This is a genomic window from Cellulosilyticum sp., from assembly GCF_982396655.1.
Genome location: NZ_CEVXFV010000001.1, coordinates 173,015 through 281,177 on the forward strand (window position 1 = coordinate 173,015; position 108,163 = coordinate 281,177).

Consider the following 108,163-nt stretch of genomic DNA (forward strand, 5'->3'; position numbering starts at 1 on the left):
CCTTCCTGTCATTCTCAAAGCGTCCTGCACGCATTGTATCTGCTACATAACTTTCAAAATCATCTTGATCCTTTAAAACGCAGATTCCTCCTTGTGCTAAAAAAGAATTGCTTTGATCTAAATCATCTTTAGTAACCATTAAAACATTACATGTTTCAGGTAAATGTAGGGCACAAAAAAGACCTGCAACACCTGTTCCTACAATTACAACATCATATTGTGTTTTCATATCATTTCGCCAATGCATGCATATTTTCTAATGCACCTTTTGCCCTTTCTATTATATTTTGTTCAAGTTCGATAGGATTATGTTCTGTCTCTAATGCCTTATAAACATCGTTGAGGCAAATACGCTTCATATTAGGACAGAATTGTCTATGTCCTACAGAATAAAACTTTTTATTTGGATTTTGTTTTTTAAGCTCATATAAAATGCCCATTTCAGTACAAATGATAAATTCTGTTTTTTCACTTTGAGATGCATATTTTAGAATTCCTGATGTACTGCCCACATAATTACCCATTTCCACAATTTCTGTTTTACATTCTGGATGAACTAAAATCTCAGCTTCTGGCCTTATCGCTTTTGCCTTTTCTAGTGCTTCTTTTGTAATACTTGTATGTACATGACAAAAACCATCATTAAAGATAAAGTTTTTCTCTGGTAGTTTTCCTGCTATATAACGTCCTAAATGTTCGTCAGGTACAAAGAATATGTTTTTCTGAGGCATTTTCCTTACAATATCATATGCATTAGCTGAGGTTACAACTACATCTGATTCTGCTTTAATCTCGGTAGTAGAGTTAATATAACATACAACAGCTAAGTCCTCATACTGATTTCTAACCTCTTTAATTCTTTCTACTTCTATCATATGCGCCATTGGACAATCCGCTAACTCTTCTGCCATAATAACCGTTTTTTCTGGATTTAAGATTTTGGCACTCTCACCCATAAAACGTACACCGCAAAATATAATTAGTTTTTCAGGACGACTCATGCATACTTTACTTAAGTAATAAGAATCACCTACATAATCAGCTATTTCTTGTATATCATCATCCACATAATAATGTGCTACAATTAGCGCTTGTTTTTGCTCTTTGAGTCCTTTAATCTGTTTAATCAGTTGTTCCTTTTCCATATTCCTGCCTCACTTTTTCTAGTTTCCTTTTTCTTATAAATTAATATAGCACTTTCAACTTAATTAATCAATACATGTGTAAAGACACATGTTAACAAAAATTATTCACTAAATGAGTCATTACATAGCACAACTTCTAAAAATATCTGTCTTTTTCCTATAAAAATAAGGAGCTATTATCAACACGAAAATGTTGATAATAGCTCCTTATTTTTATAGCTTTATTTATCTAAAATATTAAACAGCTTTTTGTCTTTGAACTTTTAATTTTTCTTCTACAAGTGCAATAAGTTTTGCTGCATCTTCTGGGCGATTTACTACATCGAACTGGTCCATATCAATTACAAGTACATCACTGGCTTTATAATGTTCCATTACCCATTCATCATAACCTGACCATAGTTTATGGTAGTAAGCTTCTAAATGTTCATCTAATTCATAGCTTCTACCTCTTTTCATAATACGACTTAGTACTGTATCAAATGAACCTCTTAAATAAATCATTAAATCTGGTGCCTTTTTAGGAAGTTCTTCAAGCTCTTCCATCATATTATTTAAAAGTCCGTCATATACCTGAAACTCAAGGTCTGAAATACGCCCTAAATCATTATTTACTTTTGCAAAGTACCAGTCCTCGTAAATACTACGATCAAGTACATTATTGTCATCTCTAAAAGCACGTTTAATACATTTAAAACGTGAATCTAAAAAGTGTAGTTGTAATAAAAATGGATAGCGATACTTTTCAATTTCTTCATCTGTTGCTGTATAAAATAATGGGAGTATAGGATTGTCATCGACACTCTCATAAAACACTTCTGAATTAAAGTGTCTCCCTAATATTTCTGCCACACTAGTTTTTCCTAATCCAATCATGCCTCCAACAACTAGCAACATCCTTCACCTGTCCTTCCAATTAAAGTTAATTCTTGTCTTTCTACAAAGTCAGCTTATTCAATAATACGTGTTTACTTAACGCTTGTCAACATAACTTCTCCCTTTTTTACTTTTAGTTATTTTCTATTCATTTTTCTTTTATTCTAAACACTTTAAGCATTTATAGAGAAAACAACTATACCTTAAAATGTACATGTACGTAAATTGGTTTCTCTCAATGATTTCACATAACTCAAAACTATAATAACTAAATTTTATAAATGTGAAATCTATAGTGGCCTATTTAAAATAAAAAGCATTAACAACTGCCCATAGCAAGTTTGTTAATGCTTTTTATTTTAAAGTTTTCTTATTAATATGTATAAAGTAGATTAATATTGTTAGCTTCTAGTACTGTTTCACGACTAAATACTTTTTCATCATATGTAAAGTCATAGTAGTTCATTCCTGCACTCGATGTCATTTGTGCTACAATGTGTGGCATTTCATTGTGATCATAATCTGTATATACACTGTAGTGTACTTGTCCATTTTGAATATATGTGCGTTCGACTAAAGGATAAATCGCATCTTCTACACGTGCGACAAGTGACCATTCTTGGCCATCATCTAACATAATCTCACCATTTGCATCAATCTCTGCAGAGACATATAGCTCAATAGCAATATTTTCATCTTGTAAGGCTAATGTATAACTGCTACATAAGTTTAAACCTTGGAGATAATTTGCATCTTCTACCTTATTAATAATTTCTTTTGTCTCATCTATTTGAATTGGTGGTTCTTCTTTTGAAACCTCTTGTGGTTCTTCTGATGCCTCTGGCGTTACCTGAGGCGTTTCACTGCCTTCTGTAATATTTGTATCTACTTTAGCAGATGTTTTTAAATCTTCATTGCCACATCCTGATGCAAATACTAGCATAGATGCTCCTAACATCAGCATCGCCATCCATTTTTTCATTTGCTTACTCCTCCTAAAAGATAGATTCTTGTATTAAAGATAACCATACTTATGGTCTGCCCTTTGATATTACCACTATTTAGGAAAAGTTGCAAATAACATCATAGAAGAGTACTTACACCTCATGTAAATACTCTTCTAACTCAGTTAAGGTCATACATCTTATTGTATACTTTATTTTGTTCTTCCTCATTATAATTAATGGAATATCTATTGCTTTACATGCTTCTACATAAGAAGGTAAACTTTCACTCTCTTGCACTATAGCCGTAGAAATATGATGTCTTTCAAAAGTCTCTTGCAGATTTAATACATCTTGTATACTTATTTCTTCATAAATGCACTTCTTTAGATTCAAACAGGCTAACTCCTTTTTAGCTTTACGGTTTAGGTCTATGAAAATAGGAATACCATCCGCTTTTAATAAATCCACTGCCTCTTCTATCTCTGTAATAACTTTTACTTTTTCATCAGTGATTTGATCTATATATGCTGCTTCCTCATAACGTATATAAACAATATGGTTTGCCTCACATTGCTGCATAAGTTGCCTTGTTATGGTATTGCCATAACTATGATCAATCACCAATTGGATTTTTTCCTTTTTGATGAATGCACTTATTTCTTCTTCATCAAGTGGGCGACTTAATGCCTTTGATGTATAACTTAAAGGCATATCTCGTTTATAATCTGTAATTGTTGTCAGCTTATAATCCTTCTGTAATTGTTTAAGATGCTGGCATATTTGATAGCTTTTAGGCCCACCACCTACTACCCAAATCATACTTTACCTTCTTTCATTTAAAAGATATTCATGATACATCCCATAATAGCACCAAGAAGTGCACCTAGCCATATGATTGCCTTTAACTCTTTATTCATAATCTCTAAAATAAGACGTTCAAGTTCTAATGGGTCAAATTCAGTAATACGTTCTTCTACAACTTTAGCAATATTAATTGTCTCAAGTACATCTCCTAATTTCTTACGTACAATATATTCATAAGACTTAAGCACAATGCTCTTAATGAGCTCACCATAAATAGCAGCTTTGCTCACTACGTCACCTACTGTGCTTTGTAAAAGGGCTTCTGTCTTATTTTCTACACCGCGGCGAATCATTGCCTCACTTTCCTCCGCAACCATCTCGTCAATAACAGGTGCAAGCTTTGCGCCAAGGCTTTCTAACATGCTACTATTTAAAAATAATGCTAAGGGTCCTAATGAACCAAATTTACCTTCTTTAAAAGCTTCAAGTGCCTTATCCACTACAACTTGTCCAAGTCCCATTTGTGTAACTTCATCATAAATGGCTTCTGTAATCATCTCTTCAGCTTCTGTTTTAAAGTAAATCGTACGTTCTTTCGTTACTAAACGGTTTGCTAAAGACTCGAAAGTCTCTGTATTATGTGCATTATACTTCATAAACTCATCTATTTTACTTTCAATGCCCTTGTAAATTTCTTCTTTTAAAAGTACCTTTGCAAACACTTCTTTATTTAAAAGTTCTTTACTAATTACATTTCCTACACTTCTTGCAATACGTGTTTTTTCTTTAGGAATAAGACCTGGTGTAAAAGGTAACTGCTTTCCAAATACATATACTGGCTTTAGCGGTCTAAATAACATTTTAATGGCTATACCATTTGTAATATACCCTATAACACCGCCTAATAAAGGTGCTATCAATAAATTCCAACTCATAATATTTCTCCATTTCTATCTTTTACATAATCTTTTTACATAATCTATAGATGGCAATTTTACACCTTGCGCTTCTATATATTTTAATAAATATATATTTTACATTATTTTATTTATTTTGACCAGTGCAGTGATTTTATCCAAAATCCTCTTTTATTTATTCTTCCCTTTTTACTCTATATCTATCATCTCTTCCTTAAATATAAATAGCTCTGCAAAAAAGAGGTGCTATGAAATCTGTTGTTTCATAACTACCTCTTTCCTATGGCATTTAAAAAATTATATTTTACATTGATGACATGCTACATAATGTCCATGATCATTAATGCATTTTAAGCTTGGACATACTTCTTCACACACCTTATCTTTTTCAATATAACATCTTGTTTTAAAGCGGCATCCTGGAGCAGGATTAATTGGACTTGGCACATCGCCTGTTAAAATAATACGTTCTTTAGTTGCCTTAAGTCTTGGATGCGCTACTGGTGTAGACGAAAGTAATGCCTTGGTATAAGGGTGTACTGGATTTTCATACAGTTCATGCTTTGATGCCATTTCTTGCATTTGCCCTAGATACATTACACCAATTCGATCACTGATATGTTTAACTACATTTAAACCATGGGCAATAAAAAGATAGGTTAAACCAAATTCATCTTTTAAATCACATAAAAGATTTAAGACTTGAGCTTGAATAGATACATCTAAAGCAGATACAGGCTCATCACAAACAATAAGCTTAGGATTCATAGCTAAGGCTCTTGCTATACCGACTCTTTGGCGTTGTCCACCTGAAAATTCATGTGGAAAACGGTTTCTCTGATGACTTGCAAGTCCAACACAATTTAATAAGTATATTACACGCTTTTCAATTTCAGACTCAGGGTACAGCTTATTAATGCGAATTGGTTCTGCAATAATATCTCCTATGGTCATTCTTGGATTCAACGACGCATATGGATCTTGAAAAACAAGCTGAATATCTTTATAATACGCTTTTCTCTGCCTAGCTGAAAGCTTTACAAGATCTACGCCATCATAAATAATTTCACCACGCGTTGCTGTATATACGTTGGCTAACATCTTCCCAATAGTTGTTTTCCCACAGCCACTCTCTCCTACTAGCCCAAGAACCTCTCCTTTATAAATCTTAAACGATACATCATCTACTGCTTTTAAGACCTTTGTCGGCTTACCAAAGAAATTCTTTTCTACTGTAAAGCTCTTACATAGATTATTTACTTCTAATAATACTTCTTTTGAATTTATGCTATTATTTTGCATCTATTTCACCTCCCCTTGCCCTTCATATAAATGGCATCTCACCTTACGTCCATTAATTTCCTTTAAACTTGGCATCTCTTCTTTACATTTTGCCATACATTTTTCACAACGCTGTGCAAAACTACATCCTTGTGGTAAGTCCATAGGATTAGGTACCATCCCTTTAATTGCATAAAGACGTTCTTTTTCTTCTTCTACTTTTGGAATAGATGCCAAAAGTCCTTCTGTATACGGATGAAGTGGATGATCAAATAGCTCTTCTACAGAAGCTTCTTCTACAATACGTCCGCAGTACATAACAACTACACGACTCGCTACTTCTGCTACAACGCCTAAGTCATGCGTAATTAATAATACGCCCATGCCTAATTCATCTTTTAAACGTTCAATAATATCTAAAATCTGTGCTTGAATAGTTACGTCTAAAGCTGTTGTAGGTTCATCTGCAATAAGTAATTTGGGATCACAGCATAATGCCATAGCTATCATTACACGCTGTCTCATTCCACCTGACATTTGATGTGGATAATCTTTAATGCGCTGCGTAGGTGATGGAATCCCTACCATTTCTAGCATCTTAGCAGCACGCTTCAGCGCTTCTTTTTTATTTAAATGCATATGTAACATAATACTTTCTGCTAATTGATCACCGATACGTTTAACGGGATTTAAAGAAGTCATTGGTTCTTGAAAAATCATAGAAATTTCATTTCCTCTTAAATGTCTTAATGCTTCAGGTGATTTCTTTAATAAGTCTTCATCTTTATAAAGAATTTCCCCCTTACTTATTGTGGCATTCTCAGCTAATAACCCCATAATTGATAAAGAGGTAACACTTTTTCCTGACCCACTTTCACCTACTATAGCAAGAACTTCTCCTTCATTTACGCCAAAGCTCACATCACTTACAGCTGTTACTATACCACGTCTTGTTTTAAACTGGGTTTGTAAATTTTTAACTTCTAGTAACATAAGTTTGTACCTCCTTCCTTAATTTCTTGCTTTAGGGTCAAAGGCATCACGTAATCCATCCCCTAATAAATTAAATGCAAGAACTGTAATTGTAATGGCAATACCAGGGAAAATCAGCATATAGGGTGCCTCGAAAATAAAGCTTCTTGCGCGCCCTAACATATCGCCCCACTCGGCTGCTGGTGGTTGGACCCCAAGTCCTAAGAATCCTAATGCTGCAGTATTAAGTACCGCTGTCGAAATTCCCAATGTGGCACGTACAATAATTGGTGACAATACATTAGGTAAAATATGTTTAAAAATGATTTGTCCATCACTATTCCCCATAATCTTTGCAGCCTGTACATACTCACTATCTTTAATTGACATCATGCTCCCACGAACAATACGTGCATATTCCGGAATAGTTACAAGACCTATGGCAATAACAGCTTTACCGATACCACGCCCTAAGGCCGCCATTAATGCAATCGCAAGTAAGATATCAGGTATTGACATCATAATATCCATACAACGCATGATAATCGTATCTACTATACCACCTCTATAAGCAGCTATTGCACCTAAAACTGTTCCTATCGTTAATGCAAAGGCTACTGCAATAAACCCTACAGATAAAGAAACTCTTGTCCCTGCAATCACCCTTGAAAAAATATCTCGTCCCTGTTCATCAGTTCCAAATATGTGGGCTGCTGAAGGTGGTTGTTTATTCACTGCTAAATCTGCATAATTGGGATCATAAGGGGTAAGAAACTTCCCAAATAGTGCAATAAATATTAAAAGCCCTATAATAATCATCCCAGCCACTGCAGCTTTATTTTGAATGAGGGCCTGCCACATTTGCTTGAATTGTGATTCTGGTTTTTCTATTTTATGAGTTGCTTCTGCCATGACATTTCCTCCTTCTAAGAATATTTAATACGTGGGTCTAAAAAGACATAAATAATATCCACGATTAAATTCATTACAACAAATATAAAGGCGATTAATAATACAACACCTTGTACGACTGGAAAATCTGATTTAAGTATAGCTTCTACTGTATATTTTCCAATACCAGGCCAGGCGAAAACACTTTCTGTAAGTACTGCTCCACCCATTAAATAACCAAGCTGAATCCCTATAACAGTTACAATAGGAATAAGCGCATTAGCTAAAGCATGTTTTTTAATGACCTGACCTTCTTTGATTCCTTTTGCACGTGCTGTACGAATGTAATCTTGTGATAATGTATCTAACATAGTACTGCGTGTCATACGTGCAATAATTGCCATAGAATACATAGCTAAGGCTACTGAAGGCAATACAAGATGCTTAAGTGAAGATACGAAACTCTCCATATTTCCCTCTATTAAGCTATCTATCAGATAAAATCCAGTATGATTTGCGGGTCTAAGGAGCGTCTCTATGCGTCCTTGTGCGGGTAACCACCCTAGGTTTCCTGCAAATATAATAATCAGTAAAATACCTAACCAAAAAATTGGAATAGATACACCTATAAGTGCGGTCACCATACTGATATGATCAACCCAAGAATTTTTCTTCACTGCAGAAATGACACCTAATAAAATCCCAAAAATCGTAGCAATAATAATTGCACAGATTGCGAGCTCTACTGTGGCTGGAAAACGTGAGAAAATCTCCTTTGCTACAGGTGTTTTTGTATAATATGAATTTCCAAAATCTCCTGTAAGAACCCCTTTCATATAATTTACATATTGTACCACTATCGGCTTATCTAACCCATTTGCTTCTCGCCACTCACTCATAGCTTCTTGCGTCGCATGCTGCCCAAGTACAATAGGGGCTGGATCCGGTGAAAATACTCGCATAATACCGAAAATAATGATGGATACACCCAGTAAAACTGGAATTAACATCAATATTCGTTTTAATATATACTTCGCCATTTCTTCTATTCTCCTTTCTATATGAACCGCCACGATAAACCTTCACGCCTTATTAATTTCAGAAAATAAAAAGGCTCGCTCACATCAGCTATAAGCTATTGAGGGCGAGCCGCTACTTAAATCAATGAGGACGTAATTTATTTTATGTGCCTAGTCTATTTTGTTTTATACATATTCTTGAAGAATACTGTTCCTGTTTGATGATAATAGTAGTTTTGAACATTTGGTGCATAAGCTGAAAGGTTATTCGCATGACTAATAGGTAACCATACAGCCTTATCTGCTACATATTGTTCAGCTTCTGTGTAAATCTTATTACGTGCCTCACCTTTTTCTGTAGATGTACCTTCTTTAATTATTAAGTTATAGGCTTCGTCATTAAAATGTGCAACATTCATATCTGGTGTTGGGTCACTTAATAAATTTAAGAAGTTATCTGGGTCACCATTATCCCCTACCCAACCATAGAAACAAACATCATAATCTTGTGTAGCAATACGGTCTTTATATGTTGTCCAGTCATAATCTTCAATGACTACTTCTACACCAACTTTACTCCAATAAGATTGAATTGCTTCTGCTAATGCCTTGCTTCTTGGATTGTAAACACGTGGATTATTATAAACAATCATTTTAATAGGTTGATTAAATCCTAATGCTTCAAGTTCTGATTTTGCAGCTTCTGGATCATATTCAACTTGTTTAATTTCTTCACTATACCCTGGTATAAATGATGGTAGAATGCTTGTTGCTACTTCTGCATAATCACCATAAAGTGCTTTTACAAGTTCTTCAACATTGACAGCTTTTGATAATGCCTTACGAAGTTCTGGATTATCAAATGGTGCACGCGTTGTGTTATATGCCATATAGTTAATATTCATGCCTGGTACGTTATAAACCATATTGCCATCTGCTTCAATTTGGCTTACACCTGTTGAATCAATCCCATCAATCATATCGACTTCACCATTTTTAAGTGCTACAATACGTGCTGAATTATCTGGGATAAATTTGAAAATAATATTTTTTGTCTTAGCTGGTTCGCCCCAGTATTCATCATTTCTTGTAAGTACAATGTCTTCTGATGGATTCCAGCTCACAAATTTATATGGACCTGTTCCAACTGGTGCTTGATTACAGTTTCCGCCATTTGCTTCAAGTGCTGTAGGACTTACCATAGGGGCAGCAAGACTCATTGCAAGGTTGGCTAAAAAGGCTGTATTTACTTTTGATAAATTAATCTTTACATTATATGTATCAATGACTTCAACGCTTTCTACATCACCAAAAGTAAAGCTTGCATATGGCATATCTTCTGTTCTTTGTGGTGGCAGTTGTCTATCAATATTATATTTTACTGCCTCTGCATTAAAGTCAGTTCCATCATGGAATTTCACGCCTTCTTTTAATTTAAATGTATAAGATAAGCCATCTTCTGATACCTCCCAGCTTTCTGCAAGGCAAGGCTTTAATTCTGTCGAATCTTCTTCATATGCTAAGAGTCCTTCATAAACATTAACAATAACCTTTGCAGATTCGCCATCATCTACAAACGCTGGATCAAGGCCTCTAGGTTCTGCACCTTGCGCAAACACTAAGGTTTCAGCAATATTTTCACCTGTTGCTTCTGCAGTAACACTTTCTCCTGGGCTTACTTCTGCATTCGTATTTGCAGCATTATTGCCACCACAGCCCACTAGCATAGTTAATGCAAGCATTGGCGCTAATATGAATCTTAACTTCTTTTTCATTTCATCATCCCCTTATTTAATTACGACATAATATATTCCTTATCCCTTATAACTTATTTAGGATTTAAAACATTTTTATTCATAAAATTCATTTTAAATCCTAAATAAGTTATTTTTAGCTTAGTTTTTGAATAATTATGCTTTTTAGCAATTATATACTTGCATAACTTATCTGTCAACTATATTACATAATTTTTAGTTATTTTATATAAAATGAATTTGTTTAATAAAATAATTTCATTTTATATAACAATACAAATTTAATTTCGTCACAAAAAAAGAGCATATGAATTATATGCGTTTATAATTCATATGCTCTCTCTTGTCTATACCTTTTATATCAAAGCCTTATCTTACCCTTAAATAATTAATATAATATATCAAAGCTTGCTACAATGGCTTCATATACAGCTTGACCAAATTTATTAATAAAGTCTGCTGAATTAATAAGATTTGCCTCAGCTGTATTTGTAATGAATCCTGTTTCAATTAAAATAGCTGGCATATTACTTGTACGTAATACATAAAGGTCTGCTCTTGGTTTAATCCCTCTATCATTTGTGCCACAGTATTTGATAATATTATCTTGTACAATTTGTGCCATTTGCATGCTCATTGTATTATTTGTATTTGGATAATATAATGTCTCAGTCCCAGCTGCAGATGAAGATGCTGAGTTATTATGGAAACTCACAAATAAATCTGCATCAATTTCATTGGCAAGCTGTGTTCTAAATTGTAATGTCGGATATACATCTGACTCTCTTGTTGTATATACCTTAATGCTTGGATCTTGCTCGAGTAAACGATACACTGCCATAGCATGTTTATAATTTAATTCTTTTTCGGTTAACCCATTTCCTACTGCACCGCTATCTGAGCCCCCATGTCCTGGGTCAATCACTACTATTTTATCATATTTCTCACTCGGTTTTACAAGCTGTATTCTTACCATGCCATTTGATTCAGATACATTGAAAGCTTGTACGGTAGGTGTTGTAATGATAAGCTTTGTCGTACCATTATTGGTTACCTCAATTTGCGTTACCTTTTGGTCGTTGATGCTTAATGTACCTGTTTCAAAATAACCACTATAATCTCCACCTAAATCTACGACAATCTGACGTTCTCTATAGTTATCAGTGAAACTTAGCTTACCTTGTGAAATACCACTTTCTTTTTTAAGATAAATATTCCCGCCTGACTCATATGCAATATTTGTATCTTTTACTTTTGAAAGTATAAGTGTGCTTCCCTTTGTACTTGTTGTAACATCATAATTTACATCATCGTTTAAATAAATTGTTCCTATTACACCATTGCCACTTGGTGACATCGTCACACGTTCAATATAGTTTGTAACCATATTTTTAAGTGTCATTGTCTCACTTAAGTAACTATTTTTAATCTGGAATGTAATTGTATTATTTGCCTCATTAAATGTCACTTGGCTATTAAAGAGTCCCTTGAAATAAACTGTATCCTTTTCGCCAGATGTGGCTACTGTAATTTCTTCTATATTTTGTTTCTGCATTTCTAAAACAAGTGTCTGACGTTTATTTTCTGTATAAGCGCCTACAACTGCTCCTGATTTTAAGTCAAATACAACACGTGTTGTATCGCTTGTAAATTGACTTGTACGGACACGTTCTACATATGTATTGCTGCTTGGCGTAATACTGCTTGCTAAATGATTTGTACTATTTGAGATATCTACAATAACTTTTCCATTTTCTACACTGATATCTGCTCCTGAAAGTGCACTTCCTAGGTTAATCTTAGCGACTACCTTGTTATTTGTTTCTGTAATACTTACATTATTAACATTTGCACGACTATAATTTTTAGAAGAAATCTTTAACTGATGTGTATTACTCCCCCCTATATAGCTTTGTCCTATAATTTGTCCAGCTGCATAAGTCGGTGCTACAAGTGTTACCTTATCATCTTCCACTTGGTCTTGCATACTTTCTTCATCTTTTATATTATCTCCAGATGTACTGCCATCACTAATATATACGCTATATGTACTATTAATCCAATTTACATCAAACCCCATAGTCTCACTTACAAAACGAATTGGAATCATTACTTTATCATTAATAATTTTAGCAGGTACATCTAATTGAACTGTTTTACCATCTAACCATACATCTGTTTCATTAGCTGTTAAAATCATTGTAGAATCTTTGTAGTCAATAATTACCTTTTTAGCTGCTGCATCCCATTGTACACTTGCCCCTAACGGCTCAAATACTTCTCTGGCTGGTACTAAAACGCGTCCCTCAATGGAAACAGGCTCCATAACTGTCGTCTCTATCTTTTGATTATTAATGTAAAGTGAAATCGTTGGATAATCATAATTATGTACTTTTCCATCATAAAATAATTGCATGCTTTTCCCATAAGCTGGCATGCTTACTAATAAGCTAGCGCCTAACAAGAGGCCTCCTAACTTTCGTCTCATGTTGTCATCCTCCTAGTTGTCATTAATACACTTATTATACCAAATCACCCAAAATGTTACAAATTATTTTTTTTAAAATCTTATAATTACAGTGATTTAGATTCATTCATTGAAATCATATTGCTTTTCTTTTAATACTTACTTAATATTTTTAACACCTTTGTGATTTATCTAAATTTTAAAACACACTTCACCTCCTCAAAAAAGAGGAGTAGCCCTTCAGCTTCACTCCTCTTTATCTTAACCTTTAAATTATACTAAATCTAAATCATCTAATTTTAGACGATATGTTACGTCTTTTCGTTCCACAATTACCTTAACTTTATCATTTAAATTTTCTTCTTTTAATTTACTGATTAGCTCTCTTGTCGGATTAATTGCATAAGGATTTCCTACCATTTTGATCATTGTAAGATCTCCTGCTGTATCTCCATAAGCATAACACTGAGATAAATCTAATTCATATTTATCTGCAAGCTCTAAAATTGCGCGGCGCTTACTTACTGCATCCCACATCGGAATAACTTTGCCATTATAATTTCCTTCTTCATCTCTTTGATAAATTGTTCCACGGAAATCATCCATGCCATATTTCTTTGACATTTCCTTTACAAGCTCATAAGGTGAACCAGAAATAGCGATTACTTTATGTCCTTGCTGCTTGTGCCACTTAATGCGTTCTCTTGAAAATGTATATACGCGGTCTCCTTTTTGCTCAATAACTCTTTTCGCTACATAAGCTAACTGCTCATGTGTAATACCTTGTACAGCTTCTGTATAAATATCTACCATTTTTAATAAATAAGTATCATAATCTCCAATACGCTTGTCCCAATTTAAGAAAGCAGGCCTTACTTCATTGTACCATTTACTTCCTTCAATCATTTCATATGTGACAAGCTTTTTAAAAACTTCTGTAATAAGTCCCTCACGATAAATGGTTCCATCAATATCAAAAAATGCTGCTTGTTTTGTCATAGGCCACCTCCATAATTTTAAGAGATATTATACCCTATTTACACTATCCTATCAACCAAACTATTTTCTTCTTATTTCCCAAAATATTCATGGTCACCTCGCCCCATATCCACCTTATAGCCTGCTTTTTCAATGCGCTTTTCTATACAATTTCTACACTGTGCAGCTTCATCACCTGTACAGATTTTACCATCATAAAGGGCATACTTTTCTCTTACATCCACAGGAGATAAATTAGGCATTACCACATTTGCACCTGCCTTTAATCCCTTCTCTCTTCCAAGCGGATCCACGCTCCCTAAAGAAGTGGTAGCTGGCAAAAGCAAATCACCTTGCAATAATCTTAAAATAGAAATCAAATAGGTCGTAAGCTCGGCTGTCCCAGCTTTCATTTTTCCCAGAGGGGTATCCTTCTGAGGCATAAATGGACCTATCCCTACCATATGTGGTTTAAATGCTTTAATAAACATGAGGTCCTTCACTAAATCTTTTATTTCCTGTCCTGGAAGCCCTACAATAAACCCTGTGCCTACTTGATACCCAATCGCCTTAAGATCTCTTAAACATCGCATACGGTTTTCATAACTCATATGTGGATGTAGCTTCTTATAAAGTTCAGGAGAAGCTGTCTCATGGCGCAGTAAATAGCGCGCTGCCCCCGCCTTAAAAAATCTCTCATAAGCCGCATAAGATTTTTCTCCTATGGATAAGGTAATGGCTATTTCTGGCCATCTTGTTTTGATATTTTCTAAAAGTGCAACGAGTTTATCATCTGTATAATATGTATCTTCTCCGCCTTGCAAAACGATTGTGCGATATCCTAAAGTATATCCCATTTCAATACAGCTCAAAATGTCTTCTTCTGATAATCGGTAACGACTTACCTTCTCATTCTCACTACGAATCCCACAATACATACAGTGCCTATGACAGTAATTTGTAAATTCCACTAGGCCTCTTAAATACACCTTATCTCCATAATGACGACGACGTACTTCATCTGCTTTTCTTGCTAATAGCTGGGCTACTTCAGGCGAATACTGCTCTAATAAATACATTAATTCTCCTTCTTCTAAGGTACTTGTGTGATATAACTTTTCAATTAAATCTTGTATTTGTGTCCCCATTCTATTCTCCTTCTCTTTTATAAATCTATTTTTTCCAGCACTATTTCATCTTTTTTAATTTCTGCAATAATAAAACTTAGTGGTAAACTAAAACGTTTTCTACCACAGCTGCCTGGATTAATATATTGCACATTCTCTTGCGTATAGACATCATATTGATGTGAGTGGCCATAAATCATAAGGTCTATATCACCTTTATTTTGAGGTAAATCCTTTTTTTCATGTGCCATACCAATCTTACAATCATTTATTTCTATTACTAAATTAATCGGCAACCGCTCAGCCCAGCTTTCTTTATCATTATTGCCTCTAACGCCATATACAGGTGCAATTTCTTCTAGCTGCTCTAATATTTCATACTTACAAAAGTCACCTGCATGCAATATATATTCACATTCATTTAATCTTTGTAGCACTTCTTCTCTAAGTATATTATGTGTATCTGATATAATGCCAACTTTCATATTATTCTTCTACCTACTTTTCTTCTTCATATAGTTTACTTATATCTACGTAATGTTGTGCTGACATATAAAGATTTTCAATTTCTTCTTCTGTAAGCTTCTTGAATGCCCTTGCGGGACTTCCTAAAATCATCATCCCATCACCTATTTCCGTTTTACCTGTTACTAAGCTATTTGCACCAATTACGCAGTTTTTGCCGATTTTAGCACCATCTAAAATAGTGCTTCCCATTCCAACTAACGTATAATCACCAATTGTAGCGCCATGTACAATAGCCCCATGTCCGATTGTAACCCCTTCACCAATAATTGTTGGGTATGCCTTGCTGCCATGAAGTACACAGTTATCCTGTACATTGCTTCTTGCGCCTATCTGAATCAGTGATTCATCACCTCTTAGTACAGCACCGTACCAGATACTGCAGTCCTCTCCTATTGTTACTTCTCCTATTATCGTACTATTTTCTGCGATAAAAGCAGATGTTGCTATTTGTGGTTTAAATGCCTTAAATCCTTTAATCATCTATATTCCTCACCTTATCTTTAATTTGTTAGTAATCTTATTCAAAATATAAATAACTTCTACTTGTTAGTATACGCAACGTTCACTTTAAATAAAAGCCAAATTTTTTACACATTTAAAAAGCCGCCGTACTTTTAACTTAAAAGTACTGGCGGCTTTTAACCGTTAATTATTTATTTAAAAAACATAGCCATATGGATTAACTGGTGTGCCATCAATACGCACTTCAAAGTGTAAGTGGTTTCCTGTTGAATTTCCTGTTGTACCTACACCTGCAATGTTTTGCCCTTGTGAAACATAGTCGCCTACATTCACATATAAACTACTGCAGTGTGCATAGTAAGTTTGATAGCCATTACCATGGTCAATAATAATAAGCTTACCATATCCACCATTATTATATCCTGAGTAAATAACCTTTCCACTAGCCGCTGCATAAATAGGTGTTCCAGCAGAAGCTGCAAAGTCTAAACCATAGTGGAAAGAGCCCCATCTTGAGCCATAAGTTGAAGAAATTGTTCCCCCACCATTTAATGGATGCATAAATCTTGATGATGAAGATACGGATGAAGATGCACCACTACTACTATTGCTACTATTAGTGCTTTGTGTTACCTTTGGTTTTTCTTTTGTACCGTATGCAATAACTTTAATTTTAGCCTCTTTTAGAATTTCTTCATTTGTTACCGTACGAGAAACTTCTTTTCCATTTACTTTTGTTACATCTACAGTAATTTCTTTCAATCCGTCATTTCCTTCACGATAAACCTTTGTCTCATCTTTATAAAGATCTGAGAACTCTACATATTGAATCTCTGCTGGAATTAACTCTTTGAAAGTTGTTTCTGTAACTGTTGTAATTGATAAGATTGGGTCTGGTACTTCTAGTTTAATAACATCCCCAATTTGCATTTTTGTTTCATCTTCAATTTGTGGGTTGATTTCTAATATATGTTCCATTGTTGTACCGTATTTCATAGCAATGTCCCATATATTATCACCTTCTTGAAGCTCATATTCCATAGTTTCTTGTGTATTACCTAATAAGACATTTTCTGCTTCCTCTGGCGTTAAAATATCCTCTTTGCTCACATAAACATTACGAATACTGACATCTTCATGGAAATCTAAACCTTTAATTTGACGTGCGATTTTTTGTCCCTCTGCATCAGCTTCATTGTTTTCAATAATTTTTTCAGCTGCAACCTCGTCTACATGGACTACTTCACTTACTTCATCTTCTGGAAGCGCCTCTGGAATCTGTACAATTTCCTTTGTACCATCTACTGTTGTATTATTTGTTGCTGTTTGACTTGTTGCTTGATTTGCTGTCGTTACTTGGGCATCTGTCGTTACTTGTTCCTCATTAGCTGCTGTTGACTTCTCAGATGCTGTTTGTGTTTCTTTTGCTTCACTGCTTCCTGTTTCAGGTGCTTTATTAGCTTGAGCATCTGTTGTCTCAGCTTGTGCTACGTTAGAGTCTTCTTGTGCTGTTGCTGGAGATTTTTCTGCATTTTCACTTGCTGCATTCTCATCTTCTGTAGTCGATTTAATCACAAGACTACCATCTTCTGGCAAATAACTTTTAGCAATTTTTTCAAGAATTGCTATCGCAGCTTCTTTACTTTCTACAACAGCAAATCCTTCACCATCTACCATAATCTCATAAGCTGCTACATTATAGCTTACAGCATCATTTAATGCTTTTTTCACATCTTCTTCTGTATTAATGTTTTTGCTTGAGCTATGTACAGGTTCAACTGCCAGTGTTTCATTCACTGCTATATCTGTTCCTACCTCAGCTTTAATGCCTTCTACTACACTTGTATATATTGAAGCTATTGTTTCCTTTTCCTTTACAACAGCAATTACTTCTCCATTTACACTTAATGCATAAGCATTGTGTCTTAAACTAAACCAAGAAATAGTTATACCAGCTACTACAGATGCTGCTACAAGACTATATCTCTTTTTATTACTTTTCATATGTTCTAAAAGAGCCATAACAGTATTCCTCCTTAAATTTGGTTCATCCATGTATAGCGTATCATTGTTTGCTTTATAAAACCTTTATAGGTTTACTTAAATCTTTTAAATTCCTTTAACTAATATTACGAGAGTATTACAATTCGATGAATTATACCAAATTTTTGCCTGTTTGTAAAGTTTTCAGCCCTCTAGACGCAAATTAAGCACAAGATACAGACATATCTTGTGCTTTTTGGCATTTAATGTATTTTTATTTCCCTTATTGTATTTACCCTATCTTCTACACACGACTTACCACTTGTTCTTCAAAAAATTTCCTAGCTGTGAGTCCAGAAACACTATATACCTCTCCATCATCAATCTGTACAGATACCGCTGTTGTACAATGACCTAAGCAGAAAACAGCTTTTAAATCAACTTTCTCAAAGAGATTATACTCTTCTATTAATTGCTGAAAAGCATTAATAACGTTATAAGAGCCTTTTATATGGCAAGCACTTCCTATACATACCTTAAGTTCCATCTGCTTACGCCTCCCCCTTATACGTTACATGTAAGAGTTCATGTACGCGTCCTTTTAAAAGTCCAGAATACAATGACATAATCACTGGGTTTTCTTCAGAACGTTTAATACTGCTCATGCGGTCTGCCTCATATAATCCTTGCCCACGTTTGCACTTCTCTTCATATCTTGCAAATGGCTGACCCGCACCGCTAATACAACCGCCTGGACAGGCCATTACCTCTACTAGGTCATAACTACACTGTCCCTCTTTCATCTTTTGTATGAGGTTTTCAGCGTTTCTAAGACCACTAACAACTGCAATATGTACATTGCGATCTCCAAATGGAATACTGGTTTCCTTTACACCTTCCATCCCTCTTATACCATTAAAGGCAATAGCTCTTAAATTATTAATGGACTTATCATCTGCCACACGGCGGATTACGGCTTCCGTTACACCGCCGGTCACCCCGAAGATAACACCAGCGCCACTATTTACCCCAAAAGGCATATCAATAGCTTCTGGTTCAAGTTCATCAAAAACAATTCCTGACTCCTTAATCATCTGAATAATTTCCTGCGTTGTTAAAACATAGTCGACATAAGGTATCCCATCTACTTTAAACTCATCTCGTGCGGCCTCAGCTTTTTTAGCTGTGCAAGGCATAATTGCTACTGAAACAACCTTCTTATGCGAATGGCTATAGTGCTCTTTTAAAACGGCTGCAAACATTTCCATAGGGGAACGGCATGTTGACACATTAGGCAGTAAATCCTTATGATATGTCTCTACATATTTCACCCAAGCAGGACAACATGATGTAAATAATGGTAATTTTTCATTCATCTCCAAGCGCTTTATAAACTCATTGGATTCTTCGAGTACCGTTAAGTCTGCTCCTGTAGAAGTATCAAAAATTGCATCAAATCCCATACGTCTAAGCGCTGCCACTAACTTGCCCATGACATTCTTTCCGTTTTCTTGCCCAAGTTCTTTATCGATACCAACACGTACAGCTGGCGCTATTTGTACAACCACCTTGCTTCCTAAATCACTTAACGCCTCCCACACATACTGCGTATCATTCTTCACCACAATGGCCCCCGTTGGACAGACTGCTGCACATTGGCCACAGCCCACACATTTAGAGGCATTCATATTTTCATGAAATGCTGTACTAATGCGCATAGCACTACCACGATGTGCAAAATCAATCGCACCTACATTCTGTACTTCATCACACATACGCACGCAGTCACCACATAAAATACATTTACTCTCATCCCTTACAATACAAGGAGATGTAGCATCTATTGGGATTACCTTCTTTGTATTTTCAAAACGCACATTCTTAATATTAAAACGATTTGCAAGCTCCTGTAGTTTACAAGCACCGCTTTTTTCACATGTTGTACAGTCTCTACAATGATTTGCTAAAATAAGTTCTAGAATCATCTTACGATATTTGCGTAATTTAGGTGTATTTGTGTAAACCACCATACCTTCTTTGGGCGGCGTTGAACAAGAAGCTTCTATCCCTCCCAATTTATTTTCTACAACGCAAAGCCTGCATGCCCCATATACAGATAACTCTGAATAATAGCAGAACGTGGGAAGATCAATGCCTGCTTTACGAATAAGTTCAAGTATATTTTTTTCACCTTCAATTTTAACAGGTATATCATCTATTAACATAAACTTATCAGCCATTAGCTAATCCTCCTTTACTGCTTTAAATGGACATGCTGCCATACAGGCACCACATTTAATACATTTTTCTTTATCAATATGGAATGTCTCTTTGATTTTTCCCGAAATAGCGCCAACAGGACATGTTCTAGCACACTTTGAACATCCTTTGCAAATACTCTCATCGATATAAATATGGCGTAATTTCTCACAGGTTCTAGATGGACATCGTTTTTCATTGATATGGGCTTCATATTCTTCTCTAAAGTTTTTAATTGTACTGATAACAGGAGAAGCAGCTGTTTTTCCAAGTCCACATAGTGCTGTAGCAGAAATCGTATCTGCAAGTTCAAGTAACGTATCAATATCATTTTCCTTACCGCTACCTGCTACAATACGCTCAAGTATCTCAAGCATACGCTTCGTCCCTTCACGACAAGGAATACATTTTCCACAAGACTCATTTTGTGTGAAGTTCATAAAGAATCTTGCAACTTCTACCATACATGTGTTTTCATCCATTACAACAAGTCCGCCAGAACCAATCATGGCACCAACCTTTTTAAGAGAATCAAAGTCAAGTGGCAACTCCAAATCCTTCGTTGTAAGACAGCCTCCAGAAGGTCCTCCTATTTGAACTGCCTTAAATCCTGTTCCACCACGCATACCGCCACCAATATCAAAAATCACTTCTCTAAGCGTCGTTCCCATGGGCACTTCAATGAGCCCTGTATTTTCAATATTTCCTGTTAATGCAAAGGCCTTTGTCCCTGGACTATTTTCTGGGCCAATTCCCTTATACCAAGTTGCACCGTTTAATATAATAAGTGGCACATTGGCATAGGTTTCTACATTGTTCAAAACCGTTGGTTTCTCAAACAAACCATGTTCTACGGTACGAGGTGGTTTAACTCTAGGCATGCCACGTTTTCCTTCAATGGACGCAGTAAGGGCACTTCCTTCGCCACATACAAAAGCACCTGCGCCACGATTAATTTTTATATCAAAGCTAAAATCTGTCCCTAAAATATTTTCTCCTAAAAGTCCTTTTTCTTCTGCTTGTGCAATGGCACGGCTCAAACGGCTAATGGCTAATGGATATTCCGCACGCACATAAATATATCCTTCTCTAGCACCACATGCCCTAGCGGCTATCATCATTCCTTCGAGCATACGATGTGGATCGCCTTCCATTATGCTTCGGTCCATAAATGCACCTGGGTCTCCTTCATCACCATTACATACGACATATTTTATAGGTTCTGTTTGCCTTTTAACTTGCGACCATTTACGTCCTGTAGGAAATCCGCCGCCCCCACGTCCTCTTAAATTAGAGTCTGAGATTTCACTTACAATATCCTCATCACGCATTTCAAAAAGTGCCTTTTCTAATGCCTTATATCCTCCAAGTGCAATATATTCCTCAATAGAGGTGGCATCAATATGTCCGCAATGTTCTAACACAAGACGTGTTTGTTTTGCATAAAATGGAATCTGAGCTTGTGTTTCATAAGTTTCACCGTTTTTATGATAAACAAGTCGGTCAATACATTCACCTTTTATCAGTGTCTTTTCTACGATTTCGGCGCAATCTTCTACTTTTACTTTTATATATAAATAGCCCCAAGGTTCTATACGTACCAAAGGTCCCATTTCACAGAACCCATGACATCCACTTTTTTTAATGCCGATTGACTTCTCATGAGGCTCTTCTTCTAAACTTACTGAAAAAGGTAAATTTCTTTCTTTCATTATACGTTCAAATTCTTCGTAAATGTGAAGTGAGCCACCTGCTATACATCCTGTACCACAGCAAACTAATATTTTAATGTTTTGAAGCCCTAATGCCTCACTATAACGTTTTCTTGCCTCGTGTAATGCTTCTCTATTTTGTAACATACTACTTCTCCTCCTTTAATTCATTTAAAAGAGTTATAGCTTTCTCTGGCGTCATTGCCCCGTGTACTTCATCATTAATCATCATTACGGGCGCAAGTCCACAAGCGCCTAAACAAGATACAGTTTCAATGGTAAAAAGTAAGTCATCTGTCGTTGTTTTTTCTTCACTAAGTTCCAGCGTTTCCCTAAGCTTATTCAGTATGGGAACTGATTTTCTTACATGACACGCTGTACCATCACATATCTTAATCACATACTTTCCTTTAGGTTCTAATGAAAAGTTTTCATAAAAAGTTGCTACACCATAAATTTTAGCACTACTCATATGTAACTTTTCGGCAAGATAGGGAAATACCTCCTCAGGTATATATCTGTATAACTCTTGTATATCCTGCAAAATACTAATAATATTACTTTTTTCTGAACCATTTTTCTTTAGAATTTCATCCAACTTATCTTGTTCCAAAATAGTTTTCATAGCATCCTCCATTCATAAAAAAGAATCTTACTTTAAAAATACCTTGCCCACCTCACAAAGTCAATGTTTATTTAGAATTTTATTTATTTTTAGTTTAATATGTGTTTATTTTTAGTTAAATTGCCTAAAAGCAAAAATAGGTCAAAAAGTATTTATATACTTTTTGACCTATTTTTATTTACACATCTAGCCATGACTACATGTGTTGTTGTTTCAAGGCATATCTTAACTCTGGTCTCCCAATACAACCACGATTAATAGATACTTCTACTTGCCCCATTTCTTCTAAATAATCCATATACTTCTTAATAGTTACATTACTTACACCAATATAACTTGCCAGCTCTTTTAAAGTCCAACTGCTTTCAGTTACATTTTCTAATGTATGCATTACTTTAGCTAATGTACGATGCTCTAGCCCCTTAGGTAAATTACTTCTTGAACCTTCTCGCTTTTTATAGGTTACATCAATATCTGCTTGCTCTAAAATCACTTTTTGTCTTAGCACTTCATTTTTAATTTCATGTTTTTTAATAGCTTCTTTAAAACGTTCAAAAGAAAATGGTTTTACAAGATAATCTACTGCCCCATATGCAAAGGCTTCTTGAATCTCATCACTATTTTTAGCAGCTGTAATCATAATAACATCTACTAAACATTTCTTTTCTCTTAAATACCTTAAAATCTCTATCCCCGTTGTCATTGGTAGATAAACATCTAATAAGATAAGTGCTATATTTTCCTTACAAATGACCTCAATCGTTTCTTCAAGGGTAGTTACAGGACCTATCGCCTCTATATTGCCTAGTCGTTCTAGATACATCTTATTAATTGCTGCTGACATAGGATTATCTTCTACTATTAGTACTTTTTTCATCATATTGCTCCTCTTGAGTCATTCTACTTATGTCTATGCAATGTTTTTATAGTTTATTTCTATTATATTATTATAACATTATATCTCCATTTTGAAAATACTTCCATTTTTAACATTTCTCTTATTATCTATTTAATAAAACATCCCATAATGCCCACTTCAAAGGGTATATGTTTAAAACTTCTTATTTCCTCCATTTTAAAGTCTAACTTTTCATACCATTTTCTAAGAATATTATTATTAGCAATGGTACCAATCACAATTCTTTTGCCTCCTTTTTCTATAACTGTTTGCTTTATAAAGTCTACCAAAGCTTCACCATATCCTAGATGTCTAAAAGCAGGCAATACACTTAATTTTTGCATTTCATAGGCGCCATCCCTTAGCTTTTCTAGCGCTACAAATCCGACCTGCTTATTTTCTACAAACATTCCATATAGTTCTATGCCTTGTTGTCTTTCATTTTCCAAACGTTCCTTTTTCAAAAAAGCCCCATGCATAGGATTATTTTCATATGTAAAATTAAAATCATCTGCTACTGTACGAAAACTTTCTCTAATTACCTTTGCACTTTCTTCTATTTCTTCCCCTATAATTTCTCTTATAACATATGCTTTCATCTTATTCCCCCTATCCTAAAAATTATTTGTATATTCATTATAGCCTTTCTCACAAAATATACAATATCTTAATATTTTGTAATGAAACTGTCATTGTCAAAAGCCATTTTACAATATACACTAATAGTTAAAGGATGTGAAATAATAAATGTGTAAAAAATTAATATTTTCTGTGATACTAGGGCTCTCTATGGCCTTTTCAATACCAACTTTTGCACAAACAACACTTACAAGTACACGTCATGTTGTTTTGTCTGCAGAAGGAACACCAATTTATTCTCCTGACTATAAAATAGAAGACATCTTGCTCCCTAGGCAGCTTTATATACTACAAGGCACCCCTGAACAGGTAGGACGTTATAACTTATATTTTAAAAATGTTCTTTTATCCAACTCAAAGGTTAACTATATCAATCTTTATGCTTCATCTGGCGCTGCCCTTACAGGCCGCTGGCTTTATAAAGATGTTTTTGAAAATGGTCAGCTTCAAAATAATAACTTTAATCTCTCACTCGAAGCCACTTCCTCAGATGGTTCTACTACTCTAAGTAAAACCATGCAGGTTGAAGTGATTGATAAAACCAACGAAACACCTGTACGTCTTCTAGCCATTGGTGATAGCTTAACGCGTGCCGGTATATATCTCACCCAAATTAAAAGCAATTTACCTAATATAGAAACTGTAGGTACTAGGGTTTATCCTGGCGAAGACTACCCACGTGAAGGACGTGGGGGATGGACTTTTGAACGTTATTTTAAAAACATTAACTCCCAAGATTTAGATAGCCCTTTTGTATTTCCTGTAGATGTAGACGGATATCATTATAAAGGCAATACTAGAGATTGGCAAAATATTTGCTATACTAATCCTAAGTATTACCTCTATGAAGGTTTCCAAAAAATTGCCCGTGGTTGGTCTGATACCGGTGAATATCTCTATGATGAAAACGGCTATTACAAACATCCCGAAATTGGCGATGTTATGGTTGATCCTACACGCCCAGAAGGTCAACAATGGGTAGAATGGAATGGTTTTAATTGGGAAACACGCATGGTGCAACCTACGGAATTTGAATTTAACTTCACAAAATATATGCAACGTTTTGCGGATGCCTTCCCAAATGGCGCACCTACTCATGTCAGTATTTTATTAGGTACAAATGATTTTGGTGTTGCTAACGGCTTTAACAATGTGGACGAGTATTTATCTTATTATAAAGAGGCTATAAACTCAATCCATACATATGACCCTAATATCAAGGTACTTGTTTGTACATTACCCCTAGGACCAAATGAAAGTATGATTGATGATTACAACTGGCGCTATACGAGATTTGATCGTAACACTAAACTTGCCACTTATTACTTACTAAAGACTTTCGATACGGATGAAGCCCTTTCACAAAACACTTATATTGCACCTATGCATTTAAATCTAGATACAACTAATGGTTTTGATTATAAAGAAACAACGGTTCAACTAAATGGTGTATCTACCAATGTACGTGTTCCCGTCAATAGTATTCATCCTAATAATACTATTGGTCAACTTCAAATGGGGGATGCCTTAAGTAGCATCATTCAAAAAACAAGATAACAAATACCAAAAGAGGCACATTACACTAATCTTATACTGGTGTAATACGCCTCTTTTTATATGGAATGGTTATTTTATTCTTCCGCACGATATTGATGCATCTTTGCTCTAAAAAGTTCTGCTGTGGTCGGTGGTGTATACGTAATACAGTTAGCACCTGCTGCTATTGTCGCTTTAATTGTTTCTCCCGAAGAACCTCCTGTCGCAATAATCGGTAGCGTTGGGTACTTATCTCTAATATATTTAACAATTTCAGCTGTTCTTGCTCCACCACTAACATTGATGATATCTGCCCCTGCCTTAATTTTTCCTTCTATATCCGTCTTCTCACTGATTACTGTTGCAATTACAGGGATATCAATATGTTCCTTAACATAAGTAATTGTTTCATTTGGTACAGGCGCATTTAATACAACACCTATAGCACCTTGAAACTCTGCATGCAGTGCAATATTAGCTGAACGAATGCCATGGGTAATCCCCCCGCCTACACCACAAATCACCGGTATATCTGATACACTTAAAATCGCCTGTGTAATCGTTGGTTGTGGGGTAAATGGATAAACTGCGATAACAGCATCCGCATTAGTATTTTTAATAATTGCAACGTCTGTTGTAAATATTAGAGACTTAATATGCTTTCCAAAAATATATATTCCCGTACATAAATCAATTTCTTCTGGTACACGCACATAATTGTTTCTAAGATTGCTTGTTACCTCAGGTATGTAATTATGTTCCATCTTTTTCTCCTTCTCATTCAAGTATACTGAGATTTCTATTATACATGATTTACATAAAAATTCCATATACCTTCTGTAAATTTTCTTTTAAACTCCTTGTTAGTATGTACAGCCTCTTTTCCTTTATTCTTTTTAAATAGGCTTATAGATTTGCCATCTATATAGAGAAAACAACTAAAAACTATGCATAACTAAATTTTATAAATGTGAAATCTATAGAGAAACCAACTAAAAGCTTAAACTATACATATAGGTATATAGGTTTTTCACATACCTAAAAATCATGCATAACTAAATTTTATAAATGTGAAATCTATAGACAAGCTTATAAATAATAATTAGAAGTTTGTACATACTATAAAGAAACAACCTATACACGCGAAGAATCCTTATAACAAATCATGAAAACATACGGGTGTAAAATGTATACTTACAACAACTAAAGGAACTTATTTTGAATGGAGGTTATTATGAAGAAGTTCATCTATTTATTACCTACTTTATCCCTCTTCCTCGCCTTGATATTTATTACCAACTGCGCTTATGCCACTGAAAATACCACACCGGAGGAAAAAACCGTTTATCTCACCTTCGACGATGGCCCTACACCTAAAATTACAGAGGAGCTGTTAGATATTTTAAAAGAAAATGATGTGAAGGCAACATTTTTTATTGTAGGAAAAGAAATCAAGGGGCGAGAAGCAATTTTAAAGCGTATTTATGAAGAAGGACATGGTATAGGTCTTCATACCTATAGCCATGACTTTAAAAAAATCTATCAAAGCGCAGACGCCTTTATTGATGAAATGGACCAAGACTTAAATGCTATTAACGAAGCACTCGGAACTAGCCTTGATATTAAAGCTATACGATTTCCTGGTGGCAGTGCCGGTAGACTTACCAAACAGTGGCTAGAAGCACTCAATCAAAAAGGCTATCAAATTTACGATTGGAATGTTGATTTAGAAGATGGCATCAAAGGTAATCTTGCACCTAGTGAATTTGTACGTAATGCTAAAAAATTCCGTGATAAGAGTCCTCGCAAAATCATCTTAGCACATTGCAATTCCAATAATAAAAATACATGTTGTGCTTTACCTGAGATTATCAAATACTATAAGGAACAGGGCTACACATTTAAAATCATTGATAATACAACACCCCCTTACTACTATCGCATTAAACAATAAATAACAAACAACACAAAAAGATACGACCTATTGCCCGAAAAATTCAGTGCAATAAATCGTATCTTTTATTGTGCAATATGATTATAATTTCATGATACCAAATGTATCTAATATTGAGCTGATTAAAATTGCTACAATACAGATTGGTGCAATGTATTTAATAATTACAACAAATAATTTTTCTTTTTTAAACGCCGATGACTGTTTAACTTCATCGATAATTGTCTGTGGTTTAATAACATACCCCACAAAGATACATGTCAGAAGTGCACCGATTGGCATTAAAATAGCATTTGTTAAGAAATCCATTTGATCTAAGAAAGCAAGACCTAATATCTTGAATTCACTCCAAATCCCATTTCCTAATGAAGAAGGAATACCTAACAAGATTGCACAAGCCGTTACAATAAGTGTTGCTTTCTTTCTATTCCATTTAAATTCATCACAGAAGACTGCTACAACTGCTTCCATAAGTGAAATAGCTGATGTTAATGCTGCAAAGAATACTAATAAGAAGAACACACATCCAATGATACGGCTCATTCCCATATTTTCAAATACTTTAGGTAAAGTGATGAACATAAGTCCTGGACCTGCACCTAATGCAGTTTCATCGCCACCTGAGAAAGCAAATACAGCTGGAATAATCATCATCCCTGCAATGATTGCGATTCCTGTGTCAAATAACTCAATATGTCCTATAGACTTTTCAAGGTCATCTTCTTTTTTGAAGTAAGAACCGTATGTAATCATAATCCCCATTGCTAAAGACATTGAATAAAACATTTGTCCAAGCGCCGCAACAACTGTTTTTATTGAAAACTTAGATAAATCTGGTACTAAGAAATATTTAAGACCATCCATTCCACCAGGTAATGTAATTGAGTAAATAGCCACTACTACTGATAATGCAACAAGAATTGGCATAAAGATTTTACTTGCTTTTTCAATCCCATTTTTTACCCCACGTAAGATTACCACTGCTGAGAACACAACAAATAGCATTTGCCAAAGAATCGGTTCAACAGGCTTTGCAATATAATCTGTAAAATATGTATCCCCAGCCATAGCTGAACCTACACCTGTTACATAAGATACAAAATATTTAATAACCCAGCCACCAATTACGCTGTAATACGGTAAGATTAAAAAAGCCACAATAGCTGCAATGATACCAATAAAGCTATATTTCTTATTAAGTGCACGGTAGGCGCCAATTGGACTTAACCCTGTTTTACGTCCTAATGCAGTTTCTGCTATCATAATTGTGAACCCAAAAGTTACAACTAATAAAATATATACTAATAAAAATATTCCTCCGCCATATTTTGCGGCAAGATATGGGAAACGCCAAATGTTTCCTAAGCCAACGGCTGAACCAGCAGCTGCTAGAACGAAGCCTAGTTTACTTGAAAATTTACTTCTACTCTCCATTTTGATCCTCCATCATACGTCGATATGTTTCGCGCTTATTTTAAAATAATATATCATATAATTTTACACATTACAACAAAATTCATTTGACATAATATTTAGTCTTTTGTTTTATGTATTATTAAGATTGTTCTTATAAATCAAACAATCTCAAGAAAATAAAAAGCTGTCTCATTGCAATATTTGCATTAAGACAGCTTTTTATCTCTATATAATTTATTCTCGATTACTAATTATTAATTAGCTAATAATTTATTGACACCTGCAAGTTTTACACATACACAGAATAAATCCATTGCAATTTGTAACTCATCTGTTGTTGGATAAGTTGGTGCAATACGAATATTACGGTCATGTAAATCTTTTTTGTAAGGGAATGTTGCCCCCGCACCTGTCATTACAACGCCAGCAGCCTTGGCTAATGCTACTGTTTCTTTTGCACAACCTTCATACGTATCAATTGCAACGAAGTAGCCGCCTAATGGTTTCGTCCAGGTTGCAAGTCCCGTTCCTGCAAGTTCTCTCTCTAAAGTTTTTAAAACAATATCAAATTTAGGTTTAAGCTCTTCTGCTAATTTTTTCATATGTACGCGTACACCCTCAGCATTTTTGAAGTAATGTACTGTACGTAGTTGATTGATTTTGTCATGACCAATTGTTTGAATCCCCATATGCTTCTTAATTTCTGCTACATTGCTTAAACTAGATGCCATAAGTGCTACACCTGCACCTGGGAATGTAATTTTAGAAGTTGAGAAGAAGTAATATACGCGGTCTTCATTACCAACTTTTTCAGCAAGTTCAAAGATATCTGCAAGCTTTTCTTCTGCATAAATGTGATGTACCCCATAAGCATTATCCCAGAAAATTCTAAAATCTGGTGCTGCTGTTTTCATAGTTGCTAAACGTTCTACCACTTCATCACTGTAGCAAATTCCTTGTGGATTTGAATATAATGGCACACACCAAATCCCCTTAATGGTCTCATCATTGGCAACAAGATCCTCTACAAGTTCCATATCTGGACCATATTCTTTCATGGGAATCGTAATCATTTCAATCCCTAAATCTTCGCAAATTGCAAAGTGACGATCATATCCTGGACTTGGGCAAAGGAATTTAACAACTGGTAACTTGCTCCAAGGTGTATGACCTTGTGTCCCAAATAAACATAAGCGCACCATTGTATCATACATTAAATTTAAACTTGAGTTACCACCAATAATAATTTTCTCAGTTGGTATATTTAATAACTCAGAGAATAATCTTTTTGCTTCTGGTATACCATCTAACACGCCGTAATTACGTGCATCAAGGCCATCTTCTGTAATATAGCTTTCTAATGCATCTAAAATGCCATTTGTAACATCTAATTGAGAACCTGCTGGTTTTCCTCTAGACATATCTAACTTTAACTGACGTGACATATACTCTGCATATTGCTTTTCTAACTCTTCCTTTAATGCAATTAATTGTTCTTTCGAATAATTTGTAATCTCAGACACTTCTAATTCCCTCCCATTAACTTTACTTACTATAATTATGATATCTACTAACACATTATACATATTGTAACCTATTTTGTGCAATAAATCATCATAAAAATTTCATTTTTTCTAGTTTTTTCGCAAAAATACGCGATTTTATATGTTTCATTTGAAGTTTTTTGAATGAAGCGTCCGTTTTGTCATCACTTATTTTATTTTTTTACTCTTATTTAACAATACTTAATACATATTCTTTAAAAGATTCAAAAGTTGTTTTTTCACTACTTGTTCCTTTATCCATTTTCTGTGCTCTAAAATCATAGCCAACTGATCCATAACTAAATGCACCATATGCAATATAAAGTGTTTGCTCCCCTAAACTAAATGTTGCATGACGCTCACTTACATAAATGCAGAGTTCAACAAGTGATTTCTCATCTTGTCCCTTACTAATAATCTCTACCATATGTTTAAATACATCAAAACCACCTACTAAAGTTTTCATTTGCCCTTCACAAATGTAAAAGACTTGCCCTGTATTATAAAAATATCTTAGACTTCCAAAAGTTACAGTTTTATAGTCATGATTAATTTTTACCTGCTCAATCTCTTTTAAGCTTTCTACCACGCTATGCCAAGTCACACCTTGCTTAACGCCATTATTTTTTACAGTTTGCTTAAAAACCTCTACTGCCGCTTCTAGGTCAGTCTCCTTCTTAATGATTGTATCATTCATTTTTATATTAAATTCTCCATCTTCATAAGCTAATAAAATCTTACTCATTATATGTCTCCTTTATGTCTCAAATTGATAATAATTATTATATCACATTTGTTATTTAATTTATACATAAAAAGAAGGAAGGCTCTTGCCTTCCTTCAGGCTGTAGACAATTAACTTTTCCATAGTATTTTACTAGTCTAGAAATAGAAAACAGAGGTAAAAATGGACCTAAACTGCTCTTTTTACCCCTATTTTAATAGATTTTCTTGAATAATCCTCACTTAATTTGTGAGTTTATTTTGGAAAAATTCATTTGTCAACAATCTGAGAAGGAAGGCTCTTGCCTTCCTTCTTCTACGCTTGACTTAACTGTGCGTCATGAAACATTTCCCAATCCATATATTTATTTAATTCTTTAATGTTATTTAAAATATCTAGCATATAAGGAAAGTCCCTTAATATCCTTAGCATACAACGTTTACAGAAGCGCTCTCGTTCTTCTGGATGCCTTTGCAGATATGACTTATATCCCCATATATGCGTAAATGTTTTTTGCGACGAATGAAACAGTGTTTCTACATCCGAAAAATTATAGATTTCTATATTATGTTGTGCAGCACACATAGAAATAAGTCTTTGTTCTGCAAAAACCATGTAAATAAGAGGATCTCTCGCCTTAGTATTCTTCATAAATTCAATAGCGCATCTTGTGTATTCTTCTTTAAATTCTTCATTATTTATAAATGTAAATGCTGTATTACACGGTAATAACTGCCAATCAAATTGTTCATTCATCTTGTACGTATCTTCTAAGACAAACTTGTCTATTCCCGGATATACTTCTTCTGTTATATCCTCTCTATGAATAACTGTCAGTTCATGTTTAATTAATTCATTAGCTAAACTCTCCCAAATAATAAAGTCTGTATCTAACATCACACACGGTCCACGCTCTTGTCTTAATGCATAAAGCTTACCTGCTGCCCAAAAAGTATAGGGGTCTATTTCCGCATCTACGCTTTCTTCTAAGCTATAATCTATGCCCTTATTCCATATAGATGCTATACCTAACCTTTGATAATACTCATAGCCTGTAAGGTCCGTCACCATTTTTATATCACCATTAAACTGTTGCCATTTTAAAGCCGATAAAATTGTAGTAAGGAGTTCAAAGTCTTCGATATAGTATTCTCCGCTATGCTTTGCAAAAAACGGCCTTGTCCAATTTGAATGAAATGCGTTCATTGACTACTCCCTTTCCTTAAATAAGCTCTAGCCCATAACCGCCTACACCTGATTCTTCACTATCGCTCTCCCAGTAGCTCATATATATATTCCTCCTAAAAAGAGTTTTCTGCTTGTCTGTATACTTGGTTTCGTATACGTCTTAACTGCCCAATATTATCTAACAATATATGTGTAATGTGGTTAAATATATTATAACACTTAATCACTTGTTTTTGAATTCAAAATTATATTTAATATTGTCTCATTTTTTGTATATATTGGCATATTTTTCCCAATTAGAAAGAAACCCATTATAAGTTTAGGCTCTGTTAGAGCCTAAGTTTAAAATATACATCACATCAATAAATTTCTCCCTATGATGCACATTACTAAAGACTATGAAATATTACCTTTTTTACAAGTAATCGATGATCTGCGTTATAAAGCTATTTTTTCTATTACCTATAGTTCCGGACTTCGTTTGTCTGAAGTTCAAAAGTTACATATCCAAGATGTAGCTAGTAAGCAGATGCGTTTATTCATTTATCAGGCTAAAGGACAAAAAGATTTAAACTTAAAGCGAGTGCTTCACATGAGCACTCGCTTTTTGCCGCCAAACTTCAGATAACTTACAATTCATTTTATTGGTTAAGAGTACTGTTAAAGCAATTTTACAAACTGGAATTGGCTGTATTATTTCTTAAAATATAGAGATGTTATTATACAGCGCCGATATAACTGCGCGTAAAATTGGGCATCATTAAAATACCATTTTTATTATAAACTTCAAATACTGCCTTTAATTCCGAAACATAAGCATCATACATATCATCATGTTCTTTAGGGGCATATGATGAGGATAAATTGCGTCCAATAAAGCCCTTTTCATCAAAATACAATGGATTGTCAAATACGCATACTTCAAATTCACCTGTAAAAAAGTCATCAAAAGCGTTATTTTCAATTACACTGCTTATGCCACCCGAAAATCCTTTGAAATCAGTACAATATTTTTTATTTATTGCTTCGTTTAGTTGAATTAATTGAGATTTTTCATCACGGCTATTCCAAACTAAAATAACTTTACCATTAGGTTTCAAAATACGTTGACATTCTTTTTTGAAGGCTTGCTTGTCAAACCAATGAAACGCTTGTGCAACAGTAATAAAATCTATGCTGTTATCGAGAACCTTTGTATTTTCCGCTGTGGCACTTACCGAGATAAATCCCTTAAATCTGTGCAGATTTTCTTCGGCCATATTTCGCATATTTTCATTGGGCTCAACTGCGAAAACCTTACTCCCTTTTAATAATAACTGTTCAGTTAAAATACCTGTTCCAGCGCCCACATCTGCAACAACGCTATCTTTTGTTAACCCAGCATTCGAGTATAAATAATCTATAAAATCATCTGGATAGGAAGGGCGAAACTTTGCGTAAATCTTACCAAGTCCATCAAATCGCTTTTCATTCATTTTAGTTTTATCCTTTCAAATTTTAAATTTATTATAATCCTTAAATTATATATTTTCTATATTAACCCTTCAGAATTTAAAAGAGCTATTGGAAAGGTCCGCAGTTATAGTTCACTGGAATTTGTCTTTATGCTTTACCATATGCTTTATCCAAGATAAGCTTAACAATAAGCGCCATATCATCGTGATATTTTTGAATTTCCATACCCATTGCTTTCATAAAAAGTAATTTTTCCAAAGAAACAACAAGACAGTTTTCTTCCTCAACAGCCTTTTCTCTAAGATAATCATAATCAAATGTGCATATTTGATTCCATATTTCGAAATCAAACTCACAAATCCCTATATCACCATACAAATCCTTGATATTGTTTGGATACATTTCTTTCAACCTTGCATGGTCGCTAGGGTGGACTATCAAATCAATATCTCTCCCCGCTTTTCGCAAGCCATAATATTCCATAGCCATACCGCCTACAAGCAAAGGCTTGTACTCAAAATCAAATTTGAGTTTTTCCAATTTTATTATCATAGCTATTCCCCTTTATAGATTCTAATTTACTCGCTCCTAAAATATCTATTTTATTTAGTTTAGCATGCTTATGAATAAATCTAAATAATCAAATTAATTCATTCAAAATCCTTGGACGACTCAAGAGCCATCGTTTCATCCAATTCAACAATGCCTTCTACATGGCCAACTCTTATATAAGCCGAATACAATCCAGCAATTTGTGACGCATGTACAATGATGTCTTAACCCAAACACCTACTGCTTTTGCTCTGTTACGCATGCTATCACAAAAAATTAAGGAGCTGTCATGAAATTTTCACATCAGCTCCTCTTATAGTCAATCCTTCTTATATTTCCCTATCCTAACATGATTATTATTTTAAATAACCAGTTAGCTGCAATACCTGCACATAAACCACCTATCGTATGGGCAAAAATTGCTTTTCCTGTTAGCTCTCTGCATTTTAAACTATCCATCATTGCTGTATGCGTACTTAAATAACCGCTCCAGCACATGCACATAGCTGTAAATACAGCAATGTCATTGGCATTTGCAAGACCTTCTTTAATCATATTTGGAATAAGCCCTATGGCTGCACCTGCTGCACCTAATGAAGTAATTGGTACAGCAATAGCTTCTGGTGATGAAAACCCAAATAATGGCTGTAAAATAAATGTCAGCTTTTCTCCGATAACCGGTAACAACCCGATTCCTTCATAAGCCGCACCTGTATAAACCCCCTCTGAACCTGGTCCATTTGTTAACATTAAGACAAATGTACAGATAATAAGTACACCCGGAATAATCGCCATTCCCATACCTACTCCTGAATGCCCGCCTTCAAGCATCGCATTCATAAAACGTTCACCAATACTTCCACTTCTTACTTCTCTATAATTAATAAAATCTGTTTGGTAGCCAATATTTTCTTCACACCACGCCTGCGTACCATAATATGCCTTTGTATAACGCATCATAATTTTAGTACTTACAATACTTCCTACTATAGCACCAATATTTCCAATGACCACTGCAAGGCCTAAATGTTCGCCTACACCTGGAATCCCTACCATAAAAACAGTAATCATAAGTCCCATTCCGAAGGCAGTCCCTAAGTTTGTTAAAGCTGGCAGTTGATATTTCTTGAAATATTGTCTAAATCGCTTGTCATCACAAAGCGTTAAGATCGCTGGATTATCAGAAAAATAAGTTGTGAGTACACTCATAATACTTGCTCCTGGCAAATCATATAACGGTTTCATAAGCCAAGCCAAACCTTTATTAATAAGTGCCAAGCCGCCAAACTCTGTGAGTATTCCTGCAAAGGCTCCTGCAAGTACTGCAATTGCCATAATATAAAATACAGTGTTAATTAAAAGGTCAAAGGATGTATTAAGCATCGTGTTAAACATATTGGATAATCCCATTTTAGTGGCAAGTATACCAAAACCACCAAATGTAAGAACTAAACAAACAATACCTTCCACACTTACCGCCTTTTTGATATGTCCATTTTGCCTATTATCTTCCTTCATATAAATATTCCTTTCTTGTCATCTCATTCTAGCTTATTTGTAGCATATTATAGATTTCACATGTATAAATTTTAGTTCTGCATAACCTTTAGTCATGTGAAATGATTGGGAGAAACCACTCTACCTACATGTATATTTCAAGTTTTAGTTGGTTTCTCTATATAGATTTCACATGTATAATATTTAGTTATTCATAGCCTTTAGTCATGTGAAATCATTGGGAGAAACCATTCTACCTAAATGTATATTTCAGGTTTTAGTTGGTTTCTCTGTATTTGCTCCCTACTATGCACATTATTTGTATTATAGGTTATTTTTGCCATTATCGTCAACTTAATCAACTTTAAATATTAGTGTAAATTATCATAAATAGGTATATAATAAAAAAGACATAAGCCTAGCAAATAATTACGGCTTAGGGAGGAAAAAAATGACTATAATTAATCGTAATGATCCATGTTGGTGTGGCAGCGGACAAAAATACAAAAAATGCCACTTAGCCTTTGATGAAAAGCTTATGCTTTTAGAACGTCAAGGTGAAGAAGTTCCATCAAGACAAATCATCAAAACTAAAGAAAATATTGAAGGCATCAAAAAAAGTGCTGCCCTTAATAATGCTATTTTAGATTTAGTAGGTACTAAAATTCATGCTGGTATGAATACAGAAGAAATCAATACCCTCGTTCATAACTACACTGTTGAACATGGCGGCATTCCAGCACCACTTAACTATTCAGGTTATCCAAAAAGTGTATGTGTTTCAATTAATAATGTAGTATGTCATGGTATTCCATCTGAAAATACCATTTTACAAGAAGGCGACATTGTTAATGTGGATGTAACAACCATCTTAGATGGCTACTATGCTGACGCTTCTCGTATGTACATGATTGGCGAGGTGAGTCCTGAAGCCAAACGTCTCGTTGAAGTTTCTAGAGAGTGTATGATTAAAGGTATTGAAGCCATTAAACCATGGGGCCACCTTGGCGATATTGGTGCCGCTGTCAATGCCCATGCTAAAGCAAATGGCTACTCTGTTGTAATTGACCTCGGTGGTCATGGTGTAGGTAACGATTTCCACGAGGAGCCTTTTGTGCCTCATGTAGGCGTTGAAGGAGAAGGGATGCTTCTCGTACCGGGTATGGTGCTTACAGTTGAGCCTATGATTAATGCAGGCGGCTATGAAGTATACATTGATGAAGATGATGAATGGACAGTTTATACAGAAGATGATTCACTCTCAGCACAATGGGAACATACCATACTCATCACAGAAGATGGCGTAGAAATATTAGCTTATTAGACAACAAAACTAAAATAAGGTACTATGAAACTATTGCTAGTTTTATAGCACCTTATTTTTATACACTTTACTAACTATAATTTAACTTCTATGGCTACGCCATAGTGGTCAGACACCACCGCTCTATTGATGCCGTTAAATATGACCTCGGATTTTATCACTTGTACTGGCCTATTTGTAAAAATACAGTCCAGTCTCAAGCCTACATTATTTTCTTCCCATCCATGAATTTTACCTTGTACTGTAATGCCGCTATCTTTAGTTGCTGCAAGATGATACGTATCTAGCCAACCAAGGTTTTGCATATACTCATACCCTTTACCTTTTACATTAGCATTACTATTGAAATCCCCCATTAGAAAACTTCTTCTTGATTTATTTAATTTTTTATTTAAACAATCAATTTGATTCTTAACAGGTTCTTCCTCATCATCCCACCAGCCTAGGTGACAACTATATAAATCAATTTCTTCACCTTGATAGCGTATAGTGGCTCTTACAATTTTTCTGGCCTTCCAATTTAAGGTGTCTTCAATCTGACTTACAAAAAAGCTTTCCTTACGCACAATGGGATGTTTACTCAGTAAACATAATCCTTCTTCATAAACCTGAAAACCAATATGTGAAAAATCCCATACCACTTCATATTTAGGTCCATTTAATTTCTGTAATGCTTCTTGAAGAATCACCATATAATTATCACTTTTTAAATTGTCTTTAAACTGCTTGCCTAACATATGTTGGCTTACCTCTTGCAAAGCAATCACGTCAAAATCTTCCGCTTTAATAACTTGGGCCAAGTAGTTAATCTTATCTAATTGATGATCTTCCTGCCAAGAATGACAGTTTAAAGTTAATATTTTCATGCCATTATACTCCTAACACATCCTGAATATGAGATTTTAAAACATCTGCCTTTGGCCCATAAATTGCTTGGACGCCGCAGTCCTTGATAATAAGTCCAAGTGCACCATTTTGTTTCCACGCTTCTTGTGTACCTACTTTGTTTATATCTTTAACTGTCACACGAAGTCTTGTCATACACGCATCTACATCTTCAATATTTTCTTTACCACCTAAGAGGGCAATAATATTCATTACTTGATTATTACCTTCAACCTTTTCTAAAGCAGTGTCTTCTTCATTTTCCTCATCCGTATAATTACCGTTACGACCTGGTGTACCAATATTTAACTTTTTAATTAAGAAATTAAATACACCAAAATTAAGGAAGAAGAATACAATACTTGTCACAATGAAGTTAATTACATCCATACCAATGCCTGCACTAATCATCATAGGAATACGTGTGATAAATTCAATACACCCAAAAGCATGTACTCTCAAGTTAATAATGTCTGCAAGGGCAAATCCAATGCCTGTAATAATTGCATAAACAACATATAAAACTGGTGAAACAAACATGAACATAAATTCAATCGGTTCTGAAACACCTGTTAAAAATACTGCAAGTCCTGCTGATAAAAACATTGTTTTGTACTTTGATTTTTTATCTGCATCTACATTACGATACATGGCAAGGGCAATTCCACCAAGTGATGCAGTTGATAAAATAACTTGACCCACTTTAAAACGTGCTGGTGTAACTGTCTCTAAAAGATTACTATAAGCTGTCATATCGCCTGCTGCTTTTAAGTTGTTAAGGTCTGTAATCCAAGCAAGCCATAATGGGTCTTGCCCTGCCACAACTTGTCCTGCTGCACTGCCAGTAAGCATTGTATATACGCCGCCTAACTCCGTATAGTTCATAGGTACTGTCAGCATATGGTGAAGTCCAAATGGTAATAACAGTCTTTCAAGTGTCCCATATACAAATGGTGCTAAAACAGGCGCCGTATCTTGTGAAGTCGCAATCCATTGACCAAAGCTATTAAGGCTCCCTTGAATAAATGGCCAAATAACAGATACAATGATTGCTACAACTGTTGACCCCAAAATAACTACAAAAGGTACAAAACGTTTACCATTAAAAAATGCTAATGCAGGTGGTAACTTATCAAAGTCATAATATTTATTATACAGATATGCCCCTAAGAAACCTGAAATAATTCCTACAAACACACCCATATTTAGTGCAGGTGAACCTAAAATAGAAGTAAAATAATCACCTACTATCATTTCATGACCTAATAAGCTTGTTACTCTAGCTGTTCCATCTGCTAACATATCACTTGTCACACCAAATATTGCACCTGTAATGCGATTTATTAATATAAATGACAGCAGTGCTGCAAAGGCTCCGCCTGCACGTTCCTTTGCCCAAGAACCACCAATCGCTACTGCAAATAGGATATGCAAATTCCCTATAATTGCCCAACCGATATCTTCCATTACACGCGCAATTGTTTGAATAATTGCTGCATCAAAGTTCATACCTAAAAGTTTTGCAAGGGAAATCATAATTCCTGCTGCTGGCATAACTGCAATTACAACCATAAGTGCCTTTCCAAATTTTTGCCAGAAATCAAATGAAAACACTTTACTACGTTTAATTTGTGCGATCATCCTTGTACCTCTCAATGCTAGTATTTTTATTAGTCGATATGTTGTTACTTATTCCTCATTAACGTAACTTATAAAGTCTTGCCTCATAAGGTCTTAAAACAAGCTCTTCACTTACTTCCTTGTAATTATTAAGGATGAGCTGTGCTTCTTCTGGCACTTCCTTAGTGACTGCTTCTCGCTTTGTTAAGTTACAAATGATTAAAAATTCGCCTTCCTCATCTTTTCTTGTATAAGCGTAAACTTGTGGATTCATTTCATCAACAAGCGTACACTTACCATTTATAAAGGTTTTATAACTTTTTCTCAGTTTAATAAGTGATTTATAAAAATTAAGGATAGAATCTTCATCTTTTAATTGTGCTGCCACATTAATTTGTTCATAATTAGGGTTCATCTCAAGCCAAGGCTTTCCTTTTGTAAAGCCGCCATTAGCACTAGCATCCCACTGCATAGGGGTACGTGCATTATCTCTTGATGCATGCCATTCATGGCGAAGCGCCTCTTCTTCATTCATACCCGCTTGTATATGTTTAAAGTAACGATTATGTGTTGCGACATCATTATAACAATCAATCGTCTTATAATGTACATTCGTCATACCGATTTCTTGTCCTTGATAGATAAATGGTGTACCTTGTTGCATAAAGTACATCATCGCTAATGCCTTACTACTTTCTGCCCAATAGTTTTCATCATCTCCCCATTTAGAAACAACACGTGTTATATCATGGTTTTCAATAAATAATGCATTCCAGCCTTTTCCATATAAAGCATCTTGCCATTTACTTAAAACCTTTTTAAGCGCTAATATATCTAGTTTTTCTTCCTCTTCTTGATCCCAAAGATCTAAATGCTCAAATTGGAAGACCATATCGAATTTACCATTTGTATCTCCTACCCAGAGATGCGCATCTTCAGCACTTACACCATTAGCCTCACCTACTGTTAAGATATCATACTTTGCAAAAGTATTTTCTTTAAGTTCACCTAAAAATTCATGAATACCTTCTACATTCATATGCTTATCAAAAGATGATACATACTGTAAATTATCTGGATTTGGCATATCCTTTAGACCTGGTTCCTTTTTAATATGGCTAATTGCATCTACTCTAAAACCATCAATGCCTTTATCTAACCACCAATTTACCATTTCAAAAAGTGCCTGTCTTACTTCTTTATTTTCCCAATTTAAATCTGGTTGTCGTTTACTAAATAAATGTAAGAAGTATTCATCCGTTGTGTCATCATATTCCCATGCAGAACCGTGGAAAATACTTTCCCAGTTATTTGGCTCCTTACCTTCTTTACCTTCTCGCCAAATATACCAATCTCTTTTCTTGCTATCCTTAGAGGCTCTAGATTCAATAAACCATGGATGTTCATCTGAAGTGTGGTTAATTACAAGGTCCATAATCAATTTCATGTCCCTTTTATGCACCTCATTAAGAAGCTCATCTAACTCTTCCATTGTGCCAAATTCTTTCATAATCGCCTTATAATCACTAATATCATAGCCGTTATCATCATTTGGTGACTGATACATCGGACAAATCCAAATTACATCCACACCTAAATCTTTTAGATAATCTAATTTTGACATAATTCCTTTAATATCACCAATACCATCACCATTCATGTCCATAAAACTTCTTGGATATATTTGATAACCTATTGCTTCTTTCTTCCAGCTCATATCTTCCTCCTGTGCAACCGGTTTTATTGCAATTAAAAAATTTTTTCTTGAGTTTATTATATCACTTGGAAACGGTCTGTGCAACCGTTTCCATTATTTTTTATTTAAAAGATTGGCGACGTACTAATTTTGTCTCAATAATTGCATGTTCATGCTGTTTTTTATCGCTTTCAAGATACTCCACGAGTAACTTAGCTGCTGCATAACCTAACTTGTTGCCATAAATTTCAACAGAACTTAATGATGGTTTTTGATATTCTGCAAGTGCTGTATTGTTAAATCCAATGATTGCTTTACCTTTAATATTCTTTTCTTCTAAATACTTATTAACCCCAATAGCAAGCAAATCATCTGTCGCAATAATTGCCGTTGGCAATTCACTTAGAAGCATCTCTTTCATCGCTTCATAGCCTATCTTTTCTGTAAAATCATCGCCGTGATAAGTAAGCTTTTCATCAAATTCTATACCGTGCATCTCTAATGCTCTTTTATAACCTTCTAAACGGTCTTTTGAAACTGTCCATTTTTTCTTCGCACTAATAAATGCAATTTTCTCATGTCCTTTTCTAATAAGCTCTTCAACAATTTCATATGTTGCCCCAAAGTTGTCATTATCTACCCAAAGCGCTGAGGTTTCTCTTCCTGGTCTTCCTATCACAACAAAAGGGAATTTAGCTTCTCTTAACTTCTTAATTGTACGGTCATTTTCTTCTGATTTTAAAATAATAATACCATCTACTGCACCATTTGTACTAAACTCTTGGATATTACGTTCTTCTTCTTCATCTTTTCCAAAGGCATACATTAAAAAATACTTTCTTTCTTGTGCATATACACTAATCCCTAGCATCATTTGAATAAAAATAGGGTTTCCGAAAGAAGCTTCTACGTCAATTGGTAAAATAACACCTATTGTTTTCGTTTGATTCTTAGCAAGGTTCCTTGCCATAATATTAGGCTTATACCCTAATCTTTCAATTACTTCATTAACTTTTCTTTTAGTTTCTTCACTAATACGTTCGTTATTGGAAAGCACTCTAGAAACAGTGGATTTCGCTACGCCTGCTTCACGGGCTACATCATTTATTGTTACCTTCACTTTTCCTTCTCCTCTTATTATAATATTTTTGATTATACCCTATTTCCCCGCTTTTATCCAATATTGTCTTTAACTAAAAATAGACTGCGCCATTTTGCCCAGTCTACACATTAATAATGATTTATTTTATTAAATTAATCTAATCACTTATTTTTTTCATCCCTGCTCAGTACAGCCCCCATAAACATTCCTGTAAATAGCATCCCTGAAATAGCTATAATCGATGTAATAATCTTTGCTAAACTTGTACTTGGTCTAATATCTCCAAAACCTACTGTTGTAAAAGTTACAATCAGATAATAGAATAAGTCCACCATTGCCTCTTTTGTTAAATGCTCTGCTGCAATAAAGTGATGGGCTTTTACATTCATATAAAATTGCACAAATACAAGCAGTGCATATAAATTCATTAAAATAATACCCAACCATGTTAAAATACTTTTTATCTGCACCTCTTTACTAAGATGCAGGCCCTTCCCTATCACAATATGTATAATCTCACCATACACTATACAGGTACTTAATAGCAGTGTTAAAAAGGTAAGATGAATTTCAAATACGCTACACATCTTAGGCATATGCCATAAAATAATCAGAGGTGCACAAATAGCAAATACCCCATTTAAAGTCAGCATCCTACTATATGTCTGTAACCAATCTAATGTTGCCACCATTACCTTGATAAGCCATGTACCTACAATGAAGGTTATACCAAAAACAACTATTCCTTCTGTATAAGAGGCTATTCTAAGCGCATTTAACATGCTGATTATGGTCACTACCATAACTTGTAACAGACCAGCTAACCGTTCCCCCTTGTCTTTACTCCTGCAATATGGCATTAACCACTCTATCAATGGACTCTTTTTGTTTCTTTCTATTTTGTACTTGAACGGGACATTCTCTGTTAAGCCCACAGTTTTACCATGTGCTATATACCATATCCCTAATAACCCTATGAGCAGCACTATATACATATTCTTCACACTTTCTCATGTTTTCTTTCTTTCATTATATTCCTTTTTTTAAAAAACATGACAAGCCCGAGTAATGACTGTTCCTTATAAGTGTTTATCCTTAAATATAGACTTTTAACGACTTTGCTTCTTTTCTCTGTCTTAGTTTCCTTAAAGTTCTAGCTTCTATCTGTCGTATGCGTTCTCTTGTAACATGAAATACTTTCCCAACTTCTTCAAGTGTCCAAATTTCTCCATCTTCAAATCCAAATCTTAGTTTAATAATTTTCCGCTCACGCTCTGATAGGCTAGAGAGTATTTCCTCGATTTCATCATGCAGCATCGTACATTCTGCTTCTTTGTATTGATCTGATATATTGTCATCTGCAATAAAATCAGCTAAAAATGAATCTGTCTCTCCCCCTATAGGTGTTTCTAGAGAAACCGTATCATGATATAAAGGAAGTATCTCTTCTATCCTTTCAATGCTCATGTCCATCATCTCGGCAATTTCAAAAAGCGCTGGGTCTCTATTATAGTCTGTAATGAATTGTTGAGACTTACGTCTTATTTTATTCATAGTATCTTGTAAATGTACTGGCACTCTAATATTCTTCGATTTATCTGCAATAGCCCTAGTAATTGCTTGACGAATCCACCACATGGCATAGGTGCTGAATTTATAACCTTTATGATAATCAAACTTTTCTACAGCCTTAATAAGTCCTATATTCCCTTCTTGAATTAAATCTAGTAAAGATAAGCCACTCCCTTTTACATATCTTTTAGCCACACTGACAACTAACCGTAAATTCGCATTGGTTAACTCTTCCTTGGCACTTAAATCTCCTTGCTCCATACGAATAGCCACCGCCAATTCTTCCTGGGCTGTTAACAGTGGAATTTTACCTATTTCCTTTAAGTACATACGTATAGAATCTTCTGTCATATCTTCAGTTAATTCTTCTGTTATTTCTATTTCTACTACTACTTCTTCTACCATTTCCATTTCTACTTCTTCCGCTATTTCCACTTCTTCCTTCATCATAACTGAGTTTTCATATAGCTTATGATTCTGGACGGCATCATGGGGACTAGTATATACAACCAAACGTTTTACTTCTTTATCTTTTATCATAACTCTTAATCTCTTCCCATTTTTTATTACAAGCGCGTACATATACCATAAAAAAGGAGCTGTCAGCAGCCCCTTTTTTATAAAATGTTCTAGGTTATTCTAAATACCCATCCATTTTATATGCATTATATTGCTTTCTAATTTTTACAATAAGTGCTCCATCTGGCTGCTCTATTGTTTCTTCAACCTTGTATTTTACATTGCCCTTATCTAACTTATTGCAATAAATTTCAAAATCTCGTTTTGGATTTGCATCATTCATTGCATCAAATCTTATTGTTTGTAACAAACAAGCACTCATTATTCTTCTCACTTTTAATCTCCCTTTCTCATTTTATCTATATAGTAGAAACAGCTTCCTTAGCAAGCTGTTTAACTCTGTTTACAATAAACGCCTTAACTTCACTTTTGTCCATTCCCAGTGCAATTGCTAATTCATTGTAAAGATGCTCCTCTGCCATTTGAAAATACTTTTTGTCTCCCATAATCGCTTTTTTCCCTGCTGCAAGTCTTGCCTTTTGATTAAGATACGTTGTTTTTATAATTCGAACAAGTTGTTTACAATCACAACTACGTAATGCTTCTTTATATAAGATTTCTTTTTTCTTGTCATCATCTACTACAAAGATTTCAATATCTGGTATCTCATCTACAAGTGCCTGTGCTTCTTCTTTTGTCAAAATAGGCCTCATGATAATCTTTTCATTATCTACAGGTGTAAATACTGTACTTTCGCTGGCGTAAACGGGTCTTAATGTATAATACATGGTCTCTTTCTCAATACCACTTACCTCCAAGGGCCCCACTTCTTCCACCTTGCAGACACCATTGGCACCACAAATCATATAATCTCCAACATTAAACATGATACGTGATTCTCCTTTACTTATTAAATCTCTATATATATTGTATCAAATTAATTGGCTTTTTGTAAGAAATTTTTGTTTTTTATTATAAAATCCGTCTATTTTTACGCATATACTACCCCTTGTTTTTTGTGCACTTTTACCATACACTATCACTTATTTCATTATACAAAGAAAAGCAAAAACACAGGGATACTCGCCTTAACGCCCTGTGTTTTTGCTTTTTATACTTCTTCAGATATAGCCTTCTTTAACTGCATTTTAAAATACTTAATCATCCCATTTAGGTCTTCCATATCATAATAACCCTTATTCTTTAATGCCATAGCACCTGATAAATTTCCTAGGCAATGACCTAAATGATAAAACCTCATTCGCTCTTCATCCATTGCCTGATTAACAATTTTCTCATAACTTGTGCCAAATCGAAGCTTTAAGAAGCTGGCTTCCTCTTCTACATCCCCATACTTAGCACCTTCAATGTCAATTAAAAAAGCCTCATTATTTTTATTGACCATCACATGATTAGGTCCTAATTCTCCGTGAATAAAGGTATATTCTTTTCTTGGCTTTATTTTTTTAGCCAATTGTTCTACTTTTTCTTCTAACACTTCATACATTTTTTTATTTAACTGATCCATTTCACTTAAGTATGCAACATCTCTTTTTACCCCTTCCAAAGAAAATTCAATGATATTAAAGTCATATGCCTGTAAATGCTCTAACTGTCCTACTGTTTCACATTTAATACAATGCAGTTTTTCTATGTTCTCCGCCAAAGAAGCCAATACCTGCTCTAGTCGATGCGGGGCGTTGTTAATCACTTCATCCATATCCGTTCCATCTATATATTCTGCAAAAGCATAGGCATACTGCTGCTCATTTTTATTTCTATCCATATAATATAACTTAGGGACACGCACACCTACTTCACACATCTTGTAATTATTTAATTCAAATAACTTTGCACTACTCGATAAGAAAATATCATTTTCTTCATCATATGAAAAATAAGAGGTTGCTTGGTCCCATATGTAAATCACAAAATTAAAGCCATTTTGCGTTTTTGCCAAATAAGTATGTTTCTGTGCTCCCCCTAATAACCGTTCCATGCTTTGCAGTTCATACCTATTCCCAAAGACTTCTTTAACCTTTTGCATCATGAATCTTCGTAAATTTTCCATATCTCCTGCCCCTATCATTTTATATCTCCTTATTCTATCGCTTCATACTTAAAAAATTTCATAAACAATAAAGCTATCATAATAGGTGGCAGTGAACCTAATAAAACCATTATCCCACCTTGTCCTATACTCATATTCATACTTAAGACAGAATTGCCACCTACAAAACACTGCCCAATAAACGAAGAGAGCCAATCTACTAATCCATGTACAATTATAACTGCCCATAAGTTTTTGCAAAGTATATATATGACTGCAAATAATACCCCCGCTACTGCTGCATTAATGGTTTGAACAGCTACTGTTATAGGGTCCATAAAAAAGAGATTGGGTATATTATTTAATGTTCACTATGTTCTATGTTAAGCTGAGTAAATATAGCTTCTTTTCCATTAGAATCTACTGCATATAAACCAATCATTACCCCTGTAAAGCCTCCAGCCACTTCTGAAGAAAGATATCTTGTATCAGCATGCCCCATATTGATAAGTTGCTCTTGTGTTTTCACAAAAAAGTTATAGCCATATGCATCTGCTTCAACAATTAACTGTACTTCTTCTTTCCCAATAGACTGAATCTTTTCTTCTTTAGAAATACATCCTATTGTTAGCCTTAATACTGCATTGCCCCCTTGATCCATATATAAATCATAATGATGCTTTTCATCTTCAAATAAAGTCACGCCAGTTTCCTCACATTCACTTTGCACTTTACAAGAGATATTCATCTCAAACTCACTTTGACGTATAGCTACAAAAGTTGGCGTACCCCCATTAAATAGGGTGTCCACGTTTCCTTTTAACTTCAGATAATCTTCACCAAATTCATAGTTTTGCGCCTCATAGGTTCTTAAAAAGCACCATTCCTTATGCTCATTAAGATTGCAAAACGTTTTTGTAAATGAGAGCTTTTGAGGCGCGAAGGACACACCTGGCACATCATATGTGAGGTGCGCTGTGCCATCTCCCATGTAAAACCAGCCCTCTTGCCATGTTACTGGTACAAGCACGCACTCCCTACCTAAATGATGATAAGCTGCCCACTGTCCTGCTTGTCTAAAAGCAAGATGCATAAACCACCACTGACCATCTTTTCCTTCTATGATGTCCCCATGACCCGCTCCTTGTAAAATGTAACCGCCTAAATTACGATTAGTCAGTACAGGATTGTTCTTAAATGGCTCAAATGGTCCCCACATACTTTGGCTTCTTGCATAGTTCACCATATGGCCATATTCTGTGCCGCCCTCAGCATCTAATATGTAATAATATTCCCCAATCTTATATAAATGAGGTGCCTCTATAAATCTTCCTCCTGTACCATGCCAAAGTGGTTTTGTATCACTCAGCTTTTTCCCTGTTTCAATATCTATCTCACACATTTGTATAAAAGAAGAAATCCCTAAATCATCATAGCCATTACTCAAAAAGTAAGCTTTATCTCCTTCAAAATAAAAGGATGGATCAATGCCATCTTGTTCAACCGTTATAGGCTCAGACCACTCACCATATATATCATCTGTATATACATAAAAATTCACCTTAGTTGTTGCATTCGTTGTTACCATATAAAATCTACCCTTATGATAACGTATAGTCGGTGCAAATATACCGCTACAACTTTGGGTACCTGTTAAATCAATTTGGCTTGTACGCGTTAAACAATGCCCAATTTGTTTCCAATTTACCATATCCGTACTTTCAAAAAGAGGTACCGCTGGAAAGTACTGAAAAGAACTGCATACCATATAATATTTATCTCCTACACGGCACGCACTTGGATCTGGATACATTCCTCTTAATACTGGATTTTTATATTCCACAATAAATCTCCCCCATTTTCATCTCATCATATTATTATTTATTTCTCTTATTACTTTACATGGATTACCTACTGCTACAACATTAGCTGGTATATCTTTCGTCACCACGCTTCCTGCACCAATCACACTGCCATTTCCAATTGTTACACCTGGCAAAATAATAGCACCTCCACCAATCCAGACACCTTCTCCTATTGTAATCGGTAACGCATAGGTTCTACAAAAATATTCTCCACTTCTTTCATCCCAATTTGGTGTTAACCTTTCTTCTAACTCTACTGGATGTGTAGAAGTATACATCTGTACATTAGATGCAATCAAAGTATTACTGCCAATTGTAATTTTATTGCAATCCACTAGCGTACAATTCATATTAATAGACACATTATTTCCTATATGAATATGACACCCATAGTCACATATAAATGGCGCCCCTATGGAAACATTTTTTCCAACACTCCCTAGCATTTCAAGTAAAATCTGCCTTTTTTCCTCTTTTTGTTCATATTGCAACATATGATACTTTCCTAACAACCTTCGTGTTTTTGCCTTATATTCCAAAAAAATAGGTGCATGACAATCATAAATTTGTCCTGCAAGACACTTCTCCAATTCAGTCAATTTATTTTCCCCTCCTATCATTCTTCTGACCACGCTGCGTCATTTCTCATCCTCATTTCTATATTCCCTAAAAAATTATCTCATCTTATTTTACACGTATATTCTAATTATTTAAATATTTTTATTAACTCATCAACTTGTTCCAATTAACTCATTCACTTCTCTTCTCATCTTACGGCTGTCATTACAAGATAGTTATGCAATAAAACGAGTCCCTCACCTGCCAGTCTACCTTGGAAATAATTTGATGACACGCTTAGTGAAGGAATATAAAGCGTTTTTAGGCAGATTTTCTGAACGAAGTGAGTTATCTGCCGTTGCTTTGTATTCCGAACTTAGCGTAGCACAATAAAACGAGTGCTCACAAATTACATAGAGTGTAGCTGGTGGGTGAGGGACTCATTTGCGGCCCTTTACTGCATTCCCACTATCTTATACCGATTACAATCTCGATTTAAAATCCTCATACCCGAATTTCTTAATCACTTGTAATCCTTTTTCTTCATTATAAAGGCATATTGAAGGAAGATTAATGCCATTAAAAGTATTATTTTTAACCATTGAATAAATCGCCATATCACAGAATACTAATCGATCGCCTGCCGCTAGTGGTTTATCAAAAGAGTAATCTCCTATCACATCACCCGATAGACAAGTCTGGCTGCCTAAACGATAAGTATAAACCTTTTCACCTGGCTCACCTGCTCCTATGATTCTTGGACGATACGGCATTTCTAAAACATCAGGCATATGGCAAGCTGCTGATGTATCTAATATTGCAATATCGATGCCATTCTTCATAGTTGTGAGTACTGTGGAAACTAAATATCCTGTGTTTAATGCTACAGCTTCACCTGGTTCTAAATAAACTTCAATATTGTATTTGTTTTTAATAAACATAATACAATCAATTAACTTTTGGATATCATAATCTTCACGTGTAATATGATGACCACCACCGAAGTTAATCCACTTCATCTGATGTAAATAGTGTCCAAACTTTTCATCAACTACTTTTAAAATACGTTCAAGTGTATCTGAATTTTGCTCACACATAGCATGGAAATGAAGACCTTCAATACCTTCTAATGACTCTGGCTTTAAGTTAGCCAATGTTGTTCCCATACGTGATCCTGCAAAGCAAGGATTATAAAGATCTGTTTCAACTTCTGCATATTCTGGGTTAATACGAATACCACAACTGATATGATGGTCAGCATTTTGAATGCGGCTACGATATTTTTCCCATTCTTCACATGTATTAAATACAATATGACCACAGTATTTCATAATCTCATCAAATTCATCTTCGCGATATGCAGCTGCATAAATATGCACCTCTTTACCCATTTCTTCATAGCCTAATCGTGCTTCAAAGAGTGAACTTGACGTCACCCCACTTAAGTACTTCCCGATAAGCGGGAAAGTACTATACATGGAAAATGCCTTTTGCGCTAAAAGAATATGGGCGCCTGTGCGGTCTTCCACCGATTTTAGAATTTCTAAATTTTTAATAAGGAGTGCCTCATCCACCACATAGCTAGGTGTTGGGACCTTGTTAAAGTCTAATGCCATCTCGTTCTCCTTAATCTACAAATTTAGGGTCAAATGATTCTTTCCATGGTAATCCCCATTCATTTAAAGCGTCCATGAATGGATCTGGATTGAATTCTTCTACATTATAAACACCTGGTTTTTTCCATTCACCTTTAAGGAGCATCATGGCACCAATCATAGCTGGTACACCCGTTGTGTAAGAAATAGCTTGTGAACCTACTTCTTTGTAACATTCTTCATGGTCACATACATTGTATACATAGTAAGATACTGGTTTGCCATCTTTGACACCACGGTAAATACATCCGATGTTTGTTTTACCTTTTGTACGTGGTCCAAGTGATGCTGGATCTGGAAGTACTGCTTTTAAGAATTGTAAAGGTACAATTTGTTTGCCTTCAAATTCAATTGGTTCGATAGATGTCATCCCAACATTTTCTAAAACTTTTAAGTGTGTTAAGTAATTTTGTGAGAATGTCATAAAGAAACGAATTCTTTTGATGCCTGGCATATTAAGTGCAAGTGATTCTAATTCTTCATGATGTAAGAGATACATATCTTTTTCACCGATTTCTGGGAAGTCATAAACACGTTTGATTTCCATTGGCTGCGTTTCTACCCACTCACCATTTTCAATATAGCTACCTTTTGCAGTTACTTCACGGATATTAATCTCTGGATTGAAGTTTGTAGCGAATGGATAACCATGATCCCCTGCATTTGCATCTAAGATATCAATATAGTGAATTTCATCAAAGTAATGTTTTAAAGCATAAGCAGAAAATACCCCTGTTACACCTGGGTCAAATCCACAACCTAAAATAGCTGTAAGACCTGCTTTTTCAAAACGTTCTCTATAAGCCCATTGCCATTTATATTCAAATTTAGCGGTATCAAGTGGTTCATAGTTTGCTGTATCTAAATAATGTACACCTGTTTCAAGACATGCGTCCATAATTGTAAGGTCTTGATATGGTAATGCCACATTAATAACGATTTCTGGTTTAAATTCATTAATAAGGGCTACTAATTCTTCTACATTGTCAGCATCTACTTGTGCTGTTTGAATTTTAGTTTTGCCGCCATCAAGTTTTGCTTTTAAGGCATCACATTTTGATTTTGTACGGCTTGCGATACAAATCTCTTCGAATACCTCAGAATTTTGACAACATTTATGTACTACTACGCTAGCTACACCACCAGCACCAATAATTAGAGCTCTACCCATTAATTTAATCCTCCTAAAATTTAATAATATATATACTAAACGTTAAACTCATAAAGACCTTACGTTTATAGCAATTTAATAGTGTCTCATTTATTTTAATAAATCTAAGATATAGTTAGGAAGTGCAAAACTTCCACGATGAATCCATGTATTATAATACTTTGTATTAAGGCCAAATTTTTGCCATGCATCCTCTTGTAAATCTTTAATCGGATGCAACCTCTTCGACGCAAAGCCAAATAACCATTGTCCTGAAGAATAGGTTGGAATATTAGCACTATAGAACTTTGTTACTGGAAATATATTCACAAGCTTTTCATATGCCATTTCAAGTGAATTGGCATGCATTTGATAATATGGACTTTCATGCTGATTAATTAAAATCCCATCTTCTTTAAGTGCTTTATAACAGTTGCCATAAAATTCCTTAGTGAAAAGCCCTTCACCTGGTCCAAATGGATCTGTAGAATCCACTAAGATTAAATCATACTCATTTTGTTTTCCACGTACGAATCTTAGGCCATCTTCAAAATACAGATGCACTCTTGGATCATCTAATTTACAGGCTGTCTGCTGTAAATAGGTCCTACAAGCTTTAACTACCATCTCATCAATTTCAACAAGATCAATATGTTCAATAGTCTGGTATCTTGTAAGTTCTCTTACAGTACCACCATCACCACCGCCAATAACTAACACCTTTTTCGTATTAGGATTTACCGCCATTGGCACATGTACCATCATGTCATGATAAATAAATTCATCACGCTCTGTTACCATCATTAACCCGTCTAGTGTGAGAAAAGTACCAAACTCATAAGACTTCATAATATCAATACGTTGGAATTTACTTTGCTCCGAACACAAGTGTTTATCAACTTTAATTGAAAACTTCACATTTGGACTATGTTCCTCTGTATACCATAATTCCATTTTCCCACTCCTCTCATAGTTTCTAGATCTATACTTCTTATTCTTGAATCACAATATTGATACGTTCTATATTAATATCTTCTGTCCCTGTTAAGAAGCAGCCTTTCTCCTTTGCATAAGCGATATAATTTAAAATATCCCTTGTGATTCCTTCACCTGGTGCCAAAATTGGGATACCTGGTGGATAGCACATCACAAATTCGCTGCAAATCTTCCCTTCACTTTCATTAATGGGAATAGATTTTTTAGGTGAATAAAATGCATCCTGTGGTGTCATTGCCACAATAGGATCGATATATTCATGGTCAAACATGCCGCTCTTATCATTTGTATGTAAACGTTTAATCTCAGATAAAGCTGAAATTAATCTTTCAATATTGAGTTCTTTGTCGCCTACTGAAATTATAGCCAGTACATTTCCAATATCTCCAAACTCTATCTGAATGCCATAATCATCTCTTAACATGTCATAAACTTCAATGCCGGCAAGCCCAATATCACGTGTATGAATTGATAGCTTTGTTACATCAAAGTCATATACTGTATCGCCATTAATAATCTCTTTTCCAAAGGCATAATAACCGCCTATTTTGTTAATTTCTTCTCGGGCATAACTTGCAAGTTCCATCACACGGTCAAAAATAGCTTTCCCATTGATTGCTAGATTTTTTCTTGAAATATCTAGTGAGGACATTAAAAGATAAGAACCACTTGTTGTCTGTGTCAGATTAATAATTTGTCTTACATATCCTTCGCTCACTTCATTGTTAATCAGTAAAAATGAGCTTTGGGTTAGTGAGCCACCTGTCTTATGCATACTAACAGCTGCCATATCTGCACCTACACTCATAGCTGACGCGGGCAGTGCTTCATTGAAATAAAAATGTGTGCCATGCGCTTCATCCGCTAAAACTAACATACCATGTTCATGTGCAAGTTCAGTAATTGCCTTAAGAGGTGAACAAATTCCATAATAAGTTGGATTGTTAACAAGTACTGCTTTTGCATCTGGATTTTGTAAGATTGCACGCTTTACATCTTCATAAGACATTCCTAGTGGAATACCCAATTCTTTATTCACACCAGGGTTCACATAAATTGGTACAGCACCACATACAACAAGCGCATTGATTGCACTGCGATGCACATTTCTCGGCATGATAATCTTGTCACCACGTTTACATGCTGTCATAACCATAGCTTGAACGGCTGATGTTGTACCACCTACCATGAAGAAAGCATGTTTGCTACCAAAAGCTTCTGCTGCTAATTCTTCCGCCTCTTTAATGACTGATACTGGATGACATAAGTTATCTAATGGTTTCATAGAATTTACATCCACTGTCATACAATTTTCTCCTAGAAAATCTGTGAGTTCCTTATTTCCTTGACCGCGTTTATGACCTGGTACATCAAAAGGAACAATACGCATTTTTTTATAGCGTTCAAGCGCCTCATAAATAGGCATTTTTTCTTGTTTATTCATCAGCCCAATTCCTTTACATAATATTTTATACCGCTTCACTCAACTTACTTTTCACTCTATTACAGTGCTTTATAATATTTTATGTATAATATTTATTTTCACCTTTAAGTTAATATAAAAATTAAAACGAGTTTTTTAGTTTTATGTTTTCAATTTATTTACCGTCAACATTTTACAATATAGTTCACCAAATAGCAAGAGTAAATATTAATTATTTTGTTTACATATACTTAACTTTTGACTTCAAAAACACATTTTTCGACTATTCAAAAATAGATAAACCCTCTATTATCATAGTATTTAAGGTTTTTCAAAACTAAACTTTTTATTTAGAAATTCCTCTTTTTTATTTTTAAAAATAGGATTTTTACTAAACATAAGTAACTTTTATTGTGCAAAAAGCTCCATAAATCTATTCACCAGCACTGTACTTTGTGCACGTATCATAGGTAATTTAGGCGCGATGCCTTTTTCAGTTCCTGTCATTACTCTTTTCGAATTATTCATACAACTGATGGTCTTGCATAGTCCGCAATAGTCTTTAAATCTGAATAATTATTCATCAAGCTAAAATCTACTTCATTTAAATCCAATATATTCATCTTTTCTGCTATATAGCTTTCACCTTTATATAGACTTCACATTTATAAACTTTGATTATTCATGATTTTTAGTCATGTGAAATACTTTTTATCTACATGTACATTTTAAGGTTTTAGTTGGTTTCTCTATAAACACCCTCATTACCTCATATCTTGTCTAGATTTATTGTCATTTGTTAAAAACTTATTTTCTCCTCTTCCTTTAGTCAAACGCTTTCCCTTAGCATATGCAAGGTAGTTTGCATAATATGCAGCTTGCGAAATATCATTAAAATTTCCTTTTTTTGCATATTCATTCATAACAACTTCTTTTCATTGGATAATTCCTTATTTTTAATAGCAAAGAAGCTATAAAACTGAGATAATTTCCAAGTTTTATAGCTTCTTTATTCATCAAGGCTTAATAAGTATATTGTATATCCTAGTCTCTTTCGTCTTTTAAAAGTGACGCATTAACCTTTTTCTTCTCTCTAATTTTCAAGTAGCTCCATGAACCTATTCATCATTACTGCACTTTGTGCACGTGTCATAGCTGCTTTTGGTTCTATTCCTTTATTTGTTCCTGTAATAATACCTTTTTGAATCATTAAGGCAACAGCTGGTCTTGCATAGACTGAAATACTTGACATATCTGCGTAATTATCAAGTACACTCAAATCTACTTGACTCGTATCTAACATATTCATTTGCGCTAATGCAGACACCATCATTACCATCATATCTTGTCTAGAAATTGTTTCTGTTGGTGCAAATATATTTTCACTTATTCCATTAATAAGACCATTAGCTTTTGCATAAGCCAGATAATTTGTATAGTATGCATGAGCTGGTGCATCTACAAAATACATTTCCCCACTATATTTATCCACATCTATTACTTCACCTTTTACTGCCCCAAGAAGTCTTACTAACATCACAACACTATCTGCTCGTTTTACCTTAGAAGCAGGTTTAAATTTCCCTTCACCTTCTCCACTGATAACGCCTTTAGCCGCTAAATTATGAATCGCTTCTGTTGCCCAGTTGTGTTGCTTAAGATCGCTAAAAATAACTGGACTACTTGTTGCACTATTGTTATCTACTGTGGTTTCACTGTTTCCTGTGCCGACCTGAATATATAATGTATCATCTTTTTTATCACTTGAGCTTCCGCCATTACCGCTTCCACCTGTTCCTGGCTTTTCCGGTACTTCTGGTACTTCTGGTACTTCTGGTACTTCTGGTACTTCTGGTACTTCTGGTACTTCCGGTATTTCTGGTACAATTGGTTGGGATGGTTCTAATGGAATCATTGGTATACTTGGTTTTTTCACTAGAATTTCTTCCACTGTTACCATATCTATTATCGGGCAACCTGTTTTACCAAAGTTTTCAAATGCAATAGTTCCAGCAAGTGGCATTTCATCTTTAAAACTTAATGTCACTACATCTTCTAGGCCTTCTACGCTTACCTGCGCTGTAATTTCACCTTGATTATTTTGCATCATGACATTAAAGTATGGATTTTCCTCGCCCATACCTTGTGCTAATTTATTTTCAAAGCTCTTTTTATCTTCTGCAATTAAACTTGCCTTGCCCTCTACAACTTTGCAAAGTGTTATCACTACAGATTTTGTATTGCCACCACGTGTCATGCTTAAACGATAGCCTGAATTTGTTGCTACGTCATAATTAATATACATATCCCAATAAGATGCTCCTGAAAAACCATCAGATTTTGGACTAAATCTTCCACGTACTTTCGCCACATAATTTGTCCACGCTTCATCTGCATCATAGATTAGTACAGCAGCATTTTCTTGGTAGTTAATATTCGCACTAAGTGCTGCTTGTGCAGTATATTCTTCTTCATTTACACCAATGCCATTTGTATCAACCGCTTGCCAAGCTGATACTTTATTACCACTTTGACCATCTGCAAGTAAACTTAATGCACGGTCATTATCTACTTTTTTATTTACAAGACTGCCATACCATTTTGTGCTTACTTTTTCATTTAAGGCTGTCACATTTGTATAGTTTTCCATAAAACCACCAAATGTTTCTCTAACATAAATTTCTGCTACATCATGATTGGATTTGATAACAACGCCTGATAACGCTGAAGCTACAGGTAACCCTATTTGTCCATAAGTTGTTTTTGTTTCTGGAATAACGACAAACTTAATTTGAGAGCCAATATCTTCTTTTGAAATGCGATATAACTTATCAACTGCTTCTTTGCCTTCTTGCCGTAATATTTCTTCACCTGTCACAGGATTTACTACATACCATTGTACTTTTGCTGTATCAAGGAGCTGATCGGTTTCATTTTCATATACGTAAGTTCCCTCTAAAGTATCCCCTACAGCAATTGTTGCTGCCTCTTTAATTGCGATTTCTTGTACAATTGGAGGTGCTGTTTTGGCTGGTGATACCGTTACAGTAGCTTTCACAGTACATGCATTATCTACTGATGTTGCAATAATATTTGTTGTCCCTGGATTTATGCCCGTCACAACGCCTTCACTATTTACAACTGCAATCTCTTCATCTGCAGTATGCCATATGTAACCATTATTTAAAGCTGTGACAGGAAGCACTGTTGCCATAATTTGTGCTGTTTTTCCTTGCTCAACTTCAACTGCATATGTATTTAGTGTAATATCTACTGCTTCAGTTATCCCTGTAAATCCTCTACCCGTTGGATTCCAATCATCTGTTCCACGTAATACATTTTCAGTATTAAAAGCAGCTGCCTGCTCCTCATTTATTTGTCTTGCCCAATCTACACGCCCGCTTAAATCTACACTTGTGCCATTTGAGTAATAAGAAGTGTATTCGGTGCTGTATAGTATCCACCATTGCTATAATATGCCATATATAATTCACAGTTTTCAAATACTGCTGTTGCATCACCAAATACAAAGTCAATTGTTCCTTCAATATAGCAATCTTTTAAGTAAACTCGGCGTTCATTAACTTCCGGATTATCTTTTCCTTTTGAAGCCCCTTTTAAATATAAAGTATCTTGTCGGCCAATGAAATTACATCTCTCAAACACCACACGGTCTGCCATTGAAACTAATGCAACCGCTTGTGTTTGTTTACGCCCTTCATGTCCTAAGTTTTTTTGTCCTAGATTATATGCGTTTTCAAATGTTATATCATAGGCTTCAAAACCTGTTGCCCCTGAACTAATTGTCACAGATGCTGTTTTTTGAGTGCCTTGTACTTTAGCTGGATCTGAATCATGATCAACTGCTTTATCATATGTAATCTTTACTTCTCTGCTTGGATCTGCATTTTTAAATGTAATATAAGGTTTTAAAACTGTAACTTCTTCTTCATAAACGCCTGGTTCAATTTCAATTGTTACACGATTATCTGCTGTCGGCTTTTTAACAATTGCATCAAGGGCATCTTGAACCTTTTGATAATCTCCATTTGGCCCAACTGTAATGAGTGTGCCTACTTCTTCTTGTTTTACTTCAACTGTTTTAATCGTCTTAATGAAAAATTGTCCTGATGGTACCTCTAACGTTAAGAAACCACTTTTAGAACCTGTATAGCTTATTGTGTCTGTTTGCCACTTATCACTTACGCCATCAATTTTTCCAAGCAATTTACCTGATGGGTCTTTAACTGTAAGCGGCCCTTTGTCATAGCCATGTAAAATTTCTATGAGCGCTGCACCATTTACTGGCACCTTAATAACCGTCCCTGCATTTACCTGCGCATTGTCACGGCCTTTCGCATTGAACTTAGCACCTGAAGCTGTAGCATCAATTTCAATTTCTTGAATCATTGCCACCTCATTTTGAACTAAAACTTGAAAATCTAAACTTTTAAAATTCCAAACTTTAGTATCTCCTTCTATCTTCAAACTTGGTACATCACTTACTGCTTTTACTTCTTCTGTCACTACCTCTACTGGTTGCACTTCTAATGCAGAACTAGTTGTGATTTCTGCGTTTTTGTGCATGTCTAATAAAGCCTCACCTTGTTGTTTTGCATTTACAATACCTGCATTTCCTGCAAGTGTTGATACTGCTACTACTGATGCGAGTACACTAGCTGTCTTCTTCGATGCCATATTCAATTTTCCTCCAAAATATATCTATTCTTTCCCACTGTTTAAAAGATTTCCCCCTCTTTTAAACATATATAAAACACGGTAAATATTCCTTAAAACCCCATGTCTTAACAAAATTTACCGTCTTCTTACTGGTATTATTAAACATTTTTAGGAAAAAGTCAACATTTTTTAAACATTTTTTACATATTAATTTGTCTAATTAATTTTATTTTAAAGACTAATCAAAAATAAAACCCCTATAAATAGCATCTTATTTTAATCTTTAAAGCCGCTATTTATAAGGGATTTTTCATCTTTTATTTTATAAAATCATATAGAGAAACTAACTAAAAACGATAAATAACTAAATTTTATAAATGTGAAATCTATAGTAAATTGTTAACCGCACTAATAAGCGCTTTAATAGAGGCTGTCATAATATCATAATCTATACCACATCCCCATTTGGTCTCATTTGTTTCACTATTAATACCTACATAAGCTGCTGCTTGCGCTTTTGAACCTATCTCTAATGCGTGTTCTTTATAGGTTAAGCTATCATACTTTAAGCCAAATTTCTCTTGAAGGGCATTGCTTACCGCATCTAATCTACCATCACCTACCCCTTCACAGCTCATCATTTCTCCTCTTACATTAAGCTTTAAGTTAACATGGGTATTGCCATTTGTCTTAAACTCATATTTTATAAGAGCAATAGGTGTTTCTTTATTTAAAAACGCTTCTGTGAAAATTTCATAAATTTCTGTAGGCACTAATTCTTTATGGCGATGGTCAGAAACGCCTTTTACCATATAACCAAAAGCCTCTCGCATTTTAGGTGGCAGGTCAATGCCATATTTTTGTTCAAGTAAATAACCAATTCCCCCTTTACCAGACTGACTATTGATACGAATAACATCCCCATCATAAGCGCGCCCTACATCTTTAGGATCTATTGGCAGATAAGGTACATTCCAATGTTTACAGTCATTTTGCTCTCGCCATTTCATACCTTTAGCAATGGCATCTTGATGAGAGCCAGAAAATGCTGCAAATACAAGTTGACCGCTATAAGGGTGTCTTTCATGAACCTTCATACGTACAAGTTCCTCATAAGTATCAACTATACTTGGCATATCTTCGAAATTAAGTCCAGGGTCCACACCTTGTGAAAACATATTCATCGCCATGGTGATAATATCTACATTTCCTGTACGTTCCCCATTTCCGAATAAGGTTCCTTCAACACGGTCTCCACCAGCTAAAAGTGCCATTTCAGCTTCTGCTACTGCTGTTCCTCTATCATTATGAGGATGAATCGATACAATAACGTTTTCGCCATAACTTAAATTATCACGCATATATTCAATTTGGCTTGCATACACATGGGGCATTGCACATGAAACGGTTGATGGTAAATTGATAATAACTTTGTTATCAGATGTAGGTTGCCAAACATCAAGTACTGCATTACATATTTCAAGGGCATACGTCATTTCTGTTCCTGTAAAACTTTCAGGTGAATACTCAAAACGATAGTTTCCCTCGTACTGTTTCGCATATTCCTTAACAAGTTTCGCACCGCTTACAGCAATTTCTATAATTTCCTCTTTTGACTTTCTAAAAACCTGTTCTCGCTGCGCTACTGAAGTTGAATTATATAAGTGAACGATGGCATTTTTAGCGCCACGTAATGCTTCAAATGTTTTACGAATAATATGTTCTCTTGATTGCGTTAAAACTTGAATAGCTACATCATCAGGAATAAGTTCCTGCTCAATAAGTGTTCTTAAAAAAACAAATTCCGTTTCAGAAGCTGCTGGAAAGCCTACTTCTATTTCTTTAAATCCTAGACTTACTAAAAATTTAAAATATGCAATTTTTTGCTCTAAATCCATAGGTACAATCAATGCTTGATTTCCATCCCTAAGATCCACGCTACACCAAATAGGTGCCTTTGTAATTTGTGATTTCTGTGCCCATTTCATCTTGGTTACTGGTGGCATAAAATAATTACTTGCATACTTCTCTACATTTTTCATTACGTCTAATCCTCCTTTTAACTACTCTCTATTTTTAATTTATAAATGCCAGTTTTAAAAACATTAAAAAACCCTTCGTCTCCTATTATTTAGGAGACGAAGGGTTTAACTTCGCGGTACCACTCTTATTCATACACTATGTGTATGCAGCTTTATTAAGATACGGGCTGTGTGCCTTATATCTTCCTATCTGTTAACGGTTAGGCTCCGTCTACACCTACTATAAGTTCAGTGAGCTACTCCATGGCGAGTTCAAATTCGCAAGCTGACTGTTTCGCACCAACCAACAGTTCTCTGGACATCCTTTTGAATTTTACTATTCCACTTCAAAGTATTTTAAATATTGAATTTATATTATCATTGCATTTTAAAAAAGTCAATATTTTTTAAAATATTTTATACTATTTATCCTGTCTTTTATTTGATTGTGATTTATGATCTTTTTTCTTCCTACCTTGCCAAGCCTCAAAACCTGTACTATAGTTAATAAAGAAGCAAATTTAATTTGCTATGGAGAACAAGAGGAGATACTTAAATGATCAGATTATTTACACATAATGATTTAGATGGCCTTGGCGGACCAATTTTAGCTTCTATTGCTTATGGCGTAGATGCAGTAACCTTCGACAGCTGCCGTTATGAAGATATTAATGAAAAAGTAATGGCTTATATTGAAGAGAAAGAATTCTTAAATTATGACAAATGCTTTATTACAGATATCTCTGTTAATGAAGAAGTAGCCAAATATATTAGCGAAACAACACTTTCAGAAGGTGATAAAACCTATGTCTTATCAGAGCATTTCCAGCTTTTAGATCACCATATTACAGCAATGCCTTTAAATGCATTTAATTGGTGCCACGTAGAAGATACAGATGCAGAAGGCATTAAATGCAGTGGTACAGCCTTATTTTACAGATATCTTCTTACATTAGATGCACCTTTCAAAGAAAATCTTACAAAACATTTAACTGAAGTCTTTGTCGAAAAAATTAGACGTTATGATACTTGGGACTGGGCAAAATTTGAAGACTTAGAAGCTAAGCAGCTTAATGACTTATTCTATCTTCTTGGCAAAGAACGTTTCATGGAATACTGGTGCACACGCCTTAGCGGGGAAGATGGTGAATTTGCTTTTGATGAAACACAAAAACTTATTTTAGATATTCGTCAAAATGAAATTGATAAGTATATTGAATCTCGCGATGAGGACCTTATTGAGCGTGAAATCTTAGGTAAAAGAGCGGGTATTGTCTTCGCTGACCGTTATCAAAGTGAATTAGGTAATAAACTAGCGCAGCTTCACCCTGAACTTGATTTTATTGCCATGATTAATGTAGGCGGTGGTGTTTCTTGCCGTACTATTAAAGAAGATATCAATCTTGGAACAGATATTGCTGCCATATTTGGTGGCGGTGGCCATGCCAAAGCAGCAGGCCTTCCTGTAAAAGACGAAATCCGTGAGATGGTGATTCAGTCAATCTTCACACCACCAGAAAACTAAATAAACTAAATGAAAAGGAGGTATCCTGAAACCATAACTGGTTTCGTGATACCTCCTACTTTTTATGTTTTTTACTGCTTTTTATGCTTTTAACTATTTTTTATGTCTTTTACTATTTTTTATGCCTTTTACTATTTCTCAGCAATATATGTGGCACTTACCCAGCCAACAGTTCCATTTGCTAGCTTTACTTTATACCAATTGCCTTGTTTGAAATAAATTGAAACGCTTTCACCTTGTTTTAAAATGCCAACAATTGTACTTGTTACATCATTACTTTTTCTTACATTAAGTGTTGTTGCTGTTACTGTACCTTGTTTCATTGTTGTACTAGATGTTGTACTAGATGTTGTACTAGATGATGCATTTGTTTCTGTATTATTATTAGATGCACTGCCGCTTTTTTCTTCAACTTTTACATAAGTTGCACTTGCCCAACCAATTGTGCCATCTTCAAGTTGTACTTTATACCAGTCATTTAATACACTTCTTATAGTGAGCTTAGTTCCTAATGCTACCTTAGTTATAATATCGCGGTCTACTCTTGCACCACTTCTGATATTTAAGGATGTAGCTGTTACAACACCACTCTTCCCTGCTGCATCTTTAACCACCGGATTTGTTCCTGGTGTTACTGATTCTACATTTGTACTACCCGTTGTACCATTTGATGTATTACCTGAATTAGTGCCAGCCCCATTAGAGGTACTTCCTGAGTTAGTCCCTCCACTTGTCGTACCATTATCTACTATTACTGACCCTGTTGGGTTATTTTTATAAAAGTTTGTAATCTTTGTTTTACAATCCATACGATTGTTTAATAAGTCTCTTAAACTAAAGTAAAAGCTTCCTTTTACCGCACTATATTTTTTATTGATTGCAAGCTGTGTATCAATTTGTGTTGCTACTGCATCGCGATAAACACCTTGCCCAATATAAAGTTTTACATTGGTGCCTGCCACTTCATTAGACCACCATTTTACAAGTGTTTCATAATCTGCAAGCTTGTGACCTGTTTCCCAATAAATCTGTGGCACGACATAATCAATCCAACCATTTTTAATCCAGGTACGTGTATCTGCATAAACTGAATAATAAGATTGATTACCATTTGTTGCTGAACCTGTGGCATCTGTTGTGTTATTTTTCCAAATACCAGCTGGACTAATACCAAATACAATATTTTTATTATATGTACGATTTACATTTTTAATTGCTGTTGAGACACGTGATACCATGTCATTGACATTGTTGCGACGATTATTGGCTACTGCACCGTCTTTGTCTTCGCCTGTTGGAAGCGGATAAGATGATGGATAAAAATAATCATCAAAATGAATACCATCTACATTATAATTTTTCGCAATTTCTGTAACTGTATCTACGATATGCTGTTTGACACCTTCTACCTCTGGATTGTAGTAAAGTGCATTATTATAAGAAAATACCCATGATGGATTCAGTCTTGCTGGATGATTGCTACTAAGAGCAGTTAAATCTGTACCTGTTGTTGTGACGCGGTATGGATTAAGCCATGCGTGAATTGCCATCCCTTTTGCATGAGCAGCTTCTACCATAAATGCTAACGGGTCATACCCTGGATCTTTTCCTTGTACACCTGTTAGTACATCTGACCAAGGATTAATACTTGATAAGTAAAGGGCATCTGCCTTTGGTCTTACTTGAACAATTACCGTATTAAGTCCCATTGCTTTAAGCTGGTCTAATTTTTCATTAAACTCACTTTTTTGTGCTTCAATATTATTTTTTGTGCTTGGATAATCTAAATTATAAACTGTTGAAATCCATACCGCACGCATTTCGGCTTCAGTAGTTGTTGCAGCATATACATTTAAACTTGTTAAGGCTAACAGCATTGTTACTATGAAGCCTACCATTTTTTTCATTTTGTTTTTCACCTTTTATACCTCCTTCTTTCATCATATTATAGTTGTCATGACAGATTTTATATTTATTTGTCACTCTTGATTATAAGTTTGCATTCCTTATTTGTAAATGGATGTAACCTATTTGTCATAGTTCTGAAATGTTATACGGTTAAAAATTTCTATTGGTTTAAAAACTGACAAGATTGGTTACACTTCCTATAAGCAACATAACAAAATTGTAAGAATCTGTTTATTTAAATCCATATCTTCTTCATGCAAAACACAGTATACTATAAGTATCTCTTGCAAAAAGGAGCGATTATATATGAGACTATTACTTAAAACTTTAAAATATCTAGTTGTTACTATAGGCCTTGTGGCTGTACTCTTTGCTGGTTTTATCATTTATGAATATCAGCAAACTATCCCTAACTACAATGTAGAAGATACCGTTTTAGCCGTACGTGCTAGTGAGCATTATACGCCTCTTAAGGATATTAGCCCGACCTTTCTTGATGCACTTGTCGCTACAGAAGATCGCCGTTTTTATAAACACGGTGGGTTAGACTTTATTTCTTTAAGCCGTGCACTCATTACTAATTTAAATAGCGGTGAAATTGAGCAAGGTGGCAGTACCATCACCCAGCAGCTAGCTAAAAACCTATTTTTAGATGCCAAGCAAACGCTTTCTAGAAAAATAAGTGAGATGTTTTTAGCACACTATCTTGAAAGCCATTATTCAAAAGACGACATCTTAGAGCTTTATGTCAATGTCATTTATTATGGTAATGGCAATACAGGTATTTATGCGGCAAGTCAAAACTTCTTCGGCAAGGCACCTCGTGAGCTCAACTTTAATGAAGCCACATTGCTTGCAGGCTATCCACAAGCGCCATCTTATTACAGCAACAACAAAGCCGCCTCTCTAGAACGTCAAACTCAAGTTATCGCAGCACTCACTGAATACTGTGATACTTATGATGAAATTGCACTTTCTTATTAAAGAAAGCTATGTTAGACAAATCATTTAATACTCAAATATAGAAATAGGACTTCCTTATGTGATATGATACCTCCTAAGTAGATTTTGGTTATTTACCTTGTCTACTTGACAGGGGGCATATCAATGTGGCAAGTCCTATTTCTATATAAATTAATATTTTCAAATTATTCAGATTTACATTCAGGTATGATATACTGCTTTATATTACACTCGATTTAATAAAAATATCATTATCTAAAAGGAGGAAAGGAAATCGTGGCAAGTAAAAAGATTATGCTCCAATTTACCACGCTGACATTTTGCATTGCCTATGTTGTATCAGGCATCTTAATTATTCTTGGGCACTTTGGGTATAGAGTTTACAATCGGGTTTATTCACTGGAGCAATTTGGGATGAATATTCCTTTTGCTATTTATATTTTATCGCCTGCTATTGCTTCCTATATTGTACTTAAGAAGCAGCACAAAATAACAGGTATTAAGGAATGGCTGAAAACTGTTTTTTATGCTAAAAACAACTTTTATCCTTATTTGTTCGTTGTTGCAGGGCTTACCTTATATTTTTTAATACATATGGCAGTTTCAAGATGTACACAACTGGTCCTCCCATTTTATACGCTTTTTCTTTCTTTGCCAGGCGGTCTGATCATCGGCGGCTTGGAAGAATCCGGTTGGATGTTTTGGCATATTCCGCTTTTCTTCATCCCTGGCACCAATCATGGAGAGGGTCTGATTAACTTTTGGATGTTTGACATCCAGCTCATGTCCTTCCGCTTCTTCAACGGTGCAATCTACAAAATATCAGGCAAAAGCCGCATCTTTATGTGTGTCTTATTCCACACCCTCTTCAACGCAGCCTCCCCACTCTTCGGCACCCTAACAATGACCTGGCCAGGAACTATTCTAGCCAATACTGCAATTATACTTGTTTCAATATTAACTGTTACACTCTACAACAAAAGAAACCAACAAAATCATACCCTAAATCACATATAAACTTACATATAAACTTACACAATAATGCATGCCAAAAATATATTTATATCAAATGATATAAATACGGCCACTCTAAGTGTACTTCACCTGTTATTTCTAATAATAAATACAATAAAACCCTTGATTCACATAGTAAACCTCATGGCATTTATTATGTGATTTCAAGGGTAATTTTGTTGAGATTTAGAGTATTCCTACCACTAAAACATATTCCTTAAATATAACTATATCCTACAACTCAGTCTACTTTGCCTTTTATCTTTTTCAAATGTGTCAAAAATATAGCTAGATACTGAGGCACCAGCAGGCTACCTTCGGAGCAAACTGATAATGGTCTTAGTGAAGATAATAAAAGAGGTTTTAGGCGAAGTGTCCGAAGCGTAACGCAGTGAAGCAAGTTTTTCGCCGTTTCTTTTATTATCAAACTTAGAACATCACAACTTGTGTAGAGTGTAGCCAGCCGGTGCCCCAGTGTCTAGCGGACCTATATTTTTCTACTCTATTTCTCACTTCTTTGCAACTTGGAAGATAAGTTGTCCTTCTCCTAATTCATTGCTCTTAATAGAAACGACACCTGTCCCTACTTCGCCTTTTGTTTTGACATAAACAGCTAATGTGCCACCAACTAAGCTCTGATAAGTATGCCCTATAATTTCTACAGATCCTGTTGTTTCGGTACGAATCACATCATTTATATATGGCAGTACATTGCCATATTGATCAACTACTTTAATACTAATACGTGTCACATCATACGTTTCGCCATGAATAAGGTCATGACGCTCGGCTTCTGCTATAATGCGTGCTGGCGTATAGCCACCTTTTATAAGGGTTGCAACTTTCTCCTCGCCTATATAACCTTCAAAAATATAACGTGTCTGTGGATTTTCACTAGCTAAAATATATTTTTGATATAGGTGATTGATTGTTTCCTTATCCATTTTACTTTTAAATCTAGCAAGCATGAGCTTGCCCTTAATCTCTAAAGGTAGGTCGCCATCATGATTTGCCATAGCCATTAAAATTTTCTTCATGAAAGCTGCATCCTTTACTGAATACCCTTCAGCTGTTACTAAACTGTTACCAATATAATCATCGATATAAATAGGTGGGTGGGCTAAATGCGGAAACTCATCTTTATCAGGATAAAATTCACCAATACAAACTTCATCTTTATAGAATTTCACCTTATCACAGTTGGTGAAAACATAAATTCCTCCTGCAATGTTTCCTTCTTCCCCTTGCATATTGCTGCTTACTTCCATCACCAAATGCTCATCTTGCTGGCTGCCATAAGCATATGCTACGCTCTTAAGTTGACGGTCACAATCTAAAAGACCCGTATAGCAAATCTTCCTTCTTGCCCCTACATATGTCTCCATTGCCATATCTACAAAACTGCTTGCAATCACCCCACATATTCTTTCACTTTCATAAGCTTCATCTAAAATACGCATATGTCTTAATGCATATTCTGTTCGGCGCTCTTCTGTATCAAAACTCTTAGTTGGGAAAAGTGGGCCTGTATGACTTGAAACTAAATAGGGAATTTCACTATTTGGTGCCACTTTATCTGGATTTTCAAGTCCATCTCCTGCATCCGTATACGTATAATCTATATAAGTATATACATCAATGAGTTCTTCTTTTTGTGTCTGCCCGCCTATTGCTCTTGCCGGGTCTAGTCTCTTAAGGATCTGATGCATGTTGCGTTCATAGCTATTCGGCTCCTCTATGATTCCTAATCCCCATATAACCAAACCTGTATAATTGCGATACACTTTTATAAAGTTTGTAAACTCACGTATATGTACTGATTCTTCATCTAATACCCCTTCTCTTTGTGTCCATTTAGGCAGTTCTAGAAATACTAAAAGCCCTAGCTCATCACATTTTTTGAGAAAGCTTGGTGTGATACTTTCTTTTGTCACTTTTACCATATTCATGTTAAGCTCACGTTTGATAATGCAAGCATCACTATCTTCTAAAGCCTTAGTCGGCATATAATTGCCAATCTCTACACCCTCACCACGACTTACACCACATATTTTTAGCTTTCTGCCATTTAAATAAAAACCATCTTTTTTAAACTCTGTTTGTCTAAATCCAAAAGGAATAATCATTTCATCTATAATGTGTGCATCATATTGCAAAAAGACATGTAAATCATAAAGCTCAGGATCTTCTACATCCCAGATTTCTACATCTTTCATCTTCATATTTAAAGTAAGTTCTAAGCTTCTTAAAGGATCACTTACTGCATTGGCAATCACATTACCTTTTTTATTCATTACAGCTGCCTGTACATTCATCCCTTCTAGTAAACCAGCAATTGTAATCGCTACATCAACTTCTTTTTCTTCTTCAAGTACATTTTTAGTTGTTACAAAAACATTATCAATATATGCTGATGCCCTACGTTTTAAATAAACAGGTGCATAAATATATCCCCCTGTCTTTGCTTTTATAACTAAGCTAATCTTATTAAATGCATTATATTTTATAAACTTTGTAATATTTACTTCAAAATAGCCGTACTCACTATAACGTTCCCCCGCTAAAAGGCCATTAATATAAAGTTGTAGCTCTCCTTTTACCCCTTCAAAGCAAAGAAAAATATTTTCTTCATCTTCTTGCTTCATAATTTCTATGCGTTTTTCATAATAACAACTTAGTGATTCTTGCACGTTGTCTTCATTTTTATATTTCTCTAAAACTGATTTGGGTGCATGTGGTAAATGTACATTTTGTACATTGCCTGTTAAAATATCTAAATCTTCGTCTTCGAAGCCTAATTTATATTGCCAGTCATAATTCACATCAATAATTTGTCCCATTGTTCCTCCTATTTAATGGTAAACTCCTTGTAGTCTCTTTTATTATATCACTTGGCGACGCCCAAACAACATAAATACACAAATTTTTACTAAAAGTATCATTTTTACTTGTTTTAGCTCTAAATCTAAATGTGAGACCTATATATAAATATAGATTTCACATGACTAAAAATTATGAATAACTAAATTTTATAAATGTGAAATCTATACGTTTATTATAAATACGCTTATTAAGAAAGGATAGTACCTGTCACTTATACAGTTGTACTATCCTTTTCATCCTCTTTAGCGTTTGACACTACTCATTCTTAAAAACTTCTGTAACAACAAATAAACTTTCTCCTGCCTTTGGCTGAAGCTCCTGATTTGAGCCTTCTAGACCAATCCATATTTCATGAATGCCTTTTAACCCAATTTGATTAAGTGGTAGTTTTCCTTCAATCGTATCCCCTACGTCAAAGAAGTCACTAACACGCTGTAACTTATTCCATTCCCAAGACTGACCATCTCCTGCATAATGATATAAATTACCTTGTTCAATCATATAGTCAATGCCTGCTGCTAACCACCCTGAGCCCTTATAGCCTGTTCCTGCTAATGGGTCAACATCGATATAAATCATATCCGCCTTAAATCCGATTTGACTTTGAATAAAGAAATAAAGGTCTGTCTCATCTAAGGCAAAGTATAAAATACCATCATTCGTCTTATTCTTCATAAGCGGTGTGACACTTAGCCAATCCGATTTATTTGTATCAATGACAATTGGACATTTTGGAATAAAGTTATAATTTCTTGTATGAATCATCTTCCATTCACTCCATGCCCCTTGATTACTGCCTTTAACACTGCATAAACGGTATGAATAAGTTATATTCGGATTTAAATTTCTAACACTTAAGCGAATATTCTCCTCTTCATCTGGCATCACTTTATATGTTGTATCATTAAACTCAACCATATAATAATCTGCATTTCCTTGTAAAGACAATGTCACCGTTTGAAGTGTTGCTAAACTACTTTGCACAGTTGGCGGTTTTAAAAGTGAACTGTCAAATGTTAGGTTTACCGTTGGTGCTGTCATCATACCTTCTTCTTGTGATAAGTAAATTTCCTCACGAATGCCCACACCTAGCTCAAAGTCATCCTCTATACTAAGCATTGCCTTTGGAATAATCATTTCTACAAAATCTGGCAGAGGCGCTGTTTCTTCTAAAAGCGCTATAGAACTTTCAGCTTCTCCTAAATACAACCAGCTCCAATCCTCGCCACTTCCACTATAACCATACACACTTGTTCCATCAATAATGTAATCTGCGCCATTGTCCATAAAGACCTCTAACTTATAGCCTGTCGTCTCTTCCATATCACTATCAATGAAAATCTGTGTCTCTTTTCCTTCGCCTTTAATGCAGACATAGAGATTTTCTTTATCTTGTGCAACTTTCAGTTCAATCTCATCTGCCTTTGTATAAGTTGGGACCACCTCCCAATCCTCAAGGTTGCCATCAATCTCTATGTAGCCAGATATATGCTGCATAGGCTGCAAGCTTATGGTACATGGTTTACTAAAACTTCCTTTAATTTCTCCCATAATAGGACGCACACTGATTTCATATGTCCTTCCGAGTTGCAAGTGCTTAATACGATAGCTATTTTCTTTTGTTGTGCCTAAGATTATAGCATTTAAACGCACTTCATAGGCTGTTGCAAACATGACTTCTTCAAAGTTTATAAGTACATTTGTTATACCCGTCTTACTACTCACTTCAGTATTCATCCAAGATGTATTTGGTACAAACTTTGTCCATGAAATTTGCATTGTCTCACTTGTGGCTGGCATAAGTGTTTCCTGTGCATCATTATAACCTAAACCATATGGTTTAACGCCGCTTATCCCAATGTCAGCTTTATCTATAATGACTTCCACGCCTTCTTGCGTCTTTCTATAACGTGCATTTCCGACTTCCTGCCATTTCCAGTTGCTGCCATCACCTATATACTTATAAACACTTTCGCCATCTACAAGGACATCCGCCCCGCCATAGGCAAAACCTGCGACCTGATAACCTGTTGTCCCATCTAAATCTGTATCTAAAAAGAAGCATGCCCCCTCACCATTTACACCTGAAGCTGCAAGTGCAATTTGAGTATCACTTTGTGCGCTATACAAACGCTTTTCACCCTTTTGATACACAAGACTAGCATTTGACCAATCACTAATCTTGCCATCTAGTACTAACTTGCGACTTTCAGTCTGCATGGTAATAGGTTTTGTTGTCACCTTCACAGTTTCTTTGATTTCATCTGTCTTTTGAATCACATAGGTATGTGTATTTCCAGGTATTACATTTTGATGAATATAGGTATAGACACCTTCTTTAAAAGTAAAATCGTTTACTTTTTTACCATCTACCTCTAAAATATAATCTGTTTTTTCATCTTCCCAATGTAAAACAACTTGATTCCCATAAGTTAATGCATAGTTATAAATAAGTGCTATCTGCTGAGATGCAATTTCTTTGTTTTCATCCATAAGTACTTGAAGTGGCTGGCTCCACTCACCCACCATCTTAAAACGCTTAGGACGTACACGATATGTATAGCTCATATTTTCTATGCTTTCTTCTTGCAAATATGTATTTTCAAATACCTCAGCTACAATCTGACCATTGACCTCTACTTCGTAGCCTATGGCATCTGCAACTTCTTCCCAGCTTAAATATATACCTTCTTCTGTATTCTTAACGCTCAAATTAGTCGGCCTATCTAGATTAACCTTTGTTCTTTTACCTTTATGAACGCCTCCTGATAATGGTTCATAAGCGCTGATTTCACTTGTCATCACTTCAGCTTCTTCCACATTATCATCATTCATATAAATATAAGCCCCAATAGATACTAAAGCTATACTAAGCCCTATAAATGGTAAGCATCTTCTTATATTAATTTTTCTCCAAGCCATGTGAATATACCCTTTCTTTCCTTTACAATAATAGGTTTTGCACAGAATGTATGATAGTCTAACTCTTTGGTGTACTTATGCATTCTAAAGAAAGCGACATAAAGGGCTAGCGTTGCGCCTAGGAAAAACCCAAACCCATGATAACTATACTTATAATTCATGCCAAACAATGTAAATAGGCCTACGCCTACCACAAAGCAAAAGGCAATAAGTGCTGCATCCTTTCGATTATCATAATAAAGCAGTAATAAAATTATAATGTACATCATACTACAGCTAAAGCTTCCTAAAAGTAACATTAAAAATGTTTGTAATAACATTTGCGATGCACCAAATTGAGAAAGTAACATATAGCCAGCTAAAGCAAATCCAATCATCACTAAAATCTGTACTTCTGCAATATTTCTAAGTTCTTCCCATAAAGTCTCAATCATTGCTTTTTTAGCATGCTCTACTTCATTATATGTTCCGCCATGAAGGATTAAGCTGTAGTAATTATCATAGTGATCATAGAAACTTGTCTCTGTACGTACCACAAAATATACCATCGTTGGAAGCATTGCCATAAATGCAAAAAATGCTGGTGTATCATATGTCGGTGCAATATAGTAAGTTTCTCTTACTACCATACCTTGACTGCTTCTCCAATAAATAAAATTATGAAGATATAATCCTAAAGTATAAAATAAATTGCAGAAAAATAATCCTGGATATTTTTCAAAATAGCTTAAGAAGCCAAAGACTTTAGCCCCTTCTTTTTGTTTACCCATAAAACGTACAATATTAAGTAATAAACAAAGTAAGAGAATTAAAAAGCCAATATTCATGCTCCCCATTGTAACAAGTGCCATATCTTTAACTTTTAAGATTAAACATACGCCAAAAATGCCCACTGTTACAAAGAAGCCTAAAAGATACGCTATAATTATTTTTCTATAATCTTTTAAAGCAGATAAATAAATTGTGAGTATCCAGATAATGGTCATTTCTAATGTAAAGGTATATGCCAACAGTTTAAATGAAAATGCTAAGGGTGACTTGAAATAAAATACACCTGCAACAACTGCTGTAATTGGCAAGCATATCAGAATAATCCCATATAAAGAAGGCATGATATTCTCATAAGCCTTCTTAAAGATTTGGTCTGCCACATACCTTGTCATCACCATTGTAAAACCTGAAGTAATAATTTGTGAAAATACAAAAGCATACACAATAGCACTTGTTATCACCTGACGCTCTGCTAAATAAATGCCCTGTATCTTTAAAAGCCATTGCAATATAAAAATCGTACTCATCGCAATTATTGCTGGACCTACCGTTACTACAGCCGAAAACGAATAAGCTTTCATATTTTGCAGAAGGCCTTCTTTATTAAATAACTTTTTAAGTTCAAAACCAATCCCTGCCATCTTTCCTCCTATGCCTTACTACGATGAAGTCGTTTATAAATGTCCTTATAAGATTCAATAAAAGCTTCTTTCGTATAATATTGCCTAACACGTTCAAAAGCAATTTGTCCCATCTCTTCACGTAGTTGTTTATTATGTCCTAATTTGACAAGAGCCTGTGCTAATTTCGCTTCATCCATAATCGGTACTACAACGCCGGCATCGCCTAAATCATCACCTTCAGCGCCATATAAAAGTTCACTACAGCTTCCTACCTGTGTTGTAATACAAGGCTTCTTAGCTGCCATAGCTTCAAGTACGGCTAAAGGCTGCCCTTCACTAATGCTTGTTAGTAGATTAACATCCATATTGCCTAAGTACTCTGCCACATTAACTGACCCAGTAAAAATAACATCTGAAATCCCAAATTCCTCTATAAGCATCTGACATTCTTCATAGTATTTAGGCTCTTCATCCATAGGCCCCATAATATAAAGTTTCGCATGAGGAATTTCTTCTTTTACAAGTCCAAAGGCGCTAATCATTGTTTTAATATCTTTAATAGGTACAATACGTACAACTGCACCAATATTATAGCTCCCATCGTCTTCCCAAGTTCTTTTGACATTTTCAAAGCGACTAATTTCTACGCCATTAGGTATAATTGATATTTTCTCTGGTGCACAACCTAATTCAATCTCAATTTTACGGTTCAGGTTAAATAAGGTAATCACTTCATCTGCATAGTAATATGAAAGACGCGATAAATTATAGAAGAAATGAATCCATTCATCTTTAAAATGTCCTTTTACCCACTCTGCCTTGATAATTTCTTCTTCACGTTCTCTTGCATAAATACCATGCTCTGTTAAAATATATGGCTTCTTATAAACTTGCTTACCAATAGCACCTATTAACCCGCCATATCCCGCACTTACACTATGATATACATCTGCCTCTGGAATCTCCTGACGAATAAGATATAGCATTGGAAGTAACATAGAACGCATAGTCCAGAAAAAGTCATTAAATGGCATATCTTTAAAATGACTCACGCAAATCTCTGAAAGCAAATCAAAAAATTGTTTGCTCATAAAGATATCCATTACGCTTTTAACCTTTACACCACGCATAAATTCTATAAGCAGTGGCCAATTAACAGATTCATCACTCATTAAATCTCTAAAAGCTTTAATATACTTTTCTTCAATTTTTAAATTACGAATACGTCCTTTGGTTTCTAGCTTGTAAATTTCATCTAAGAAAACTTCTTTAACTTCTATGACATTTTCAGGAAGTTCATATTTATATTGTCCTCTTGACTCTTCTTTTGCACCTATGGCATAAATAATAAATTCATGCTCTGGCATGTTTCTAATCAACATATTAATCCAAGAAGACACACCACCTGTTACATAAGGATAACTGCCTTCACATATGATACAAATTTTCAAGCTATTTCACCTCCTCTAATGCAATGCTAAACTCTGGACTTTGTGTATAAACCCAATAAACATTTTCATCAATTTTCTTTGTACTACAGTTTTGAGTTGCTGTAATTTTCTTATCTGTTCTTAAGATAAAATACATGTCTTTTCTAAAGTTATTACAATATCCGTAAATACCTGTTTCATCCTGTGTCAAATACACATTCGTCTCTAAGGATTTTTGAAGCTCAGTCGCAGCATCTGACACTTTAAAAGCACGTAGCCAGCTAAACTTCTCGTGAAGTTCCTTAAAGATATTGTTATATGTGATTGTTAACTCTTCCCAAGGTTGCCCTGCATTACGGTCCTCACTTAATACATCATCTGGATGAATGAAGTGTGAGATAATCCCATGTAAACTGATGCCATTATAAATATCCCATTCACTATTTGGTTCTTCCATATAACCGGAGCTTATACGTGGAAATTCAATAATTCCATCTTCTGCAACTTCAAACTCCTGATTATACGTTCCTTTTCCTTCATTTTCACCATATAATCCACAAATGACCTTAAGATCTGGTGCAACTTTAGGAATAATTTGTCTTATTTCCCGGGAAAGAATATTGGAAGGCGCCACATAGCTTCTAAATTCATAATCTGGGAATACTTCATTTACAAAGCGATAGATTTCCTTCCAGGCTGCTGCTACATCTTCTTCGCTTTCCCAAACATTATAATCTTCTTCCATAACATCTTTTTCATCATAACTGAAGGACTGATGGTTAAACCCATGAATCCCCATCTCTCCGCCGTTTTGCAATAATTCTTGTCCAAAGTAAAATAAACTATCTTCTGCAGTTACATTATCGCCTATAAATGGTGCATGGACATTGTCTGCATAACATTCAATAACTGTTCCTGAATAAAGCATATTATAATTCTTAGCTGTATTTAGTATAGATGGCCACCAAATATTCCTATAAAACTGCTCTACAGACATATTTAAATTATTATAAGCTTCTCCCATCTTCTTCTCTGGTACTGGTGATGGGAAATCATCAATAAAGTTAACTTTTGCATTAACAATAGGATATATAAAATCCTCTGACATTAAACTAATCGTACCTAATATATAGCCACGACTCTTCGTGTCATTAAACATGGTTGTATTATTGATAATGATTTTACCTTGTCCCCAGTTATTTTCCCAAAGGAGTGGCAACCCACTTGTCGCTCTTGCATGGACTACTGCCGATTCAGTCAAATCCACTTCTAGACAAGAATTACTCATAAACTCGTCATCTGTTGCAAAGCCTTTTCCTTGAATAAGAATATTTGATAAAAGATGCATACCTGTTTCATCAACTACATCATATAGCTTTTGAATCCCCAATGCGTCTTCATATTGCCCAAAATATTCTCCACCCATGGGACGTACTGCGAATAATAAACTCCCACCATGTTCTGCATAGCTAAATAATGCCTCTATCTTTATGCCTTGATCCAAATCTTCAAAACAGATAATAATACCAGTAGGCTCATAATTTAACCCCTCAAAAGCCTTAGCTTCTACAACTTCATAAGCCTTCTTAGCATATTCTAAGACTTTAACAATATTGTCCTTTGTACTTATACTTAATGCATCAGTTTCATCATAAAGAAGCAGATATTTATCTTGCACCAACTCATTAATTTCTTCCTCCGTCAGACTATTTTGCACCTCATAATCTTCTACTGTGCTATAGCTATTGGTACTGTAAATTACCTTTGCCAAATAATCTGATTGAAAAGATAATAACCCAAAGCCAATCAAGGTTATGGTTAATATAAATGTCAATAAAACCTTCTTCTGATTCACGCCATACCTCCTAGCCAAAATCTCATATTTTGAAGTCCTTCTCTTGATAATGTAACCGCTGAGTATCTCAGTTCCTCCATCACTTCTTTAAATGAGTCATGATTCTTTGTAACATAATAGTAATGCATTAAACAAAGATAAGGTTCTTCTGTTTCTTCATAAGCTTCTTTAAATGCCGTGCAATAGGTATACGCCTTCTCAAATTCGCCGCGTCGCATCTCACACTTTATTTTCTCCTCATAGTACCTTGCAGTCGTTCTTCCTTCATGAATTAATCGTTCAAGCACTTTTGCATAGGTTGCTTCTAGATAACTTAAACGCTTTTCATCATTTAAACCACTTTGAATACTTACTTCTAGTACTGCTGCATACTCTTCCAATACATTTAAATCATTTGGTGCTTCCTTGAGCTTAGCGCCTATCTTCTCTATGGCCTTATGAAAGTCATCCTTGATTTCCATTAAAGCAACCGCCGCATAATGGCTTGCCTCTGTATCCTCATCTTGCAGGGCAACTTTTAACGGTTCAATATATTTCGTTTTATCTTCTCTAAGCATACCAATTAGTACTTCTTTTTTAATCTTTGTATCATTTAGTGCTAATGCTTCAGATACAGCTACAATTCTTTCTACTTTTTCTAAGGACTCTACTTGCCTATGGCTTACATCCGGTGCCTCCTCTAAATAGGCTACCTTCCCTACCTTATTACCTAATAGTTTATCAATCAAATAATAGCCTATGACAAAAAGTAAACCTACACCTGGCATCAATGCGCCTATGCATCCTAAAAAAATAGCTTTTGGTTTATCTTTCCAACAAAGTATTACAACAACTAATGTCAAGAGCAAATTTAAAGCAATGAATTTCATTAGGCACTCACTCCTTTATATGGTGTTACCTCAATACCCTTTGCACTTAACCTTCTCATAATTGGCTGGCTATTTTGTGCATCACTGTTAGAAAGCATAATATAGAGCTCGCCTTGTTCACTTGCTCCTATATAGTCTGTATCACGAATACATTTTTTCACTTCTGATGCTGTTTTCTCCAACGTATGTGACCCTTCTTCAACCTTTAATATTGTATATGGAATATTAAACTGTGTTTTTGCTTTTTGCTTGTTTTTAATAATCTCACCAAAGTATTCCATGCGGATTATTTTTTCTTCTCCAATATATTTTTTCCCTTCAATAGCTGCCTCATAAGCTAAAGCCTGTGAAATAGCATTTTGAATAAGCCCTACGGCCACTCTAAAGAAGTTTTCATAATATAATGTTAAGCTTTCAAAAGGCACATCATCTATAACTGCCACAGCAATGACTTCATTATTATAAATAATAGGTGCCATCATCATTGGCAGTACAGGATTAAGTGCATAATTGACAAACACCTCACCTGTTTCAAATAAGTCTTCTAATGCCTTAAATTCATTAACCTTAAGTGAAGCTGGCAAATTACTTGCCACACCCTTTGAACGTGCAATAAGGCGTAAAAAAGTCTTATCTTTATTACATTTATAAATCGATACAGATTGTGTTTTTAAAAGTTTTTCTAGTGTATGTACTGCCCCAAAATAAACGTCTTCTACTAATAGACTATTTAATTCTTTAGAGAGCTTATAAATCTTACCTAAACTATCATCTGTATTTAAAATTTGATTTTGAAGTTCATCTTTTAAGGCAGCTGTTTGATCACAAACCTCTTCCATAAAGTTTTGCTTATCCCTTGATACGTCTAAATCATTTTTTAAGTTTTCGACTTCTCGTCGTTTGTTGTCTACAACATAAGCTGTTACAATCCCAACCATAACATAAATTAAAAGCTGTATAATATGACCTTGATTATATACAACTCCTGCTAAGTCCGGGCTAATATTCAAATAAACAACTACATAAGAAAAACATGCTAAAAATATAGCAATAATGCCTTGGCGCATACCATAGGCCATACTTATTAGGAAAATATAAATTAAATTAAAATCTAATGGAAAGACATTATACCTAAGCGTATTGTCTTTTGTTTGAAATGCAATTAAAAAAGTAATTAAAAAGAAAAGAATATTTTCCCCATAAGGTAAAAGTGTTTCAAATCTCTTAAAGAAAGATTTTTTCTCTACCTCGTTATCTATTTTCCAAAAATCTCCATTTTTCTTGTACCAACTAACGGTTTTTTTCATTCCCGTTTCTAAACTATACTTAGGTTCCCAGCCTTGTAAAGTTTTTTCATTTAAATTAAATACACCGATTTGTTTATGTTGTACAACTTTATAAATCGCATCAACAACATCATCTATGTAATAATATGTCGTTTGTTTAGGCTTAAATGGCATCTCTCGTCCATTCATTATACTGCCTATATAATCTCTCATCTGTACTTCTAGTTCTTCCTTTTTGGCCCCAGGGCCATAAATATTTCCTGGAATAATAGTTGTAAGATTTAAACTCACATCACGACCTATGCTTTGACTACTATTTATAAGTACCTCTTTCAAGAGGGTATATAAATTCTCTTGTGCGTCTTTTACACATGGCATATATACGAATTGCTTAATTTTATACTTCATTCCTAAATCAACTAATGCTGCAAATGTTCTAAAACGCTTTTCAGCTTCTTGTTCCTGCCTATTTTCAATATGAATTACGATATCGAATTTACTATTTTTAAAAATCCTATCGTATTTTTCCAAATTTCCATCTACATGATAACACTTAAATTTTTCTTTAATGCCCTTTGGTACATTGTCTTTAAGTGCATCTTCTGTAGCATCGCTTATTAAAGTTATTTGACAGCCTTCTTTATGAAACCTTCTAGCCGCAAACTGACTTATAAAGCTATAACCCCCTGTAATTAATACATTCATGTCCCACCTCACCAGTAATATATATTGTTAATTTAAAAATTTTTCACACAATTATTTTTTTAAAAATTGTGCAAAATCATTGACGCAAGTCAATTACTAAATATATATTAGTATATATTGGCAAAAATTAAAAGGAGGAAATACAAATAAAATGAAAAAAATTGTTTCTTTATGTATTATTTTGTTGACATGTTTAGTCTTTTCTAGTTGTCTTTCAGCTACCAATACCTCTGGTGTACCCACGCGCTATGGTGTGTTCATAGGTATGGAACCTAAAGATATGGAAAAACTTTATACGTATGAAGAAGTTGTCATTGATGCAGCTTACTTTACTAAAACAGACATTGAGACACTTCATCAAAATGGTGTCACTGTCTATAGCTATATTAATTTAGGTTCCATTGAAAACTTCCGTGATTACTATGATGATTTTGTGAGCCTTACTTTAAGTGATTATGAAAATTGGCCTGAAGAACGTTGGATTGATGTTTCTAATCCCAAATGGCAGAATTTCTTCATTCATACAATGGCCAAAGAACTCGTCGAAAAAGGGATTGATGGGCTCTTTATTGATAATGTAGATATTTATTACCTTTATCATACAGAAGCCATGTATAACGGTATTAAAGAGACCCTTTTAGGACTTAAGAAAACTTATGATAATATTCCTATCATCATTAATGGTGGCTACGAATTTATCGAAACTTCTTTAGAAAATGAGTTAGATTTAACGACTCTTATAGATGGTATCAACCAAGAAAGCGTATTTGCAGCCATTGACTTTGAGAATAATTGTCTCACTAAAAATACACTTGAAGAACGTATGCAGCTTTTAGACTACTTTGAACGTGTTCATGAAAAAGGTGTCGCAATTTATATCATTGAATATACAAAATCTAATGCGTTAATCAAGGAACTTCAGTCTTATTATGCCAAAACGGACTACGCCTATTATGTCAGTTCAAACATTGAATTACAGTAAGTTTTATATTGACCTTTTCCAAAATATACTATAAACTGTTTAGTATAATTAATTAAATTTTTTAAATATTTTGGAGGTAGTAATATGCTAAGTGAGTCTCTTGAGTTTTTAGCAAATTACTTATGGCAGCAATCTAATGCTAAAATTTATGAAGTGCTGTCGGAAGATGAGATTAAAGGATTTAGCATTAGTGATTACTATTATTTAACTGCAATTTATCACTTAAATGAACCAAACCTTGGCACCGTTGCGAGTGAACTTCATTTAACCAAACCTGCAATTTCTGCTTTAGTAAAGCGTTTAGAGCATCATAAGTTAATTGAAAAAACACAATCACAAGAAGACAAGCGTATTTTTACTTTAAAATTGACTCCAAAAGGACTGAATATGATACATAGTGACCCTAAACGCTATCAACACCTTGAAGAGGTGATTACTTCTGTAATCTCTCCTAGTGAAGTTCAGGCACTCTCCTGTCTTTTAGAGGTTATAGAAAAACTTATAAAAGGCGATTTACAATAAAATCATATTTAGAGGTTAGAAAAATGATTTTTCCTTATCTTATAATAGGCTTATTGATTACGCTAGTATTCGTAAACATATTTATTTTTTTAATTGATAGATGGATTAAGTTTATGCATTATAAACTCACTGGTACTGCTTATTATGTCCTATCTTTTATGATTGTCTTTATTGTAGGGACCTTATCAGGTATGTACATTATACGTACTATTTTATAGTTTATAAACAGAAATCTAATTTAAGAAAGGATACCACCGATGGGAAAAATGATGTCAATCTTAGAAAAATATAAGTTAGTGGAGAAAGAGGAAACTAAACTTTCACCTACTGAAAGCAGCTTAGATGAAAGCACAACTGTGACATCATCTGAAAAGGAAACATATACTTCTACTCCAATTCAAGAAGACGTTATATCTTCACCTATTGCAACGGAGCCAGACATACCTATGCCTATGTCTGAAGAACCCTCCAATGAAATACCGCCTGAGCCCCCCTTATATGATCATGCTATTAATATTGAAGATGTTTATAAGGATTCAGATTTAGGGCACATGGTACCTACTGAAACTGTATTTTTATTAGAAAACCTTATTAATGCTTTACCTGCAGAACTTCCTGAGTTTGTAAAAAAAACAACTATTGATAATATCGCTAAAGCCTCTGCAATTGATGTAGATAAACTTTTAACCGATGGGCAACGCCGTAATGCACATTTAGAGCACTTTATTAATGATTTTACAACTTCAAACCTAAAGGATATTGCAAATCTTAAGCAAGAGATTGAACAACTTTCAGCCTTAATAGCTAACTATCATCAGCAAATTAAATATAGAGAGCTTCTTATTCAAGAAGAAACTGATTTAATTACTGCTGAATCTCATCGTATCAGCACTATATTAGAGTTCTTTAAAAAATAATCTAGGCGACTTAAAGGGATGACTAAACATTATAGCGTTTTTATTTTTCAATTAGTTTGTTCAATAATAGCACTTGCTTTAGGTGTTGTTATCGGTACTTCTTTAGAGTTTGCAAGTTATAAAAATAAAGTATTTAAAAACATTTCTATTGGAGATGTTCCCATTGGCAGTGAATCTTTGGACACAGCTTATGAACGTGTAAATACTCATTATATGTCACAAAACACTAAACTTGCTTTGACACTTGAAGATAAGGTGCTTGAAATACCACTTGCCTCTTTTATTACTGGCACCAATATTAATGAGCTTATTGAAACAGCTTTTGCTTATAGTCAACATCTTTCACTTATAGAGCGTTATAAACTGCTTACTGATCAAGATACTAAAACCTTTGAAGTTGAATTCATCTATGATGAGGAGGCCATCAATCAATTTGTTGATGAATTTATTGCACTTGCTTCTAGGCCTAGTAAGGATGCTAAAATTCGCATCACCAGTACGGGTGATATGCTCAAAACGCCTGATATTTCTGGTATTATAATTGATTCATTAGCAGTAAAAAATGCAATTTATAAGTTACTTACACCTAACACATGTATCAATCAATTACAGTTTTTACATGTAGCAGCCTCTAATATACCTATTTTATTAGATATTGCTACCTTTACTACCAAGCTTCCAGCCCATCTTACTGCTGAAAGCTTAAATCAAATTGATGCCCGCGTTGCTTCCTTCTCTACAAGTTTTACACCTGGAACTGGAAGTGATATCAATATTGCTGTGGCTGCAAAAACGATTAATGGCACCTTACTCATGCCCGGCGAAAGCTTTAGCTACAATGAAGCGATTGGCAATACTACTTTGGACAAGGGGTATACTTATGCTACTGTTATCGTTAATTCACAGCCAACAAAAGGGGTAGGTGGTGGCGTCTGTCAAGTCTCTACAACTCTTTATAATGCGATCTTACTTACTGGCATATTACCGACAGAACGTAAGCCCCATTCTAGGCCTTCTAGCTATGTGCCATTAGGTTTAGATGCTACGATTGACTGGGGAAATATTGACTTCAAGTTTACAAATACGCTTAAATATCCCATCTATATTGTAGCCTATACCACAGCTTGTGAAGTTTATGTAGATATTTACTCTAATAAGCACTTACTTTCTACAACCTATAAATTAAATAGTGAAATACTTACCACCATGCCAAGTACGACACAATACATAAAAGATCCAAACCTGCCATCTGGTACAACGCAGCTTGTTTCTAATGGTGCCACGGGTTATCAGGTAAAGGTTTCTAGGGAAACTTATCAAAATGGAGCTTTAATTGATACAACTACACTTTATCAAGATACTTATGCAGCTGTTCCTACTATTTATAAGGTAGGGTCATAAATTTATAAATATGAAATCTATATTAAAAACAAGGAGATACCGCGAAATAAATTTCGTGATATCTCCTTGTTTTTTAAGGGCTAAAAAACGTAAACAAAAGTGATTGTCATTTTATGACAGCATTGTAAATATATTGCTATGCTTTGATAATTATTATATAATATCTTTGTAAAAAAATTACGATAAAACATACAATAGAGGTTGGTAAAATGATATTTTTATATCTTATCTTAGGATTATTAATCACTTTAGTATTGGTAAATGTATTAATTTTAGGGGTTAATGAGTGGGTTAAGTTTAAATCCTATAAACTTACTGGGGCTGCTTATTATATACTTTCCTTCATAATCATCTTTATTGTAGGTACATTATTAGGTACATATATCATATGTAAAATTTTATAAAATTTACGACATGTGCTAGTTAATCTTTAATTATGTAAAGGATAAATATGGTAATTATAGAAATTATAATATCCTTGCAATAATTAAACAGTAGTTCATTTATTAAAATATTAAATGTTTAATCTGTGTAGTTGCCTGATTACCAAGACATTTATTTATGAAACAACAGATATTATGTCCTAGGATTTTACTTTGAAGTCTAGCTTTTAGACCACTAAGAGAATTTGCTAGTACTTCATTAATATGAAATTGATTAGCTAACTGAGAAAAGGTCGTTTCAATACGTCTTCTATGTTTACTAATCCAATTTCTCAAGTCTTTTGGATAAGGATTTTTACTATTATTTCGTTTTAAGGCTAATAGTGTCAAGCCCTTTTCATTCTTTAAATTTTGAGCAAGTTCATCACCAATATAACCTTTATCACCTAGTACAATAGGTTGGTAAGTCGATTGAAACATCTCCCAAAGAATTGCCCTGTCATCTACATTTGCAGCTGTTATTTCAATATCAGTGATATAACCTTCTAAAGTAACTGCCGCATGAAGTTTTAAGCCGTAATAAGTTTCTTTTTTAGATGCACAGTAACCATAAGATGAAATATCCTTAAATCGCTTGCAAAAATGGGCTCTACCAAAGCCACATACAGGAATAGGCATACTATCAACAATGTAAATATCAGAATGGTTGTAACCGATATAGTTACAAATTTCCTTTCTGATTGCATTAATAACAGATTCAAGATTTCTTCTAGTGCGATTAAAACGTGTACGATGCCCTAGATTAGGAAATAGGTCCTTGAAATTTTTGTGAACATAGTTAAACCAAGCTTTTTCAGATGGCATACCATGAATTTCACCAACAATGGCAAGGGTTATAATTTCACTATCGGATAGCTTAGCTTCAGTATAATTACGCCTAAATTTAATATGATCAGGGATAATTTGCTGATAAATGTCATCAATAATAACGTAACAAACTAGAAAAAATTCTTTTAAATCTTCAATTTTATGGACAGAATAATATTTGAGCTCTAACATGTGATGTCCCCCCATTTTTAGTTTTAGTGTAAGGGTAAGATATCACATGCTTGGAGCTTATTCTACTTGTAAATTTAACTAGCACAACTCGTAAAATTTGCTTTAAGAAAGGACCAAAACATGGGAAAAATGATGTCAATCTTAGAAAAATATAAGTTAGTAGAAAAGGATGAAAAGCCATCAACACCTACTGCCAGTAATCAAGATGACTTAACACCGATGACATCATCTGAAAAGATTACACCTTCCCCTACTGTCGCGGAAGAACAAGTACCAGATGCTATCGAACCATCCATAGAATCTGCCCAAGAGGAAAAAATAATGTCAGATTATAACAAAACACCAAATACGACATCTAGTGAAACAACGCAATCGCCTAGTGTATATGACCATGCTTATAGCATTGAAGATGTTTATGTGCATTGCAATTTAGGTGACACTGCACCTACTGAAACAGTATTTTTACTTGAAAATTTAATTCATGCTTTACCATCAGAATTACCTGAATTTGTTAAGAAAACTACCCTTGATAATATTGCTAAGGCATCTGCCATAGATGTCAATAAACTTTTAGCAGATGGTGAAACGCGCAATACACATCTCAATCACTTTATTAATGAATTTACAACTGCAAACTTAAATGATATTGCAAACCTTAAGAAAGAAATCGAATATCTTTCTGCCCGCATTGCTGATTATCATCAACAAATCAAGTATAGAGAACTTCTTATTCAAGAAGAAACAACATTAGTAATGAGTGAATCAAACCGTATTCATAACATCCTGGAGTTTTTTAAGAAATAATAAGACATGCTTAACAATATAAAAAATAACTATAGAGTTTTTATTTTTCAATTAGGTTGTACCATAGGTGCCCTTAGTTTAGGTGCTCTTATTGGTACTTCTTTAGAGTTTGCAAGTTACAAAAATAAAGTATTTAAAAATATTTATATCGGGGAGGTTCCTATTGGTAATATATCATGGGAAACAGCATATGAACGTGTTCAAGCGCATTATATGTCAGACATTTTAAATACTGACCTTATTTTAAATTTAGAAGATACATCTTTAGAAATACCTATTTCTAACTTAATTACAGGTTCAAATATTACTGATGTACTCAAAACAGCCTTTGACTATAATGAAAATCTTTCTTTCATTGAAGGCTATAAACTGCTTACTGAAAAAGAGACCAAAAAGTTTCCTGTAAGCTTTATTTATAATGAAGATGCTATTAATGACTTCGTTCACCGCTTTACTACACTTGCTTCATGCGATAGTCAAAATGCTAGTCTGACCATAAGCCCTAGTGGAAAGATTGAACGAACTGCTGATAAATCTGGCGTTACTATCGATCAAAGTGCAGTGATACAGTCTATTTATAATCTACTGACACCTGAAGCTTGTTTAAGTGAGCTGCAAGAGGAGGCGCCAAAAGAGAGAACAACTATTACACCACTTGTCGTAGATGTTTCTCCCTTTTCATCATCAATTGCGCCAGCTATTACAAAGTCGAGCTTAGATACTGTAGATACCCTTGTTTCTTCGTTCTCAACTAGCTTTACACCTGGTACGGGCAGTGATATCAATATTGCTATAGCTGCCAAGAACATTAATGGCACACTACTCATGCCTGGAGAAACCTTTAGCTACAATGAAATACTTGGCAATACCACCTTAGATAAAGGCTATACCTATGCTACCGTTATTGTTAATTCACAACCTACTAAGGGGGTAGGCGGTGGCGTTTGTCAAGTTTCTACGACGCTCTACAACGCTATATTACATACTGGCATATTACCTACAGAACGTCGCCCTCATTCTAGGCCTTCTAGCTATGTTCCATTAGGACTAGATGCAACTATTGACTGGGGAAATATTGATTTCAAATTTACTAATACGCATCAATATCCACTTTATATTGTTGCTTATACAGACTCTAACAAAGTTTATGTCGATATTTATTCTAATAAGGACTTATTAAATACCACCTATAAATTTAAAAGTGAATTACTTAAAACCTTACCTAGTACAACTAAATATATTGCTGACTCTAGCCTTTCAAAAGGCACGACGCAGTTAGTCTCTAAAGGTAGTGAAGGTTATCAAGTGAAGGTTTCTAGGGAAACTTATACAGAAGGTACCTTAAGTGAGACACGTGTTCTTTATCACGATACCTATGCCGCTATTCCAACCGTCTATAAAATAGGTACATAAAACCAATACTATACATATTATCACAGCAACTAATTGCGATATGCAAAAGGAGTATTACCACACGCTTTAACAAGTATGGTAATACTCCCTTTTACATTATATCTTTAAATTATCTAGGGTTCTATGCCCTACTCCCTATTTTTCGCTTCTAAACTTTGTAATTTCTTCAAGTGTGGCATAAGATGCAATCGCCCCTTTACCTAATGTGCTATATCCTGCATAGTCATTGGCAAAGCTCAAGTATTCTCTAAGTGTTTCTTCACTTAATGATTTGATGTCATTCACGCTCACATGGTCTCTGCCTAATTCATAGAGGAATGAACCAATGAATGAATCTCCCGCACCTGTTGTATCCATTACTTTTACAACATTTCCTGGAATCGTAACATGTTTTGTCTTAGTGAAAACTTCTGCACCCTCTCCACCTTTTGTATAAATAATCATTTCAACATTACCAGTAAATAATTTTTCCTGTGCTACTGCAATATTGGTTTCACCTGTAATGAATTCTAACTCTTCATCTGAAATTTTAATCACATGGGCAAATGGTAAAAACTCTAAAATAGCTGTTCTACAGGCTTCTGGGCTTGACCACAGCGGTAAACGGACATTAGGGTCAAAACTAATGAGTCCGCCTTCGTCTAGTACATATTCAATGGCTTTTTGATGTGCACCTTTCATCGGTGATTCCACTAAATCTACTGAGCAAAAATGAAGGCCATAGCAATCCTTAAACCATTCTCTTTCAATTTGATCTGCGCTTAAAAGGAGGTCTGCACTTGGATTTCTATAAAATGAAAAATCTCTATTGCCATCTTCTTTTAAAGACACAAATGCAAGTCCTGTATTCGCTACCTTTGTTCTTAAGATATGTGTTGTATCCACACCTACCTCATTTAGCTCATCTATAATAAACTCACCAAAAGCATCTTCTCCTAATTGAGAAATAAAGCCCGCATGACCACCTAACTTAGCAATTGCGCCACATACATTAGCAGGTGCCCCACCCGCTACACGTTCAAAGCTTACAACTTCCTTTAAAGCACATCCCTTTTGACTTGGAATAAAATCAATAAGTGCTTCACCAATTGCAAAAATCTTCTTCATTCTAAATCCCTCTTTTCCAATGTCTATCTTATTTTTTATTAATCTACTACACCCTTATAACTCTTGTCTTTGCAATTATATCATGAAGTGTCTTTCCATCTTCACGTTTATTCATTAAAAATTGTGAAACAAGAATAAATCCTATACCGATAAAAGGAATCACATAAATCATTTTACTGATTTCTCTTATCAGTAGCTTAACAAAGCTAGGGTCTTCGTAAGTATCTGTAACAATTTTCATGCCGAGTATATACTTGCCAAATTGATACCCTTTACAAAAGGTAGGCATTAAGATTGCATAAGCTAAAAAGATAAAACTTATCATCACCAATGCCCTCTCCCTCGGTAACCCCACTTGCGTGAGCATCCCTAAACCTAAAGCATAAATACATATATTATCAATAAGTAATGCGCCTATACGACTACTTAGTTTGGTCTTCAATTTTCATCGCCTTCATTTCCCATAATTTTAAGCTTCCTTTAAGCCCTTTACCTTCTAGATGAATACCAAGTGCTTCTTTATTTGGATAGAAACGAGAAGCAAATACTTCTTCACCTTCATTTAAGAAAATCTCAAGTGCAGATGTATCCGCAAGTACTCTTAAACTTGTAAGTTTTTCTAGGCTTACGCTACGCTTATCTCTACCAAATCCACAAGCATCAAAGCTTAAGCTAAACACTTTTTCCTTAGCATCATAATATAAGCTTGTCCCTTCTCTAAGGGTAATATTTAAATCGCCTTCTAATTTTTCAATCTCTACTTGAAGCTCGAATGTTTCCTTTACTTGAAGCATTGCTTCTTCTTCTACTTGAAGGCTTACTTCATTTTGTCTTAAAGCCTCTAACTCCTCAACTGGATTTTGATGTAATTTGCCCTCTTTCATTGTAAGTACACGAGGTACAGTAAGGGCATGTTGCCAGCCATACTGCGTTGTTGGATTGCTATATAAGTCCTGAATATCAGGAAGTCCTATCCAACCGATTAAAATTCTTCTGCCTTGTTCGTCTACGAATGTTTGTGGGGCATAAAAATCAAAGCCGCGGTCTAATTCCTCAAATTCGCTTAAACTGTATCCCGCTTTTGTAATATCACCTTGTACCTTATAGTAGCCGCTTTGATAGATATTTTGATATTTAATCCCTTCCGCTGCAATACCTTGTGGTGATATAAGTAGCAACTTCTCACCCGCTAGCTCAACATAGTCTGGACATTCCCACATAAAACCAAACTTTTCTTTGCTTTTAATGATATTTTCAACTTTCCAGTTCACACGGTCAGAAGAGGCAAATACTATCACCTGTCCAACAGATTCTTGATCTCTTGCGCCTTGTACCATGTAATAAGTATCCCCAGCTTTCCATACCTTAGGGTCTCTGACATGACAACTCATATTTTCTGGATAATCTGCATTTTCCATAATCAGTTGTTTATGTTTAAAGTTTACGCCATCTTCACTTATAGCAAGTACTGTATTATGTCCTCTTCCTGCATTAATATAATCATAATCTCCAGCATACTTTACATTTCCTGTATAGTATAAATACATTTTATCTTCTTCAACCAAAGCAGAGCCCGAATAAACCCCATGACAATCATACGGCTGATCAGCAAAGAGCTCAGTGCCTTTATACTGCCAATTTATAAGGTCCTTACTTGTATAATGGCCCCAGAACTTAAGCCCACCTTCAGCATCAAAAGGTGCGTACTGGAAAAATACATGATACTCTCCCTTATACTGACAAAGCCCATTTGGGTCATTTAACCATCCTACCTTCGGCATTAAGTGAAACTTAAGTGCATACGGGTCACTTTTTACACGTTCCGATTCCTTCTCCTCTATTAAAAATGTTAACTTTCTTAAATCTTTCTGTAATGCATTCATTTTCGCCTTCTCCCTCTCTTATTACGCTCTAAAAGGTGTTACATTAGTCAAGCCTTTCCCACTAATGCAACACCTCCTTCATTTATATATATGACTTATCTCATTTACTTATAAAAAATCTAACTATTTCTCTTCTTTGAATCCTAACATCCAAGTTGCCGCAAATGACACCCCAAGTGAGATTGCAAAGAGGATGATATATTGAAGTGGTGCATGTAAGTGAAGAAGGATTCCGAAGATTCCTGTTACACCCGTTGCCGCTGCACCAAGTCCTACAAGTGAAGCATAAAGTCCACCTGCAAATGCGCCAATTGAAGCGCCAATAAATGGTCTTATATATCTAATATTTACACCAAAGATTGCTGGTTCTGTAATCCCAAGCATTGCACTAAGTGCTGCTGGGAATGCTAAAGCTTTTAATTTTGCATTTTTTGTTTTTACACCAACTGCAAGCGCTGCACCACCTTGCGCGATATTTGCTGCTGAAGCAATTGGAAGCCAATATGTATAACCATATTGTGCAATTTGTCCCATATCAATAATTGTGTACATATGGTGAATACCTGTTACAACTGTTGTTGCATAAATTCCACCTACTAAAGCTCCGCCAAGACCAAATGGTAATGTAAGAAGCTGTTGAATACCATCTAAGAATGAATGTTCTACGAATACGAATACTGGTCCAATCATTGAAAGCGCTAAATACGCTGTCACTAATACTGTAACAAGTGGTGTAACGAATAAATCGATAACTTCTGGTACGATTTTATGAAGTTTAGTCTCCAGCTTACTCATAATCCATACTGAAATAACTACTGGTATAACACTGCCTTGGTAACCTACCATTGGCACTTCATATAAACCAAACCATACGCTTTGCGTCGAAGCAATACCATCTGCTGTTGTCCAAGCATTTTGTAAATCTGGGTGTACCATAATCATACCAATTACAGCCCCTAAGAACATATTGCCGCCAAATACTTTTGCTGCACTCATACCAATTAAGATTGGTAAAAATGTATAGGCTGCATTACTAAACATTCTTAAAAATACTAAAAGTGATGTGTTTGGATCAATATTAAGGAAGCCATTATTGGCACAGAATGTAATCGCTTCTGTGAGTCCCATTAATAATCCACTGGCAACGATTGCAGGGATAATAGGTACGAATACATCTCCTAATGTTTTAATAAGTTGTTGGAACTTGTTTGTTTTAGCTGTTGAGATTTGTTTAAGTTCTTCTTTAGAAACTTCTTTACCACCAGTTAATTTAGAGAATTCTTCAAATACCTTATTAACTGTTCCAGTCCCAATGATGACTTGAAGTTGCCCTGATGCGAAGAATACCCCTTTTACACCTTCTACATCTTCAATGGCTTCTTTATTTATTTTTTCATTTGAAGCAATCACTAAGCGAAGTCTTGTTGCGCAATGTGCTGCTGATACTAAATTGTCTGTGCCACCTACTCCTTCAAGGATGAGTTCGGCTGTCTTTTTATAGTCCATTTTTTCCTCCTATGTATGTGTTATCGATTTCACATGTTGTAAAAATATATAAGTAAAGCTTTATAGACCTCACATTGATGAAATTTAGTGATTCATCGTTTTTAGTACTGTGAAATCATTAGGAGAAACCAATTGACCTAGATGTACCTTTCAAGGTTTTAGCTGATTTCTCTATAAATCTACTTTTAGTAAAACTTTACTTATATATGCATGTGTTATCGATTTCATATTGTCTACAATCATTATATATTTTTATACACAAAGTTGTAAACATCTATTTTTCCACAAAAACAGCCACTCTTTTTGTGCATTTTGTACATTTTTATTTTTTATATATTCAAACATTATTTAAATCTATCTTAAGCTTTCTCTGACCTTCAGTTCAAAACCAAGCTTTATCTTTTGAATAGGCTCTGCGGCATCTTCTTGTGCTGCAACAATCATCTTAGCCGCTTCTTCGCCACTTTGTTCATAATAATATTTTACAGAAGTCAGTTTCGGCGTTACCACCTTAGATGATTGCGTATTTCCTATACCTGATATGCTCATTGTATCAAGTCTTTCTTGCCAACTTTCTTTCATATATTCCATAGCACCTATAGCAATTTGATCTGTTGCACACAGTACGCCATCGATTTCCTTATGACTCTCATGCAGAACCTTCATTTTTTCAAATCCTGAAGTCATTGAAAAGGCACCTTCTTGTATAAGCGCTTCATCTATTGGTAACTGATGTGCTTTAAGCGCTGCTTCATATCCCAATCGTCTACTTTCACCTGCTGCCTTATCAGCTGTAGTAACTCCTATGTACGCTAACTTATGATGCCCCTTTTCAATAAATGCATTCGTTAAAGCATACATTGCGCCAAAATCATCATGATAAATGCAGTTATAACCTTCTACCTCTTGTCCAACAATCACAATTGGCACTTTAATTGTCTTTAACACTTCATAATGCTTCTCCGTCAATATAGTTGCTACAAAAATAATCCCATCTACTTGCTTATTTTTAAACAGTCCTAAATACTCTATTTCCTTCTCAATATTTAAATCCGTATTCCCAAGTAGCACATTATAACCTGTTTTGCCTAACTGTGTACTAATCCCCTCTACAATACTACTTACTGCTGCTGAACTGATTTTAGGTAAAATAACCCCTATCACATTTGTTTTATTTGTACGTAATGTTTTGGCATGGGCAGAAGGAATATAACCTGTTTCATCAATAATCTTTTGGATTTTTTCCCTATTCTCCGCACTCACATAACCATCATTTAAAAACCTCGATACCGTTGCACTCGATACCCCAGCTAACTTTGCAATTTGTGTAATATTCATTTTCTCACCTTATAATCTATATTTATTTTATGTTCTATTTATTATAGATTTCACACTTGTAAAACTTAGTTATTCATAGTTCTAAGTCATGTGAAATCATTGGGAGAAACCTATTAACCTATAGGCATATTTCAAGTTTTTAGTTGGTTTCTCTATAGATTTCACATTTGTAAAACTTAGTTATTCGTAGTTTTGAGTCATGTGAAATCATTGGGAGAAACCTATTAACCTATAGGCATATTTCAAGTTTTTAGTTGGTTTCTCTATATTTTTTATGCTTTATTTATACTTACTATAAAACGCTTATAAAGCTACTTTCTAAGCCTATCATACCCCCTAGTATTTGACAAGTACAGGTAGTTATTTTTTTAACAATCTATTATGTACTCACTTTTTATTTATTTTCTTTACTTTATGCACTCTTATATTATTTTTCTCATTACATGCACTTCATGTTCTTTGCCTAATTCATTCTATTACATTTTATTTTATAAAAAGGAGATGCCGTAAGCATCTCCTTCTGTTAACTTGAACCTTCGTGTATGCTTAAGAACAATGATTATTTAATACGTATATTCTTGATTCTGCTTAATATTAAAGAAATCACCGTAATCAATATCCACTATAGGCCTTTCAATGCCCTCAATATTCATTTTAAAACGTACAAGCTGTGTTAATACGCCTGCATAAGAAAGGTCTCCTTGCAAAAGAACGCCATAAACCTTACCGTCTTTTACAATGAATTTCTTATAATCTCTACCCCTTGTTTGAACGACTTCCTTATAGCTTTCATTTGGCTTTATGGCTACACCCAGTGAAAGTGTTGGAATCCCTATAAAGTTCATTGTATTTTTAAATGCAAAGTAATCCGTCATATAGATTTCATTACCTACCATATTATTGCCAGCTACAATGCCTTCTTTAATCGCCTTAGGCCATATTGGATTACGTCCTGTTACATCCCCAGCACCATAAATATCTCTGGTATTCGTTTCTCCCTTTGCATTGATGATTAAGCCAAAGTGATCACATTCAATACCTGCAGCCTTAATCACCTCTACATTGGCTCTAACACCTGTTGCTACAATGATGAGTTCACAAGGTAATATTTCTCCTGTATTTAAAAGTAAACCTGTCGGATTATTATTTTCATCCACTATAACCTTTTGTGCCGCTACACCTAACTTAATATTTACACCTAACTGACTAAATGCTTCATAATAACGGTCTGAAGTATAGTCATCTAATTGAAGTGGTAGGACACGTTTGCCCATTTCCACCAAACTTACCTTCACATCATAAGGCAATAATCCGCTTACAGCATCCATACCAATGAGTCCTGCACCCAATACGACGACATTTTTGATACTACCTAACTTTTCTTTTATAAAGTCTACATCTTCTATATTACGAAAGCCTACAACATGATTTGCCTCTCTTAAGCCTTCTACGGGTGGAATAAATGAATTGGCCCCTGTGGCAAGTAATAATTTATCAAAGCTTATGGTTTCTTCTTCTATTCCCCTACATGTAACCGTATGTGCTTTAGCATCAATTGCTGTGACTTCACATCCACGCTTCCAAGTGATGTCATAAGCTGTAAAGAAGTCTCCGGGATTTGCAAAGTTGAGCGCTTCTAAAGACTTTTCACCACTTAAATACTGATGCAGCATGCAGCGTGAGATAATATGCTTGTCCTTAGAAATTAAAATAACCTCGCCTTCTTTATCCATTTCTTTAATTGTTTTGGCACAGCTTATACCTGCTGCTGAACCACCTATTATGACATAACGCATTAATCTGGCACCTCCTCTAAGCTAATACATCCAGCTGGGCAATTTGCCACACATTGCGGCGTTCCAGCTTCTGTATTTCTGCAATAATCACATTTCATCACCTCATAGCTTGTCTGCACATCCATCTTTAAGACACCATAAGGACAATTCATAATACACATATAACAATGGGCGCAACGTGATTCATCATATATCACCATGCCTGTTTCATCATCTTTTCTCATAGCACCGCTCATACAGGTATACGTACATTCTGGCTTATCGCAGTGTCTACAGAAAATAGGTGCATAACGCCCCTTATCATCAATAGTAATATGCGTTCTGGTATCACCCCCACCATGAGAAACAATGCAAGCTGTCGTACAGGTGAGACACCCAATGCACTTCTCCCTTTCAATACGAATCCTAATCATGAAATCACCTTCTTTTCAATACGAACTGCTGCACTCTTAAAGGATGGCTCCTTAGAATAAGGGTCATAAACAGATGGCAGCAAATAATTGGCTTCTCGGTAATGCATCGGCGCAAAAAGTTCATCCATATTAAGCCTTCTTGAGAACTTCACTAGAAAATCTGCACTATGACCATTGGCAGAATGCAACGTAATCACATCATTTAAATCTAAATCAAGTGCCGCACCTAAGGCAGGGTGCATCTCGACATAAGCCTCTGGTACTGTAATGGCATGAACAGGTGGAATTTCTCTAGTTCTCGTCTGTGTATGCCATTGCCCTACTGTTCCTCTTCCTGTGTTAAGCATAAGTGGATATTCTTCACTGGTCTGTACAGGATTCTTATGATGTGCTTCAAAGATGAATTTTGCCTTGCCGCTTGGTGTGAAGAAGGTCCCATCACTATAAAGTCTTCTTTGATCATCTTCTAGTTTTTCACCTTTTCTAAAAGGCCACTGTACACCTCTTGACTTTGTAATCATCTCATAAGTCATCCCCGTCATATCACAAGGCATACCTTCTGAGCAAGCTTTGATTACTTCAAAAGCATCCTTAGGTGTGCGCCATTTATCTAAAAGTTTCCCCATACCCAAGGCTTCTCCGATTCCTAGATAAATATCATAATCTGTTAATTCATTTTCTTCTTTTGGTAAAACAGGTCGCATAGCAGCTACACGCCTTTCAGTATTGATTAGGCAACCTTCTTTTTTAAGACCTGAAGCAGACGGCATAATCAAATGTGCATACTTTTCTGTATCCGTATCACGGTAAATATCTTGGACAACTAAGAATTCTAGTTTCTCTGCAGCTTTTCTAAATTCATCATTATTAATCCAAGAAGATCTTGGGTTCGTACAATTTACCCATAGCCCTTTGATTTCTCCGCTATTAATCTTCTCTACAATTTGATTGTAAGGGATGCTTGGCCTCGTAGGCAGCTTTTCTTCTGGGAAATCTAAAACTTCTGCAATGCGTTTGCGGCGTATTGGGTCACTATATTCCCCACCACCATAGAAACCTGTGGTATTGCTAAAAAGTCTTGAACCCATGGCATTACACTGACCTGTTATAGAATTGGCCCCTGTACCTGGGCGACCTATATTGCCTGTCATTAAGGCTAAGTTAATAATAGCTTGTGCCGTACGTACTGCTTGATAGCTTTGATTAACCCCCATTGTCCACCAGAATGATACTTTATACTGATGCGCATGAATAAGCGCCGCAAGTTCTAACACTTGTCCTTTTGAAATACCCGTTTCATCTTCCACATCTTCTAGTGTATAATCCTTTACAAATGCTTTAAATTCCTCAAATCCTTCTGTAGACCTGGCAATATATTCTTCATCAATCCATCCCTTTTCAATGAGGACATGTGCCAAAGTATATAAAAGATATAAGTCACCCTTTGGTTTGATATTTAGCCATAAGTTTGCATTATAAGCCGTTTCAGACTTTCTTGGGTCAATCACGACAACATAAGGATTAGGATTCTTTTTCACTCTTCCCCATAAAATAGGATGTGCTACAACAGGATTAGAACCTATAAAAATAATTACTTCTGAAAGTTCTAAGTCCTTTAATGTATAAGGGGGTGCATCAAACCCAAAACTTTGTTTATGTGCTACAACAGAAGTTGCCATACATAACCTTGTATTTCCATCCCCATCCATCCCCAAAAAATTACGTCCGATATGACCTAAAAGTGCCATTTCTTCAGTCGTCAGCTGCCCTGTACTTAAAAAAGCCACACTTTCTCTGCCATATTTATCCTGTAATGCCTTGATTCTTGTTGCAAAAGTCTCAAAGGCTTCCTTCCAGCTAATCTGCTCTAGTTCACCTTTTTCATTTCTTATAAGTGGTCGTACTGGATTATCCACCTTTGTATTTTGCTTATCTAAGTTAAGGCCCTTAATACAACAAAAGCCATGATTGACTGGATAATCTTGTGTTGCATTCACCCTTTGAATATGCCCATCTTCCACGAAAAAGTCCAAATTACACCCTATAGAACAATAATTACATGTAGATTGTATAACTTCCATTCTTCTTCACCTTTCTTACTTTCTTACTTTGCTTTCTTACTTTAATGGTAAATTTCCCAATCTTTCCATGAAATATGCTTTAATATAGATTTCACATTTATAAATTTTGGTTATTCATAGTTTTTAGTCATGTGAACTCATTAAGAGAAACCTATTTACCTACATGTATATTTCAAGTTTTTAGTTGATTTCTCTATATAGATTTTTAATTCTATTCGGATGTATTTCTTTTTACAAAGCATTCCATACTAAACTTAACGCAATATTAAATTGGAGGTATATATATGTCAAATGAAACTACTTTTACAAATAGACTTGCAAAACTTCCTGTAGCTATTTTGCCCACATGCGTAGGCGCCATTACGCTGAGTAATGTTTTTGCAAATCCTTTAGGCTTTCCTTGGGTAAGACACTTTACAATATGGGTCAGTATCATCATTTGGTTTTGCTATCTACTTAAAATCATTCTTTGCTTTAATACCTGCTTAGATGAATATCAGAAAACTGTGCCTGCCAGCCTTTATGCCGGTTTCACCATGATTATGATGCTGGTAGGTGCTTATCTTTTTGATTATATGCCTTGGCTTGGTAAAGGGATTTGGCTTATTGCCATTATCATTCATGCCCTTCACATTTTGATTTTCACTTATAAAAATGTATTAAAAGGTGTCAATATCAAAACCTTCGTTCCTAGCTGGTTCGTTACTTATAATGGTATTATGGTATCTTGTGTAGTTGGTGCCCCTATGAACATGCCTGAACTTTGTTCAATTATTGTTTATTATGGTATTGCTGTTTTAATCCTCATCATGCCCTTTATGATTTATAGACTTCTTAAATTTCCTATTGAAGATGGCTTCTATCATACAAGAGCTATTGTGCTTGCACCTTCTAGCCTCTGCGTTGTAAGTTATATTAATATAATTTCAAATCCTATACCACTTGTAATTTATATTTTATATTTCATTGTCTTCTGCTGCTTAGTCTTTGTGGTCATTAATATCAAGAAGTTCTTCTCCTTTAAATTCCACCCTGGTTTTGCAGGTCTTACCTTCCCTATGGCCATAGGTATTGTGGCTTCCTTAAAAACAGGTACCTTCTTAACCACCTTAGGCTTTGCTGGCTTTGGCACTGCTATCTCGCAACTTGCTGGCTTCCAGATTTATATGACAACAGCTATTATTGCCTTTGTCCTTCATAACTTTTATGTTATGTTCTCTGCTAAAACACATTAGATTTTAATCAAAAAAAATGGCAAGACCTAAATGGTACGTTTTCTTAGGCTTTTATATAGGGGATGCGCGTATATGTATACCAAACCTATATACCTATTAGAAAACTTATTACCATTTAAGGTCTTGCCTGCATTATCAGTAACACACCTTTAAAATATAAGGAATATTAATGCCATCTTCAGCTTTAATCATTTCAACTAAAAAAATATTGTTTCAACGCTTTGATTTGTTGATATGTTTATGTTAACATGAATGACATTTGTTTACAATGTGCATTTTGTACATTTTTGAGTTACCTTTTTCATTTACTTTATACATATCAACCATCTATTTCTCTCTATTTATTTTCATTTATTCTCATTTATTTTTATTTATCTTTATTTATTCTCATTTACTTTTATTTATTTTTTAACGCTTCATTATTACGCTTCACTTTTACCAGCTCTTCTTATCCCTTTACTGCACCAGCTGCAACACCCTTAATAATATATTTCTGACAGCAGAGGTAGAATATAATAATTGGAATAATAGCAAGTACAAGCATTGCCATCATAGCCCCCATATCAATTGAACCATAACCACCTTTAAGGTACTGAATTGCAATTGGGATTGTTTTATAATCTGTACCAATAATGAGATATGGCAGTAAGTAGTCATTCCAAATCCACATGGCATTTAAAATAGCGACTGTAATCATAATAGGTTTAAGCATTGGGAGTACTACTTTAAAGAAAGTCTGTACTGGTGTACCGCCATCTATTAAGGCTGCCTCCTCAACTTCAATAGGAACAGACTTTACAAAGCCACAGAACATGAAAGCTGAAAGCCCCGCACCGAAACCTAGGTAAATAAAGATAATACCAATTGGATTATCAAGTCTTAATGTATTTGCCACCTTGGTTAAAGTAAACATAACCATTTGGAAAGGTACAATCATAGAAAAAGCAAAAAGATAATAAAGTCCCTTTGAAAATTTACTATTAACCCTTGTAATATACCAAGCTGTCATAGCTGTTAAGAGAACAATAACGGCTACAGAAAACACGGTAATAAAAAGGCTATAGCCAAAAGCATTTAAAAAGCCAGTTTTTGTAAGCCCCGTAATGTAATTGGAAATCCCTGCGAAGGTATCCGCTGTTGGCATTTTAAATGGTGTATCACTAATATAAAGCTTACCTTTAAAGGAGTTCATCAAAACAATTAAAATAGGCATTAAAAATAAAATACTTAAAATCAAAGTGAATACAAATAATGCCCATTCTCCGATTTTTTTTGTGCTTTTATTCATTATTGCTCAACCTCCTTACCTCTTGTAATCAATAACTGCGGTAATGTAATGAGGGCAACCAAGATAAAGAAGATTACAGCTTTTGCCTGACCGACACCTTCCCAGCCCACTTTACCATAGAAGGTATTATAAATATCTAAGGCTAGCATAGACGTTCTGTTGGCAGGGTCACCAGCCGTTAAAGCTAAGTTTTGATCGAATAATTTAAAAGCATTTGAAACTGTTAAGAACATACAAATCGTAATAGATGGCATAACAAGTGGAATAGTAATACTTCTTAAAATACGTCCTGGTGTTGCACCATCAATCTTAGCAGCTTCAATTAATGTATCGGGTACACTTTGAATACCTGCTATGTAGATAATCATCATATAACCAATCATCTGCCAGTTCATTAAAATGATAAGTCCCCAGAAACCATATGAAGGACTAAATGTTAATGTTACTGACCATTTTTGTAAAAATCCATTAAGAATAAGCTTCCATATATAACCAAGTACAATACCACCAATTAAGTTCGGCATAAAGAAGATTGTACGGAATAAATTGGTGCCTTTGAACCCTTTGGTAAGTAGCAATGCTAAGGCAAAAGCAAAAATATTAATTGAAAGAACAGATACAATAGCAAATCTAGCTGTGAACCAAAGTGCGCTTAAAAAGTCTTTGTTTGAAAAAGCTTTTACATAGTTACTAAGTCCTACCCACTGTGCATCTACAACAGTCGTAAATTTTGTAAATGAAAGACCACAACCTAATACAAATGGAATAATAAAGGCTACAGTAAATGCAATAAGTGTCGGTAAGACAAACAGCGGAAAATACCTTTTTAAAATCTTCTCCATAATTGTCCCCCTCCTAGGCAAAAAATTTAAAAAAGAGTGAGCCAGTGGCTTTTGCCTGACCCACTCATTTATAAAATAAATTAGGATTGCATGCGATAATTATTCAGCCTTATTAGCTACTTCACTTGCCCATGCATCTTTAACGGCTGTTTCTACAGCTGTCCAGTCTTCTTGACCTTGTGCATAAGAAACAAGTTGATCACCAAATGTGTTCTTAAAGTCTTCACTTGGGAAGCAGCTAAATGTCCATGGTACTGTTTTAATACCATCTTTGCTCATCCAATTTAATACTTCTTTTGCAAGTGGATCAGCAGGTTTTTCTGCATCTGTAAAAGTATTAAATGGTGCAATGAAACCTAAATCTTTTGTGACATAAGCTTTACCTGTATCACTTGAGAAGAGCCATTCAAGGAAAGCAATTGAAGCTTCTTGTGATTCTTTTGAAGCCTTCGCGTTGATTGAGAAGTAGTTTTCTGTACCAATGCATAAGCCTTGTGATTCTTCACCTGGCATACCTGTGTAAATAGGTAAGAATTTAATGTTGTCTTCAGTAACTGTGTTACCTTCTACACCACTAATTTGTGACCATGCCCAGTTACCATTTTGAACCATTGCTACTTTACCAAGTGCAAATTCAGACATAGAATCATCTACAGATTTACCACTAAGCATTGCAGGTGCTGTACAAGAGTTATTAATATATAAATCAAAGATATTCTTATAATTCTCGCCGTATTTGAAATCAATTGTTTCAGCTGCAAGACCAGCTAAAATAGAGTTATCATAATTTGTGTCTTCAGAGAACTCATAGTATAAAGGTACATTTACAAGATGTGTCTGCCAGCGCCATTGTTCACCAGCACCAAGAGATGTTGATGCGAATACACCTTCAATGCCTAATGCATCTTTATTAGCTGTCATATCTTCTACAACCTTTGATAAGGTATCAAAATTATTAACTTGATCCATGCTTGAAACATCTACTGCTTTGTTAGGCAGTGCAAAGTATTTTTGCATAATTGCATCATTGTAAATAATACCATAACCTTCTTCAACATATGGGATACCATAAACGCCATCACCACTTGTTACCGCAAGGCTTGGGTCTGATAAGTAACTATAAAGTTTTGTATCTTTTAAGTCTGCACAGTAATCTTTCCAATTTTGATAACCAACTGGACCATTGATTTGGAAAATTGTTGGAGGTGCTGACTTCGCCATTTCAGACTTAAGTGTGGTTTCGTATGTACCACTGGCAGCAGTTACAACTTTAACTTTAACACCTGTTTCCTTTTCATAATCTGCAACAACTTTATCATAAATTTCTGCAATTTCAGGTTTAAAATTCAAGAAGTAAATTTCACCAGTTCCTGTGCTTGCACTGCTACTAGCTGTGCCACCCTCTGTAGCAGTTGTACCACCGCCACAACCAGCTAACATGCTCATTGCTACTGCACTACCTAATACTGCACTAAATATACGTTTCATTTTCATGAAAATTCCCCTCTCTGCCTATTAATTTTAAAAAGTTTAAGTTGTCATTTAGCCTGTTTTATCAGACGTTGGAAACGTTTCTAAATGATACCTAAAAAATATGTCTCCTTCTTGACACCTTATCCTTTTGTCTATTTGTATGATGTATAGCTTGTCTTTTATTAATTATTTTGCATAATTTTTATAAATTTTTTATCCTTGTTTCCTTAATGCCTTTGCTTCCCTCCTTCTGTTCTAGAAACTTAATACCGGTATCGTTTCCAAAACATAGTGAAAAAAATAATCATTGCTATAGCTGGTAGAAAATATTTTTCATTTATTAAAATATATGATATATTCTTTCATCTAAAAAGTCAATAAATTTTATAAATACAAATAAAGCGATTTCAAAGGGCAAAGCCTTTTAAAATCGCTTTTAATCATTTCTTTTCCTGATAAATTTTATAAATGTAGTATAAGTTAACAAATATAATAAAGGCATTAACTATAGCTACTGGATAAGCCCCTACTGAAAAACCATAAATTACAAACAATATACAGCCAATTGTATTAATAACTCTAAGTTTTACAATAGAAGTCATTATAAGTGAAATAGCAATCATTACTGATGCTGCATAGCCTACCCATTCAATTAATGGTATATTCAACATATTCCTCATCCTATCTTTCTAGTTATAATCAAGTCTTTATTATTATACCACATTCTTTCTTTTTTATTTACAGCAACTTCACATATCTTCCATTTCTACCCTTTTGTTTTAAACCATTTCATTGCCACTTGGCATCGTTGCTGCAACACGTTCTTCTTGTGTCATTGCCGCAAGTTTTTTAATCTCTGCCATATCTAAACCTAAGCAATCAGCGATAAGCGTTCCCATTGTTTCATCTGCCTTATAAAACAAGGCTGTCTGACGATATTGAAGTGCGGGATAAGCCTTCCCTAAACTTTCACATACGTTATAAACAAAATGCGCCTTACCATCATCATCTAGGTGGTCTCTAAAGAACTCTCCAGGCTGTACATAATCGATGTCTGATGAATCAATGACATGACGCGTAATTTCACCTTCAACAGGTACAGGTGGTGGCGCAGCCTTTGGTGTTACTGCCACATTCGCAAATGAACTTGGATAATAATTCGGTGCATTTCCCATATTGCCATCCACTTGCATATCCCCATCTCTTTGTGTGGTATACATCTTATTAAGTGGCTTATTGATAGGGATAAGGTCCGCATTAGCCCCTAAACGATAACGATGGGCATCTGTATACGCCATAAGTCTTGCCTGCAATAGCTTATCAGGTGAGGTCCAAATGCCAGGCACAAAATGACTTGGTGCAAAAGCTACTTGCTCTACCTCTGCAAAGAAATTCTCAGGATTCTTATTTAATACCAACTTACCTAATGGAATCAGTGGATAATCAGACTCATACCAAGTCTTTGTCACATCAAAGGGATCTACTTTATAGGTGGCTGCATCTTCTGGTGGCATAATCTGTACATAGACGCTCCATGAAGGATAGTCCCCTCTTTCAATGGCATCATATAAATCTTGCACTGCATAGTCAGGATTTTCACCTGCCATGGCTTCGGCTTCAGCCCCTGTGAAGTTTTTCACACCTTGATCTGTTAAAAAATGATATTTAACCCATACATGATCGCCATTTTCGTTATACCACATAAACGTATGACTACCAAATCCATCCATATGTCTAAATCCCATAGGCGTGCCTAAATTAGAAAATAGTCGCATCACTTGATGCAGTGATTCTGGCGTGAGTGACAAAAAATCCCAAAACATATTAGGATCTTTTAAATTCGTCTGAGGATTTCTTTTTTGCGTATGAATAAAGTCTGGGAATTTAATGCCATCACGGATAAAAAATATTGGCGTATTGTTACCTACTAAATCATAGTTGCCATCCTCTGTATAAAATTTCATAGCAAATCCCCTTGGGTCCCTTGCCGTATCCGCTGAGCCCTTTTCGCCACCAACTGTAGAAAATCGCATAAATACAGGGGTTTTCTTACCCACTTGATTTAGAAATTTAGCCTTAGTATATTTGGTCAAGTCATTAGTTACTTCAAAATAGCCATGTGCGCCGCCGCCTTTGGCATGTACCACACGTTCTGGGATACGTTCTCTATTAAAGTGTGATAACTTCTCCTGCAAGTAGGCATCTGCTAATACGGTATAGCCTACTTTCTTACCAGTGGTCATAGATGCCAGGTCACTTGTAACAGGCAATCCCACTGTATTTGTTAATACCTTTGCTTTATCCATTCTTGTTTTATCTGTATCTTCAGGCATGTCATACCTCCAATACGCATCAATTAATACTTATTTATCTTATGATAGAGGCGTTGTACATTATAACAACTTAAAAGGGAGAATTGCGAAATCGGTCGCTTTAAAAATACAAAAGGAGTCTCGCAATACTGTCTAGTAGTATCACGACACTCCTTTCCACTTTAATGAATCAAATTTAATTTATTATTTAATTTATTAAAGAATAGGTTTTATAATTCCTACAAGTTTTCCCATCACCCTAAAATCACCATCTTCAATGACGATTGGGCGATATTTAGGATTTTCACTGACAAGAAGGACATGGTCTTCTTCCTGTACAATGCGTTTAAGCGTTGTTGCACCGTTGTAATAAACAGCTGCAATCTCATTATTATTAACTGCTCCAGCTTGAATCACGACAAAGTCACCGTCATCAATATTGGCTTCAATCATACTATCCCCTTGTACATGCAGCATATACGTATTGCGTTTATGATGTAAAAGTTCACTTGGAATCTCGAAACTTTCGCTCCCTTCCTCTACGACCTCAATAGGCGCACCTGCTGCAATATCTGATGAATAAAGTGGTAAAGCTTCCACATCTTCCTGCTTCACTTCATCAATATAAGTTTCACCCGCACTTGTATCTTTTTGGAAAATCGTTTCTATTCCTGTCACCTTATTGACATATTTGTAAGTTTCCACATACCAAGGCAATTTGCTTTGTGACTGGTCTGGCAACTTATGTGTGATGTTCCCTAATAAATTCATTTGATTTGGCATCACTTCTGTATCTTGTAAAGCTTTTGCCGTATTCATTTCACCTTTTTTACGTGGTTTTACTGCTTGTTTTTCTGTGGCTGCTTTTTGTGTCATTTCTGCCATGAATATTTCAAGTGGTGTAAGGGCTACCTCCAACATTTTTTTCTTAAGTCCACTTTTCTTAGACGCCTTAGCTCTTAGATTTCTAATGCGACCTGTCATATCAAAGCCTATTTGCTTAAACGTCTGACCTCTCTTAAGCCAAGCCAGACGACTTTCACAAGGCTTTTTATCCATTAAAAATAATAGCTCACCTTGTTGATACAATGCTTTAATCACTTGAAGCTGCACCTTCGTTAACATTTTGGCATCATCAACGATGATGTGGGCATACCCTTCACTAAGTACTGATAAACTTGTAAGTTTATTTAAAACCTTCGCTTGTAATGCTAACTTTAAGACTTTGTTTTCCTTACTTAAGCTAAGTGTCACAGCTTCCTTCACTGCCCAAAGGGCAAGTCGCCCTTTACCACCTTTAGGAAGTTTAATCATGCACCCTTTACGATCCGCTCTGCTATAGGCTTCTAAAGTCTCATATCCACAACTATTTATCCAATTTAATTCATCACAAATAAAAGCCATACCCGCTTCATTTAAAAATTTCACTCTTGGATATTGCTTCTTCACATCACTTAATACTGCGTTTAAAGTTTCAACTGGAATCTCATCTAAAATTTCAGCTGTAAGTGGGCCAAATAACTTTTCATACCACTGTATCATAAGGGCATCAATGCTTAAAATATCAACCTTCACACCTTCGCCTTCAAATAGACTCATGGTCTGCATATTATATTCTGATTCAAAAAGTGACTGCGCTGCCTGACACTTTGCCTCACTTACTGCAACAAACGCAATACGCTCATTTTGCTGACATTTATGGTTTGCTAAATAAAGCATACGTCCGATCCCCATAACTGTCTTGCCAGCAGCCTTTTCACCTCTTATAACTGCTTGTCCTATATTCTTTTGTGTCACGAATCTTTGTTGCGTTTTTGTTAACTTAAGCATTTTTACCTCCTTATGTAATGATATAGATTATCCTATTGCCGCTCCTATAGATTGAGTGTGTTTCTCTATATTTCATATCTTATTATTATACAAATTTCTCGCCCTACTTGCAAGAAAGGTTTTCCTTAAAAAGTCCATTTCTACAAATAAATCTGTCTCACACCACATATACTTTAATAATATTTATTGCTTCACCCATTCTTATTTTAAGACTTTATAATGAGGGGGAGAATCTATGCATACACTAACTTTACCTACATACGAAGATTATCTAAATGCACGTTTAAATATTATCAAAGAACGTCATCTCATCTGCCAAGAAATCTACAAGGCACAAAATGACTATGATTACTGGACTTACAATTACCTCTACTATCTCTATAGCCTCAACGCAGAATCCCTCAATCACCTACGCACACTCTTTCATGATACCACCATCTTCCGCCTAGACTTTTATGACCTATTAACCTGCGGCTGTCTCAAACTCTGCATCAAAATCATCAACGCTCACAGCATCCCAAAAGACCGTCAACCACGGACCATGCGTGCCTTCGGCATCAATCATCCCGATAAAACCATGATTTTCATCCCCAACTTCTCACTGCCTGTCGTTACGCCAACTCAGCTGCCACCTGCCTTTGAAAAGGTGGAGAATTGGTTAAATGAACTCATTGAAAAAGAAGAGGAACTGACACATACTTATGAAGAAATTTAAATATATCACGCAAAATAGAGGCGTTCCACAAACTAGAACGCCTCTATTTTGATGCAAAAGATTCAGCTGCTAATGCTTTTTCAAATTCTCTCATTAATTCTTTATTAGGGATTTTTAAGTAACCATCATGGTATGCTAGAAATCCTAATATAATCATGGCTGAATAGATTTCTTCCTTATTTCTTGGTGCACCTTGTCCTGCACGATATTCCTCGTCAATCACAAGATCCAGTTCATATCCAGCTACCATATTAATTACATCTTCACGTACAGCCATTGTATTGTACTTCAGATACTGAGCAACCTCATCCATAGCACCTGTATTGGTCCAGTAGCTGATACACTTGCCATTTTAAAGCGCCTTCACCACTAATCAGGGATTATAAATTCTTTCGCCAACCTCATTCATATAACCATTATACCAATGACTGATTTCCTCAAAAGAAACCTTATGCTGTTTTTGCAAAGTTCTCCCACTTCCTCTTCTGTGAATCCAAAATACTCACCATATAACATATCATTTAACATTGTATATTCATCAAACATATTGAGTGCTGAAGTGCTCGAATGTTTTTTAATAGGCAATACGCCTGTCATATAAGCCAATGCCACATAAGGCTGGTCTTTTAAAAGATTTCTTAAAAACTCTAAAAACTCATTTTGATGGGTTACAAAAAGCTTATTATTAAAGATATAATCCCATTCATCAATAATAAATACAAACTTATCATTTGTATCCGTAAACATATCGCTAATCGAATAATAACGCTCTGGGTCAAGGTAAGGATTGGATAGGTTACAATTAACTAGACAGTTTTTTTAAGGTCATGTAAAATAACATCA

At 35.0% G+C, this 108,163-nt stretch carries 91 protein-coding genes, 1 pseudogene and 1 other annotated feature (1 of these 93 only partly in view); of the genes and pseudogenes, 15 read left to right on the forward strand and 77 right to left on the reverse strand.

The window, feature by feature from the left end; genetic code table 11:
* The 23 genes from AC1VAQ_RS00735 to AC1VAQ_RS00845 all read right to left on the reverse strand — a co-directional run.
* A protein-coding gene (locus AC1VAQ_RS00735; RefSeq protein ID WP_302597718.1) for an L-aspartate oxidase crosses the window boundary here: on the reverse strand, positions 1 to 229 show its start. It extends 1,091 nt beyond the left edge of the window; 229 of the gene's 1,320 nt are visible here — the first part of the coding sequence; the start codon lies at positions 227 to 229; the stop codon falls past the left edge of the window.
* A 1-nt stretch (position 230) separates the two neighbouring features.
* Complete coding sequence (gene nadA, locus AC1VAQ_RS00740) at positions 231 to 1,145, reverse strand: quinolinate synthase NadA (protein ID WP_479903375.1); 915 nt, start codon at positions 1,143 to 1,145, stop codon at positions 231 to 233.
* A 237-nt stretch (positions 1,146 to 1,382) separates the two neighbouring features.
* Complete coding sequence (locus AC1VAQ_RS00745) at positions 1,383 to 2,042, reverse strand: deoxynucleoside kinase (protein ID WP_479903376.1); 660 nt, start codon at positions 2,040 to 2,042, stop codon at positions 1,383 to 1,385.
* A gap of 352 nt (positions 2,043 to 2,394) precedes the next feature.
* Positions 2,395 to 3,003 carry a hypothetical protein gene (locus tag AC1VAQ_RS00750; RefSeq protein WP_302597714.1) on the reverse strand — a complete coding sequence of 203 codons (609 nt, stop codon included), beginning with the start codon at positions 3,001 to 3,003 and terminating at the stop codon, positions 2,395 to 2,397.
* 115 nt (positions 3,004 to 3,118) lie between these two features.
* A complete protein-coding gene (locus AC1VAQ_RS00755; protein WP_302597713.1) occupies positions 3,119 to 3,787 on the reverse strand; it encodes a precorrin-6A/cobalt-precorrin-6A reductase in 669 nt (222 codons plus the stop codon).
* Between the two features lie 17 nt (positions 3,788 to 3,804).
* Entirely contained in the window at positions 3,805 to 4,707 is a 903-nt protein-coding gene (locus tag AC1VAQ_RS00760) for a DUF445 domain-containing protein (protein ID WP_302597712.1), read from the reverse strand.
* 279 nt (positions 4,708 to 4,986) lie between these two features.
* Positions 4,987 to 5,991, reverse strand: coding sequence for an ABC transporter ATP-binding protein (locus tag AC1VAQ_RS00765; RefSeq protein WP_302597711.1), 1,005 nt, complete (start codon positions 5,989 to 5,991; stop codon positions 4,987 to 4,989).
* Complete coding sequence (locus AC1VAQ_RS00770) at positions 5,992 to 6,963, reverse strand: ABC transporter ATP-binding protein (protein ID WP_303243861.1); 972 nt, start codon at positions 6,961 to 6,963, stop codon at positions 5,992 to 5,994.
* Positions 6,964 to 6,981: 18 nt separating this feature from the next.
* The gene (locus AC1VAQ_RS00775; RefSeq protein WP_479903377.1) at positions 6,982 to 7,854 is read right to left on the reverse strand and encodes an ABC transporter permease; all 873 of its coding nucleotides are present in this window, start codon (positions 7,852 to 7,854) and stop codon (positions 6,982 to 6,984) included.
* A 14-nt stretch (positions 7,855 to 7,868) separates the two neighbouring features.
* Positions 7,869 to 8,873 carry an ABC transporter permease gene (locus tag AC1VAQ_RS00780; RefSeq protein ID WP_302597708.1) on the reverse strand — a complete coding sequence of 335 codons (1,005 nt, stop codon included), beginning with the start codon at positions 8,871 to 8,873 and terminating at the stop codon, positions 7,869 to 7,871.
* A gap of 155 nt (positions 8,874 to 9,028) precedes the next feature.
* Positions 9,029 to 10,627, reverse strand: coding sequence for an ABC transporter substrate-binding protein (locus tag AC1VAQ_RS00785; RefSeq protein WP_302597707.1), 1,599 nt, complete (start codon positions 10,625 to 10,627; stop codon positions 9,029 to 9,031).
* A gap of 367 nt (positions 10,628 to 10,994) precedes the next feature.
* Positions 10,995 to 13,094 carry an N-acetylmuramoyl-L-alanine amidase family protein gene (locus AC1VAQ_RS00790; protein WP_479903378.1) on the reverse strand — a complete coding sequence of 700 codons (2,100 nt, stop codon included), beginning with the start codon at positions 13,092 to 13,094 and terminating at the stop codon, positions 10,995 to 10,997.
* A 252-nt stretch (positions 13,095 to 13,346) separates the two neighbouring features.
* Entirely contained in the window at positions 13,347 to 14,072 is a 726-nt protein-coding gene (locus AC1VAQ_RS00795; protein ID WP_479903379.1) for an HAD-IB family hydrolase, read from the reverse strand.
* Between the two features lie 71 nt (positions 14,073 to 14,143).
* Positions 14,144 to 15,199, reverse strand: a complete 1,056-nt coding sequence (gene hydE, locus AC1VAQ_RS00800) for a [FeFe] hydrogenase H-cluster radical SAM maturase HydE (RefSeq protein WP_330697552.1) — start codon at positions 15,197 to 15,199, stop codon at positions 14,144 to 14,146.
* A 17-nt stretch (positions 15,200 to 15,216) separates the two neighbouring features.
* The gene (locus AC1VAQ_RS00805; protein WP_302597704.1) at positions 15,217 to 15,663 is read right to left on the reverse strand and encodes a metallophosphoesterase family protein; all 447 of its coding nucleotides are present in this window, start codon (positions 15,661 to 15,663) and stop codon (positions 15,217 to 15,219) included.
* Between the two features lie 13 nt (positions 15,664 to 15,676).
* Complete coding sequence (locus tag AC1VAQ_RS00810) at positions 15,677 to 16,186, reverse strand: gamma carbonic anhydrase family protein (RefSeq protein WP_302597703.1); 510 nt, start codon at positions 16,184 to 16,186, stop codon at positions 15,677 to 15,679.
* A gap of 177 nt (positions 16,187 to 16,363) precedes the next feature.
* Positions 16,364 to 18,190: a peptidoglycan DD-metalloendopeptidase family protein gene (locus AC1VAQ_RS00815; protein WP_302597702.1), complete on the reverse strand. Its 1,827-nt coding sequence runs from the start codon at positions 18,188 to 18,190 to the stop codon at positions 16,364 to 16,366.
* A 265-nt stretch (positions 18,191 to 18,455) separates the two neighbouring features.
* On the reverse strand, positions 18,456 to 18,698 hold the full coding sequence (locus tag AC1VAQ_RS00820; RefSeq protein ID WP_302597701.1) for a (2Fe-2S) ferredoxin domain-containing protein: 243 nt from the start codon (positions 18,696 to 18,698) through the stop codon (positions 18,456 to 18,458).
* Positions 18,699 to 18,702: 4 nt separating this feature from the next.
* Positions 18,703 to 20,391 carry a [FeFe] hydrogenase, group A gene (locus tag AC1VAQ_RS00825; protein ID WP_303243862.1) on the reverse strand — a complete coding sequence of 563 codons (1,689 nt, stop codon included), beginning with the start codon at positions 20,389 to 20,391 and terminating at the stop codon, positions 18,703 to 18,705.
* Between the two features lie 3 nt (positions 20,392 to 20,394).
* Positions 20,395 to 22,269 (reverse strand): NADH-quinone oxidoreductase subunit NuoF, encoded by a 1,875-nt coding sequence (gene nuoF, locus AC1VAQ_RS00830; protein WP_302600003.1) that lies wholly within the window; start codon positions 22,267 to 22,269, stop codon positions 20,395 to 20,397.
* A gap of 1 nt (position 22,270) precedes the next feature.
* Positions 22,271 to 22,738: an NADH-quinone oxidoreductase subunit NuoE family protein gene (locus AC1VAQ_RS00835; RefSeq protein ID WP_334306970.1), complete on the reverse strand. Its 468-nt coding sequence runs from the start codon at positions 22,736 to 22,738 to the stop codon at positions 22,271 to 22,273.
* A gap of 205 nt (positions 22,739 to 22,943) precedes the next feature.
* Positions 22,944 to 23,624: a response regulator gene (locus tag AC1VAQ_RS00840; protein WP_302600001.1), complete on the reverse strand. Its 681-nt coding sequence runs from the start codon at positions 23,622 to 23,624 to the stop codon at positions 22,944 to 22,946.
* Between the two features lie 128 nt (positions 23,625 to 23,752).
* Positions 23,753 to 24,244 (reverse strand): GNAT family N-acetyltransferase, encoded by a 492-nt coding sequence (locus tag AC1VAQ_RS00845; protein WP_302600000.1) that lies wholly within the window; start codon positions 24,242 to 24,244, stop codon positions 23,753 to 23,755.
* Positions 24,245 to 24,434: 190 nt separating this feature from the next.
* On the opposite strand from AC1VAQ_RS00845, the gene AC1VAQ_RS00850 reads away from it, so the two are divergent.
* Positions 24,435 to 25,841, forward strand: coding sequence for an SGNH/GDSL hydrolase family protein (locus tag AC1VAQ_RS00850; protein WP_303243863.1), 1,407 nt, complete (start codon positions 24,435 to 24,437; stop codon positions 25,839 to 25,841).
* A 74-nt stretch (positions 25,842 to 25,915) separates the two neighbouring features.
* Here AC1VAQ_RS00850 and AC1VAQ_RS00855 read toward each other — a convergent pair whose 3' ends face one another.
* Positions 25,916 to 26,584 (reverse strand): beta/alpha barrel domain-containing protein, encoded by a 669-nt coding sequence (locus tag AC1VAQ_RS00855; RefSeq protein WP_302599998.1) that lies wholly within the window; start codon positions 26,582 to 26,584, stop codon positions 25,916 to 25,918.
* A 470-nt stretch (positions 26,585 to 27,054) separates the two neighbouring features.
* On the opposite strand from AC1VAQ_RS00855, the gene AC1VAQ_RS00860 reads away from it, so the two are divergent.
* The gene (locus AC1VAQ_RS00860) at positions 27,055 to 27,774 is read left to right on the forward strand and encodes a polysaccharide deacetylase family protein (RefSeq protein ID WP_302599997.1); all 720 of its coding nucleotides are present in this window, start codon (positions 27,055 to 27,057) and stop codon (positions 27,772 to 27,774) included.
* 81 nt (positions 27,775 to 27,855) lie between these two features.
* On the opposite strand, the gene AC1VAQ_RS00865 is transcribed toward AC1VAQ_RS00860, so the two are convergent.
* From AC1VAQ_RS00865 to AC1VAQ_RS00880, 4 genes are all read right to left on the reverse strand, one after another.
* Positions 27,856 to 29,208 (reverse strand): sodium-dependent transporter, encoded by a 1,353-nt coding sequence (locus tag AC1VAQ_RS00865; RefSeq protein ID WP_302599996.1) that lies wholly within the window; start codon positions 29,206 to 29,208, stop codon positions 27,856 to 27,858.
* A 236-nt stretch (positions 29,209 to 29,444) separates the two neighbouring features.
* Positions 29,445 to 30,713 carry an aspartate aminotransferase type Ic gene (locus tag AC1VAQ_RS00870; RefSeq protein WP_479903380.1) on the reverse strand — a complete coding sequence of 423 codons (1,269 nt, stop codon included), beginning with the start codon at positions 30,711 to 30,713 and terminating at the stop codon, positions 29,445 to 29,447.
* 208 nt (positions 30,714 to 30,921) lie between these two features.
* The gene (locus tag AC1VAQ_RS00875) at positions 30,922 to 31,479 is read right to left on the reverse strand and encodes a hypothetical protein (protein ID WP_303243864.1); all 558 of its coding nucleotides are present in this window, start codon (positions 31,477 to 31,479) and stop codon (positions 30,922 to 30,924) included.
* Positions 31,480 to 31,773: 294 nt separating this feature from the next.
* The gene (locus AC1VAQ_RS00880) at positions 31,774 to 32,664 is read right to left on the reverse strand and encodes a DUF6734 family protein (RefSeq protein WP_479903381.1); all 891 of its coding nucleotides are present in this window, start codon (positions 32,662 to 32,664) and stop codon (positions 31,774 to 31,776) included.
* 358 nt (positions 32,665 to 33,022) lie between these two features.
* Here AC1VAQ_RS00880 and AC1VAQ_RS00885 point away from each other — a divergent pair, with 358 nt between their 5' ends.
* Positions 33,023 to 33,274: a tyrosine-type recombinase/integrase gene (locus AC1VAQ_RS00885; protein ID WP_479903382.1), complete on the forward strand. Its 252-nt coding sequence runs from the start codon at positions 33,023 to 33,025 to the stop codon at positions 33,272 to 33,274.
* A 91-nt stretch (positions 33,275 to 33,365) separates the two neighbouring features.
* Here AC1VAQ_RS00885 and AC1VAQ_RS00890 read toward each other — a convergent pair whose 3' ends face one another.
* The 4 genes and pseudogenes from AC1VAQ_RS00890 to AC1VAQ_RS00905 all read right to left on the reverse strand — a co-directional run bounded on the left by AC1VAQ_RS00890 (position 33,366) and on the right by AC1VAQ_RS00905 (position 36,171).
* Positions 33,366 to 34,121 (reverse strand): class I SAM-dependent methyltransferase, encoded by a 756-nt coding sequence (locus tag AC1VAQ_RS00890; RefSeq protein ID WP_479903383.1) that lies wholly within the window; start codon positions 34,119 to 34,121, stop codon positions 33,366 to 33,368.
* Positions 34,122 to 34,248: 127 nt separating this feature from the next.
* Entirely contained in the window at positions 34,249 to 34,653 is a 405-nt protein-coding gene (locus tag AC1VAQ_RS00895) for a hypothetical protein (RefSeq protein WP_302597910.1), read from the reverse strand.
* Positions 34,654 to 34,763: 110 nt separating this feature from the next.
* Positions 34,764 to 34,918: pseudogene (locus AC1VAQ_RS00900) on the reverse strand (IS1595 family transposase); the annotation flags it as partial.
* 74 nt (positions 34,919 to 34,992) lie between these two features.
* Complete coding sequence (locus AC1VAQ_RS00905) at positions 34,993 to 36,171, reverse strand: CD0519/CD1768 family membrane protein (RefSeq protein ID WP_302597912.1); 1,179 nt, start codon at positions 36,169 to 36,171, stop codon at positions 34,993 to 34,995.
* A 439-nt stretch (positions 36,172 to 36,610) separates the two neighbouring features.
* Between AC1VAQ_RS00905 and AC1VAQ_RS00910 the strand changes: the two genes are divergently transcribed.
* Positions 36,611 to 37,474 (forward strand): methionyl aminopeptidase, encoded by an 864-nt coding sequence (locus tag AC1VAQ_RS00910; RefSeq protein WP_334306957.1) that lies wholly within the window; start codon positions 36,611 to 36,613, stop codon positions 37,472 to 37,474.
* A gap of 74 nt (positions 37,475 to 37,548) precedes the next feature.
* On the opposite strand, the gene AC1VAQ_RS00915 is transcribed toward AC1VAQ_RS00910, so the two are convergent.
* The 20 genes from AC1VAQ_RS00915 to AC1VAQ_RS01010 form a co-directional block, all read right to left on the reverse strand.
* The gene (locus AC1VAQ_RS00915; RefSeq protein ID WP_302597916.1) at positions 37,549 to 38,340 is read right to left on the reverse strand and encodes an endonuclease/exonuclease/phosphatase family protein; all 792 of its coding nucleotides are present in this window, start codon (positions 38,338 to 38,340) and stop codon (positions 37,549 to 37,551) included.
* A gap of 4 nt (positions 38,341 to 38,344) precedes the next feature.
* Positions 38,345 to 40,000, reverse strand: a complete 1,656-nt coding sequence (locus AC1VAQ_RS00920; protein ID WP_330697558.1) for a PTS transporter subunit IIBC — start codon at positions 39,998 to 40,000, stop codon at positions 38,345 to 38,347.
* 58 nt (positions 40,001 to 40,058) lie between these two features.
* Positions 40,059 to 41,696: a glycoside hydrolase family 13 protein gene (locus tag AC1VAQ_RS00925; protein ID WP_302597918.1), complete on the reverse strand. Its 1,638-nt coding sequence runs from the start codon at positions 41,694 to 41,696 to the stop codon at positions 40,059 to 40,061.
* Between the two features lie 100 nt (positions 41,697 to 41,796).
* A complete protein-coding gene (locus AC1VAQ_RS00930; protein WP_302597920.1) occupies positions 41,797 to 42,795 on the reverse strand; it encodes a LacI family DNA-binding transcriptional regulator in 999 nt (332 codons plus the stop codon).
* A 143-nt stretch (positions 42,796 to 42,938) separates the two neighbouring features.
* Positions 42,939 to 43,772, reverse strand: coding sequence for a potassium channel family protein (locus AC1VAQ_RS00935; RefSeq protein WP_302597942.1), 834 nt, complete (start codon positions 43,770 to 43,772; stop codon positions 42,939 to 42,941).
* 100 nt (positions 43,773 to 43,872) lie between these two features.
* A complete protein-coding gene (locus tag AC1VAQ_RS00940; protein WP_302597921.1) occupies positions 43,873 to 44,889 on the reverse strand; it encodes a sigma-70 family RNA polymerase sigma factor in 1,017 nt (338 codons plus the stop codon).
* Between the two features lie 94 nt (positions 44,890 to 44,983).
* Complete coding sequence (locus tag AC1VAQ_RS00945) at positions 44,984 to 45,202, reverse strand: protein pyrBI (RefSeq protein WP_302597922.1); 219 nt, start codon at positions 45,200 to 45,202, stop codon at positions 44,984 to 44,986.
* Between the two features lie 25 nt (positions 45,203 to 45,227).
* The gene (locus AC1VAQ_RS00950; protein WP_303244080.1) at positions 45,228 to 45,755 is read right to left on the reverse strand and encodes a CarD family transcriptional regulator; all 528 of its coding nucleotides are present in this window, start codon (positions 45,753 to 45,755) and stop codon (positions 45,228 to 45,230) included.
* Positions 45,756 to 45,979: 224 nt separating this feature from the next.
* The gene (locus AC1VAQ_RS00955) at positions 45,980 to 46,939 is read right to left on the reverse strand and encodes an aminoglycoside phosphotransferase family protein (RefSeq protein WP_302597924.1); all 960 of its coding nucleotides are present in this window, start codon (positions 46,937 to 46,939) and stop codon (positions 45,980 to 45,982) included.
* Positions 46,940 to 46,968: 29 nt separating this feature from the next.
* A complete protein-coding gene (locus AC1VAQ_RS00960) occupies positions 46,969 to 47,256 on the reverse strand; it encodes a CPBP family glutamic-type intramembrane protease (protein WP_302597925.1) in 288 nt (95 codons plus the stop codon).
* A gap of 23 nt (positions 47,257 to 47,279) precedes the next feature.
* Positions 47,280 to 48,761 carry a glycoside hydrolase family 43 protein gene (locus AC1VAQ_RS00965; protein WP_479903384.1) on the reverse strand — a complete coding sequence of 494 codons (1,482 nt, stop codon included), beginning with the start codon at positions 48,759 to 48,761 and terminating at the stop codon, positions 47,280 to 47,282.
* Positions 48,762 to 48,779: 18 nt separating this feature from the next.
* Positions 48,780 to 49,382, reverse strand: coding sequence for a sugar O-acetyltransferase (locus tag AC1VAQ_RS00970; RefSeq protein ID WP_302597927.1), 603 nt, complete (start codon positions 49,380 to 49,382; stop codon positions 48,780 to 48,782).
* A 441-nt stretch (positions 49,383 to 49,823) separates the two neighbouring features.
* The gene (gene nspC, locus AC1VAQ_RS00975; protein WP_302597928.1) at positions 49,824 to 50,957 is read right to left on the reverse strand and encodes a carboxynorspermidine decarboxylase; all 1,134 of its coding nucleotides are present in this window, start codon (positions 50,955 to 50,957) and stop codon (positions 49,824 to 49,826) included.
* Between the two features lie 10 nt (positions 50,958 to 50,967).
* Positions 50,968 to 52,167 (reverse strand): saccharopine dehydrogenase family protein, encoded by a 1,200-nt coding sequence (locus tag AC1VAQ_RS00980; RefSeq protein ID WP_302597929.1) that lies wholly within the window; start codon positions 52,165 to 52,167, stop codon positions 50,968 to 50,970.
* A 90-nt stretch (positions 52,168 to 52,257) separates the two neighbouring features.
* Complete coding sequence (gene speE, locus AC1VAQ_RS00985) at positions 52,258 to 53,100, reverse strand: polyamine aminopropyltransferase (protein WP_302597930.1); 843 nt, start codon at positions 53,098 to 53,100, stop codon at positions 52,258 to 52,260.
* Positions 53,101 to 53,137: 37 nt separating this feature from the next.
* Entirely contained in the window at positions 53,138 to 54,586 is a 1,449-nt protein-coding gene (locus AC1VAQ_RS00990; RefSeq protein ID WP_302597931.1) for an aminotransferase class I/II-fold pyridoxal phosphate-dependent enzyme, read from the reverse strand.
* 743 nt (positions 54,587 to 55,329) lie between these two features.
* Complete coding sequence (locus AC1VAQ_RS00995; protein WP_302597932.1) at positions 55,330 to 55,488, reverse strand: S-layer homology domain-containing protein; 159 nt, start codon at positions 55,486 to 55,488, stop codon at positions 55,330 to 55,332.
* A gap of 170 nt (positions 55,489 to 55,658) precedes the next feature.
* On the reverse strand, positions 55,659 to 58,025 hold the full coding sequence (locus AC1VAQ_RS01000; RefSeq protein WP_479903392.1) for an S-layer homology domain-containing protein: 2,367 nt from the start codon (positions 58,023 to 58,025) through the stop codon (positions 55,659 to 55,661).
* Positions 57,974 to 59,263 carry a pectinesterase family protein gene (locus AC1VAQ_RS01005; RefSeq protein ID WP_479903385.1) on the reverse strand — a complete coding sequence of 430 codons (1,290 nt, stop codon included), beginning with the start codon at positions 59,261 to 59,263 and terminating at the stop codon, positions 57,974 to 57,976. The genes AC1VAQ_RS01000 and AC1VAQ_RS01005 overlap by 52 nt, the downstream gene beginning before the upstream one ends.
* 368 nt (positions 59,264 to 59,631) lie before the next feature.
* A complete protein-coding gene (locus tag AC1VAQ_RS01010) occupies positions 59,632 to 61,287 on the reverse strand; it encodes a 2-isopropylmalate synthase (RefSeq protein WP_302597934.1) in 1,656 nt (551 codons plus the stop codon).
* Positions 61,288 to 61,376: 89 nt separating this feature from the next.
* Positions 61,377 to 61,626 (reverse strand) — a binding site (T-box leader).
* Between the two features lie 196 nt (positions 61,627 to 61,822).
* On the opposite strand from AC1VAQ_RS01010, the gene AC1VAQ_RS01015 reads away from it, so the two are divergent.
* Positions 61,823 to 62,791, forward strand: a complete 969-nt coding sequence (locus AC1VAQ_RS01015) for a hypothetical protein (RefSeq protein WP_302597935.1) — start codon at positions 61,823 to 61,825, stop codon at positions 62,789 to 62,791.
* Positions 62,792 to 62,922: 131 nt separating this feature from the next.
* Here the strand turns inward: AC1VAQ_RS01015 and AC1VAQ_RS01020 are convergent, their stop codons facing one another.
* Complete coding sequence (locus tag AC1VAQ_RS01020) at positions 62,923 to 64,710, reverse strand: family 10 glycosylhydrolase (RefSeq protein WP_302597936.1); 1,788 nt, start codon at positions 64,708 to 64,710, stop codon at positions 62,923 to 62,925.
* A 295-nt stretch (positions 64,711 to 65,005) separates the two neighbouring features.
* On the opposite strand from AC1VAQ_RS01020, the gene AC1VAQ_RS01025 reads away from it, so the two are divergent.
* Together AC1VAQ_RS01025 and AC1VAQ_RS01030 are read left to right on the forward strand one after the other, a co-directional pair.
* Entirely contained in the window at positions 65,006 to 65,683 is a 678-nt protein-coding gene (locus AC1VAQ_RS01025; protein ID WP_302597937.1) for a biosynthetic peptidoglycan transglycosylase, read from the forward strand.
* 255 nt (positions 65,684 to 65,938) lie between these two features.
* On the forward strand, positions 65,939 to 66,679 hold the full coding sequence (locus AC1VAQ_RS01030; RefSeq protein ID WP_302597938.1) for a CPBP family intramembrane metalloprotease: 741 nt from the start codon (positions 65,939 to 65,941) through the stop codon (positions 66,677 to 66,679).
* Positions 66,680 to 67,185: 506 nt separating this feature from the next.
* Here the strand turns inward: AC1VAQ_RS01030 and AC1VAQ_RS01035 are convergent.
* From AC1VAQ_RS01035 to AC1VAQ_RS01065, 7 genes are all read right to left on the reverse strand, one after another.
* Positions 67,186 to 69,516, reverse strand: a complete 2,331-nt coding sequence (locus AC1VAQ_RS01035) for a glycoside hydrolase family 2 protein (protein ID WP_303244048.1) — start codon at positions 69,514 to 69,516, stop codon at positions 67,186 to 67,188.
* A 298-nt stretch (positions 69,517 to 69,814) separates the two neighbouring features.
* Complete coding sequence (locus AC1VAQ_RS01040; RefSeq protein ID WP_479903386.1) at positions 69,815 to 72,481, reverse strand: hypothetical protein; 2,667 nt, start codon at positions 72,479 to 72,481, stop codon at positions 69,815 to 69,817.
* Positions 72,457 to 73,893 (reverse strand): exopolysaccharide Pel transporter PelG, encoded by a 1,437-nt coding sequence (gene pelG / locus AC1VAQ_RS01045; RefSeq protein ID WP_302597990.1) that lies wholly within the window; start codon positions 73,891 to 73,893, stop codon positions 72,457 to 72,459. Before pelG ends, AC1VAQ_RS01040 begins: the two co-directional genes overlap by 25 nt.
* 8 nt (positions 73,894 to 73,901) lie before the next feature.
* The gene (gene pelF / locus AC1VAQ_RS01050) at positions 73,902 to 75,326 is read right to left on the reverse strand and encodes a GT4 family glycosyltransferase PelF (protein ID WP_302597991.1); all 1,425 of its coding nucleotides are present in this window, start codon (positions 75,324 to 75,326) and stop codon (positions 73,902 to 73,904) included.
* A 1-nt stretch (position 75,327) separates the two neighbouring features.
* Positions 75,328 to 77,160: a DUF2194 domain-containing protein gene (locus tag AC1VAQ_RS01055; protein WP_302597992.1), complete on the reverse strand. Its 1,833-nt coding sequence runs from the start codon at positions 77,158 to 77,160 to the stop codon at positions 75,328 to 75,330.
* Positions 77,157 to 78,029 carry a hypothetical protein gene (locus AC1VAQ_RS01060; protein ID WP_303244046.1) on the reverse strand — a complete coding sequence of 291 codons (873 nt, stop codon included), beginning with the start codon at positions 78,027 to 78,029 and terminating at the stop codon, positions 77,157 to 77,159. The genes AC1VAQ_RS01055 and AC1VAQ_RS01060 overlap by 4 nt, the downstream gene beginning before the upstream one ends.
* Positions 78,029 to 80,020 carry an NAD-dependent epimerase/dehydratase family protein gene (locus tag AC1VAQ_RS01065; protein WP_479903387.1) on the reverse strand — a complete coding sequence of 664 codons (1,992 nt, stop codon included), beginning with the start codon at positions 80,018 to 80,020 and terminating at the stop codon, positions 78,029 to 78,031. Before AC1VAQ_RS01065 ends, AC1VAQ_RS01060 begins: the two co-directional genes overlap by 1 nt.
* A gap of 151 nt (positions 80,021 to 80,171) precedes the next feature.
* Between AC1VAQ_RS01065 and AC1VAQ_RS01070 the strand changes: the two genes are divergently transcribed.
* From AC1VAQ_RS01070 to AC1VAQ_RS01085, 4 genes are all read left to right on the forward strand, one after another.
* Entirely contained in the window at positions 80,172 to 81,002 is an 831-nt protein-coding gene (locus tag AC1VAQ_RS01070) for a glycoside hydrolase family 191 protein (RefSeq protein ID WP_303244044.1), read from the forward strand.
* An 84-nt stretch (positions 81,003 to 81,086) separates the two neighbouring features.
* Positions 81,087 to 81,524, forward strand: a complete 438-nt coding sequence (locus AC1VAQ_RS01075) for a MarR family winged helix-turn-helix transcriptional regulator (RefSeq protein ID WP_302597996.1) — start codon at positions 81,087 to 81,089, stop codon at positions 81,522 to 81,524.
* Positions 81,525 to 81,781: 257 nt separating this feature from the next.
* Entirely contained in the window at positions 81,782 to 82,441 is a 660-nt protein-coding gene (locus AC1VAQ_RS01080; RefSeq protein WP_302597997.1) for a hypothetical protein, read from the forward strand.
* An 18-nt stretch (positions 82,442 to 82,459) separates the two neighbouring features.
* Positions 82,460 to 83,842, forward strand: a complete 1,383-nt coding sequence (locus AC1VAQ_RS01085) for a VanW family protein (RefSeq protein WP_302597998.1) — start codon at positions 82,460 to 82,462, stop codon at positions 83,840 to 83,842.
* Between the two features lie 506 nt (positions 83,843 to 84,348).
* Here the strand turns inward: AC1VAQ_RS01085 and AC1VAQ_RS01090 are convergent.
* A complete protein-coding gene (locus AC1VAQ_RS01090; protein ID WP_479903393.1) occupies positions 84,349 to 85,284 on the reverse strand; it encodes an IS982 family transposase in 936 nt (311 codons plus the stop codon).
* A gap of 120 nt (positions 85,285 to 85,404) precedes the next feature.
* Between AC1VAQ_RS01090 and AC1VAQ_RS01095 the strand changes: the two genes are divergently transcribed.
* Positions 85,405 to 86,088: a hypothetical protein gene (locus tag AC1VAQ_RS01095; RefSeq protein WP_303244043.1), complete on the forward strand. Its 684-nt coding sequence runs from the start codon at positions 85,405 to 85,407 to the stop codon at positions 86,086 to 86,088.
* 6 nt (positions 86,089 to 86,094) lie between these two features.
* Positions 86,095 to 87,501, forward strand: coding sequence for a VanW family protein (locus AC1VAQ_RS01100; protein WP_302598001.1), 1,407 nt, complete (start codon positions 86,095 to 86,097; stop codon positions 87,499 to 87,501).
* Positions 87,502 to 87,636: 135 nt separating this feature from the next.
* On the opposite strand, the gene AC1VAQ_RS01105 is transcribed toward AC1VAQ_RS01100, so the two are convergent.
* The 8 genes from AC1VAQ_RS01105 to AC1VAQ_RS01140 form a co-directional block, all read right to left on the reverse strand.
* The gene (locus AC1VAQ_RS01105) at positions 87,637 to 88,608 is read right to left on the reverse strand and encodes a carbohydrate kinase family protein (protein ID WP_302598002.1); all 972 of its coding nucleotides are present in this window, start codon (positions 88,606 to 88,608) and stop codon (positions 87,637 to 87,639) included.
* A 46-nt stretch (positions 88,609 to 88,654) separates the two neighbouring features.
* Positions 88,655 to 89,050, reverse strand: coding sequence for an RDD family protein (locus AC1VAQ_RS01110; RefSeq protein ID WP_302598003.1), 396 nt, complete (start codon positions 89,048 to 89,050; stop codon positions 88,655 to 88,657).
* Positions 89,031 to 90,491, reverse strand: a complete 1,461-nt coding sequence (locus tag AC1VAQ_RS01115; protein WP_302598004.1) for a glycoside hydrolase family 32 protein — start codon at positions 90,489 to 90,491, stop codon at positions 89,031 to 89,033. Before AC1VAQ_RS01115 ends, AC1VAQ_RS01110 begins: the two co-directional genes overlap by 20 nt.
* Before the next feature lie 123 nt (positions 90,492 to 90,614).
* On the reverse strand, positions 90,615 to 91,997 hold the full coding sequence (locus AC1VAQ_RS01120) for a PTS transporter subunit EIIC (protein WP_330697561.1): 1,383 nt from the start codon (positions 91,995 to 91,997) through the stop codon (positions 90,615 to 90,617).
* Between the two features lie 354 nt (positions 91,998 to 92,351).
* Positions 92,352 to 93,335, reverse strand: a complete 984-nt coding sequence (locus tag AC1VAQ_RS01125) for a LacI family DNA-binding transcriptional regulator (RefSeq protein ID WP_302598005.1) — start codon at positions 93,333 to 93,335, stop codon at positions 92,352 to 92,354.
* 563 nt (positions 93,336 to 93,898) lie between these two features.
* Complete coding sequence (locus AC1VAQ_RS01130; RefSeq protein WP_302598006.1) at positions 93,899 to 95,131, reverse strand: NAD(P)/FAD-dependent oxidoreductase; 1,233 nt, start codon at positions 95,129 to 95,131, stop codon at positions 93,899 to 93,901.
* Positions 95,131 to 95,544 carry a 4Fe-4S dicluster domain-containing protein gene (locus AC1VAQ_RS01135; RefSeq protein WP_302598007.1) on the reverse strand — a complete coding sequence of 138 codons (414 nt, stop codon included), beginning with the start codon at positions 95,542 to 95,544 and terminating at the stop codon, positions 95,131 to 95,133. The genes AC1VAQ_RS01130 and AC1VAQ_RS01135 overlap by 1 nt, the downstream gene beginning before the upstream one ends.
* Complete coding sequence (locus tag AC1VAQ_RS01140) at positions 95,541 to 97,625, reverse strand: molybdopterin oxidoreductase family protein (protein WP_302598008.1); 2,085 nt, start codon at positions 97,623 to 97,625, stop codon at positions 95,541 to 95,543. Before AC1VAQ_RS01140 ends, AC1VAQ_RS01135 begins: the two co-directional genes overlap by 4 nt.
* A 284-nt stretch (positions 97,626 to 97,909) precedes the next feature.
* Here AC1VAQ_RS01140 and AC1VAQ_RS01145 point away from each other — a divergent pair, with 284 nt between their 5' ends.
* Entirely contained in the window at positions 97,910 to 98,860 is a 951-nt protein-coding gene (locus AC1VAQ_RS01145; RefSeq protein WP_479903388.1) for a TDT family transporter, read from the forward strand.
* Positions 98,861 to 99,308: 448 nt separating this feature from the next.
* Here AC1VAQ_RS01145 and AC1VAQ_RS01150 read toward each other — a convergent pair whose 3' ends face one another.
* The 6 genes from AC1VAQ_RS01150 to AC1VAQ_RS01175 form a co-directional block, all read right to left on the reverse strand.
* On the reverse strand, positions 99,309 to 100,148 hold the full coding sequence (locus AC1VAQ_RS01150) for a carbohydrate ABC transporter permease (RefSeq protein WP_302598010.1): 840 nt from the start codon (positions 100,146 to 100,148) through the stop codon (positions 99,309 to 99,311).
* Positions 100,148 to 100,990 (reverse strand): carbohydrate ABC transporter permease, encoded by an 843-nt coding sequence (locus AC1VAQ_RS01155; RefSeq protein WP_302598012.1) that lies wholly within the window; start codon positions 100,988 to 100,990, stop codon positions 100,148 to 100,150. Before AC1VAQ_RS01155 ends, AC1VAQ_RS01150 begins: the two co-directional genes overlap by 1 nt.
* A gap of 99 nt (positions 100,991 to 101,089) precedes the next feature.
* The gene (locus tag AC1VAQ_RS01160) at positions 101,090 to 102,484 is read right to left on the reverse strand and encodes an ABC transporter substrate-binding protein (RefSeq protein WP_302598014.1); all 1,395 of its coding nucleotides are present in this window, start codon (positions 102,482 to 102,484) and stop codon (positions 101,090 to 101,092) included.
* Positions 102,485 to 102,903: 419 nt separating this feature from the next.
* Positions 102,904 to 103,134: a YgjV family protein gene (locus AC1VAQ_RS01165; RefSeq protein ID WP_302598015.1), complete on the reverse strand. Its 231-nt coding sequence runs from the start codon at positions 103,132 to 103,134 to the stop codon at positions 102,904 to 102,906.
* A 108-nt stretch (positions 103,135 to 103,242) separates the two neighbouring features.
* Complete coding sequence (locus AC1VAQ_RS01170) at positions 103,243 to 104,796, reverse strand: catalase (protein ID WP_302598016.1); 1,554 nt, start codon at positions 104,794 to 104,796, stop codon at positions 103,243 to 103,245.
* 195 nt (positions 104,797 to 104,991) lie between these two features.
* On the reverse strand, positions 104,992 to 106,605 hold the full coding sequence (locus AC1VAQ_RS01175; RefSeq protein WP_479903389.1) for a LexA family protein: 1,614 nt from the start codon (positions 106,603 to 106,605) through the stop codon (positions 104,992 to 104,994).
* Positions 106,606 to 106,840: 235 nt separating this feature from the next.
* Between AC1VAQ_RS01175 and AC1VAQ_RS01180 the strand changes: the two genes are divergently transcribed.
* Positions 106,841 to 107,320: a hypothetical protein gene (locus tag AC1VAQ_RS01180; protein ID WP_302598018.1), complete on the forward strand. Its 480-nt coding sequence runs from the start codon at positions 106,841 to 106,843 to the stop codon at positions 107,318 to 107,320.
* A gap of 43 nt (positions 107,321 to 107,363) precedes the next feature.
* Here AC1VAQ_RS01180 and AC1VAQ_RS01185 read toward each other — a convergent pair whose 3' ends face one another.
* Positions 107,364 to 107,633, reverse strand: coding sequence for a hypothetical protein (locus AC1VAQ_RS01185; protein WP_479903390.1), 270 nt, complete (start codon positions 107,631 to 107,633; stop codon positions 107,364 to 107,366).
* A 92-nt stretch (positions 107,634 to 107,725) separates the two neighbouring features.
* Positions 107,726 to 108,067, reverse strand: a complete 342-nt coding sequence (locus AC1VAQ_RS01190; RefSeq protein ID WP_479903391.1) for a hypothetical protein — start codon at positions 108,065 to 108,067, stop codon at positions 107,726 to 107,728.
* Positions 108,068 to 108,163 lie beyond the last annotated feature (96 nt).

Excerpts from the sequence above, each read along its gene's own strand:
- AC1VAQ_RS01085 (WP_302597998.1), top strand. The coding sequence starts at position 82,460 with ATGACTAAACATTATAGCGTTTTTATTTTTCAATTAGTTTGTTCAATA.
- AC1VAQ_RS01125 (WP_302598005.1), bottom strand. The coding sequence starts at position 93,335 with ATGAATATTACACAAATTGCAAAGTTAGCTGGGGTATCGAGTGCAACG.
- AC1VAQ_RS00810 (WP_302597703.1), bottom strand. The coding sequence starts at position 16,186 with ATGATTAAAGGATTTAAGGCATTTAAACCACAAATAGCAACATCTGCT.
- AC1VAQ_RS00820 (WP_302597701.1), bottom strand. The coding sequence starts at position 18,698 with ATGGAACTTAAGGTATGTATAGGAAGTGCTTGCCATATAAAAGGCTCT.
- AC1VAQ_RS00920 (WP_330697558.1), bottom strand. The coding sequence starts at position 40,000 with ATGATCGCACAAATTAAACGTAGTAAAGTGTTTTCATTTGATTTCTGG.
- AC1VAQ_RS00865 (WP_302599996.1), bottom strand. The coding sequence starts at position 29,208 with ATGGAGAGTAGAAGTAAATTTTCAAGTAAACTAGGCTTCGTTCTAGCA.
- AC1VAQ_RS00780 (WP_302597708.1), bottom strand. The coding sequence starts at position 8,873 with ATGGCGAAGTATATATTAAAACGAATATTGATGTTAATTCCAGTTTTA.
- AC1VAQ_RS00745 (WP_479903376.1), bottom strand. The coding sequence starts at position 2,042 with ATGTTGCTAGTTGTTGGAGGCATGATTGGATTAGGAAAAACTAGTGTG.
- AC1VAQ_RS01080 (WP_302597997.1), top strand. The coding sequence starts at position 81,782 with ATGGGAAAAATGATGTCAATCTTAGAAAAATATAAGTTAGTGGAGAAA.
- AC1VAQ_RS01165 (WP_302598015.1), bottom strand. The coding sequence starts at position 103,134 with ATGTTGAATATACCATTAATTGAATGGGTAGGCTATGCAGCATCAGTA.
- AC1VAQ_RS01150 (WP_302598010.1), bottom strand. The coding sequence starts at position 100,148 with ATGAATAAAAGCACAAAAAAAATCGGAGAATGGGCATTATTTGTATTC.
- hydE (WP_330697552.1), bottom strand. The coding sequence starts at position 15,199 with ATGGGGACACAAATACAAGATTTAATTGAAAAGTTATATCACACAAGT.
- AC1VAQ_RS00825 (WP_303243862.1), bottom strand. The coding sequence starts at position 20,391 with ATGGCTGATAAGTTTATGTTAATAGATGATATACCTGTTAAAATTGAA.
- AC1VAQ_RS01015 (WP_302597935.1), top strand. The coding sequence starts at position 61,823 with ATGATCAGATTATTTACACATAATGATTTAGATGGCCTTGGCGGACCA.
- AC1VAQ_RS01155 (WP_302598012.1), bottom strand. The coding sequence starts at position 100,990 with ATGGAGAAGATTTTAAAAAGGTATTTTCCGCTGTTTGTCTTACCGACA.
- AC1VAQ_RS00845 (WP_302600000.1), bottom strand. The coding sequence starts at position 24,244 with ATGAAAGCATATGTTATAAGAGAAATTATAGGGGAAGAAATAGAAGAA.
- AC1VAQ_RS01135 (WP_302598007.1), bottom strand. The coding sequence starts at position 95,544 with ATGATTAGGATTCGTATTGAAAGGGAGAAGTGCATTGGGTGTCTCACC.
- AC1VAQ_RS00785 (WP_302597707.1), bottom strand. The coding sequence starts at position 10,627 with ATGAAAAAGAAGTTAAGATTCATATTAGCGCCAATGCTTGCATTAACT.
- AC1VAQ_RS00855 (WP_302599998.1), bottom strand. The coding sequence starts at position 26,584 with ATGGAACATAATTACATACCTGAGGTAACAAGCAATCTTAGAAACAAT.
- AC1VAQ_RS01025 (WP_302597937.1), top strand. The coding sequence starts at position 65,006 with ATGAGACTATTACTTAAAACTTTAAAATATCTAGTTGTTACTATAGGC.
- AC1VAQ_RS00950 (WP_303244080.1), bottom strand. The coding sequence starts at position 45,755 with ATGTTTAATGTTGGAGATTATATGATTTGTGGTGCCAATGGTGTCTGC.
- AC1VAQ_RS00805 (WP_302597704.1), bottom strand. The coding sequence starts at position 15,663 with ATGAAAGTTGGCATTATATCAGATACACATAATATACTTAGAGAAGAA.
- AC1VAQ_RS00755 (WP_302597713.1), bottom strand. The coding sequence starts at position 3,787 with ATGATTTGGGTAGTAGGTGGTGGGCCTAAAAGCTATCAAATATGCCAG.
- AC1VAQ_RS01170 (WP_302598016.1), bottom strand. The coding sequence starts at position 104,796 with ATGCCTGAAGATACAGATAAAACAAGAATGGATAAAGCAAAGGTATTA.
- AC1VAQ_RS00815 (WP_302597702.1), bottom strand. The coding sequence starts at position 18,190 with ATGGCTCTTTTAGAACATATGAAAAGTAATAAAAAGAGATATAGTCTT.
- AC1VAQ_RS00795 (WP_479903379.1), bottom strand. The coding sequence starts at position 14,072 with ATGACAAAACAAGCAGCATTTTTTGATATTGATGGAACCATTTATCGT.
- AC1VAQ_RS00885 (WP_479903382.1), top strand. The coding sequence starts at position 33,023 with ATGATGCACATTACTAAAGACTATGAAATATTACCTTTTTTACAAGTA.
- AC1VAQ_RS00765 (WP_302597711.1), bottom strand. The coding sequence starts at position 5,991 with ATGCAAAATAATAGCATAAATTCAAAAGAAGTATTATTAGAAGTAAAT.
- AC1VAQ_RS01140 (WP_302598008.1), bottom strand. The coding sequence starts at position 97,625 with ATGGAAGTTATACAATCTACATGTAATTATTGTTCTATAGGGTGTAAT.
- AC1VAQ_RS01130 (WP_302598006.1), bottom strand. The coding sequence starts at position 95,131 with ATGCGTTATGTCATAATAGGTGGTTCAGCAGCAGGTATAAGCTGTGCC.
- AC1VAQ_RS01115 (WP_302598004.1), bottom strand. The coding sequence starts at position 90,491 with ATGAATGCATTACAGAAAGATTTAAGAAAGTTAACATTTTTAATAGAG.
- speE (WP_302597930.1), bottom strand. The coding sequence starts at position 53,100 with ATGGAATTATGGTATACAGAGGAACATAGTCCAAATGTGAAGTTTTCA.
- AC1VAQ_RS01145 (WP_479903388.1), top strand. The coding sequence starts at position 97,910 with ATGTCAAATGAAACTACTTTTACAAATAGACTTGCAAAACTTCCTGTA.
- AC1VAQ_RS00915 (WP_302597916.1), bottom strand. The coding sequence starts at position 38,340 with ATGAAAATATTAACTTTAAACTGTCATTCTTGGCAGGAAGATCATCAA.
- pelG (WP_302597990.1), bottom strand. The coding sequence starts at position 73,893 with ATGGCAGGGATTGGTTTTGAACTTAAAAAGTTATTTAATAAAGAAGGC.
- AC1VAQ_RS00980 (WP_302597929.1), bottom strand. The coding sequence starts at position 52,167 with ATGGGTAGAGCTCTAATTATTGGTGCTGGTGGTGTAGCTAGCGTAGTA.
- AC1VAQ_RS01095 (WP_303244043.1), top strand. The coding sequence starts at position 85,405 with ATGGGAAAAATGATGTCAATCTTAGAAAAATATAAGTTAGTAGAAAAG.
- AC1VAQ_RS01185 (WP_479903390.1), bottom strand. The coding sequence starts at position 107,633 with ATGGATGAGGTTGCTCAGTATCTGAAGTACAATACAATGGCTGTACGT.
- AC1VAQ_RS00875 (WP_303243864.1), bottom strand. The coding sequence starts at position 31,479 with ATGAGTAAGATTTTATTAGCTTATGAAGATGGAGAATTTAATATAAAA.
- AC1VAQ_RS00960 (WP_302597925.1), bottom strand. The coding sequence starts at position 47,256 with ATGGACCCTATAACAGTAGCTGTTCAAACCATTAATGCAGCAGTAGCG.
- AC1VAQ_RS00990 (WP_302597931.1), bottom strand. The coding sequence starts at position 54,586 with ATGAATAAACAAGAAAAAATGCCTATTTATGAGGCGCTTGAACGCTAT.
- AC1VAQ_RS01100 (WP_302598001.1), top strand. The coding sequence starts at position 86,095 with ATGCTTAACAATATAAAAAATAACTATAGAGTTTTTATTTTTCAATTA.
- AC1VAQ_RS00860 (WP_302599997.1), top strand. The coding sequence starts at position 27,055 with ATGAAGAAGTTCATCTATTTATTACCTACTTTATCCCTCTTCCTCGCC.
- nadA (WP_479903375.1), bottom strand. The coding sequence starts at position 1,145 with ATGGAAAAGGAACAACTGATTAAACAGATTAAAGGACTCAAAGAGCAA.
- AC1VAQ_RS00955 (WP_302597924.1), bottom strand. The coding sequence starts at position 46,939 with ATGGAAAATTTACGAAGATTCATGATGCAAAAGGTTAAAGAAGTCTTT.
- AC1VAQ_RS00905 (WP_302597912.1), bottom strand. The coding sequence starts at position 36,171 with ATGAAGGAAGATAATAGGCAAAATGGACATATCAAAAAGGCGGTAAGT.
- AC1VAQ_RS01190 (WP_479903391.1), bottom strand. The coding sequence starts at position 108,067 with ATGTTTACGGATACAAATGATAAGTTTGTATTTATTATTGATGAATGG.
- AC1VAQ_RS01180 (WP_302598018.1), top strand. The coding sequence starts at position 106,841 with ATGCATACACTAACTTTACCTACATACGAAGATTATCTAAATGCACGT.
- AC1VAQ_RS01060 (WP_303244046.1), bottom strand. The coding sequence starts at position 78,029 with ATGAAATTCATTGCTTTAAATTTGCTCTTGACATTAGTTGTTGTAATA.
- AC1VAQ_RS01070 (WP_303244044.1), top strand. The coding sequence starts at position 80,172 with ATGAAAAAAATTGTTTCTTTATGTATTATTTTGTTGACATGTTTAGTC.
- AC1VAQ_RS01105 (WP_302598002.1), bottom strand. The coding sequence starts at position 88,608 with ATGAAGAAGATTTTTGCAATTGGTGAAGCACTTATTGATTTTATTCCA.
- AC1VAQ_RS00925 (WP_302597918.1), bottom strand. The coding sequence starts at position 41,696 with ATGAGCTGGAAGAAAGAAGCAATAGGTTATCAAATATATCCAAGAAGT.
- AC1VAQ_RS01175 (WP_479903389.1), bottom strand. The coding sequence starts at position 106,605 with ATGCTTAAGTTAACAAAAACGCAACAAAGATTCGTGACACAAAAGAAT.
- AC1VAQ_RS01010 (WP_302597934.1), bottom strand. The coding sequence starts at position 61,287 with ATGAAAAATGTAGAGAAGTATGCAAGTAATTATTTTATGCCACCAGTA.
- AC1VAQ_RS01160 (WP_302598014.1), bottom strand. The coding sequence starts at position 102,484 with ATGAAAATGAAACGTATATTTAGTGCAGTATTAGGTAGTGCAGTAGCA.
- AC1VAQ_RS00895 (WP_302597910.1), bottom strand. The coding sequence starts at position 34,653 with ATGATAATAAAATTGGAAAAACTCAAATTTGATTTTGAGTACAAGCCT.
- AC1VAQ_RS01120 (WP_330697561.1), bottom strand. The coding sequence starts at position 91,997 with ATGGACTATAAAAAGACAGCCGAACTCATCCTTGAAGGAGTAGGTGGC.
- AC1VAQ_RS00850 (WP_303243863.1), top strand. The coding sequence starts at position 24,435 with ATGGCCTTTTCAATACCAACTTTTGCACAAACAACACTTACAAGTACA.
- AC1VAQ_RS00840 (WP_302600001.1), bottom strand. The coding sequence starts at position 23,624 with ATGAAAAAAGTACTAATAGTAGAAGATAATCCTATGTCAGCAGCAATT.
- AC1VAQ_RS00880 (WP_479903381.1), bottom strand. The coding sequence starts at position 32,664 with ATGAACGCATTTCATTCAAATTGGACAAGGCCGTTTTTTGCAAAGCAT.
- AC1VAQ_RS00750 (WP_302597714.1), bottom strand. The coding sequence starts at position 3,003 with ATGAAAAAATGGATGGCGATGCTGATGTTAGGAGCATCTATGCTAGTA.
- AC1VAQ_RS01075 (WP_302597996.1), top strand. The coding sequence starts at position 81,087 with ATGCTAAGTGAGTCTCTTGAGTTTTTAGCAAATTACTTATGGCAGCAA.
- AC1VAQ_RS01065 (WP_479903387.1), bottom strand. The coding sequence starts at position 80,020 with ATGAATGTATTAATTACAGGGGGTTATAGCTTTATAAGTCAGTTTGCG.
- AC1VAQ_RS00940 (WP_302597921.1), bottom strand. The coding sequence starts at position 44,889 with ATGATAAAAGATAAAGAAGTAAAACGTTTGGTTGTATATACTAGTCCC.
- AC1VAQ_RS00790 (WP_479903378.1), bottom strand. The coding sequence starts at position 13,094 with ATGAGACGAAAGTTAGGAGGCCTCTTGTTAGGCGCTAGCTTATTAGTA.
- AC1VAQ_RS00775 (WP_479903377.1), bottom strand. The coding sequence starts at position 7,854 with ATGGCAGAAGCAACTCATAAAATAGAAAAACCAGAATCACAATTCAAG.
- AC1VAQ_RS01005 (WP_479903385.1), bottom strand. The coding sequence starts at position 59,263 with ATGGCATCGAAGAAGACAGCTAGTGTACTCGCATCAGTAGTAGCAGTA.
- AC1VAQ_RS01035 (WP_303244048.1), bottom strand. The coding sequence starts at position 69,516 with ATGGGACAAATTATTGATGTGAATTATGACTGGCAATATAAATTAGGC.
- AC1VAQ_RS00935 (WP_302597942.1), bottom strand. The coding sequence starts at position 43,772 with ATGTATATAGTGCTGCTCATAGGGTTATTAGGGATATGGTATATAGCA.
- AC1VAQ_RS00995 (WP_302597932.1), bottom strand. The coding sequence starts at position 55,488 with ATGAATGAATATGCAAAAAAAGGAAATTTTAATGATATTTCGCAAGCT.
- AC1VAQ_RS01040 (WP_479903386.1), bottom strand. The coding sequence starts at position 72,481 with ATGGCTTGGAGAAAAATTAATATAAGAAGATGCTTACCATTTATAGGG.
- AC1VAQ_RS01090 (WP_479903393.1), bottom strand. The coding sequence starts at position 85,284 with ATGTTAGAGCTCAAATATTATTCTGTCCATAAAATTGAAGATTTAAAA.
- AC1VAQ_RS00770 (WP_303243861.1), bottom strand. The coding sequence starts at position 6,963 with ATGTTACTAGAAGTTAAAAATTTACAAACCCAGTTTAAAACAAGACGT.
- AC1VAQ_RS00760 (WP_302597712.1), bottom strand. The coding sequence starts at position 4,707 with ATGAGTTGGAATTTATTGATAGCACCTTTATTAGGCGGTGTTATAGGG.
- AC1VAQ_RS00890 (WP_479903383.1), bottom strand. The coding sequence starts at position 34,121 with ATGAATGAAAAGCGATTTGATGGACTTGGTAAGATTTACGCAAAGTTT.
- nuoF (WP_302600003.1), bottom strand. The coding sequence starts at position 22,269 with ATGTTACAAAATAGAGAAGCATTACACGAGGCAAGAAAACGTTATAGT.
- nspC (WP_302597928.1), bottom strand. The coding sequence starts at position 50,957 with ATGGCATTAGACTTTAACAAGGTCCCAACACCTAGCTATGTGGTGGAT.